This window comes from Lysinibacillus sp. PWR01 (assembly GCF_043359455.1).
Classification (GTDB): Bacteria; Bacillota; Bacilli; order Bacillales_A; family Planococcaceae; genus Lysinibacillus; species Lysinibacillus fusiformis_F.
This window is the reverse complement of sequence record NZ_JBHERJ010000073.1, coordinates 173,014-288,356: the sequence shown is the minus strand read 5'-3', so window position 1 is coordinate 288,356 and position 115,343 is coordinate 173,014. Positions and strand designations below refer to the sequence as shown.

At 38.7% G+C, this 115,343-nt stretch carries 109 protein-coding genes, 2 pseudogenes, 6 riboswitches and 1 other annotated feature (2 of these 118 only partly in view); of the genes and pseudogenes, 78 read left to right on the top strand and 33 right to left on the bottom strand.

All coding sequences use genetic code 11. The features are described 5' to 3' along the window. The 6 genes from ACEVFT_RS16130 to ACEVFT_RS16105 all read left to right on the top strand — a co-directional run. Positions 1 to 219, top strand: partial view of a 2-oxoglutarate dehydrogenase E1 component gene (locus ACEVFT_RS16130; RefSeq protein WP_393950711.1) — the final stretch only. The gene continues 2,607 nt to the left of window position 1, outside the view; only the last 219 of its 2,826 coding nucleotides appear in the window; its start codon lies off the left edge, out of view; the stop codon is at positions 217 to 219. A gap of 91 nt (positions 220 to 310) precedes the next feature. Beyond that, positions 311 to 1,570 carry a 2-oxoglutarate dehydrogenase complex dihydrolipoyllysine-residue succinyltransferase gene (gene odhB / locus ACEVFT_RS16125; protein ID WP_205443445.1) on the top strand — a complete coding sequence of 420 codons (1,260 nt, stop codon included), beginning with the start codon at positions 311 to 313 and terminating at the stop codon, positions 1,568 to 1,570. 341 nt (positions 1,571 to 1,911) lie between these two features. Beyond that, positions 1,912 to 2,098: riboswitch (Lysine riboswitch) on the top strand. A gap of 119 nt (positions 2,099 to 2,217) precedes the next feature. Next, positions 2,218 to 3,075 carry a transporter substrate-binding domain-containing protein gene (locus ACEVFT_RS16120; protein WP_342443633.1) on the top strand — a complete coding sequence of 286 codons (858 nt, stop codon included), beginning with the start codon at positions 2,218 to 2,220 and terminating at the stop codon, positions 3,073 to 3,075. A 170-nt stretch (positions 3,076 to 3,245) separates the two neighbouring features. Further along, on the top strand, positions 3,246 to 3,971 hold the full coding sequence (locus tag ACEVFT_RS16115) for an amino acid ABC transporter permease (RefSeq protein ID WP_205443448.1): 726 nt from the start codon (positions 3,246 to 3,248) through the stop codon (positions 3,969 to 3,971). 12 nt (positions 3,972 to 3,983) lie between these two features. Continuing rightward, complete coding sequence (locus ACEVFT_RS16110) at positions 3,984 to 4,715, top strand: amino acid ABC transporter ATP-binding protein (protein WP_205443450.1); 732 nt, start codon at positions 3,984 to 3,986, stop codon at positions 4,713 to 4,715. A gap of 264 nt (positions 4,716 to 4,979) precedes the next feature. Further along, positions 4,980 to 5,177, top strand: coding sequence for a DUF6501 family protein (locus ACEVFT_RS16105; protein ID WP_016994029.1), 198 nt, complete (start codon positions 4,980 to 4,982; stop codon positions 5,175 to 5,177). A 48-nt stretch (positions 5,178 to 5,225) separates the two neighbouring features. Here ACEVFT_RS16105 and ACEVFT_RS16100 read toward each other — a convergent pair whose 3' ends face one another. Then, positions 5,226 to 6,293, bottom strand: coding sequence for a toxic anion resistance protein (locus tag ACEVFT_RS16100; RefSeq protein WP_205443451.1), 1,068 nt, complete (start codon positions 6,291 to 6,293; stop codon positions 5,226 to 5,228). Beyond that, on the bottom strand, positions 6,290 to 6,940 hold the full coding sequence (locus tag ACEVFT_RS16095; protein WP_004230101.1) for a 5-bromo-4-chloroindolyl phosphate hydrolysis family protein: 651 nt from the start codon (positions 6,938 to 6,940) through the stop codon (positions 6,290 to 6,292). The genes ACEVFT_RS16100 and ACEVFT_RS16095 overlap by 4 nt, the downstream gene beginning before the upstream one ends. A 383-nt stretch (positions 6,941 to 7,323) precedes the next feature. On the opposite strand from ACEVFT_RS16095, the gene ACEVFT_RS16090 reads away from it, so the two are divergent. Continuing rightward, on the top strand, positions 7,324 to 7,533 hold the full coding sequence (locus ACEVFT_RS16090) for a hypothetical protein (protein WP_205443453.1): 210 nt from the start codon (positions 7,324 to 7,326) through the stop codon (positions 7,531 to 7,533). Between the two features lie 72 nt (positions 7,534 to 7,605). Here the strand turns inward: ACEVFT_RS16090 and ACEVFT_RS16085 are convergent, their stop codons facing one another. After that, a complete protein-coding gene (locus ACEVFT_RS16085) occupies positions 7,606 to 7,887 on the bottom strand; it encodes an acylphosphatase (protein ID WP_342534691.1) in 282 nt (93 codons plus the stop codon). Positions 7,888 to 7,932: 45 nt separating this feature from the next. Further along, positions 7,933 to 9,660 (bottom strand): methyl-accepting chemotaxis protein, encoded by a 1,728-nt coding sequence (locus ACEVFT_RS16080; RefSeq protein WP_393950710.1) that lies wholly within the window; start codon positions 9,658 to 9,660, stop codon positions 7,933 to 7,935. A 51-nt stretch (positions 9,661 to 9,711) separates the two neighbouring features. Here ACEVFT_RS16080 and ACEVFT_RS16075 point away from each other — a divergent pair, with 51 nt between their 5' ends. From ACEVFT_RS16075 to ACEVFT_RS16065, 3 genes are all read left to right on the top strand, one after another. Further along, positions 9,712 to 10,068, top strand: coding sequence for a DUF1033 family protein (locus ACEVFT_RS16075; RefSeq protein WP_393950709.1), 357 nt, complete (start codon positions 9,712 to 9,714; stop codon positions 10,066 to 10,068). A 223-nt stretch (positions 10,069 to 10,291) separates the two neighbouring features. Next, complete coding sequence (locus tag ACEVFT_RS16070; RefSeq protein WP_004230088.1) at positions 10,292 to 10,492, top strand: cold-shock protein; 201 nt, start codon at positions 10,292 to 10,294, stop codon at positions 10,490 to 10,492. Between the two features lie 726 nt (positions 10,493 to 11,218). Next, positions 11,219 to 11,710 (top strand): YkvA family protein, encoded by a 492-nt coding sequence (locus ACEVFT_RS16065; protein ID WP_342443639.1) that lies wholly within the window; start codon positions 11,219 to 11,221, stop codon positions 11,708 to 11,710. A 53-nt stretch (positions 11,711 to 11,763) separates the two neighbouring features. Here ACEVFT_RS16065 and ACEVFT_RS16060 read toward each other — a convergent pair whose 3' ends face one another. Then, the gene (locus ACEVFT_RS16060) at positions 11,764 to 12,576 is read right to left on the bottom strand and encodes a S1C family serine protease (protein ID WP_393950708.1); all 813 of its coding nucleotides are present in this window, start codon (positions 12,574 to 12,576) and stop codon (positions 11,764 to 11,766) included. A 58-nt stretch (positions 12,577 to 12,634) separates the two neighbouring features. After that, the gene (locus ACEVFT_RS16055) at positions 12,635 to 13,273 is read right to left on the bottom strand and encodes a hypothetical protein (RefSeq protein WP_393950707.1); all 639 of its coding nucleotides are present in this window, start codon (positions 13,271 to 13,273) and stop codon (positions 12,635 to 12,637) included. Between the two features lie 170 nt (positions 13,274 to 13,443). Here ACEVFT_RS16055 and ACEVFT_RS16050 point away from each other — a divergent pair, with 170 nt between their 5' ends. The 4 genes from ACEVFT_RS16050 to ACEVFT_RS16035 all read left to right on the top strand — a co-directional run bounded on the left by ACEVFT_RS16050 (position 13,444) and on the right by ACEVFT_RS16035 (position 16,753). Next, positions 13,444 to 13,914 carry a DinB family protein gene (locus tag ACEVFT_RS16050; protein ID WP_393950706.1) on the top strand — a complete coding sequence of 157 codons (471 nt, stop codon included), beginning with the start codon at positions 13,444 to 13,446 and terminating at the stop codon, positions 13,912 to 13,914. An 80-nt stretch (positions 13,915 to 13,994) separates the two neighbouring features. Continuing rightward, positions 13,995 to 14,552, top strand: coding sequence for a TetR/AcrR family transcriptional regulator (locus ACEVFT_RS16045; protein WP_393950705.1), 558 nt, complete (start codon positions 13,995 to 13,997; stop codon positions 14,550 to 14,552). Positions 14,553 to 14,580: 28 nt separating this feature from the next. Next, positions 14,581 to 15,816 carry a beta-ketoacyl-ACP synthase II gene (gene fabF, locus ACEVFT_RS16040; protein WP_393950704.1) on the top strand — a complete coding sequence of 412 codons (1,236 nt, stop codon included), beginning with the start codon at positions 14,581 to 14,583 and terminating at the stop codon, positions 15,814 to 15,816. Positions 15,817 to 16,006: 190 nt separating this feature from the next. Further along, positions 16,007 to 16,753 (top strand): amidohydrolase family protein, encoded by a 747-nt coding sequence (locus ACEVFT_RS16035; RefSeq protein WP_393950703.1) that lies wholly within the window; start codon positions 16,007 to 16,009, stop codon positions 16,751 to 16,753. 62 nt (positions 16,754 to 16,815) lie between these two features. Here ACEVFT_RS16035 and ACEVFT_RS16030 read toward each other — a convergent pair whose 3' ends face one another. Further along, the gene (locus tag ACEVFT_RS16030) at positions 16,816 to 17,535 is read right to left on the bottom strand and encodes a metallophosphoesterase family protein (RefSeq protein ID WP_393950702.1); all 720 of its coding nucleotides are present in this window, start codon (positions 17,533 to 17,535) and stop codon (positions 16,816 to 16,818) included. Positions 17,536 to 17,681: 146 nt separating this feature from the next. After that, on the bottom strand, positions 17,682 to 19,286 hold the full coding sequence (locus tag ACEVFT_RS16025) for an ABC-F family ATP-binding cassette domain-containing protein (protein ID WP_205443472.1): 1,605 nt from the start codon (positions 19,284 to 19,286) through the stop codon (positions 17,682 to 17,684). Between the two features lie 595 nt (positions 19,287 to 19,881). On the opposite strand from ACEVFT_RS16025, the gene ACEVFT_RS16020 reads away from it, so the two are divergent. Then, positions 19,882 to 21,768 (top strand): FAD-dependent oxidoreductase, encoded by a 1,887-nt coding sequence (locus tag ACEVFT_RS16020; protein WP_393950701.1) that lies wholly within the window; start codon positions 19,882 to 19,884, stop codon positions 21,766 to 21,768. An 18-nt stretch (positions 21,769 to 21,786) separates the two neighbouring features. Here ACEVFT_RS16020 and ACEVFT_RS16015 read toward each other — a convergent pair whose 3' ends face one another. After that, positions 21,787 to 22,974 (bottom strand): MFS transporter, encoded by a 1,188-nt coding sequence (locus ACEVFT_RS16015; RefSeq protein WP_393950744.1) that lies wholly within the window; start codon positions 22,972 to 22,974, stop codon positions 21,787 to 21,789. Positions 22,975 to 23,098: 124 nt separating this feature from the next. Continuing rightward, positions 23,099 to 23,398, bottom strand: coding sequence for an ArsR/SmtB family transcription factor (locus tag ACEVFT_RS16010; RefSeq protein ID WP_131520404.1), 300 nt, complete (start codon positions 23,396 to 23,398; stop codon positions 23,099 to 23,101). 113 nt (positions 23,399 to 23,511) lie between these two features. After that, positions 23,512 to 23,731 (top strand) — a binding site (T-box leader). A 44-nt stretch (positions 23,732 to 23,775) separates the two neighbouring features. On the opposite strand from ACEVFT_RS16010, the gene argS reads away from it, so the two are divergent. From argS to recQ, 4 genes are all read left to right on the top strand, one after another. Next, on the top strand, positions 23,776 to 25,449 hold the full coding sequence (gene argS, locus ACEVFT_RS16005; RefSeq protein WP_393950700.1) for an arginine--tRNA ligase: 1,674 nt from the start codon (positions 23,776 to 23,778) through the stop codon (positions 25,447 to 25,449). A 130-nt stretch (positions 25,450 to 25,579) separates the two neighbouring features. Beyond that, a complete protein-coding gene (locus tag ACEVFT_RS16000; RefSeq protein ID WP_393950699.1) occupies positions 25,580 to 26,761 on the top strand; it encodes an MFS transporter in 1,182 nt (393 codons plus the stop codon). A gap of 248 nt (positions 26,762 to 27,009) precedes the next feature. Beyond that, a complete protein-coding gene (locus ACEVFT_RS15995) occupies positions 27,010 to 28,113 on the top strand; it encodes a TcaA NTF2-like domain-containing protein (protein ID WP_393950698.1) in 1,104 nt (367 codons plus the stop codon). A gap of 7 nt (positions 28,114 to 28,120) precedes the next feature. Continuing rightward, a complete protein-coding gene (gene recQ / locus ACEVFT_RS15990; RefSeq protein WP_393950697.1) occupies positions 28,121 to 29,899 on the top strand; it encodes a DNA helicase RecQ in 1,779 nt (592 codons plus the stop codon). Positions 29,900 to 30,137: 238 nt separating this feature from the next. Here recQ and ACEVFT_RS15985 read toward each other — a convergent pair whose 3' ends face one another. After that, entirely contained in the window at positions 30,138 to 31,046 is a 909-nt protein-coding gene (locus tag ACEVFT_RS15985; protein WP_342534701.1) for a LysR family transcriptional regulator, read from the bottom strand. A gap of 172 nt (positions 31,047 to 31,218) precedes the next feature. Here ACEVFT_RS15985 and ACEVFT_RS15980 point away from each other — a divergent pair, with 172 nt between their 5' ends. The 5 genes from ACEVFT_RS15980 to ACEVFT_RS15960 are packed head-to-tail and all read left to right on the top strand — an operon-like array spanning position 31,219 to position 36,930. After that, positions 31,219 to 32,397 carry an acyl-CoA dehydrogenase family protein gene (locus ACEVFT_RS15980; RefSeq protein WP_393950696.1) on the top strand — a complete coding sequence of 393 codons (1,179 nt, stop codon included), beginning with the start codon at positions 31,219 to 31,221 and terminating at the stop codon, positions 32,395 to 32,397. 47 nt (positions 32,398 to 32,444) lie between these two features. After that, the gene (locus ACEVFT_RS15975) at positions 32,445 to 34,022 is read left to right on the top strand and encodes a class I adenylate-forming enzyme family protein (protein ID WP_393950695.1); all 1,578 of its coding nucleotides are present in this window, start codon (positions 32,445 to 32,447) and stop codon (positions 34,020 to 34,022) included. Between the two features lie 39 nt (positions 34,023 to 34,061). Then, positions 34,062 to 35,297, top strand: coding sequence for an MFS transporter (locus tag ACEVFT_RS15970; RefSeq protein WP_393950694.1), 1,236 nt, complete (start codon positions 34,062 to 34,064; stop codon positions 35,295 to 35,297). A gap of 16 nt (positions 35,298 to 35,313) precedes the next feature. Then, positions 35,314 to 36,501 carry a serine hydrolase domain-containing protein gene (locus tag ACEVFT_RS15965; RefSeq protein WP_393950693.1) on the top strand — a complete coding sequence of 396 codons (1,188 nt, stop codon included), beginning with the start codon at positions 35,314 to 35,316 and terminating at the stop codon, positions 36,499 to 36,501. Between the two features lie 42 nt (positions 36,502 to 36,543). Continuing rightward, positions 36,544 to 36,930, top strand: a complete 387-nt coding sequence (locus ACEVFT_RS15960; protein ID WP_205443487.1) for a YidH family protein — start codon at positions 36,544 to 36,546, stop codon at positions 36,928 to 36,930. A gap of 97 nt (positions 36,931 to 37,027) precedes the next feature. On the opposite strand, the gene msrA is transcribed toward ACEVFT_RS15960, so the two are convergent. Then, complete coding sequence (gene msrA / locus ACEVFT_RS15955) at positions 37,028 to 37,552, bottom strand: peptide-methionine (S)-S-oxide reductase MsrA (protein ID WP_393950743.1); 525 nt, start codon at positions 37,550 to 37,552, stop codon at positions 37,028 to 37,030. Between the two features lie 174 nt (positions 37,553 to 37,726). On the opposite strand from msrA, the gene ACEVFT_RS15950 reads away from it, so the two are divergent. From ACEVFT_RS15950 to ACEVFT_RS15940, 3 genes are all read left to right on the top strand, one after another. Continuing rightward, entirely contained in the window at positions 37,727 to 38,677 is a 951-nt protein-coding gene (locus ACEVFT_RS15950) for an LCP family protein (RefSeq protein ID WP_205443489.1), read from the top strand. Positions 38,678 to 38,741: 64 nt separating this feature from the next. Next, a complete protein-coding gene (locus ACEVFT_RS15945) occupies positions 38,742 to 39,941 on the top strand; it encodes an AI-2E family transporter (RefSeq protein ID WP_393950692.1) in 1,200 nt (399 codons plus the stop codon). Between the two features lie 97 nt (positions 39,942 to 40,038). Continuing rightward, positions 40,039 to 40,404: a cupin domain-containing protein gene (locus tag ACEVFT_RS15940; protein ID WP_205443492.1), complete on the top strand. Its 366-nt coding sequence runs from the start codon at positions 40,039 to 40,041 to the stop codon at positions 40,402 to 40,404. Between the two features lie 51 nt (positions 40,405 to 40,455). Here ACEVFT_RS15940 and ACEVFT_RS15935 read toward each other — a convergent pair whose 3' ends face one another. Continuing rightward, positions 40,456 to 41,637 carry an aminotransferase class I/II-fold pyridoxal phosphate-dependent enzyme gene (locus tag ACEVFT_RS15935; RefSeq protein ID WP_393950691.1) on the bottom strand — a complete coding sequence of 394 codons (1,182 nt, stop codon included), beginning with the start codon at positions 41,635 to 41,637 and terminating at the stop codon, positions 40,456 to 40,458. 298 nt (positions 41,638 to 41,935) lie between these two features. Here ACEVFT_RS15935 and ACEVFT_RS15930 point away from each other — a divergent pair, with 298 nt between their 5' ends. Both ACEVFT_RS15930 and ACEVFT_RS15925 read left to right on the top strand, forming a co-directional pair. Next, positions 41,936 to 42,193, top strand: a complete 258-nt coding sequence (locus tag ACEVFT_RS15930; RefSeq protein WP_393950690.1) for an aminoglycoside 6-adenylyltransferase — start codon at positions 41,936 to 41,938, stop codon at positions 42,191 to 42,193. 14 nt (positions 42,194 to 42,207) lie between these two features. Then, positions 42,208 to 43,023, top strand: a complete 816-nt coding sequence (locus ACEVFT_RS15925; protein WP_393950689.1) for an ATP-binding protein — start codon at positions 42,208 to 42,210, stop codon at positions 43,021 to 43,023. Between the two features lie 46 nt (positions 43,024 to 43,069). Here the strand turns inward: ACEVFT_RS15925 and ACEVFT_RS15920 are convergent, their stop codons facing one another. Beyond that, a complete protein-coding gene (locus ACEVFT_RS15920) occupies positions 43,070 to 43,864 on the bottom strand; it encodes an enoyl-CoA hydratase/isomerase family protein (protein WP_066036778.1) in 795 nt (264 codons plus the stop codon). 367 nt (positions 43,865 to 44,231) lie between these two features. Here ACEVFT_RS15920 and ACEVFT_RS15915 point away from each other — a divergent pair, with 367 nt between their 5' ends. Further along, positions 44,232 to 45,107, top strand: coding sequence for a tyrosine-type recombinase/integrase (locus tag ACEVFT_RS15915; RefSeq protein ID WP_393950688.1), 876 nt, complete (start codon positions 44,232 to 44,234; stop codon positions 45,105 to 45,107). A gap of 52 nt (positions 45,108 to 45,159) precedes the next feature. On the opposite strand, the gene ACEVFT_RS15910 is transcribed toward ACEVFT_RS15915, so the two are convergent. The 3 genes and pseudogenes from ACEVFT_RS15910 to ACEVFT_RS15900 all read right to left on the bottom strand — a co-directional run bounded on the left by ACEVFT_RS15910 (position 45,160) and on the right by ACEVFT_RS15900 (position 48,472). Beyond that, positions 45,160 to 46,014 (bottom strand): transglutaminase family protein, encoded by an 855-nt coding sequence (locus tag ACEVFT_RS15910; protein ID WP_342443663.1) that lies wholly within the window; start codon positions 46,012 to 46,014, stop codon positions 45,160 to 45,162. A gap of 61 nt (positions 46,015 to 46,075) precedes the next feature. After that, positions 46,076 to 47,041 (bottom strand): alpha-E domain-containing protein, encoded by a 966-nt coding sequence (locus ACEVFT_RS15905; RefSeq protein ID WP_342443664.1) that lies wholly within the window; start codon positions 47,039 to 47,041, stop codon positions 46,076 to 46,078. Next, a pseudogene (locus ACEVFT_RS15900) lies at positions 46,995 to 48,472 on the bottom strand (circularly permuted type 2 ATP-grasp protein). The gene ACEVFT_RS15905 and the pseudogene ACEVFT_RS15900 overlap by 47 nt, the downstream one beginning before the upstream one ends. Positions 48,473 to 48,548: 76 nt before the next feature. Between ACEVFT_RS15900 and ACEVFT_RS15895 the strand changes: the two are divergent. From ACEVFT_RS15895 to proS, 7 genes and pseudogenes are all read left to right on the top strand, one after another. Continuing rightward, positions 48,549 to 48,962, top strand: a complete 414-nt coding sequence (locus tag ACEVFT_RS15895; protein ID WP_393950687.1) for a hypothetical protein — start codon at positions 48,549 to 48,551, stop codon at positions 48,960 to 48,962. Positions 48,963 to 49,274: 312 nt separating this feature from the next. Next, positions 49,275 to 50,237 (top strand): tyrosine recombinase XerC, encoded by a 963-nt coding sequence (locus tag ACEVFT_RS15890; RefSeq protein WP_393950686.1) that lies wholly within the window; start codon positions 49,275 to 49,277, stop codon positions 50,235 to 50,237. A 58-nt stretch (positions 50,238 to 50,295) separates the two neighbouring features. Beyond that, a pseudogene (locus ACEVFT_RS15885) lies at positions 50,296 to 50,789 on the top strand (DinB family protein). Between the two features lie 161 nt (positions 50,790 to 50,950). Beyond that, positions 50,951 to 51,100, top strand: a complete 150-nt coding sequence (locus ACEVFT_RS15880; protein ID WP_393950685.1) for a transcriptional regulator — start codon at positions 50,951 to 50,953, stop codon at positions 51,098 to 51,100. A 217-nt stretch (positions 51,101 to 51,317) separates the two neighbouring features. Further along, on the top strand, positions 51,318 to 51,488 hold the full coding sequence (locus tag ACEVFT_RS15875; protein ID WP_016992674.1) for a hypothetical protein: 171 nt from the start codon (positions 51,318 to 51,320) through the stop codon (positions 51,486 to 51,488). 391 nt (positions 51,489 to 51,879) lie between these two features. Continuing rightward, on the top strand, positions 51,880 to 53,598 hold the full coding sequence (locus ACEVFT_RS15870; RefSeq protein WP_243456169.1) for a sensor domain-containing protein: 1,719 nt from the start codon (positions 51,880 to 51,882) through the stop codon (positions 53,596 to 53,598). 369 nt (positions 53,599 to 53,967) lie between these two features. Beyond that, complete coding sequence (proS, locus tag ACEVFT_RS15865; protein ID WP_393950684.1) at positions 53,968 to 55,404, top strand: proline--tRNA ligase; 1,437 nt, start codon at positions 53,968 to 53,970, stop codon at positions 55,402 to 55,404. 42 nt (positions 55,405 to 55,446) lie between these two features. On the opposite strand, the gene ACEVFT_RS15860 is transcribed toward proS, so the two are convergent. Further along, positions 55,447 to 55,908, bottom strand: coding sequence for an NUDIX hydrolase (locus tag ACEVFT_RS15860; RefSeq protein ID WP_393950683.1), 462 nt, complete (start codon positions 55,906 to 55,908; stop codon positions 55,447 to 55,449). Between the two features lie 245 nt (positions 55,909 to 56,153). Between ACEVFT_RS15860 and ACEVFT_RS15855 the strand changes: the two genes are divergently transcribed. The 5 genes from ACEVFT_RS15855 to ACEVFT_RS15835 all read left to right on the top strand — a co-directional run bounded on the left by ACEVFT_RS15855 (position 56,154) and on the right by ACEVFT_RS15835 (position 62,135). After that, the gene (locus tag ACEVFT_RS15855; protein ID WP_393950682.1) at positions 56,154 to 56,840 is read left to right on the top strand and encodes a Dph6-related ATP pyrophosphatase; all 687 of its coding nucleotides are present in this window, start codon (positions 56,154 to 56,156) and stop codon (positions 56,838 to 56,840) included. Between the two features lie 191 nt (positions 56,841 to 57,031). Then, positions 57,032 to 57,358, top strand: a complete 327-nt coding sequence (locus ACEVFT_RS15850) for an ArsR/SmtB family transcription factor (protein ID WP_205443508.1) — start codon at positions 57,032 to 57,034, stop codon at positions 57,356 to 57,358. Then, positions 57,355 to 57,765 carry an SRPBCC family protein gene (locus ACEVFT_RS15845; RefSeq protein WP_205443510.1) on the top strand — a complete coding sequence of 137 codons (411 nt, stop codon included), beginning with the start codon at positions 57,355 to 57,357 and terminating at the stop codon, positions 57,763 to 57,765. Before ACEVFT_RS15850 ends, ACEVFT_RS15845 begins: the two co-directional genes overlap by 4 nt. Positions 57,766 to 57,868: 103 nt before the next feature. Beyond that, positions 57,869 to 61,039 (top strand): ATP-binding cassette domain-containing protein, encoded by a 3,171-nt coding sequence (locus ACEVFT_RS15840; protein WP_393950680.1) that lies wholly within the window; start codon positions 57,869 to 57,871, stop codon positions 61,037 to 61,039. Between the two features lie 145 nt (positions 61,040 to 61,184). Then, positions 61,185 to 62,135 carry a nucleoside hydrolase gene (locus ACEVFT_RS15835; protein ID WP_393950679.1) on the top strand — a complete coding sequence of 317 codons (951 nt, stop codon included), beginning with the start codon at positions 61,185 to 61,187 and terminating at the stop codon, positions 62,133 to 62,135. A gap of 1 nt (position 62,136) precedes the next feature. On the opposite strand, the gene ACEVFT_RS15830 is transcribed toward ACEVFT_RS15835, so the two are convergent. Genes ACEVFT_RS15830 through ACEVFT_RS15820 form a run of 3 tightly spaced genes read right to left on the bottom strand, consistent with a single transcriptional unit; the run spans position 62,137 to position 65,906 of the window. Further along, a complete protein-coding gene (locus tag ACEVFT_RS15830) occupies positions 62,137 to 63,261 on the bottom strand; it encodes a Ger(x)C family spore germination protein (RefSeq protein ID WP_393950677.1) in 1,125 nt (374 codons plus the stop codon). Beyond that, on the bottom strand, positions 63,248 to 64,369 hold the full coding sequence (locus ACEVFT_RS15825; protein ID WP_393950676.1) for a GerAB/ArcD/ProY family transporter: 1,122 nt from the start codon (positions 64,367 to 64,369) through the stop codon (positions 63,248 to 63,250). The genes ACEVFT_RS15830 and ACEVFT_RS15825 overlap by 14 nt, the downstream gene beginning before the upstream one ends. 16 nt (positions 64,370 to 64,385) lie before the next feature. Beyond that, positions 64,386 to 65,906: a spore germination protein gene (locus ACEVFT_RS15820; protein ID WP_393950675.1), complete on the bottom strand. Its 1,521-nt coding sequence runs from the start codon at positions 65,904 to 65,906 to the stop codon at positions 64,386 to 64,388. Between the two features lie 420 nt (positions 65,907 to 66,326). Here ACEVFT_RS15820 and ACEVFT_RS15815 point away from each other — a divergent pair, with 420 nt between their 5' ends. After that, the gene (locus tag ACEVFT_RS15815) at positions 66,327 to 67,211 is read left to right on the top strand and encodes a GNAT family N-acetyltransferase (RefSeq protein WP_393950673.1); all 885 of its coding nucleotides are present in this window, start codon (positions 66,327 to 66,329) and stop codon (positions 67,209 to 67,211) included. Positions 67,212 to 67,704: 493 nt separating this feature from the next. Further along, positions 67,705 to 68,097: a hypothetical protein gene (locus ACEVFT_RS15810; protein WP_393950672.1), complete on the top strand. Its 393-nt coding sequence runs from the start codon at positions 67,705 to 67,707 to the stop codon at positions 68,095 to 68,097. Positions 68,098 to 68,466: 369 nt separating this feature from the next. On the opposite strand, the gene ACEVFT_RS15805 is transcribed toward ACEVFT_RS15810, so the two are convergent. After that, positions 68,467 to 69,669, bottom strand: coding sequence for an MFS transporter (locus ACEVFT_RS15805; RefSeq protein WP_342443678.1), 1,203 nt, complete (start codon positions 69,667 to 69,669; stop codon positions 68,467 to 68,469). 142 nt (positions 69,670 to 69,811) lie between these two features. On the opposite strand from ACEVFT_RS15805, the gene ACEVFT_RS15800 reads away from it, so the two are divergent. After that, positions 69,812 to 70,366 carry an XRE family transcriptional regulator gene (locus tag ACEVFT_RS15800; RefSeq protein ID WP_205443522.1) on the top strand — a complete coding sequence of 185 codons (555 nt, stop codon included), beginning with the start codon at positions 69,812 to 69,814 and terminating at the stop codon, positions 70,364 to 70,366. A 61-nt stretch (positions 70,367 to 70,427) separates the two neighbouring features. Here the strand turns inward: ACEVFT_RS15800 and qoxD are convergent, their stop codons facing one another. Genes qoxD through qoxA form a run of 4 tightly spaced genes read right to left on the bottom strand, consistent with a single transcriptional unit; the run spans position 70,428 to position 74,167 of the window. Continuing rightward, the gene (gene qoxD / locus ACEVFT_RS15795; RefSeq protein WP_205443527.1) at positions 70,428 to 70,712 is read right to left on the bottom strand and encodes a cytochrome aa3 quinol oxidase subunit IV; all 285 of its coding nucleotides are present in this window, start codon (positions 70,710 to 70,712) and stop codon (positions 70,428 to 70,430) included. Position 70,713: 1 nt separating this feature from the next. Next, a complete protein-coding gene (gene qoxC / locus ACEVFT_RS15790) occupies positions 70,714 to 71,310 on the bottom strand; it encodes a cytochrome aa3 quinol oxidase subunit III (protein ID WP_205443528.1) in 597 nt (198 codons plus the stop codon). Further along, the gene (gene qoxB / locus ACEVFT_RS15785) at positions 71,307 to 73,256 is read right to left on the bottom strand and encodes a cytochrome aa3 quinol oxidase subunit I (RefSeq protein WP_205443530.1); all 1,950 of its coding nucleotides are present in this window, start codon (positions 73,254 to 73,256) and stop codon (positions 71,307 to 71,309) included. The genes qoxC and qoxB overlap by 4 nt, the downstream gene beginning before the upstream one ends. 20 nt (positions 73,257 to 73,276) lie before the next feature. Beyond that, on the bottom strand, positions 73,277 to 74,167 hold the full coding sequence (gene qoxA / locus ACEVFT_RS15780) for a cytochrome aa3 quinol oxidase subunit II (protein WP_205443532.1): 891 nt from the start codon (positions 74,165 to 74,167) through the stop codon (positions 73,277 to 73,279). 352 nt (positions 74,168 to 74,519) lie between these two features. Between qoxA and pdxR (ACEVFT_RS15775) the strand changes: the two genes are divergently transcribed. The 7 genes from pdxR (ACEVFT_RS15775) to ACEVFT_RS15745 all read left to right on the top strand — a co-directional run bounded on the left by pdxR (ACEVFT_RS15775) (position 74,520) and on the right by ACEVFT_RS15745 (position 83,130). Next, positions 74,520 to 75,950 carry a MocR-like pyridoxine biosynthesis transcription factor PdxR gene (gene pdxR / locus ACEVFT_RS15775; RefSeq protein WP_393950669.1) on the top strand — a complete coding sequence of 477 codons (1,431 nt, stop codon included), beginning with the start codon at positions 74,520 to 74,522 and terminating at the stop codon, positions 75,948 to 75,950. A gap of 660 nt (positions 75,951 to 76,610) precedes the next feature. Next, entirely contained in the window at positions 76,611 to 76,988 is a 378-nt protein-coding gene (locus tag ACEVFT_RS15770; RefSeq protein WP_393950667.1) for a hotdog family protein, read from the top strand. Positions 76,989 to 77,009: 21 nt separating this feature from the next. Continuing rightward, positions 77,010 to 77,978: an MBL fold metallo-hydrolase gene (locus ACEVFT_RS15765; RefSeq protein ID WP_342443686.1), complete on the top strand. Its 969-nt coding sequence runs from the start codon at positions 77,010 to 77,012 to the stop codon at positions 77,976 to 77,978. Between the two features lie 79 nt (positions 77,979 to 78,057). After that, positions 78,058 to 78,633 (top strand): LysE family translocator, encoded by a 576-nt coding sequence (locus ACEVFT_RS15760; RefSeq protein ID WP_342440500.1) that lies wholly within the window; start codon positions 78,058 to 78,060, stop codon positions 78,631 to 78,633. A 14-nt stretch (positions 78,634 to 78,647) separates the two neighbouring features. Further along, complete coding sequence (locus ACEVFT_RS15755) at positions 78,648 to 79,430, top strand: helix-turn-helix transcriptional regulator (RefSeq protein WP_393950666.1); 783 nt, start codon at positions 78,648 to 78,650, stop codon at positions 79,428 to 79,430. 323 nt (positions 79,431 to 79,753) lie between these two features. Beyond that, positions 79,754 to 81,250, top strand: coding sequence for an ATP-binding cassette domain-containing protein (locus tag ACEVFT_RS15750; RefSeq protein WP_393950665.1), 1,497 nt, complete (start codon positions 79,754 to 79,756; stop codon positions 81,248 to 81,250). A gap of 350 nt (positions 81,251 to 81,600) precedes the next feature. Then, on the top strand, positions 81,601 to 83,130 hold the full coding sequence (locus tag ACEVFT_RS15745; RefSeq protein WP_393950663.1) for a DHA2 family efflux MFS transporter permease subunit: 1,530 nt from the start codon (positions 81,601 to 81,603) through the stop codon (positions 83,128 to 83,130). A gap of 128 nt (positions 83,131 to 83,258) precedes the next feature. Here ACEVFT_RS15745 and ACEVFT_RS15740 read toward each other — a convergent pair whose 3' ends face one another. Together ACEVFT_RS15740 and ACEVFT_RS15735 are read right to left on the bottom strand one after the other, a co-directional pair. Continuing rightward, complete coding sequence (locus tag ACEVFT_RS15740) at positions 83,259 to 84,167, bottom strand: C40 family peptidase (RefSeq protein WP_393950662.1); 909 nt, start codon at positions 84,165 to 84,167, stop codon at positions 83,259 to 83,261. 563 nt (positions 84,168 to 84,730) lie between these two features. Continuing rightward, positions 84,731 to 85,333: a YczE/YyaS/YitT family protein gene (locus ACEVFT_RS15735; RefSeq protein ID WP_393950661.1), complete on the bottom strand. Its 603-nt coding sequence runs from the start codon at positions 85,331 to 85,333 to the stop codon at positions 84,731 to 84,733. A gap of 127 nt (positions 85,334 to 85,460) precedes the next feature. On the opposite strand from ACEVFT_RS15735, the gene paiA reads away from it, so the two are divergent. Continuing rightward, positions 85,461 to 85,979, top strand: a complete 519-nt coding sequence (paiA, locus tag ACEVFT_RS15730; protein WP_393950660.1) for a spermidine/spermine N(1)-acetyltransferase — start codon at positions 85,461 to 85,463, stop codon at positions 85,977 to 85,979. A gap of 47 nt (positions 85,980 to 86,026) precedes the next feature. Here paiA and ACEVFT_RS15725 read toward each other — a convergent pair whose 3' ends face one another. After that, a complete protein-coding gene (locus ACEVFT_RS15725; protein WP_393950658.1) occupies positions 86,027 to 86,644 on the bottom strand; it encodes an FMN-binding negative transcriptional regulator in 618 nt (205 codons plus the stop codon). 167 nt (positions 86,645 to 86,811) lie between these two features. On the opposite strand from ACEVFT_RS15725, the gene pdxR (ACEVFT_RS15720) reads away from it, so the two are divergent. Both pdxR (ACEVFT_RS15720) and ACEVFT_RS15715 read left to right on the top strand, forming a co-directional pair. Next, entirely contained in the window at positions 86,812 to 88,227 is a 1,416-nt protein-coding gene (gene pdxR / locus ACEVFT_RS15720) for a MocR-like pyridoxine biosynthesis transcription factor PdxR (protein ID WP_393950657.1), read from the top strand. A 68-nt stretch (positions 88,228 to 88,295) separates the two neighbouring features. Continuing rightward, the gene (locus ACEVFT_RS15715; RefSeq protein WP_393950655.1) at positions 88,296 to 88,724 is read left to right on the top strand and encodes a DUF2935 domain-containing protein; all 429 of its coding nucleotides are present in this window, start codon (positions 88,296 to 88,298) and stop codon (positions 88,722 to 88,724) included. Positions 88,725 to 88,807: 83 nt separating this feature from the next. Here ACEVFT_RS15715 and ACEVFT_RS15710 read toward each other — a convergent pair whose 3' ends face one another. After that, positions 88,808 to 89,173 carry a hypothetical protein gene (locus ACEVFT_RS15710; protein WP_342440510.1) on the bottom strand — a complete coding sequence of 122 codons (366 nt, stop codon included), beginning with the start codon at positions 89,171 to 89,173 and terminating at the stop codon, positions 88,808 to 88,810. A gap of 784 nt (positions 89,174 to 89,957) precedes the next feature. Here ACEVFT_RS15710 and ACEVFT_RS15705 point away from each other — a divergent pair. After that, complete coding sequence (locus ACEVFT_RS15705) at positions 89,958 to 90,110, top strand: hypothetical protein (RefSeq protein WP_393950653.1); 153 nt, start codon at positions 89,958 to 89,960, stop codon at positions 90,108 to 90,110. After that, positions 90,107 to 91,213, top strand: coding sequence for a response regulator (locus ACEVFT_RS15700; protein WP_393950652.1), 1,107 nt, complete (start codon positions 90,107 to 90,109; stop codon positions 91,211 to 91,213). The genes ACEVFT_RS15705 and ACEVFT_RS15700 overlap by 4 nt, the downstream gene beginning before the upstream one ends. An 82-nt stretch (positions 91,214 to 91,295) precedes the next feature. On the opposite strand, the gene ACEVFT_RS15695 is transcribed toward ACEVFT_RS15700, so the two are convergent. Then, positions 91,296 to 92,036, bottom strand: a complete 741-nt coding sequence (locus ACEVFT_RS15695; protein WP_393950651.1) for a DUF3888 domain-containing protein — start codon at positions 92,034 to 92,036, stop codon at positions 91,296 to 91,298. 90 nt (positions 92,037 to 92,126) lie between these two features. On the opposite strand from ACEVFT_RS15695, the gene ACEVFT_RS15690 reads away from it, so the two are divergent. Next, positions 92,127 to 92,546, top strand: coding sequence for a hypothetical protein (locus tag ACEVFT_RS15690; protein ID WP_393950649.1), 420 nt, complete (start codon positions 92,127 to 92,129; stop codon positions 92,544 to 92,546). A gap of 35 nt (positions 92,547 to 92,581) precedes the next feature. Here ACEVFT_RS15690 and ACEVFT_RS15685 read toward each other — a convergent pair whose 3' ends face one another. After that, the gene (locus ACEVFT_RS15685) at positions 92,582 to 94,060 is read right to left on the bottom strand and encodes an Lsa family ABC-F type ribosomal protection protein (RefSeq protein WP_342440515.1); all 1,479 of its coding nucleotides are present in this window, start codon (positions 94,058 to 94,060) and stop codon (positions 92,582 to 92,584) included. Between the two features lie 563 nt (positions 94,061 to 94,623). Beyond that, positions 94,624 to 94,803: riboswitch (cobalamin riboswitch) on the top strand. A gap of 172 nt (positions 94,804 to 94,975) precedes the next feature. Between ACEVFT_RS15685 and metE the strand changes: the two genes are divergently transcribed. From metE to ACEVFT_RS15640, 9 genes are all read left to right on the top strand, one after another. Further along, positions 94,976 to 97,273 carry a 5-methyltetrahydropteroyltriglutamate--homocysteine S-methyltransferase gene (metE, locus tag ACEVFT_RS15680; RefSeq protein WP_393950647.1) on the top strand — a complete coding sequence of 766 codons (2,298 nt, stop codon included), beginning with the start codon at positions 94,976 to 94,978 and terminating at the stop codon, positions 97,271 to 97,273. A gap of 154 nt (positions 97,274 to 97,427) precedes the next feature. Then, positions 97,428 to 97,620: riboswitch (cobalamin riboswitch) on the top strand. A 149-nt stretch (positions 97,621 to 97,769) separates the two neighbouring features. Next, positions 97,770 to 99,386: a nickel ABC transporter substrate-binding protein gene (gene nikA / locus ACEVFT_RS15675; RefSeq protein WP_393950645.1), complete on the top strand. Its 1,617-nt coding sequence runs from the start codon at positions 97,770 to 97,772 to the stop codon at positions 99,384 to 99,386. A 71-nt stretch (positions 99,387 to 99,457) separates the two neighbouring features. Further along, on the top strand, positions 99,458 to 100,411 hold the full coding sequence (nikB, locus tag ACEVFT_RS15670; protein ID WP_342440518.1) for a nickel ABC transporter permease: 954 nt from the start codon (positions 99,458 to 99,460) through the stop codon (positions 100,409 to 100,411). Positions 100,412 to 100,413: 2 nt separating this feature from the next. Continuing rightward, positions 100,414 to 101,223 carry an ABC transporter permease subunit gene (locus ACEVFT_RS15665; protein ID WP_393950643.1) on the top strand — a complete coding sequence of 270 codons (810 nt, stop codon included), beginning with the start codon at positions 100,414 to 100,416 and terminating at the stop codon, positions 101,221 to 101,223. Between the two features lie 13 nt (positions 101,224 to 101,236). After that, entirely contained in the window at positions 101,237 to 102,010 is a 774-nt protein-coding gene (locus ACEVFT_RS15660) for an ABC transporter ATP-binding protein (protein WP_393950641.1), read from the top strand. Between the two features lie 10 nt (positions 102,011 to 102,020). Further along, positions 102,021 to 102,827, top strand: coding sequence for an ABC transporter ATP-binding protein (locus ACEVFT_RS15655; RefSeq protein WP_393950640.1), 807 nt, complete (start codon positions 102,021 to 102,023; stop codon positions 102,825 to 102,827). A gap of 190 nt (positions 102,828 to 103,017) precedes the next feature. Beyond that, complete coding sequence (locus ACEVFT_RS15650) at positions 103,018 to 103,383, top strand: DUF2089 domain-containing protein (RefSeq protein ID WP_393950638.1); 366 nt, start codon at positions 103,018 to 103,020, stop codon at positions 103,381 to 103,383. 13 nt (positions 103,384 to 103,396) lie between these two features. Beyond that, entirely contained in the window at positions 103,397 to 103,783 is a 387-nt protein-coding gene (locus tag ACEVFT_RS15645; protein ID WP_205443560.1) for an SHOCT-like domain-containing protein, read from the top strand. 9 nt (positions 103,784 to 103,792) lie between these two features. After that, entirely contained in the window at positions 103,793 to 104,074 is a 282-nt protein-coding gene (locus ACEVFT_RS15640) for a hypothetical protein (RefSeq protein WP_393950637.1), read from the top strand. A 55-nt stretch (positions 104,075 to 104,129) separates the two neighbouring features. On the opposite strand, the gene ACEVFT_RS15635 is transcribed toward ACEVFT_RS15640, so the two are convergent. Then, positions 104,130 to 104,615, bottom strand: coding sequence for an NUDIX hydrolase (locus ACEVFT_RS15635; RefSeq protein WP_393950636.1), 486 nt, complete (start codon positions 104,613 to 104,615; stop codon positions 104,130 to 104,132). Positions 104,616 to 104,862: 247 nt separating this feature from the next. Beyond that, positions 104,863 to 105,058, top strand: a riboswitch (cobalamin riboswitch). 191 nt (positions 105,059 to 105,249) lie between these two features. Between ACEVFT_RS15635 and mmgD the strand changes: the two genes are divergently transcribed. The 11 genes from mmgD to nrdE form a co-directional block, all read left to right on the top strand. After that, positions 105,250 to 106,371, top strand: coding sequence for a citrate synthase (mmgD, locus tag ACEVFT_RS15630; RefSeq protein ID WP_393950635.1), 1,122 nt, complete (start codon positions 105,250 to 105,252; stop codon positions 106,369 to 106,371). Positions 106,372 to 106,469: 98 nt separating this feature from the next. Then, a complete protein-coding gene (prpD, locus tag ACEVFT_RS15625) occupies positions 106,470 to 107,903 on the top strand; it encodes a 2-methylcitrate dehydratase (protein WP_393950634.1) in 1,434 nt (477 codons plus the stop codon). Between the two features lie 64 nt (positions 107,904 to 107,967). After that, positions 107,968 to 108,882: a methylisocitrate lyase gene (gene prpB, locus ACEVFT_RS15620; protein WP_393950633.1), complete on the top strand. Its 915-nt coding sequence runs from the start codon at positions 107,968 to 107,970 to the stop codon at positions 108,880 to 108,882. 42 nt (positions 108,883 to 108,924) lie between these two features. Next, positions 108,925 to 110,583, top strand: coding sequence for an acyl-CoA dehydrogenase family protein (locus ACEVFT_RS15615; protein ID WP_393950632.1), 1,659 nt, complete (start codon positions 108,925 to 108,927; stop codon positions 110,581 to 110,583). A 21-nt stretch (positions 110,584 to 110,604) separates the two neighbouring features. After that, positions 110,605 to 111,390, top strand: coding sequence for an enoyl-CoA hydratase-related protein (locus ACEVFT_RS15610; RefSeq protein WP_393950631.1), 786 nt, complete (start codon positions 110,605 to 110,607; stop codon positions 111,388 to 111,390). A gap of 14 nt (positions 111,391 to 111,404) precedes the next feature. Then, on the top strand, positions 111,405 to 112,469 hold the full coding sequence (locus ACEVFT_RS15605) for an enoyl-CoA hydratase/isomerase family protein (RefSeq protein ID WP_393950630.1): 1,065 nt from the start codon (positions 111,405 to 111,407) through the stop codon (positions 112,467 to 112,469). A gap of 124 nt (positions 112,470 to 112,593) precedes the next feature. Beyond that, positions 112,594 to 112,782, top strand: a riboswitch (cobalamin riboswitch). A gap of 202 nt (positions 112,783 to 112,984) precedes the next feature. Beyond that, a complete protein-coding gene (locus ACEVFT_RS15600; protein WP_205443570.1) occupies positions 112,985 to 113,179 on the top strand; it encodes a hypothetical protein in 195 nt (64 codons plus the stop codon). After that, entirely contained in the window at positions 113,173 to 113,832 is a 660-nt protein-coding gene (locus ACEVFT_RS15595) for a hypothetical protein (protein WP_393950629.1), read from the top strand. Before ACEVFT_RS15600 ends, ACEVFT_RS15595 begins: the two co-directional genes overlap by 7 nt. Before the next feature lie 300 nt (positions 113,833 to 114,132). Further along, positions 114,133 to 114,310, top strand: a riboswitch (cobalamin riboswitch). 117 nt (positions 114,311 to 114,427) lie between these two features. Next, a complete protein-coding gene (locus ACEVFT_RS15590; RefSeq protein ID WP_205443572.1) occupies positions 114,428 to 114,652 on the top strand; it encodes a glutaredoxin family protein in 225 nt (74 codons plus the stop codon). Next, complete coding sequence (nrdI, locus tag ACEVFT_RS15585) at positions 114,649 to 115,008, top strand: class Ib ribonucleoside-diphosphate reductase assembly flavoprotein NrdI (protein WP_205443573.1); 360 nt, start codon at positions 114,649 to 114,651, stop codon at positions 115,006 to 115,008. Before ACEVFT_RS15590 ends, nrdI begins: the two co-directional genes overlap by 4 nt. Then, positions 115,005 to 115,343, top strand: the beginning of a protein-coding gene (gene nrdE, locus ACEVFT_RS15580; RefSeq protein WP_205443574.1) for a class 1b ribonucleoside-diphosphate reductase subunit alpha. It continues 1,755 nt past the right edge of the window; only the first 339 of its 2,094 coding nucleotides appear in the window; its start codon is at positions 115,005 to 115,007; the stop codon falls past the right edge of the window. Before nrdI ends, nrdE begins: the two co-directional genes overlap by 4 nt.

Here is a 115,343-nt window from a genome sequence, read left to right as displayed (position 1 = left end):
AATGTGAAAGAGATCGTTTGGGTACAAGAAGAACCTAAAAACCAAGGCTCATGGAATTATGCACTAGAAACATTATATGCACTTTCAGAAGGTAAAAAGCTTCGCTATGTAGGTCGTCCTGCAATGAGCTCAACTTCTGAAGGAGATGCAGATTCTCATAAAGCAGCACAAGCAGCTCTTATTGAAGAAGCGGTTGCTGAGTCAGTAAAGGTTAAATAATCACATATCAATTTTTGAAACTGGGCTACTTGCCCTTAAGCAGTAGCCCTTCTATGTGCGTCATGCACGTTAATCAAAGGAGGAAATGAAAGTGGCTGAAATTAAAGTCCCTGAATTAGCAGAATCGATTACAGAAGGTAGTATCGCACAGTGGGTAAAAAAAGTGGGCGATCGCGTTGAAAAAGGTGAATTCATCGTTGAACTTGAAACAGATAAAGTAAACGCTGAGATCATTTCTGAAGAAGCAGGTGTATTAACACAAATTTTAGCTGAAGAAGGCGATACTGTACTAGTTGGTCAAGTTATCGCAGTAGTAGAAGCAGGCGAAGGCGCAGCAGCAGCTCCAGCGGCAGCACCAACTGAAGCAGCTCCAGCTCCAGCAGCGCCACAAGCAGCACCTGCACCAGTTGCAGCGGCTCCAGTAGTAGAAGAAACTTCTGGTGAGCGTGTAGTTGCATCGCCAGCAGCACGTCGTCTTGCACGTGAAAAAGGTATTGACCTTGCAGCGGTATCTCCAGTAGATCCACAAGGACGCGTACGTGTACAAGATGTAGCAGCACATGGTACAGCACCAGCTGTAGCACCAGTAGCAGCACCTACATCAGTAGCAACTTCAGGTGGCCCAGTAGTATTCACACCAGCGGCTAATTCTGACCGTGTAACAATTGAAAAAATGAGCCGTCGTCGTCAAACAATTGCAAAACGTTTATTAGAAGTGAAACAATCAACAGCAATGTTAACAACATTCAACGAAATTGACATGACAAACATCATGGCACTTCGTAAACGTAAACAAGAAGAGTTTGTGAAAGCAAACGACATCAAACTTGGTTTCATGTCATTCTTTACAAAAGCTGTTGTTGCAGCACTGAAAAAATACCCATACGTAAACGCTCAAATCTCTGGCGATGAAATTCATTTAAATAACTTCTTTGATATCGGTATTGCTGTATCAACTGAAGAAGGTTTAGTCGTACCAGTTGTACGCGATGCAAACAGCAAAAACTTCGCTGAAATCGAAAAAGATATCGCTAACTTAGCGACAAAAGCTCGTGATAAAAAATTAGGCCTAAATGACATGGCTGGTGGATCATTCACAATCACAAACGGTGGTGTATTCGGTTCATTAATGTCAACACCAATTATGAACGGTACGCAAGCTGGTATTTTAGGTATGCACTCAATTGTTAACCGTCCAGTTGGCGTAAATGGTGAAGTTCAAATCCGTCCAATGATGTATGTAGCACTTTCTTACGATCACCGTATCATCGATGGAAAAGATTCTGTAGGATTCTTAAAAACAGTTAAAGAATTAATCGAAAATCCTGAAGATTTATTATTAAATTCATAATGCCATTAAACCCTGCGAACAATGTTCAGCAGGGTTTTTTTGTGCATGACGAAAGGTTTTGACCGATTCTATTTTTGAAAGAGTACGAATGTTATATCGTTTAGAGGAGCCAAAAGAAATAAACACAACTTTTCTCACAGAGAGCATATACGCTCTAATAAAAATTTGTTGTAATTTTCGGAAATATCGATGAAAGCTCAACGATTTAAAATGGATAGGGAACGCACAATACCCTAATATTGTCATTAGTCAGAAAAATGTTAAAACTGTCTTGACGAACATATTAGTTTTATAGTAGTATCTAAATATCAATTAAATAAACAAACCTCACGAATATTTACCAGTGAGGTAGAGGCGCGGTATTTATTAGTTCATTGTAGAGTACAAGCAAGCGAAGACGCAATGAAGAAGGAAATATCGCCGAAGTATAAAAGGAGCTCGTACTTTTATACTGGGTCTGCAGTGAATAAGTGCAGGACTGTCCTAGTAAATGGATTTCCAGATTTACTAGGTTGTGCTATCTCGGAAACATGGAAATTATAGTGAGGATTTGGGCAACTGTCATAAAAGGTAAGACCTAAGTTCAATATACTTAGGTCTTTTTTAGTACAGTTGTCTTATTTTTTTACAGAAAAGGGGAGTTTTTCATGAAAAGAAAATGGTTGTTAGTAATGATCTCTATCATGACGGCAATTGTGCTAGCTGCATGTGGCACAAGTGACAAAAAAGAGGGCGGTTCAGGTGATGCTGGAGCTGACAAAGAAGAAGGCGGCGGTGAATTCCGAATTGGAATGGAGGCTGGCTACCCACCGTTCAACTGGACACAGCAAGACGATGCGAATGGCGCTGTGAAAATAGCGGATAATGCAGAGTATGCAGGCGGCTATGATGTACAAATGGCGAAGAAAATCGCTGAAGGTTTAGGCAAAGAGTTAGTCATTGTTAAAATGGAGTGGGACGGATTAGTGCCAGCGCTACAATCGAACAAAATTGATGCGATTATCGCAGGGATGTCACCAACAGAAGAACGTAAGAAAACAATTGATTTTACAGAAAACTATTACACTTCTGATTTTGTGATGGTTATTAAAAAAGGTAGCAAATATGAAGATGCAAAATCGATTCAAGATTTCTCAGGTGCTAAAATTACATCACAATTAAATACATCAAACTACACAGTGATTGATCAAATCAAAGGCGTAGAAAAACAAACGGCAATGGAAAGCTTCCCAGCAATGCGTGTGGCTTTAGAAGCAGGTAAAATTGATGGCTATGTAGCTGAACGTCCAGAGGGTATTTCTGCTGCTGCTGCCAACGATAAGTTCACATATGTAGCATTTGAAGAAGGTTTTGATACAGATCCATCAAATACTTCAATTGCTGTAGGCTTACGTAAGGACGACGCAAATCGTGAAAAAATCAATGAAGTCCTAAAAGGCATTTCGGAAGACGATCGTCAAGCGATTATGGAAGAAGCTATTTCGCAACAACCAGCAGCACAATAATGACAAGGCACGGGCTAGTTGCTAGTCCGTGCATGATCATTTCATCATTATCAAAATGAGAACCTCTCTACATAATGATAATGTCCTAGCGTGACAAAACATAGAATGGTAGAAAGAGCTAGGACACAAAAGAAATAAGCAAGCAAGATGACATTGTTAGGAGGAACATCATGAGTCTTGAATGGATACTTTCAATTATTGAAAACAACTGGCAAATGTTTTTACGAGGTGCGTATTATACGTTACTGATTTCGAGTATTAGTACAATTATTGGTGCATTTATCGGATTTTTCATCGGAATTATGCATACGATTCCAGTTCGTAAAAAAGGTGTGAAATTTTATAGCTTAAAGCTCATTAATTTTATACTGACATGCTATGTTGAATTTTTCCGTGGTACACCAATGATTGTACAGGCTATGGTTGTCTACTACGGATTAGATATCGCATTCGGTATCGATATGCACTTTATTACAGCAGGTATTTTAGTCGTTTCCCTCAATACAGGGGCATACATGGCAGAAATTGTTCGTGGCGGCATTGTATCGATTGATAATGGTCAATACGAGGCAGCATCAGCAATTGGTATGAATCACTTCCAAATTATGATTCACGTTGTCTTACCACAAGTAGCGCGTAACGTCTTACCAGCGACTGGTAACCAATTAATTATGAATATTAAAGATACAGCCGTTTTAAATGTCATTGGGGTAACGGAATTATTCTTCCAAACTAAATCAATTTCAGGTAACAACTTCCGCTATTTCGAATCATTCTTTGTTGCATGTATTCTTTATTTCATCATGACATTTACCGCATCACGCATTCTTCTTTACGTTGAAAAACGTCTAGATGGACCTGATGCCTATCAAAAAGAACAAAAAGAAGCCGTATAGGGGGACGCACAAATGGCAGTCATTAAAATCGAACATTTAAGTAAATCATTTGGACGTAACCAAGTGTTAAAAGATGTGAATTTCCAAGTGGAAAAAGGGGAGGTAGTTTGTTTAATTGGCTCCTCTGGCTCTGGTAAATCCACACTGCTTCGTTGCATTAATTTATTAGAAACGCCAAGTGGCGGTCAAATTATTTATAAAGGGGAAGACATCTTAGATGAAAAGCACAATATTCAAGAATATCGTACACATCTAGGCATGGTGTTCCAGCAGTTCAATTTATTTAACAACCACAACGTCATAAGTAATTGCACAGTGGGCCAAGTCAAAGTGTTAAAACGTTCGAAAAAAGAAGCAGAAGAAACGGCGCTTAAATATTTGAAAATCGTTGGCATGGATCAATATGTGAATGCCAAGCCGCGTCAGCTTTCAGGCGGACAAAAGCAGCGTGTAGCCATCGCTCGCGCCTTATCGATGAATCCAGATGTAATGCTATTTGATGAGCCAACATCCGCATTAGACCCGGAAATGGTGGGTGAGGTATTAAAGGTCATGCGTCAGCTAGCAGATGAGGGCAATACGATGCTCATCGTGACACATGAGATGGAATTTGCCAAAGAAGTGGCAGATCGTGTTGTCTTTATGGATAAAGGCGTAATTGTCGAAGAAGGCCCTCCAGCACAAGTGTTAGTTAATCCGTTACATGAACGTACGAAGGAATTTTTAAAGCGTACTTTAAAATAAGCACAAAAAAGGTGAGTCCAACCAGTTGGACTCACTTATTTTCTAGAATTCCATTCTGCATAAAGCACAAAGCAGATTGCGAATGCTACAGCAATGATAAAAAACCATTGCGGAACACCACCAAAACTCATCATAACACCTCAAATTTTCATTTTTTTTGGATAGAATAGGTATAGTATTTCTTTTTTCTCCACAAAAGACCAAAAATATTATAGAATAAGCAATAGACATTAGCTTTTGCTAGTAAAGAGAGGTAGAGAGAATATGTTACATTTAAAATGGAAAGATGCGCCAACATTACGAACGGTTACTTGCAAACATACAAATGCATCAAAATACTTAGTATCCAACGTATTAACAGTAGGGAAAGAATATGAAGTGAAAAATGAAACAGAAGAGTTCATTTTTATCATCGACAATACAGGTAATGTCGGTGGCTACTATAAAGATTATTTTGAATAAAAACAAACAGGGTGGTTCAGAACTTTTACTGAGCCACCCATTTTTTCGTTAATCTCGCCGATAGCTGCTAGCACCCGCCACATCCTGTAGCTGTTGTTTCTCTTGTTCAGTTGCCGTATGCAGGGCAAATACATCTTTAATCGCTGTTTGCAGCTCTTGCTGTGTTTCTTTAAATTTCGAAACTTGCTGTTCAAACGAGGGACTAGAGAAGCGATCATGGGCCTGTGATAATCGTTCCTCTAAACGTGCATAATGATGATCCATATGCATGGACAGCATCATCGCCAGTTGGTTTTTCCAGAGTGGAATCAAGGTAACGATAGAAAACTCGATTTTTTCTGCTAACGTTTGATTGGCCTGCTGAATCATACGGATTTGAGGAGCTGTTTGCAGGGCGACTTGCTGTGATACTTGTAAATCGTAAATACGTTGATCCAGTCTTTCAATTTGAGCAGCAAAGTCATTTAATTGCTGGATCGCAAGTGGCTGCTTGGTTGCTTGGACACTTGTTATTTGTGCAGGTAGCTCTACCTCAATGGCTTGCTGCTTTTTCATTTGTCCTGCGGCAATGGCTGTTGCCAATTCCTCAAAAAAACCTCGATTATGGGCATATAGCGCCTCTAAGTTTTCAACATCCTTTATCAGCTGAAGCTGTGCACGTTCCAGCTGAACACCAATACGTTCCACCTGTATACTAATACGTTCAAATTCTGTTAGCGTTTGCTTTACAGTAGGCTCGGTTTTGCCAAAGATTTTTTTGAAAAAGGTTTGCTTCTTCGGTTCCAAAGCGGTCGGGTCTACTCGATCTAACGTCTGCATTAAAGAATCGAGCATTTGACCAATTTTTGTGACGTCCTTTTGCTTTACTTGAGCAAGCATGCGGTCGGCAAATTGAGACAGAGCTCGCTGTGAATCTTGCCCAAGGGACAGCAATGATTCAAAATCAGTCAACTTGATTTGACTGGCATACAGTAATGCACGACTTTGCGCAAGAGGCGATAGCGTTTCATAAGTCGCCATCGCCTCGTTTTGTGGAGTTGTTTCTAAATAGGATTGGACTAGTGGAGAAAGCCCTGGTATGGTATTTAGTTGAAATGCGTGTTCGTTTGCTGTCATTTATCATCGCCTCGCCAGTCCAATTGTTCTCTACGTCTAAGATTGGAACGATTTGCGAATTCAATCTCCATTTGCAGATGATCGATATCATTAGCAAGCGCATCCTTTAAATCAATTTGAATCGTATCATTCAAATCAGTCAGGGTTTCACGTGTTTTGGATAAGGTCAATTGAATTTCCTTATCCTTCACTGGCTGCTTGGAAAGCATCGTATATTTATCCGTTAATTCCACAGCAGAAGGTAGGTGTGCATAGAAAAATGGTTCCACATTATAAAATTTACGTGGGTCTGTCTTGACGATTTTGACGATATTTTTTGAGATACGCGTCATTTCAAGTAGTTGTTTAAAAGCAGAAACAGAACGTACACGTAAATAGTTTTGACTCAATGTTTGAATATGCTTATTAGCTGTTAATACTTGTGTTTCAATGTGTTTGAATTCTTCTTTTGTGATGCCTGCTATTTGCATGACTTTCTTTTTTTGTCTATGTTTCAGCAACGCTGTACTCGTCGCATAGGAACCCGCAAACAGTAAACCACCAAGGAAGAATCCAGGATTTGCCGCAATTGCTGCGATAGAAACAGTCGTGAGCGAAATAAGAAAGCTGGCACTATGTCTAGAGAAAAACTGTCCGACACTAAGCATTGTTTCATCCTCCTTGCTTTTCAATATGTCTATCTTCTTATACGAAATAATCGACATAAAGTTTCATTGAAAATTAATCCCTTACATAAATTTTACTGCTATTTGTGAACTTTCTCAATGATAATACATAGAATAAGTGAGTTGTTTCGATGAATTAGTCGATTTTGTCCTCTTAAGGAGTCATTTAGATCGCTTTTTTTCAATTCAAGAGCGGTTTCTGCCTCAGAGAGAGCGGTTAAGTGAGATCCATGAGCGGCTTCGGCATCGAGATGAGCGGTTTATTATCTAAGAAGAGCGCCTTCATCCAAAAGAATGAAGTAGTGAAGGCCTTGTATGAAACTTTTTCCAAGTAAATTCGTAACTGATACAAAGGGGGATAGATCATGTCGAAAATTTTTCTGGTGTCTATTACTAAAAACATTGATGATCAAGTAAGTGAGCAAAAAGTGAAAGAAAAAGTCTTTGAGAAAAAATCAAAGTTAAAAGCGTATTTAAACAAAGAAGGGTATATGAAGGAATCTAAAAATCAATATGTGAAAATCACGGACGAATCAATATTTGTTGCTGCGATTCAGAAAATAAAAATCAAATAATAATCATAAGGTCATGTTCCTACGAGCATGACTTTTTAAATGTGTTTTTAAAGACATTTAAAAAGCCAGACATTAAACAATGTCTGACTCCATACGTATATAGCCTTTTAAATCGTCGGATAGTTCTAATGAAAATGAATTGGAATCGGCTTGGGGGCTAACGCCTTTTTGGACAAAAAGGAGGAATTCATTGAGTGCCTTTTCTGAGCCCTCCACTTCCACTTCAATTTGCTCTGCGTCATTCAATCGACAGTATCCTTTTAACCCTAATTCAATCGCTTTTTGCTTGATGAAGAAACGATAGCCTGTGCCATAGACATCACCAAAAAATTTTATACTTGCTCGTTTGTTCAAGGGAATACCTCCTACTTAATGAGGGAGAGGGATGAACCTCTCCTTTTATTGCATGACACGTTCTTTTTCTAAATAGGCAATTAAGTTATTAATGTAATAAAGCACATGCTTAGATGCCTCATCGACCTCTTTTAGATGCACATCGGCTTGCTCGATATGACCCGTTTTATGGGCTTCAGCGGCAAGCTTCGCTGATTCATGGACGCGTAAATGATAGCCATCTAACTCATGATAGTCCTGTAAATGACCGAAACGTTCGACTGTACGAGGTGCTGTGTACCATTTGCCAAGTCGACAGTCTCGATGCGAAGAAACATCGCTTGGATCAACGTTTTCTAGGCCAAGGAACATGTTATAAATGCGCCATTTCCATAAAATATGATCCGCCTTCGATAATTGTAATAGAGCAATAGATGAAAGCTGAACATTATTGTTAGCAATGAGATCATTACGGAAACGGTTAATTTCTTTCCCTAATAAATGAATATCGCTAGATGTATTATGACTATAATCACGAATATCTTCTTGTAAGCTTGAAATTTCGATCATTCTTGCTGAGACTTCATCAATTGCGGCTGCTTGCTCCTGGGAAATGGCTGCCGTATTTGTCACATCTAAATTAATACCTTCAATCGCTTGAACAATGGCATTTAATAATGGTAACGAATCTTTTGCTTCAACGGTTGCTTCTTTAATAATGGCTGTAGTATCAGTAATCGAGTTAGATACATCATTGGAATAACTCTTTAAATGATGGACATTCGCAGATACTTCACTTAGCGCAGATACCGTGTTTTCAGCAAGCTTTCTTACTTCCTGTGCAACAACCGCAAAGCCTTTCCCATGTTCACCAGCACGCGCAGCTTCAATGGAGGCATTCAGTGCGAGGAGGTTGGTTTGATCGGCGATTTGATTGATTAATGTGACAACCTGCTCAATATCATTTACCCGTTTTTGCAATTCTGAAAATGATTCTACAATGGAAGTAAATGTTTCTTCTGTTTTAAAGATTTCCGATAAGGCATGCTCAATTGCGTTTTTCCCTTTCGTTGCATGGTCAACAGATTCGGTTGTTTTCTCAGATATATGAGAAGACATGCGCGCAACCTCATTGATAGAAGCGGCGATCTGTTCTGTAGCAGCTGTAGAGGATTGGATTTCTTCATTTTGCTTATCTAGGCTAAAAACTAAATCCTTCATGTACATAATTTTGGCATTGACATCCATTAAAGAGGATACTTCTCCTACCACATTTTCAATAATACGCTCCGTCAACACCTCCACCAATAGCTCTTGATCGACATTGACAGCGGATTGGAATGATTTCATATATTGAAATGCTTTATTCGGCTTGATACCAAAGTTGTATAAAATATATGTAGTAATGTAGAAGGCAAATTGGTTGAATACAACAATTAATTTACCAGGCTCGTATTGATGCTTGCGGAATAGATTGAAAAATTTGACAGTTTCGTCTACATAATGATCATCACGTGTTCCTAAGAAAAACTGTGTTAAATATTGATTAATATTTTCTTCACTAATGGTTAATTGAGAGGTAGGGGATATCTCGCTTAAATAATGATGAAAAATGGCATTCATGGAAGGGGTAATATCTTTGAGCTTTTGATAGAGTGCCTTTAAGTGCTCTTCATCCTGTGAAGAGAAATGGTTGAATGCCAGAGTTTTGTGAAATCGGCCTGTTGCATGTAAATCTGTACCACGTTTTAGTAGCTCTTCTAGCTCTGCTTTAGGTCGAATGCTTGAAAACATAAAAATACCTCCAAAAAGTATGTATAATAAGGTAATAATAGCATAATTCAGGTGGTTTTAATAGACATTTCAGTTGTGTTTGCTAAAATGAAACTATCTTATGACAGCAAGGAATGGGCAAATATGTATACAATTATTTACATGAAAGCGGACTATGAGCCTTGGTGGAAATTTGAAGGCTGGGAAGCTTATATTCAAACAGAAGATACATTTGATACGAAGGAGCTCTTTGAACGTGCATTACAGCAAAAATTAGCACATTTCCGCTCCTCTTATGATAATGAGGCGACGAAGGAAGAGCAGTATTGGGCCTTTTGGTCTGAGGATGAAAGCTTTTATTGTGAGGCTTGCGATGATGATGCACAAGTATATCATGGAATAATTGCGTGTAAAATAGAGGAGAAGTAAAATAATTTTGAAATAAAGTAAAAAAACATTTTTTCTTTATTTGACAAAATTATGAATGGCAGTTATACTTAAGTTAACAATTTAATTGCTTCACCGGTAACATGAATTCACATATTACAAAAAGTGATCGCGTTAGTTCGGTACTCTTTGTAATATGTGAATTTTTTTCATTCGCTGAAGAAATTACATATTGTTCACTTTTATTTTTTGGAGGTTTTCTTAAATGAAACAAGGTACAGTAAAATGGTTTAACTCAGAAAAAGGTTTTGGATTCATCGAAGTTGAAGGTGAAAACGACGTATTCGTACACTTCTCAGCTATCCAAGGCGAAGGTTTCAAAACTCTTGACGAAGGTCAAAAAGTGGAATTCGAAGTTGTAGATGGCAACCGCGGACCACAAGCTGCTAACGTAACTAAACTTTAATTCTCAGTAATTAAAACTACTTTCGTTAAACCCAAGACATCCTATGCAAATAGGATGTCTTTTTTGTATCATTTAAAAGTTTAAGGATTACAAATCCTATTTTAGGTTAAATATATAGTAGTGGCGGATAGCAGCGATAAAGTAGCGGATAGAACTGTAGGAATGAGGGATAGCTGTAGAAGTAGCGGATAAGCTTGCGAAAGTGAAGGATAGCGCTAAAAAAGAAGCGGTTAGAACTGCGAAAGTGAAGGACAGCGCTATAAAAGAAGCGGTTAGAACTGTAGGAATGAGAGATCGCTGTAAAAGAAGCGGATAGCCTTGCAAAAGTGAAGGATAGCTCTACAAAAGTAGCGGTTAGAACTGCAAGAATGAGGGATAGCTGTAAAAGAAGCGGATAAGCTTGCAAAAGTGAAGGATAGCTCTACAAAAGAAGCGGTTAGAACTGCAAAAGTGAAGGATAGCACTATAAAAGAAGCGGTTAGAACTGCAAGAATGAGGGTTCGCTGTAAAAGTAGCGGATAAGCTTGCAAAAGTGAAGGATAGCTCTACAAAAGTAGTGGTTAGAACTGCAAGAATGAGGGATAGCTGTAAAAGAAGCGGATAAGCTTGCGAAAGTGAAGGATAGCGCTATAAAAGAAGCGGTTAGAACTGCAAGAATGAGGGATAGCTGTAATAGAAGCGTGTAGTCCCGCTAAAATACTGAATAGTTATCATAGAAGGAGGCAGATGAATTTGAAGAATGAAGAAAAATTGCCTGATGAACAGGAGCAGCAAGATTTTTATCAGAAACTACGTACAAAATTAGTAGCGTTTCTTGGATCGAAAAAGGGAAAAAGTAATAAATTTACACCGTATTTAATGTTTGTGCCTGATTTATTTCATTTATTAATTAAAACCGTAACGGATGCGGGTGTGGATAAGAAGAGTCGTGCGTTAATTGGGGCATCCATTGCGTATTTTGTGTTGCCGATGGATCTAATGCCAGAAGGACTATTGGGCTTTGGTGGCTATTTAGATGATGTAGTGCTAGCAACTTTTGTGGTAAATACGATTATCAATAAATTGGGGCCAGATGTAGTAGAAAAGCATTGGACAGGAGATGACAAGCTTTTGCATGTGCTGCAAAAGGTGGCCGAAGTGAGTGATGAGGTTGTCAGTAAAATTCCTGTGAAATCGCCAATTGCTCAGTTTGTGAAGCAAGAGAGTAAAGATCAATAATAATATTATGTAAACTCATAACACCCTAAAAAATGAACCTGTGATAAACAGGTTCATTTTTCTAATAAATTCCGGAGCTGTTGTACAGGTACAAACAGGCCGACACGACCAATGGGCTCATATTTCATCGTTGCAAAGATCACCCCAATAACCTCGCCCTTTTGATCGATGACAGGGCTTCCACTATTCCCACGATAAACAGGTGCTTTTAGCATCATCACAGGCTCCTGCCAATCCTCTAATTGAATGGATTCTAGCAATGTCCCCTCATTAGCAATGCCCGTAAAAGCAAGTGGATTTCCAATAAAATAGACATGTTCATTAGCCGAGTAAGGTGGCTCTTCTGCAAGAGGGAGATAGGGGAGCTGCTCGGCTTCCACTTGTACTAAGGCTAAATCTACGGCTGGATAGCTCTCGATTAATGTTGCCTCCATCAACCCCTCATCTGGAAAGACGACAGATAATGTTGTGGCATTTTCTACTACATGGGCATTGGTGACAATCAAACCATCAGGAGAGATGGCAAAACCAGTGCCTTTACTGGAGCCTGTCGAAATTTCAACGACTGCCTTTTTATAGGTTTGTATATCCTCTTGTGCTGAGAGTCTCGTTGAAACCTTGATAAATTCAAGTGCAGGTATGGAATAAATTTGAAAAATCAGGGCGAATGTATTGAAAAACAGCACCATTGCCATGCCCCACACAATCCAGCGGACAAAAGGCTTTTGTTTTTTGGGCCTTTTTCCATGAATGCGTTCTTCTCGCTCCTGTGCCAATGCTTTTTGCTGTTCCTCGAGTACAAGCTCAATAAATTCTTCTTCCGTTAAGTCTTCTTGCTTTGGTTTTGCATTATGTATATCACTCATGTATGGCCCTCCTTTGCTAAAAAACAGACGCCCAAGCAGGACGCCTGTTTTCATTCAATTATTCTATTTTTTGCAAGGTTGATGTCACAACAAATGGCTCATCTTGCTCTGTTTCCATCGTATCCTCTGTGCGGATTAGGCCAATATCTTTTGCAAAATATTTGATTGTCGTCATTTGATCTTTAGAGCGGCTTAGCTGGATGACATCTTGATAGACCGTTGTGCCTGTATCGACAGTGGCGGTCGTTGATTCAATGGTCCAACCTTGAAAGCTCATCCCGACTTGTAATGGCTTTTGAAGTATGGTTTCCAGTACAGGGTAAGAAGCTGCCTCTGCTGCACTTGGCATGCTTGGATTGCTGTCAACGGGTTCTCGATAGACAAGATCAATGCTTGCATCGGTTATACGATAGATTTTTAATAGTGTCACACCACCATTATCCTCTATTTGCGCGATATGCTGTGTATCGAGATAGGTTGTTTTTAGTGTGAAGCTGGCAAACTCATTTCCTTCCCCTTGAAAAGAGGCGACGGATCCATCAGGTGGAAAATAGGATAGAAGTGACGTTTGATCTTGTTCATCTGATTGCTTGTCCTCCACAGGTGGTGTTGGCGATGGCACAGGCTCTTCTTTGACTTCTTCACGACAGCCAGCAAGTAGAAATGCAAGAGAAAGTACGAGAACATGGTATCTCATAAGCACACTCCTTCGCTATTTTCTTTCATTATACGTGAATGGAGGGCGTTATACGAATGAAATGAGGTGTTTATCTAATAATAATATTATGTAAACTGCATACTAGAAACTTGTAACAGAATGGAAAATTAACTATGATAGAAATGAAGTTAAAAATGGGGGGCAAAGATATGTATAGACAAGTAGATGATTTTTTACAAGAATGGTCAAATGCATCGAAGGGAACACTGCAAGTATTACAGGCTTTAACAGATGACAAGCTAGCGCAAAGTATTGTAGAGGGTCATAGTACACTTGGCTGGTTAGGTTGGCATTTAGTTGGGGCGGCTGGTTATTTTAGCTATCTAGCAGGGTTAAAAGTACCAATGATTCGTCAAGAAGATCCTGTACCAGCGACTGCAGCTGAGATCGTGACAGCCTATGAAAGCGTTGCAAACGGTATCAAAGAGGAAGTGGCTAAGCTTTCGAATGACGATTTACTAGAGGTAGTAAATGGCTTTACGGCGCCCATGCCAAAAGGGGCTTTATTACGTGTATTAATTGACCATCAAACACATCATCGTGGACAAATGACGGTCCTGCTACGTCAAGCAGGCTTACCAGTACCTGGTGTGATGGGACCAACAAAGGAAATGCAATAACCATGCAAGCGGCAGATATATCGTTTATCTGCTGCCTTTTTTAAATTGACACTTACCTACTAGTAAGTTAGTATAAAGCCATGACAAATAGAAAAATGCAAATTATAGAATTAACATTGAAGAATATTCAGGAAAAAGGTTTCACATCATTTAGTTATGAGCATTTAGCAAAGGAGCTTGGCGTTACGAAGGCAAGTATTCATTATCATTTTGAGAAGAAGGGAGATTTAGGGATCGCTGTTTGCGAAAGAATTCAACAAGGGTTAGTGGGGGCTTATACACTGATTAAAGAGTCCACTATGCCAGCTGAGGAAAAGCCTTTTGCCTTTATTATGCAGCGAGTAAAATTCCTTGAGCAAGATGGTGTTTGTCCTATCTCAGCTTTACAGGCAGACTATCAAGAATTACCGCAACCGATGCAAGAAAAGCTTCAGCAGCTTAGCCAAATGGAAATCGATGTTTTTGTGGAGCTACTGAAAGATGCTAAACAACAGGGCGCCCTCCAAGCCACTGATGATTTGGAGGCACTAGCTGTATTCCTTATTTCAAGTACGAAAGGGGCATTACAATACAAACGCGTTTTAGGAGAAGCGTTCTTTCTCAAAATGCTGGCGCAATTACAGGAATTGTTAAAATAAAAAACGAAAACAAAAAGGAGCGATGTACATGGTACGAAGAGTCGTAGTTACTGGATATGGTGTTGTTTCCCCATTAGGTAATTCAGTATCAGCCTTATGGGAGAATATAAAAGCAGGACAATCAGGGATTCGAAACATTCAAGGGGAGGCATTTAGCGGCATTAATACGCAAATTGCTGGGGCGATCACGGATTTCGATGCAACGCAGTATATGGATAAAAAAGAAATCAGTAAGTATGATTTATTTGTACAATATGCTGTTGCCGCTTCCCAACAAGCCCTGACGCAAGCTAATTTAAATATGGAGCAGGTGGATAAGGAGCGTTTAGGCGTATACATTGGCTCAGGTATCGGGGGCATTGAGACGATTTTAGAAAATCATCAGGCTATGCTCGATAATGGGCCAAGAAAGGTGTCACCGTTTATGGTACCGATGATGATTAGCAATATGGCTGCTGGGATTCTAGCGATTAAAACGGGCTTTAAAGGGCCAAGCTTTTCACCTGTTTCGGCCTGTGCGACAGGAAACCAGGCCATTGGAGAAGCATTCCTAGCGATTCGACATGGCTATGCGGATGGTATTTTAGCAGGTGGAGCGGAGGCACCCATCAATCCACTTAGCTTTGCTGGATTTTCTCGTATGAAAGCCATGTCCACAAGAAACGATGCGCCAACAAAGGCTAGTCGACCATTCGATAGCGAGCGAGATGGCTTTGTCATGTCTGAAGGGTCTGGCATTGTGTTCCTAGAGGAATATGAACACGCTAAACAAAGGGGCGCAACGATACTTGGTGAGATTGTTGGCTATGGTGTCACAACCGATGCTCATCACATTACAGCACCTGATTTTACGGGCGCTGCCAATGCCATGAAGCTCGCATTGAAAATGGGCGAAATCGATGGATCAGCTGTCGATTATATCAACGCACACGGCACAAGCACACCAGAGGGAGATAAATCTGAAACGAAGGCTATTAAAAGCGTTTTTGGTGACCATGCCTATCACTTAAAGGTCAGCTCCACAAAATCAATGACAGGGCATCTCTTTGGAGCAGCTGGTGGAATCGAAGCCATTATTACATTGAAAAGTATAATGGATGGCATCATTCCACCAACGATTAATTATGAAACGCCAGATCCCGAGTGTGATTTAAATTATGTTCCAAATGAGGCGCTTCATCAATCCATCCACTTCGCTTTATCCAATGGATTTGGCTTTGGTGGTCATAATGCTGTGCTAGCCTTTAAAAAGTATGAGGAATAAAGCAGTAGATTGTTGATAAAAGGATGGTATGAAATTGGATGTTCATACCATTTTTTACGTTTGTTCGATCATCTTGCTAAGAGAAGGAGGAGCGTAAATCAATAAGTTTTTCTTATGATAAATAACTAGAAATTCGTACTATTACTTATGTTTATGATATGGTAAATTCAAGGAAAAAGGGGGATGAATGATGAGAATTTTTGATGCCCATTTTCATATTATTGACTTTGATTTTCCGATTATTGAAAATCAAGGATATACACCACCAAGCTATGTAGTAGAGGATTATCAAAAGGATACAGTGAATCTCCAGATAGCAGGGGGTGCCATTGTATCAGGGTCTTTTCAAGGATTTGACCAAGCCTATTTATTAAAAGCATTGAAACAGCTCGGTCCCGCATTTTGTGGGGTAACGCAATTACCTTATTCAGTTACGGATGATGAAATTGTTCATTTACATAACAATGGGATAAGGGCATTACGCTTTAATAGTAAACGAGGTGGCTCAGAGGATTTATCGCAGCTAGATACATTTGCACGAAGGGTTTATGATTTGGTGGGCTGGCATAGTGAGCTCTATATCGATGCGAAGGAATTACCAGAGATAGCCGCCACCATTGAAGCTTTACCAGCCATCTCCATCGATCATTTAGGGTTGTCGGAAGAAGGGATGCCACATTTATTAAAGTTGGTTGACAAGGGGGTACGTGTCAAGGCGACTGGCTTTGGTCGTGTGGAGCTAGATGTGAAGCATGCGTTACAAGCGATTTATAACGTCAATCCAGATGCGCTCATGTTTGGAACAGATCTGCCGTCCACAAGAGCCAAACGACCTTTTCATGATGGGGATATGGAATTAATTCAACAGCTATTTGATCAACAGGCTGCTGATAAAATTCTTTATAAGAATGCGCTACAATGGTATTTCCAGCGTTGAATACCAAAAAAGAATCCATTTTGGCATTAAAATGGATTCTTCATTTTTGAATGGAGACGCCACTAAGCATTTCGATAGTTGGCAAACATAATTTCATTATAATATTGTTCTAATTGGGGCATACCCAAGTCTTTTGCGCTCATTAGCTCAGCCTCTCGGTCATATGGTACTCTAATGAATTGGATGGCATTGTTTGAATAGGTTCCATCTAGGATCGCATAGGAAGCGGAAGTTAGGTCAAGTGAATTACCGACACTCCCCACATTACAAAGAATTCCTTGTTTATATGTATGTAAAAAAGTTGTATGGATATCGCCATAGAACACAATATCAGGGCGTTTCTTGTAATGGATTGAATTGGTTACTTCATTATTTTCAAACATAGATAAACGCTTTTCAAGTGGATGACTCGGTAAAATACGTTCAAATTCACTTCTTGGAGATGCATGGAAAAATCTTATTAGCTGCCCATTTAACTCAAGGTCAATATGGAAGGGTAGGGATCCGAGGTACTGATAGTCTTTTGCTGTTAAACGATCTTTCAACCATTGGAGATAATCATTGTCAGTAGGGGATTGAATAAATACGTCCCAATTGCCTCGAACGACTTGTTCGCAGTTCTGTTGGATAAGCTCTATACATGCAGATCCTTGAGGGCCTTTGCCGATTAGATCACCTAAACAAAAAATTCTTTCAATCTTTCTTAAGCGAATGTCTGTTAACACGGCCTCTAATGCCGTTTTATTCCCATGAATATCTGAAATAATTGCAATTTTCTTCACGAAGCTTCCCCCTCATCAATGCTATACTCTTTTATTCTATAAAAATCCTTTTAATCCTTTAAAAACCAGATAAACGCAAAAAGACATACATATTTAGCAAATAAAAAAACCCTCTACCAACATGGGGTAGAGGATTTTTGTAAAGCTTAGCTTAAGCCTTGGCTATCTTTCCACTCTAAAAATTCATCATATGTTAATTGTTTATCTAAAATCGAGCCGTCTTCACGGATTTCGATGACACGGTTAGCGATTGTTTGAATGAACTGATGGTCATGTGATGTGAAAATCATCGCGCCTTTGAAACGAATTAAGCCTTCGTTCAATGCTTGAATAGATTCAAGGTCAAGGTGGTTCGTTGGTTCATCTAATAAAATAACGTTTGCTGTCGCAAGCATCATTTTGGATAGCATACAACGTACTTTTTCGCCCCCAGATAGAACAGCAGGGGATTTTTTCACTTCTTCACCAGAGAATAACATACGTCCTAGGAAACCACGTAGGAAGCTTTCTGTTTCATCATCTGGAGAATATTGACGTAGCCATTCCACTAATGTTTTCTCAGAACCTTCGAAGTACTTGTCATGATCGTTTTCGAAGTAGCTTTGAGATGTCGTTACACCCCATTTAAATGTGCCAGCATCCGCTTCTTTTTCTTCCATTAAAATATCAAGAAGTGCTGTTTTCGCCATAGGGCTACCAAGTAAAACAATTTTATCTTCTTTGTTCAATGAGAAGCGAATGTCCTTGAATAATGTTTCACCTTCATTACTTGCCGTTAGGCCTTCTACTGTTAGGACATCATTACCGATTTCACGACCGATTTGGAAGTTGATGAATGGATATTTACGGCTTGATGGCTTAATATCATCCAGCTCAATTTTATCCAGCATTTTTTTACGAGATGTTGCTTGCTTCGATTTAGAAGCATTCGCAGAGAAACGTGCGATAAACGCTTGTAATTCTTTAATTTTCTCTTCTTTTTTCGAATTTTGGTCTTGTGCCATTTTTTGCGCTAATTGAGAAGATTCATACCAGAAATCATAGTTCCCTACATATAATTGGATTTTCGAGAAGTCCAAATCCGCAATATGTGTACATACTTTGTTTAAGAAGTGACGGTCATGGGATACAACAATAACTGTATTCTCAAAGTTAATGAGGAACTCTTCCAGCCATTGAATCGCCTTTAAGTCAAGGTGGTTGGTAGGCTCATCGAGTAATAGCACATCAGGCTGACCAAACAGTGCCTGTGCAAGTAATACTTTGACTTTGTCAGAACCTTCAAGATCACCCATGAGCATGTAATGAAGATCATCTGAGATACCTAAACCGTTTAATAGTGTAGCCGCTTCTGATTCAGCTTCCCAACCGTTTAGCTCTGCAAATTCACCTTCTAGCTCTGCAGCACGCATGCCATCCTCATCTGAGAAGTCTTCCTTTGCATAGATAGCATCTTTTTCTGTTTTCACGTCATATAGGCGTTTATTCCCCATAATGACTGTGTCGAGCACTGTATGCTCATCGTATTCGAAGTGGTTTTGTTTCAGGACGGATAAACGTTCGTCCTTGCCCATCGATACATTCCCTTCCTGTGCTTCAATTTCACCAGAAAGGATTTTTAAAAATGTTGATTTACCAGCACCATTTGCCCCAATTAAACCGTAGCAATTGCCTGGTGTGAATTTTATATTTACGTCTTCAAATAGTTTACGATCGCCATAGCGAAGACCTACATTACTAACTTGAATCATGCAAGTTCCTCCTTTTTTCACAATGGCTCTAGTATAGCATGAAATATGTTCCATAGTCTATAAACATTATTAAATCAAGGTTTGGCGTTCTTTCCACATTTTTTGTTAAACATAAACTGAATAAAGATACAATAAAAAATTAAATTTGGTGTAACTTTCTGCGAGCGTGAGGCGTCTATATTGTAGTGTGATTAACTATTTTTGAAAAAGAATAGAAATTTTACATCATTTACCATGGGGATTTTAGTTGCTTCTTCACAAAGGTATCGTCTAAAATGATTCTGACTGTTTTTTTATGTCAAGTGAATCATCACTGGTGCCCACAAGCCCATCCCCGTTTTGAATGCCAGCTATTCGTTGCTCTTTCATTCATACTAGATTGATGTTGCTAAAGTTAGGATAAAAACATCACAATCCTCATAAATGATTTCATTCATTTATCTTGATGATAATTTCATAGAGAATACTGTAAGCAAAAGCATTATTCGTTTGCGGTAATGATATGCCTGCATTCAACTAGGACATTCAGCCCTTAAGGCGGGAATGATGATTAAATAAACACATCGATGGAAATTTTAACAATTGGAGGTATATTATGGGTAAGGGCTTATTATGGACAGCCACTTGTGTAATAGTAGTTTTACTTGGGTTTGGTAGCTACTATTTTATTAAAGATATAACAAACTCTATGGCATACAATAAATTAGTGGATGAGTATAAAAAGCCAGAACCAATTGAACATATAGAGGCAGAATATGATGTCATCGTCATCGGTGGTGAACCAGAGGGTGTGGCTGCGGCGGTGGCTGCTGCACGAAATGGTGCGAAAACATTGCTGGTCGAAAAACGACAAGAGTTAGGTGGATTATTTACATATGGTATGCTGAATTTCCTCGACATTCCTCGTGATGGCCATAACAACTCGATTAGTGAGGGGATATTTAAGGAATGGCATGAGCTTGTTAGAGGGAAAGATGCTTTTGGCATTGTAGGTGCTAAGGCTGCCTTTAAAAAGCTGATTGATGAAGAGCCTAACTTAACCTTATCCGTGCAAACCGAGGTCGTGAAAGCGAATGTCAAACAACAACAATTAACGTCTGTGGAATTAAAAAATGAGTACGGTACATATTTTGTGACAGGAAAATCATTCATTGATGCCACACAGGATGCTGATTTTGCTGCCATGTCGGGCGTTCCTTTCTTTGTAGGTGGGGAAGATATTGGCATAAAGGATAAACGCATGGCTGTGACCTTAATGTTGCATTTAAAAAATGTCGATTGGGATGAAGTGAAAAAAGCAGCTAAATCCAATGTATTTGGCGGTGCCAATTTAAATCATACCGTTATGTGGGGCTTTACAAAGCTGCATGATGAATACAAGCCTTTGCAAGAGGGCACAAGGTTACGAGGGTTGAATTTAGCACGTGTAGATGATGAATATTTCATTAATGCCCTACAGATTTTTGGTATTGATGGCTTGAACGAGCCTTCAAAACAAGCGGCCATTGTCGCAGGGAAGAAGGAAACGCTACATATTCTAAACTATTTACAAACAAACTTCCCTGGGTTTGAAAAGGCTGAAATTGTTAGCTATCCAGAAGAACTCTATGTACGAGAAACGAGACATATTTGGGCAGAGTATCAATTACCAATGGCTGACCTTTGGAAAAATAGTGATCAGTGGGATAGCATTGGGATTGCCTCTTATCCAGTCGATGTGCAAGCACAAACGCCTCATGATTACGGCTATGTGATTGCTGCACCAAAGCAATATGCCATTCCTTTCCGATCGTTAGTACCAAAGGACATTGATGGCTTACTGGTAGTTGGACGCTCTGCAGGTTATTCATCACTCGCTGCTGGTAGTGCCCGCATTGTTCCTACAGGGATGGTGACAGGGGAAGCGGCTGGGACTGCGGCTGCTCTTGCACAGAAGCATGATGTAACCTTTAGAGACATGAGCAAGGATAAAAAATTAATCGCTACGTTACGAGAGCAATTGACTAAACAAGGTGCCTATGTCGACTCATTTTCTGTATACTATCCATATCAAGAGGAATGGTATGATGAAGCCATTCAAACGCTCATTAATTATGGCCTTGTAGTGGGTGGCTATGATAATGACTTAAAAGTAGACAGTAAGGCGACAAAAATAAAGTTTGCTAAAATGTTAAAAGAGAGTATGCTACGTGCTGGTGGAGAAAGTGCATCAGGAATGAAGGATCAGCTCGAAATTGTCATCAATAAAGTTTATAATCAAGGCGATGAAGCTATTGAACGAGATGAGCTAGCTCAGTATTTGGCTGATGTCCTCATCGGTGAATCCAATGCGACTAGCTGGGATACATTAGTTGAAAAAGGAATGGTCACGGAGCAGGTAGCCAAAAAAATCTCTGATAATAAGGAACTAAAATTAAAAGAGATGTATGCCATTATGGCTGATGTTATTCATTATGTAGAAAAGAAACACTCCTCTTCTTGAGGAATGTTTCTTTTTTTTCTATTGTCCATCCTTTTGATCCAATTGATAGCTTATATATGTTAGCACGGAAGCTATGAGTGCTAACATCCCACCAGCCCATGATAGTTTGTCTAGACTACCGGTGGCTACAACAACCCCTCCAATTGCGGCACCTAATGCAATGCCCACATTAACGGCTACAGGGGTTAACGAGGATGCAAAGTCTTTGGCAGACGGGGAATACCTTTCTGCTAGATCCATGAAGTATAGTTGAACAGTTGCATTCACAGCATAAAGCATGACAGCCATTAACATAATACTCATCAAACCCAGCCACGTGGAGGACATCGTGAAATAGAGGGTAAATAAGATAATGGCCTGAAAGATGAATGTATAGCGCAATTTACTAAGACCGTTATGTTGAGCGATCTTGCCAGCTAAAAGATTACTAAAGATCGAAAAAAAACCATAGATTAACAGAACAATACTGATATATTTCGTATCAATCCCAAGTTTGTTTTCTAAAATTGGCGTAATAAAAGTATAGATTGTGTATGTTCCAGCAATCGTAAAAACAGGAATGAAGAATGCTAGAATGATTTTAGGTTGCTTAAATAAACTTAATTGGTCTGATAGCGAACCTTTTGTTCCTTTACTATTCCGAGGTAGCACAAAGAGGCTGATGACAAAGGCAATCCCTCCTAATAGAGCCGTTAACCAGAATGTCATATGCCAATTACTCCATTGACCCACCATCGTTCCTAGCGGTACACCCATAACGTTCGCAATCGTAAAACCAGCAAATAGTAAGGCAATGATAGAGGATCTTTTTTCCTTTGGCATACAATCATTTGCTAAAGACATAGATAATGCTGTTAGCACACCGCTGACAACAGCCGTAACAACTCTAGAAGTCATTAAAATACCATAGGAACTAGCTAAGGCACTTACGATATTTCCAAGTATAAAGATAGCAATGAACAGTAACATGAGTGGATATTTTGCAAATCTACTAACAAAACCGGTTAAGATAGGTGTACCAATGGCATAGGCAATCGCAAATCCAGAAACCAAGGAACCAGCAGTGGCAATGGTAATGCCTAAATCTGTTGAAACCTCTGTTAATAATCCTACAATGACAAATTCACTTGTTCCCATGACAAAAGTTAATAATGTTAAGGTAAAGGCTAAAATTTTATGTTTATGACTAAGTGTATTTTCTTTCATCAAATAATGACTCTCCTTTTATATTTATATATCGAGAATAATCGATATATTATGCGAAACCTAATCAGTATAGCGTATCTATTTATCGTGAATAATCGATATGATAACTAAAACAGAAACCCAATTAATCATTTTGGGTATCTGAGACAAGAAACGAAGCAATTTGATGAATCGTTTCTTCTTTTAATTTATAATATGTCCATTGACCATGACGAAAAGATTCGAGAAGTCCAGCTTTTTGCATCATATTTAAGTAGTGAGAAACGGTTGATTGAGAAGTTTTAGCTTTCTCTTGAATATCACCAACACATACGCCTCCTTCGATACTCACTTTTGGGAAATGTTTCTCAGGTTCCTTCAGCCACTGTAAGATGTTTAGCCTCGTCTCGTTTGATAACGCTTTGAAAATTTCAATTGGTTCCATATCGAGATAATATATCGAATTATCTCGATATGTCAATTGCTAAGTACCGTCATTTTACAGTAAAAATGGTTGACGCCAATAAGGAAGTCCGGTAATATATGTAAAAATCATAGAAAAATTCGATGAAAAAGAGAGTAATTGATGGGATGACTGGCAAGCGAGTTAGGGATGGTGTGAGCCTAATGCAGGGACCATGAATGAAGCGCACTTTGGAGAAGATTCTCGAACAAGTAGTAGAGAATAGCGGGGCGTCACCTCGTTAACAATGGAAAGTGGTCATGTCACATGGCAACTAGAGTGGTACCACGGGATTATCATGCTCTCGTCTCTAATTTTAGAGGCGAGGGCTTTTTTATTTGGACAGGAGGAGAATCAAGATGAATAAACAAATCGCGGACAGTATAGCAGTCGCATTAAATCAACAAATAACAGGAGAGGAAATATTGTCATTATTAGAAAAACCAAAAAGCTTGGAGCTAGGGGACGTGGCCTTTCCATGCTTTACCCTAGCAAAAATGTGGAAAAAGTCTCCACAAAGTATCGCAGCAGATATAGCAAGTCAATTAAACCATGACAGTATCCAGCGTGTGCAAGCTGTTGGAGGCTATGTCAATATTTTTCTAGCTCAAGAAAAGGTGACCCAGCAGGTGTTAAGCAAGATTCTGCGCGACAAGCAACAATATGGCACTATGCCAACAAAGATGGAAGCAGTCGTCTTGGATTTTTCATCTCCTAACATTGCGAAGCCATTCTCGATGGGACATTTACGTTCAACGGTCATCGGCAATGCCTTAGCAAATATTGCAGAGAAAAATGGCTATCAAGCCATTCGTATCAATCATTTAGGGGACTGGGGTACACAGTTTGGTAAGCTGATTGTTGCTTATCAACTATGGGGAAACAAACAAGCCATTTCAGCGTCACCGATTGAGGAGCTATTAAAGATTTATGTGAAGTTTCATGAAGAGGCAGAGCAAGATCCAACACTGAATGAGCAGGCTCGTGCCGCCTTTAAAGCATTGGAGGACGGTGATGCAGAGGCACTGGCATTGTGGCAATGGTTCCGAGATGTGTCATTAGTAGAGTTTCAAACAATATATGAGCTGTTAGGAATTGATTTTGATGCCTTTACAGGTGAAGCCTTTTACAATGACAAAATGACACCTGTTGTGACAGAGCTAACAGATAAAGGGCTCCTCGTGGAATCAGACGGAGCGTATGTTGTGGAGATGGGGGAGATGCCTCCATGTTTAATAACGAAAACGGATGGGGCCACACTTTATGCAACACGTGATTTAGCAGCCGCCCTGTATCGTCAACAGCACTACCAGCCCAAAAAGATGTTCTATGTCGTTGGCAATGAGCAGTCCCTCCATTTTAAACAGCTTTTTCAGGTCATCGAAAAAATGGGCTATCCTTGGGCAAAGAATCTACAGCATGTCCCATTTGGCATGATGCTGAAGGATGGTAAAAAAATGTCGACTCGTAAAGGCAAAGTGGTGTTATTAGCAGATGTGCTAGCAGAGGCCATTGCGACGGCGAAGCGTAATATTGAGGAGAAAAATCCTCATCTTCCAAATAAAGAACGAGTAGCACAGCAAGTGGGCGTTGGAGCAGTAATTTTTAATGATTTAAAATACCACCGCCTAAACGATATTGAATTTTCAATTGAGCAAATGATGAATTTTGAAGGGGAAACAGGACCATATGTGCAGTATACGTATGCGCGTATTTGCTCCATTTTAGACAAAGCAAATGCACCTTCTCAAGACATGATATTCACACCATTAGGTGAGCAGGCTTGGCCGATTATCTTATTACTGGAGCAGTTTCCAAAAGCGGTAGCTATGGCTTTTGAGCAGGCTGATCCGTCCCAAATAGCGAAATATGCCTTACTACTGGCACGTTTATTGAATAAATATTATGCACAGCACAAAATATTAGCAGATGATGAACAACAAGCATCACGTCTCGCACTTTGTCATAGTGTGGCCATTGTCTTAAAAGAGTCTTTAGCCTTATTGGGTATTGAATCCCCTGAAAATATGTAATGAACATTAGCCATTTAAAAGCAAACGGTCCAATCATTGACCATCCATCGAAAACATGGTAAAAGGATAGAGGAATCGATGCAAGTTTTTCATAAATGAATGTTGCGTAATAGTAGAGAGGATCGAATAAATGGCTAAAAAACAATGGACCGTTTCACTCACCTTAGTGGTCATTAGTATATTTTTTGTAGCACTCAATATGAGACCAGCCGTAACGGGAATAGGACCGCTTTTTAATGTGCTGATGACATCGTTACATGTCTCGACTACAAGCATCAGCTTTCTCACATCCATCCCCGTTTTTTGTATGGGCTTGTTTGCACCTTTGGCTGTCCCGCTACAGCGAAAAATGGGCACGAAATCAGCTATCACCCTTTTAGTGACCCTCCTTGTTGTCGCCAATGGGCTACGCTTTTTCCAAGCAAGCTATTTCTTGCTCATCGTGACAAGCTTCGCAGCAGGCTTAGCGATTGCGATGATTGGTCCTATTTTAAATGCTTATATTAAGAAAAAGTTTCCCGAACGCTTCACGACAGTTGTCGGTATTTATTCATTCGGTATTGGCGTAGGGGCTACTTTAAGCGCAGCCTTAACCGTGACTTTTTATCAGGGGTTCGGTAATAGCTGGACAGTCGCCCTCGGCATGTGGTCAATACTCGCCGTAGTCGCGCTCGTTATCTGGCTATGGGCGATTCCATCCGGGCACAACGAGCAGCTGCAACAAGTAACTGCGACAGAACATGCCCGTAATCCGTGGACATCTAGACGTGCTTGGGTGATCCTCTTGTACTTTGGTTTACAAACGTCGCTCTTTTTCTCGATCATGTCATGGCTCACACCGCTACTACAGGATAAAGGCCTGTCATTAGAGGCAGCCAGTGCCATGCTGACCATAATGTCCGTTGTACAAATGATAGGGAATATGGCGGTGCCACTTCTCATGGAAAAATGGCCTAGTCGCATGGCCTGGCTGCTAGTGTTAAGCTTTGTTGGTGTGATTGGATTTATGCTACTGTGGCTCACATCGGGTATTTACCTATGGCTGGCTATTTTATTAATTGGCATTATGTTAAGTGGACTATTTCCAATCGGTCTATTGTTGCCTCTTGATGAAGCCAAAAATGATCAGGAGGCCACGAGCTGGTCATCCATGGTGCTAGCAGGTGGCTTTATGGTAAGTGCGATTATCCCCATCCTAATAGGCGTTTGCTATGATTTAACAGGTAATCATACATGGACATATCTGATCTTTCTCCTATTAATGCTTGGCATTTTGGCAACGACTGGACTGCTAAGAAAAAAAACATCGTAAGAGACATGTGTGACGTTGCACATGTCTTTTTTAGTGAAAATTATTTTGAGGGTATGATATCCTTCCATCCTCACAGCAAATTGCGTCTTCCATCAATATTAATAGGTAGAAAGAAATGAATTGAGCAAAGTAGCTGCATTTTTCTAATATTGATAATTTCATAATAATATTATGTAAACTTGAAACATCCTCACGCCTTGATTATGATAGAGAAGAGAGAATGTTGAATAGAAAGTTTTGGTGAAGGTATGTATAAAAAGATGCTCGTTTTAGGAGCGACAGCTTTACTTGTAGCAGGCTGTGACAGTCAAATAGGTACAGGTTGGTTTCAAAATAAAAAGGCAGAGGTGCAAACAGAGGGAGCGGTGACGAAGCAACAGGAAAAAATTGTGCCAGAGGTCAAAGTAATTGGAGAGCATGGTGTTGGTGCAGGTATTATTATCAAGCAACAGGATAATCAACTGTATATTTTAACGAATGGCGCACTGGTGGCATCCAAACCAACTGCCCTTGTTCAATTTGGTGAGGACAAGCTGGTAGCAGCAACTATTCATGTCATGTCAACAGCCTATAATATGGCCATGTTACGAGTATCCTATCAAGCGGATGTGCAAGTGCCTAATCTCTATGAAGGTGAGCTCAATCAGCTAGCTGTTTATGTGAATGGTTTACCTTATACGATTCAAAAATATCAAGATAAGGTAGCGGCCTATTTTATAAAAGCAGAACAATCGATACCTCTAGGAAGCCCTGTCATGGAGGCTGAAAATGGAGCCATTGTCGGTCTTTATGTTAATCGACAACAGCAGGGAGAGTCCCAACCATACATATTGCCTATAAAGGAATTTCAATCATCCATTGATGAATGGATTGACGAGGGCATGACAGCCAGTGTACGACTATCCCAATCGAAAAATTTATATCCCTATATCGAACAAGGGGATAAAGAAGCTGTACAGCAAGCAATCGAACAATATGGAGAAAATGTATTTGCGTATAATACCGATGAAATTAAGCTATTTTTAGATACGTTTCACAAGCATTTAAAGGGTGCAGTGACAATTCAGGATGCAAGTGTCATGAAACCCATTGTCGGGACAGAGGCGATACAGGAAACCTTGGCTAGTATGGTTGCCTACTATGCTTCCAAACAAGCCAAAATTCATTTCGCTGACACGGACATTCAGGATATTCGCGTAGAAGGACAGCGTCTCATCGTGCAAGCCAAAACGGAATATATGCTGACGAATGCTGCTGGACAGGAGGCACTTGCCTACTCCAACATGCTGTATGAGCTAGAAAAAAATGAACAGGGCGAGTACAAGCTACTTGGTCTCACAAATGAGGAGTGAATTTTGCATGGAGCAAGCAAGACAAATGCTACAGCATCATTTTGGCTATGAAACCTTTCGCCAAGGTCAAGAACAAATTATTGAACAAACATTACAAGGGCAATCAAGCCTTTGTGTCATGCCAACAGGTGGAGGGAAGTCCATTTGCTATCAAATTCCAGCGTTAATGCTTGAAGGGTTAACCATCGTCATTTCACCTCTGATTTCACTGATGCAAGATCAGGTAGAGGCTTTACGAACGGCTAACATTCCAGCAGCCTATATCAATAGTACGCTAACAGCACAGGAAGTGGATGAAACGATGCAACTTGCGAGTGCGGGGTATTTAAAGCTCCTCTATATTGCACCAGAGCGACTAGAAAGTACTACGTTTCTTCAAGCATTGTCGTATTTATCTGTGCCATTGCTAGCGATTGATGAGGCTCATTGTATATCGCAATGGGGGCATGATTTTAGACCAAGCTATCGTTCCATCCACAAGCTTTTTACGCTATGGCCACAAAAGCCCACAGTTTTAGCACTAACAGCCACTGCGACGCCAGCAGTTTGTGATGATATTCGTCAATTGTTAGCAATTGATGAGCGAGCAACGGTCATGACAGGCTTTTCGCGTGAGAATTTGGCGCTTTCGGTGTTAATTGGCGAAAATAAAGAACGCTATATAAAAAATTATGTACAAAAAAATCAACAGGAAGTCGGCATCATTTACGCTGCCACTCGAAAAGCAGTAGATGCGATTTATGATATGCTGAGTCGCTCTGGTGAAGCCGTTGCAAAATATCATGCGGGTCTATCAGAGGACTTGCGAATGGCTGAGCAGGAGCGATTTTTAAAAGATGAGGCACGTATCATGGTGGCAACGAATGCTTTTGGTATGGGTATTGATAAAAGTAATGTGCGCTTTGTGTTGCATTATCAAATGCCTCGTAACATGGAGAGCTATTACCAAGAAGCGGGTCGTGCTGGGCGAGATGGTCTGCCAAGTGCGTGTATTTTATTGTATGCTTCAGGCGACGTCCAAACACAGCGTTTTCTTATTGAACAAACACAGGATGAAGCGCGTATTACCCAGGAGCTAGCCAAACTTCAAACAATGGTGGATTACTGCCATACAGAGGGCTGCCTCCAAAATGCGATTTTATCGTATTTTGGGGAAGAGGAGGAGGAGCCTTGTGGACGTTGTAATAACTGCAATGATGGACGAGCAGTAACAGATGTGACGGAGGATGCGCAAAAGGTGCTAGCCTGTGTTGTACGCATGGGCCAAAAATTCGGTAAGACCATGGTGGCACAGGTGTTAATTGGCTCTAAAAATCAAAAGATAGCTGAATTTGGCTTTGCCCGATTATCGACCTACGGCATCTTAAAGGGAAAATATGCCTCAAAGGATGTATCCAACTTTATTGAATTTTTAATTGCTGAGGGCTTACTGGCCGTGAAGCACGGTACATTCCCCACAATTTATGTGTCAGCAGAAGGCAAGGAGGTACTGCTTGGCAATCGACACGTCATGCGCAAGGAAGCTGTCACGGTGAAGAAGCTGGTGGATAATGATCCATTATTTGAACATTTACGTGTGCTACGGAAAGAAATTGCCGACGAGGAAAAGGTACCGCCATTTGTTGTATTTTCGGATAAAACGTTACGTGAAATTTGTGATAAAAAACCATCCGAGCTTGAAGGGCTACGACATATTAGTGGGATTGGTGAAGTAAAATTCGAAAAATACGGCATTCGTTTCTTCAATGCGCTCCAATCTTATTTGGAAACAACATCGAATAGTTAAGTTCCATTGAAGTGCTTAATTCATAAGAATTAGGCACTTCATGTTGTAGAAAAAGATCATTGTCACCAGCAGAATAAAATCTTCTAACATGGTGAGAAGTTGATTTCCGTTCCGCCAATGTCCTTTCCAGGGGGCGTCAATGAGCTGCTTCACTCATTCTAATCAACCATGCTACCAAAGTGCTTAATTCAAAAGAATTAGGCACTTTTTTTATTGGGCAAGCATCTTAAAGACGCTCTTATTCTGATTTGGCGATATTCGCTTTCAGGTATTTTAAAAACTCTTTTGCTGCCAAAGAGAAATGCTTTTTCTTAGACCGTACCCATCCAAAGGAACGTTTATTGGATTCAAAATTTATTAAGGGTATGGGGACAATCTCTCCATTCGTAACATAATGATCATCCTGTAAAGCTATATCCATCAAAAAGGTGATGGCTAAGCCCTCTGCAACAGCTTTTTTGATGACTTCGGTATTATTAGTGGTAAATAAAATATTAAGAGGGCCATACTTATGCATAAATTTTGTAATAGAATCCTTCCATATTACCCCATCATACATGACAATTGTTTCATGGATTAGCTCCTCAGGTGTGATATAGTCACTAAATGCAAGTGGAGAATGCTTGCTGACACATACCATGATTTTGCCCTCTATTAAGGCTTCGAAAACCAATTCTTCATGCGCATTCCAATCAATATCATCAAGCATCGCTAAGCCAATATCGATCTTCCCTTGAATCACTTCTTCAATAATCGTTGGTGATTTTTTTTCGGTCATATGGATACGAAAGGAAGGGTAATCTTTTTTAAAGCTTGTTAACGCTTTAAGTAAAATGGGCAGAAAGAAGCTAGGGCTAGCCGTTATATTCAATTCCCCGTTTATGAGGGAGGTTTGCTCTTGTGCTTCTTCCTGTATTTCTTCCAACTTCATCACAATTTCATAGGCTTTTTTTATGATATTTTTCCCTTCGGCTGTTGGTATGGCGCCTAGCCGTGAACGTGTAAACAAGGAAATACGTAATTCTTGCTCTAAGTTCGTAATGGATTTACTGATCGTTGATTGTGAAACATGAAGATTCTGTGCTGCGATGGAAATCGATCGTGTTTTAGCTACCTCAACAATGTATTTTAATTGCTCTATATGCACAATCATCCCTCTTTTTATATGAATTATATTCAAGTATCTATGATATTTTACCATTTTACTTTATTCACAGCCATATATAAAATAATGAGCGAGAATATTTTTATTATTCTAAAAATTTAAAGTGGAAACGTTTTCGTTCTGAGATTGAACGAGTGTTGGAAAGGAGTACAGTATGCAAGCAACAGGGACAATTGAGTATCTTGATCAGTTAAAGGAAAAGTTACGAGCGTTTATTGACAATGAACTATTACCGTTTGAACGGGAGCATGAAATGGATGCAGAGCAAAAGATTTTGATGGAGCAAATTACATGGGTTCGAAAGCGATCAAAGGAGCTTGGATTTTATGGTATCAACCTACCAAAGGAGTTGGGAGGGCAGTCGCTTAGCTTAAAGGGACTATGTGTTTTAAAGGAAGAGCTTGCAAAATCAGGCGCGGTTTTATGGGGGCATGTTTTGGGTGAAATCGGTGGACCTTTCCGTATTGGTCAGATGGTAAACGTTTTTACGCCAGACCAATTAACAAAGTACGTCATGCCAGTGATTAATGCTGAAGCAGGTTGTTGTTTTGCATTATCAGAGCCTGGTGCAGGATCTGATGCCCGTGCCATTCAAACAACAGCTATACGGGATGGTAATAGCTACATATTACATGGGAAAAAACATTTTATTAGTGCTGCACCCTATGCTGACTGGGCAATTGTTTTGGCAAAGGAAATGGTAGAGCCAACTGATGTAAGCGTTACTTCCTTTATTGTAGAGAAACAGACAGAGGAACGACCAGGTTTTGAACTCGGCAAGATTCAAGTGCCTATATCGGGAGAACATAGTACAGCTGAGCTAATTTTTAACCAATGCCGAGTGCCTGCTACGAATATTGTCGGTCAACGAGGCAAGGGATTGATGCTGGGGCTTAACAGAATCAATGAAAACAGAGCGTCTTGGGGAGCTACCTACCTTGGGGTAGCACAGCGTCTATTAGATGAAGCTGTTGATCATGCCAAAGAGCGTAGACAGTTTGGTAAACCAATTGCGGAATTTCAAGCTATTCAACATATGTTAGCGGAAATGGCCACTGAACTCTATGCAGCACGTTGTATGCTCTACTATGTGATCGAACGTATGGACCATGGTGAAAACGTGAGAGGGCAAGCATCTATGGTGAAACTGTATACCTCTGAGGTTGCCAATCGAGTGGCAGACAAGGCAGTTCAAATCTTGGGTGGTCAAGGGTTAATGAAAGGACATCCTGTAGAGAAAATGTATCGAGATGTACGGATGTTTAGAATTTTGACGGGTACATCTGAAATTCAGAAAAACATAATAGCTAAAGAATTGCTGAGTCAATCATAAAAACATCGTCTTTCGAAACGATTATTTACCTAAAGGAGGAAGTTTACATGGATGCTATAACGTTTCAAGCTTTTCTATTTACTAGTTTAAATAAATTTGATAGACAGCCAGCGCTTACTTGTGTAGAGACAAATGAAACGATTACTTATAAGACATTACGGGAACAAGTTGATGCGGCAGCAAGCCAGTTAGGTCGTCTTGGCGTACAAGTCGGAAAGCGTGTTGCAGTTCTCATTCCAAATAGTATTGAAAATGTTGTCTACAATCTTGCTGTCAGTCGGTGTGGAGCTACGGTCGTTCCGTTAAATGATAAGCTAGGCATGAAGGAAATTGAGTTTATTTTAAGAGATGCGGAGCCTCAAGTCATCATTATGGCCACGCAGAAGCATATAGCATCTGTTCTAAGCTATCAACAAGAAATCGGCAAACAGACCGTTACTGTTGTTGGTGTGCCTGGGTTTGGTATTGACTACCCGGAAGAATTTTATCGTATGAAGATAGAGCATAAAAAAGGCTATGACGTCTTTCCTGATGCCTCATTAGATGATGTAGCCATCCTATCCTACACAGGTGGCACAACTGGAACGCCAAAAGGAGTCATGCACTCTCAGCGAGGTTTTGGGGCTTCCCTGATGGCTTCTTGCATGGAGTATCCATATGATGACCGAGACAAGGTGTTGTTTTGTACGCCCATTATCCATGCGGCAGGCGTGTTGCTACAAAGGTCACTTGCATCTGGATGTCATGTCTATATCATGAAGGCATTTCATCCACAACAATTTATGCAAATTGTACAAACGGAGCGGATTACAAGCACCTTTGTTGTGCCAACGATTATTTATCGGCTAATTGATGAGGCCAAGCAAAAAAGCTATGATGTCAGCTCATTACGCAATATCAATTATGGGTCATCACCCATTTCCTCTGAACGTTTGAAAGAAGCGTTTGAAATTTTTGGTCCTATTTTTAGACAACAGTATGGCATGACGGAATGCAGTATCGTTATTGCCAGATTGACAAAAAGCGATCACCTTTTTGCCTATGAGCACAATTTGGATGTGTTAAAGAGCTGTGGAAAACCGTGTATGCTTACCCAAATTCGCTTAGTCGACGATAAGGGCCAAGATGTTCAACCATTGCAGCCAGGTGAAATTGCAGTCAAAACACCTTCTGTATCCATTGGTTATTACAATAGACCTGATCTAACAGCAGAGGCATTTCAGGATGGCTGGTTCTTTACAGGTGATATTGGACAATTCGATGAACAAGGCTATCTTCATATTGTCGAACGGAAAAAGGATATGATTATTTCGGGTGGCTTCAATGTGTATCCTGCTGAAGTAGAAAGAATTGTGAACCAGCATTCGAAGGTGGCTATGTGTGCTTGCATCGGCATCCCGCACAATGATTGGGGGGAGGCGGTTTGTTTAGTCGCAGTGCTACGTGAAGGTGAAACGTGTACGAAAGAAGAATTAATCGAGTTTTGTAAGCAACGTACCGCTTCCTATATGGTGCCAAAGGAGATTATTTTCGAGGCATCTTTACCACTTACAATGGTAGGAAAGATTGATAAGAAAGAGCTAAGAAAACCTTTCTGGGAAGGAGCGGCACGTTTAGTGAATTAGAAAGAAGACTTACCCATTCAATGAAAAGGAGTGTGTGAAATGCAAGTGTATGCGGCTGATAAAAAGCGTAAATCGATCATTATTATACTCTTATTTTTAGGGATGTTATTAAGTCATATTGATAAAACATCCATGAACGTCGCCATTATTCCTATTCAGAAAGCCTTAGACCTGAACTCTTTTGAAGCTGGTTTAGTGTTGAGTATTTTCTTTTTTAGCTACGCTCTGATGCATCCGATCGGTGGATGGCTTACCGATAAGTATGGTGCACGAAATGTCTTGTTTGTTTCCGTCATTGGATTTTCATTTTTTACAGCTCTGACAAGCCTTGCCTGGTCATTTATTTCACTCCTCTTCATTCGTCTCCTATTTGGGTTAGCGGAAGGCAGTGTTTTTCCAGCTAGTATGCGCTCGATTGCCGATAACTTTGGAGAAAATGAACGAGGTCGAGCAAGCTCATTCTTTCTATCTGCGCAAACTGCAGGTGGTGTAATAGGCTCTATAGCGATCGGTTTTTTGTTGGTTTCATTCGGATGGAGATGGATGTTTGTTAGCATTGGGATTGCAGGCGTTTTTATAGCTTGGGCCATTTGGGCATATTTGAAGTCTTCAGATGATAAGCAAAGAACAGCTGAGGCACAAGCTAACAAGAAAATCCATTATAAAATGGTGTTTAAAACGAATAATTTTTGGAAATTTCTCTTTACGAAATTCTTTTCTAATATCGTGAATTGGGGAATGATTACATGGATGCCCTCTTATTTGGTTAGTCAAGGATTGGACTTGTTATCAGCAAGTGCCTTAATGGCTATTCCATATATTTCTTCCTTTATCATGTTTAATGTAAGCGGTTTGATACTAGATAAATATATGGTAGGAAGAGAAAAATATCTAGCAATGGGCGGATTACTAGCTTCGAGTGTCTTTTTATATTTAATGTTTCACGCATCGTCTGTCACGCTTGGGATTGTTTATTTGACGTTTAACGCGATTGCAATCTCTTTTATTGGAACAGCCTTGTATACCATGATTATTAAGTATTCAGATCAGGAGTTATCTGGTTCTGTAACAGGATTTGTGTCCTTCGGTGGGCAGATTGCAGGAGGGATTTCACCACTGGTTATCGGGTTCATTCTGACAGTTTTTAATGGTTCGTATACTGCTGTATGTTGGTTTTTAATTGTTTCTGCATTAGCGGGAGCAGTAGCAGCACTAACGATTACAAATAAAGTAAAAGAAGCTAAAGAAGATATGCTTATCGGGCATTCTTTTTAAAGAAGGAGCGTTGTCTATGCAAAATGGAACAGCAACGATTAAACAAGCCTTTCCGCCAAATCAGGAGGATATCATCACGAAAGATAATTGGTTTACTTCAAAGAAGCATTTGCAGGGCTATTGTCATTCAGGTGAATTAAGCCCATGCCGAATGATCTGGAAAGGAAGCCAAAAGCCAAGCTTATTATCATATGCCGATGATTCATTAGATTTGGCCACTATATACGTTCATAAGCATGAAAGTGTTTTAGCCTATCTTGAAAGGACCAATACAGATGCCTTTCTTGTGTTGCATAAAGGGAAAATTTTATATGAAAACTATTTTAATGGCTATCCATTCTATCAGCCTCATGCATTGAACTCTGCATCAAAGTCATTTGTCGGGTTAATTGTGGGTTTACTAGCTGATGAAGGGGTACTAGATCTAACTAAAAAAGCTTTCTATTACATTCCTGAATTAGAAGGAACAGGACTAGGCGAGGGTACTGTTCAGCAATTGCTTGATATGCAAGTTCCTGTGAAGTATATGGAAGCGGATACGCCTATGGGAATAGGGCGGGGCACCCCTATTTTTATCGCATCTGGTTCGATACCAAAACCTGAAAACTATCATGGACCGGAAAATCTATATGAATTTATGGTAGCAAGTAAACGAGCTATTCCCCCTGGTACGGTATTTAAGTATGAAAATGGCCAAACAGAAACATTAGGCTGGATCATTAAACGATTAACAGGTAAAAATCTAGCTGAATTAATTCAGCAATATATATGGTCTAAATTAGGGGCAGAAGAAAATGCTTGCATGCATTTGGATGGCATTGGCACAGATATAGCTAGTGGCGGTATGCGCGCAACCTTACGTGATTTAGGGCGTTTTGGTAGCATGATGTGTAACAATGGTTTTTATAATGGTCAGCAAATTATTCCCGTGCCAATCATAAGGGAAATCCAAAAAGGCGGAAATCCACAATTACTTGAGGAAAGTAATCATCATTATCTTCCAGGGTTTTCCTATCATAATCAATGGTGGATTAGTCATGATCAATACGGAGGATATTCAGCACGAGGAAAGTTTGATCAACAAATCCACATTGCACCGAAAACCGAGACCGTCATTGTCAAACTATCCTCCAATTACTCACCTCAGCCAGAAGGAATGCAAGCATGTCAGGCCATTATAGCCTATTTAGCTAAAAACGAATAATGTGAAAGCAATTGAAAATGGAATAGGGAAGGGTTACCGTTTATGGAGGGATTCAATACATGGAACGAAGGAGCGAACAATAGTGTACAGTATGCCCAGCAGCATTTAGCGAACGAAAGAACGTACTTAGCTTGGATAAGGACTAGCATTTCGATTGTCGGAGTCGGGTTTTTGACCACCTCCTTGCATTTTACGATTAAAATGAATTCAAATGATTCTATTCATATCGTAGCCATTTGCCTTGGCATTTTTGCCTGCATCATTGGGTTTATCATAGGCGTTTTGGCAACCTTTCAATATGCAAGAAAAAGAAAAGAAATTCAGGATGGACGATTTTATCCTTCCAATCATTGTATTTATATGATTTCTAGTCTTTTTTCTCTGCTGATTTTGATTATCTTTCTGTATCTTTCGTTCTTGTTATTTTGATAGGCAAGGAATCACTTGAAAAATATTGGCTTTCCAATAGAAAAACACGTATTTTTGATTACCTATCAAATAATACGTGTTTTTCATGTTCTCTAGCTTATTCTTTTTCCCAATGCTTCGCAATGAACGTATCACGTCCAGAAACGGCACGGTCTTGCTGATAGTGTTCCGTTTCTTTTTTATAATAATCTTGGTGATAGTCTTCTGCTGGGTAGAAGCGTTCAGCATCGCGAATTTTGGTTACAATAGGTTTATCAAAGCATCCGCTATTGGCAAGCTTTTCTTTCGAGACCTCTGCGATATGCTTTTGCTCATCTGTATAGGTAAAGATAGCGGTTGTATAGGATTCGCCACGGTCATGGAACTGTCCATACGCATCCGTTGGGTCAATTTGCATCCAATAAATATCAAGGAGCTGCTCGTAACTAAAAATAGCAGGATCGAATTCGATTTCGACGACTTCTAAATGGCCTGACGTTCCTTTTTTGACATCTTCATAGGTTGGGTTTTCTAAATGGCCACCCATATAGCCAGAAGTCACTTTATGTATACCGTCCCACTCGACGAATGGCTTGACCATACACCAAAAACATCCGCCAGCAAATGTCGCTTTTTCTATCATTTGAATCATCCTTTCTTTTGTGAAAATATTATAGCATTGTTTTGCTCCAAACTGCGCAAATGGGTGTAAAATAACGATTAGATAGAAAATCATGGAATAGATCCTTTTCAAAATGAAACTTTCTAGCTAATCAATCGTTACATTAACTATATCAAAATAGAGGAGTTAGTTGTTATGGAAGAGCAAGATTATACGAGACGCTCCCAACGTCCTAAAAAGCGTAGATTACGTAAAGGGAGAGCAATTTTTACACTATTACTACTGTGTATCATTGTGATTGTCGGCTATTCGGTCATGCAATATCGCAGTGGACTAGAGCTAGCCAATGACACGAAAGTAGCACAGGAAGATTTTACGGGTGATAGTATCAAAGGGGATATCGAAAACTATTTGATTTTAGGGGTCGATACACGTGGAGAGGAAAAATCACGTACCGATACAATGATGGTATTATCCTGGAATAAAGCAAACAACGATATTAAACTCGTATCCTTTATGCGCGATATTTACGCGGATATCCCAGGCTATCAATCCTATAAGCTTAATACAGCCTACTATCTAGACGGCGTCCAGCTATTGAAGGATACATTGACAAATATGTTTGGCCTACCGATTCATCATTATGCACTAATTGATTTTAAAAACTTTGAATCCTTAGTGGATATTTTAGCGCCAAATGGTGTGGAAATGGATGTTGAAAAGGACATGTCTGAAAACATTGGCGTAGAGTTAAAGCAAGGTGTCCATCGTTTAAATGGACAGGAGCTACTAGGCTATGCTCGTTTCCGTCATGATGCGGAAGGAGATTTTGGTCGTGTTGCGCGTCAGCAAAAAGTCATTGAAGCGTTGAAATCGGAGCTATTAACGCCTACCAATATGTTGCACTTACCAAAATTCGTCGGAGCGGCACAGGGCTATATCACAACAGATTATTCATCCTCTGAGGAAATGCAGCAAGTGCTTAAATTGCTATCAAAGGGCAAGGTCAACATTGAGAAAGCAACCATTCCTATTGAGGGGAGCTACCAATTCCAAAACTTTAGCCATGCAGGCGATTCCATTGTCATCGATGTGGAGCAAAACAAGGCATTTTTAAGCGATTTTTTAGGTATTTCACTAGAGTGATTTTTCGCAAAAACCAACATTATCCTGTAATATAAAGGTAGAGCATTTGGATTGGGGTGGATCTATGGAAAAAGAGAGACCAAAAGAGCGTTCAAACCTGTTAGCAACTAAGTTTATTCGTTTTTTAGGTGGTAGAAACCTATTATTTACACTGGTGATTTTATTACTAGTGGCATGTGTTATTTTTATGTTTAATCAAGTTTCCTTTATCTTTACCCCGCTTCAAGTATTATTTGAAGTAGTGATTTTACCAGGGGTACTAGCCGTCATTGGCTACTATTTATTACGCCCATTGCTGGCGATACTAGTACGATGGCACATCCCAAGAATATGGGGTATTTTAATCCTCTACATTGCGGTCATTGGTGTCATTACGTTACTCGTGGTGCTAGTCTATCCGTTTTTACGCGACCAGTTCACCAATTTAGCACAGGAATTCCCAGAGTACTTCATGGCGTTTACGCAAAACATTGTAGAATTTCTGAATCATTCACGTTTTAATGAGTACTTAGATAAAATTAGTTTTAATTTTGATGAAGTGTTGAATAACTTCACAACGGATATGGTAAAAACAGTGAAGGATATGGCGACCAATGTAGCACAGGGTGTGGCATCTGGGATTACGGGCTTCCTATCAACGTTAACAGGCATTGTGCTATCACTTGTAACGGTGCCATTCATCTTATTTTATTTACTAAAAGAGGGCGAAAAATTACCGAAATTTATGCTGAAAGTGTGCCCACCGCGTATGCGTAAAGAAGTAACTGACATTTTCCATGACATGGACAAGCAAATTAGTTCGTACATACAGGGGCAAATTTTAGTATCCATGTGTATTGGCGCAATGGTGACGATTGGCTTTTTAATTATTGGCATGAAGTATGCTTTATTGCTCGGCTTCCTTGCGATGATTACCAGTGTGGTGCCTTATTTAGGTCCTGTTATTGCGATCACACCAGCTGTCATTATTGCCCTTGTCACGTCCCCATTAATGCTAATTAAGCTAGCCATTGTATGGACAATCGTTCAGTTGATTGAAGGGAAATTTATCTCGCCACAAATTATGGGGAAATCACTCAGTATTCACCCGATTACGATTATCTTTGTGTTATTAACGGCAGGCTCGTTATTTGGTGTCCCAGGTGTTATTTTAGGGATTCCAGGCTATGCAATCTTTAAGGTGCTTGTCACGCATTTATTCAAGCTCTTTAAGCAGCGCTATAACCGTTACGAGGATGACGTTCATCAAAAATATGATATCTAATAAAACAGCTACTGTTCTTATGGCAGTAGCTGTTTTTTGCTGTGGAAAATAGCATTATGGTATGCTATGAATAGACTCAAAGCAAGGGGGAATGGAAATGGCATACATACCGATTAATTTTCAAGAGAAATTAGCTAAATTTCAAGAGCATTGGTCACCAAAGGTCATTGCTGAAATGAATGATTATCAATTTAAGCTCGTCAAAGTTCAGGGGGATTTTGTCTGGCATAAGCATGATGATACGGATGAAGTGTTTATCGTCCTTGAGGGGCAGTTAATCATCGAATTCCGAGATGGTGAAGTAAGCTTGCAAGCAGGAGAAATGTTTGTGGTTCCGCGCAATGTGGAACATAAACCCTATGCGGCTTCAGAGTGTAAAATTTTACTTGTAGAGCCTGTTGGTGTCGTGAATACAGGTGAGGAGCAATCAGAGCTTACCGCTGAAAACGATGTGTGGATTTAACCTTCATAGAAAAACCCTTCCAACAAAACGTTAGAAGGGTTTTTAAATTGCCTAGTTTTTGCTTTGGGCCAATAATTGTACTTTTGCTAAGCGATCCACAGCTTCTTGCAGAAGTTCCTTTGGTTGGACTAATGCTAAACGTAAATAGCCTTGTCCTGCAGTACCAAATACGGTTCCGGGCACTGTGACAACGCCTACTTGTTCAATCAATTGGAAGGCTAGTTCTGTACAATCGATAGCATAGGGATATTTTGCCCAAACGAACATTCCCCCATCTGATGGTGCTGCCTCCCATCCTAAAGCTTGTAAGCCATTCATCAGTGTTTTATGACGTTGTGAGAAAGTGGCACGTAAGCTTTCCGTAATTTCCTCTGCGTTATCCAGTGCAACGACAGCTGCATCCTGGATAGGCTCGAAAATACCGAAGTCTAAATTTGATTTTAATTGCTTGATAACAGCGATCATTTCTGCATTTCCTGCGATATAGGCAATACGTGTGCCAGCAAGACTAAAGCTTTTCGAGAGGGAGTTAATCTCCATGCCGACTTCTTTTGCTCCTGGTGCAGCTAGGAAGCTAATGGGGCCATCTCCCGTAAAATAGAACTCTGAATAGGCTGCATCATGGAGAACAATAATATTATATTTTTTGGCAAAGGCAATGACTTTTTCAAAGTACGCTAATGAAGGCATCGCTGGTACAGGATTTCCTGGCAAGTTTAAAATCAATAGCTTTGCTTTCTGGGCAATATCTTCTGGTACAGCGTCTAAATCAGGTAAATAATCGTTGTCAGCTGTTTGAGGCATGTAATAAGGTGTTGCGCCAGCTAAGTGAATTCCTGCGTCATATGCAACATAAGCTGGGTTTGTGGATAAGACGATGTCTCCTGGATCACAAAAGGCGATAGGTAAATGGACTAAGCCTTCTTGCGAGCCAATTGTTTGAATAATTTCTGTTGCGGGATCTAGATCGACGTTACTACGGCGCTTATAGTAGCGACTCACCGCATCATAAAAACGCTGTGTGCCTGTCAGTGTATAGCCGTAAGATTCAGCTAAACCTGCGCGATAGGAAAGATGCTCACGGATTTTAGCATGTGGGGGAAGATCAGGACTTCCTAAGCTTAAGTCAATTAAGGTCATGCCCTTTGCTTGCTGCTCGCGCGCAAAATTTTTCAAATCTCCGAAAATTGCTGGTGTAAATAATGACATTTTTTTAGATGGTACGATTTTCAAAGCTAGTACACTCCTTGTAGTTGTATAACAGAATAGTAGTTCACATTTTATCATACTGAAGCACAGAAAGGGACAGATATTCTGAAAAAAGAAAATATTTATATAATGGAGAGGATGCGTGCGTAGGCTAGCGAAAATAGATTGTCTGCTGTTGGGAGAAGCTACTATAAATTCCTTCACAAAGGAAATTGTATTATACTGAGTATAAATTTTTTTAGGTGGGATGAGTCTTATGCGAGACGAGCTACCATATGCCAAGCAAATGCTTGAAGAAACCACAAGACAGTCCTGACATCAAATGCTCGATTGGTGGATTGGTCAGCATCATCATTTTCAATTATCTACAGGCAAAATGGGGAAGTATTTGAAAAACTATGTGTCAGCTAATTATTGGGCATTGTATGTAAAAACCTATGCGGACGCTGACTATGCTAACATGTGGAATGCCTTATTTATGGCATGCACACTGTTTCGAAGCATGGCAAAGGATGCCCATATGTCAGCCTATTTGAAGCAAATATGCATGTTATCACCAGATGCGAAAACGATTTTGTAAGGGGGAAGAGAGCAGTGAAGGTATATTCATTAAGCGGACCAAGCGGCACAGGCAAAAGTACAAGTGCGCTTGCCTTTGCCCATAAATTAGGGGTGGAGGCCATTGTTGATGATGGATTACTCATTGTGAATGGCGTAAGAGTTGCAGGCCTTTCTGCTAAATTTGAAAAAAATACAATTACCGCTGTACGGCGTGCCATTTTTACAGATCCAGCCCATCGTGAGGCTGTCCAAAAAGCGCTAGCTCATCATCAGGTACAGTCTATTTTACTTATTGGCACATCGACTAAAATGACGAATAGTATTGCCAAGCAGCTAGAGCTAGGACCGATTGAGCATTATTATGATGTGGAGGATGTCCGTTCTTTTAAGGAAATTCAAAAAGCCCGCTTTATCCGTCAAACACAGGGTAAGCATGTGATGCCGATCCCCTATAGACAAGTGGAGCAAAATTTCTTTAAACGATTGGTGCAAAAGGGCATTGAGATTTTTTCATCGAAACGAGAAAAAATCGGGGAAACGACGATTGTGCGTCCTGATTTTCAGCGGGAATATATAGAAATCAGCAAGCCTGTTTATGTACAGCTACTGACATACTGCTGTAGCCAACAGGCGATTGTACAAAAGGTGGAGCAGGCACAATTTGTGTTAGGGGATCAGGTTCAAGCTATCCTCACTATTCAGGTGAAGCTACCAATCGATTATCCATTAGCAGCCCGTTTATTGGCATTACAACAAGCCGTGCAGGAAGATTTTTATCTACATTTTGGCTATGAATTAGATGCTATTCATGTGCATGTTAAAACAGCTATACAAAAGAAAAAGGCGTAAAAAACAGGTACTCCGCTCGCACATTGGCGTTAAGAGTACCTGTTTTTTATTTTGGCTGACGGGTAAATTGAGGCTGGCGTTTTTCCACAAAGGCACGACAACCCTCTGCGAAATCACTGCCCACAAATGGCGAAGAGCCTTGCCATAAGGTTGGCACACTATCGAGACATTCCTGAACGGATTGTTTCACGGCAAGTAAGGATTCAGGGGACATCCCTGCAACAAGCTTGCCCATTCGAATCATGTATTTATTTAAATCCTTTTCAGCTACTAGGTAGTTAAGCAGCCCAAGCTTGAAAGCTTCCTCTGCTTTAAACATTCGTCCCGTAAAGACTAAATCCTTGGTTGTGGCAGGGCCGACGAGCTGAACTAAACGCTGCGCAAATTTGTTATTTAAAGTAATCCCTAATTTACCGACAGGAATGCCGAGCTTGGCCTTGTCGGAGCCAATGCGGATATCGCAGGCTAAGGCTAATTCCAAGCCAGCGCCCATTGCCGGACCGTTGATGACGCCAATCGTTGGAATCGGTAGGCGCTCAATGGTTGAAATGGTCTTTTCCATATGTACAAACGCTTCTTCAGCTTGCTCAAGAGAGATGGCATTGAACTCTTTAATATCAGAGCCGGCTGTAAAGCTTTGGCCAGAGCCTCGTAAAATCAGTACTTTATTTTTCGGATTATCTAATACTTGTAGGGCAATCTTGGCTAATTGATCCCACATGTTTGCCGTTAATGCATTTTTTGCCTGTGGTCGATGAATCGTAATAATCGCTAGCCCAGCTGTTTCTTGATAAATAATTTTCGCATCTTCTGCTTCCAGTCGAGTCGTTTTTACTTGCATATCGGAAAGCCTCCTACATGTTAGTGTCTATCTTTATTATATAACACAATCAACGATAAACACGAAATGATACGAATTTTCACATAAAATTGCGTTGTTATACAAGAATGTAGGGAATAGTAAGCATTTATTGTACTACAACAGGGGAGCGGAATTTACTATTGTAAGAAAGTAAAAATTATGAGAAACTACTTTAGGAACATATGTTTCTTCATTACGTAAGGAGCATTTGAATGGTAGAAGCGGGTTCATGTTGTGAAAATACAGATTATCCGACATTAGAATAATATAAAATGAATTTGAACCTACGCACCCAAAATATAGTAAAATAGAAACAACACACGCAAAGCAATCAAGGAGGGGCACTATGGTCACACTCAAGGAAGCATGGAATAGCTACGCATTGCTGCTACAATCATTGAAAAAAAGTGCTGCCACAAAAAAACAATACAATATGGATGGGCAGCAATTTTTAACATTCGCCCATGAGCAAAACTACTTGTATGTGGACCATCAATTGAAAAATTTAATACAGCTCTATTGCGACTATTTAAAGGAAACCTACAGTAATATCAACACGTTTAATCATAAAATAGCGACATTGCGAGGCTTTGTAGAGTTTATTTTTTTACGAGAATGGGTGGAGCCTTTTGATTATCAGCATATTTTGCAGCCGAAAAAAAGACAAAAAGAGGCACTGCAAGTACTGACAAATAAACAGGTCATGCAAATTGTCAACGTATGGCCAACCTATTTTCAATATGCTAAAACGCAGGAGCATGCATGGCTGGCAAGACGCAATGGCTGTATCGTTCAAGTGTTGATGGAAACGGGTTGTAAGCCCGCTGAGCTCGTCCGCATGAAATGGGCTCACTTGAATGAAGAGAAAGCGACCCTTTTTATAGCTAATCGAAATGGACGTCGAGAAATTAAGTGTTCGCCCATCCTCATGGACATGCTAACACAGTATAAAAAAGAGACGACCCATTTACATGAGCAAGAGGTAGGGGAATGGGTTTGGGTAAGCGAGGCGAGTTTAGCGAAGCCGATTACGACGAAGACAATTGAACGCATTTTCCAAACGATGGCTCAAGATATAGGGAAGAATATAAGAGCAACTGATTTGCGTTATACTGTCATGCAACGGGCATTTCAGCAGGAAAAAACGCTGGAGCATATTCAACAAGAAATGGGCTATGTACGGAAATGGGTGCTAACAGAAAGACAGCAGCGCCTCGAATAAAAGCGTGCAGTGCGTGCAGTAATCGCGATCTATCACCATCACTGCACGCCTTTTATAAATGATTCAATGCTTTGACATTCACTTTGACTGTTAAATCATGCTTGCCTCCAGAATATACACCTTCCACAGGGCTAATGTCACTATAATCGCGACCAATACATAAAATAATATGATTTTCCAATACTTCCACATTATTCGTGGGATCAAGACCAATCCAGCCAATACCCGGAATCATGACTTCTACCCAAGCATGTGTTGCAATATCACCAATGAGGGCTGAGTTTTCATCGACATATAGATAGCCACTGACATAGCGAGCTGGAATTCCTTTAGCCCGTAAAACAGCCAGCATAACATGGGTGAAATCCTGACAAACACCCCGTTTTAATGCAAATGCCTCACTTGCCGATGTCGTTACATTTGTCGCTGTCGGATCATACTCAAAGCTAGAATATAAATATTGCATTAAATTAAGCGAAAAGAGCACAGGATTTTCAGCATGACCGATCGCATGATAAACTTCCTCTAGCTGCTGCTCTGTCATAAATGTAAAATGTGTTGCTTTTAAATACGGTAAATAATGCTCATAAAATAGCTGCGAATGAAAAATGGTCTGCATTTCGGGTGAATATTGAATACGATGAATAAATGGCGCACGCTGAATACTCACAATCGAAGATGTATGAATTTCTAGTATTTGATGCTGCTCTGGTATATAAAAAGAACCAACTGTATTGCCCCAAATATCCGTATGCTCACGGGTCAGGGAGGACGGCGTAATGGCAATTCGATAGGATAATAATCGCTGACGCTCATCACTACGCGGCTTTAAACGAATGGTATTTAAGCTTTGATCGACTTCAGACTCATATTGAAAAATATTTGTATGCTGAATTTCAAATTTCATCGTGTCCGCTTCCTTCTGCTTACTGACTTGCCTGTTGAAAGGGAGCTGTGGTGAATTCCTTTCAAGGTTGTACGCTGGGTTCATATAAATGATAGATTGTCGAAAAGGCATCACTAAACGCCATACATTGAGACAATCTTTCCTCCATCATTGTTATGGTTTCCTCAATAGTCATTTGCCAAAAATCAATATGATCGATTGCAAGAACTAGGCTACTAATATCCGATTGAAGCGTTAATAATCGTGAGGATAAAGAATCATGTTCAATAGCCGTTATAGCTTCTTCTATTTTCTTTACACAAAACTTCACAGAACATGGGAAATGCTCATCTTGGACTAAATAGCGAATGACCGTCAATAAATCGGTGTGACGATGCTTCCGCATGAAAGATTCTCTCGCTGCGGTAAGTTCCAATAAAAAGGTACCATCATCCTCTAACTGCGACATACCTGTCAGCTTTTGTTGTTCTACGATAATAACAATCATCCGCATGGTTTTTTCTGCTCGTTCAAGCCATTTGCCGACCTGCATAAAATAGAAGGGAAGATCGCGATCCATCGTGCCTTCAATCAACCCTGTCTCCATCCATAAAGTCTTTCGTACGTCCTGTAGAAAACCTTGGAGCTCAATGAGTGGAATTGGTCGTTCTCTTTTTAGTATGGACTGTTGCTTCGTTAAATAAAAGGCATTTTGAATTTCCCATAGTTCCGTTGGCATACTATCACGTGTAACCCGTGCATTTTCCCGAATCGCACGTAATGTGGCATGAAGGGCATTACCGTTTTTCTCAGAAAATAGAAGATAGTCAATCAAAGGATTGACACGTATCGTTGAATAATTTGCTAAATACTCCTCCTTAGAGGCGCAAATATTTAAAACAGCCTCCCAATGATCAATATAATCATGTTCTTGCCCTGATTGCTCCAACATATTCAACAGCTGTACCTGTAATATATGTGCATTTGTTTGTGTGCGTTCACTATAACGTGCCATCCAGTACAACGCGTCGGCTACTCGACTTAGCATGCTGCCATTCCTCCTTTAAAATCCACGTATCCTTTGCACCGCCACCTTGAGATGAATTCACAACAAGGGACCCTTCTTGTAGTGCCACTCTGGATAAACCACCAGGCAACACATAGCAATCCTCACCCTTCATAACATAGACACGTAAATCAACATGGCATGGATAAAATCGTCCATTCTGGAAGGCAGGCGCTCGAGATAATTTAATCGTTGGTTGTGCAATGTACTGATAAGGACGCTCCATAATTTTTTGCTTAAACAAGGCAATCTCTTCCTTACTAGCATGTGGACCAATTAGCATATCATAGCCACCAGAGGCTCCCACATTTTTAATGACCAGCTCGTCAATATGCTCTAGCACCCATTCACGCTGACTGTCATCTCCTAGATGGTAGGTTTTCACATTCGGTAGAATCGGCTCTTCCTGTAAATAATAGCGAATCATCTCAGGTACATAGGCATACATCGCTTTATCATCTGCCACACCATTTCCCACGGCATTCAAGATTGCCACATGACCTGCTTGATAGGCTGTCATTAAATGCGGAACACCTAATAAAGAATCCTCACGAAATACGGTAGGATCTAAAAAATCATCATCAATTCGACGATAAATAATATCGATTTGCTGTAGGCCATAGATGGTTTTCATATAGACTTTCAAATCCTGTACAACTAAATCCCGGCCTTCGACAAGCTGGATGTTTAAATGCTGGGCTAAAAAGACATGATCGTAATACGCTGAATTGTACATGCCTGCTGTCAGTAGCACAGCTTTAGGCTCTCGCTCCGCTTGCATGGAAGGTGGACGATGCGCAAGAAGTGCTTTTTTCATGCAAGCCATATGTTTATCAAGTGGTCGTATCGTATGCTTGGAGAAAAATTCTGGGTATACTTCCTTCATCACATCCCGATTTTCAAAGACATAGGAAATACCAGAAGGGTTGCGTAAATTATCTTCAAGCACATGATAATCTCCTTTTTCATCCCGAATTAAATCAATCCCTGCTAAAAATATATGATTCCCAATTGGTACATGAAGCCCCTTCATGGCTGGTGTGAAATACGGATTATTTTCGACAAGCTGTTTCGGAATAAGACCGTCTTGAATGATCATTTGCTGCCCGTAGACGTCCTGTAAAAATAAGTTCAGAGCTTCCACACGTTGTTCAATCATAGCCCATTTCGTTTGAGGAATAATGATAGGTACACAATCAAAGGGCATGGTACGCTCCGTTCCGTCTTGTGCACCATACACCGTAAAGGTAATTCCTTGTCTAAGAAAGCTTGCTTGTGCTTGTCGGTATTTTTCTTCAAGTTGCTCCTGCGAAAAAAGGATAGCTTATGATGAAAAGATCGGTAGTGAGGCTTTGGCTTATTGCCGTCAAACATTTCATCGAAAAACAGACTAGAATCATATAAATTCATCATATGGATCGCCTCCGAATTCAAGTAGTAGTGAAAACATGTTACACTGTGAATAAATACATAAAAGGAGCTAACAACCATGACCATCATTAATTTAATGCAAGCGTATGAATTAGATAAACTATCCAAATTAAATTTATCAGACGAGGAGATTTTACGAGCTTTACGTTCGGGGGATGTATCAGCTTGGCAAGAACAAGTACCAAACTATGAATTTAGTGAGACAATGGCTCTTTATCAGGAAGGGGAACAACAGTTCTTAGATGCATACCATGGCCATTATCGAATCAAGTATGTAACATTACCAGGCATCCAACGTTTATTGCAGCTACGCTTTCAATTAGAAGAAGGGAAGGATTACCAACTATTAGAAACAGGTATCCAGCATTTAACGTGTGATGAGGAGACAGTCACAAGACTTCAGCAAATGTTATCGACAAACTGGTCACTCACAAAACAAGAGGATGGGAACTATTCATTTTTTGTAAAATAATACCATGCGCGTTGTGAGACGAATTGACATGGACAGTTACCCATCTACTGTTTTTTCAAAGCGTCTCATAAAACAAATAAAGTCTACTAGATTTTAATATTCATTTACCATGAACTTTATGCCTAAAATCCTATAACTGTCACAAAATAGTTAAAACAAAATCCTCTTTTATAAAAAGAGGTTTTTTTATTGCGCTCATATAGAACATTTGTTCTGAAGTGCGAAAAAGGGCATTTTTTTTCAATAAAGTTCCCAAATTTATATTTGGGAACGTTTTTTCATGGTAAAATAGAGCAAATAGAGGTGATAAGCATGCAAAAAACGAAGCAACCAAAATTCATGAAGGATTTTCTTGTCTATTTAACGACCATCAAAGGAAAGTCTCAGCGTACAAGAAAAGAATATGAATATGACCTGACCTTATTTTTTCGCTTCCACAAAGCTGTCCAAGAAGATTTGAATATAGAGAATTTAGCTGCCATTGATATTAGCACTATTACAATAGAAGAAATCCGTGAAATGACATTAGAGGATCTTTATTTATTCATGGAATATTGTGAGGTACAGCGAGGCAATTCTGCCGCTGCAAGAGCACGAAAAGTGGCGACTTTAAAATCCTTTTTTAAATATCTAAAAGGCAAACGTCGACTCATTGAGGAAAATCCGGCAGATGAATTAGAGACACCGAAGATAGGCAAAAAAAGACCTATCTATATGAACCTCCAGGAAGCGACACAATTTATAGATGGAATTAAGAGCAATCAGGCATCCCCAAGAAATTATTGCATGATGATGTTTTTCTTAAATTTAGGCATTCGTGTCACTGAGCTATGTCAGCTCAATAAGACATCCATCCAAGGACGTTATTTAACCGTGATTGGGAAGGGCAACAAAGAGCGCACTGTCTATTTAAATGATAGCTGTATGCAGGCACTTGCTGACTATGAAAACTGTGGGAAGACACCCTATAAAGGAGAAGGCGAGGAGCCCCTTTTTGTATCACAAAAGGGAACACGCTTTACACGTCAAACCGTTGCCAAAATCGTTAAACGCATTAATCAGCAGTCAGGTCTTCAAAAAGAACGTCTTACGCCACACAAGCTACGTCATACATCCGCGACGATGATGTATAAAGCAGGGGCAGATATCCGCAGTTTACAACATATTTTAGGACATTCTAGTGTCGCAACCACGCAAATTTATACGCATATTGAAGATGAGCAGCTACAGCATGTCTTAGAAAATAATCCATTTAATATTGTTCAAGAAAGATGATTTTGATTTACCTGTATCGAATATATAGAAGAACGCCTAATGAAAGGGGTAGCTTAGGATGTCAAACGTCAAAGATCATCTCGATGCCACAAGAACACAATTGCTTCAGGAGATTGACACATTAGATGATACAGCCTTTAATAGGAAACCAGATGCACAAAGCTGGAGTGTAGCACAAATCTGTCATCATCTTGTATTAGTAGAGGAGGCAACGAGAAAAGCCATTGCTTGGGGATTAAAAGCCCAGGAAAATTCAACGCCTGCTCGAAAAAATATTCAGCTCATTTTAGATCGGACAAAAAAATACAGGCTCCATCGATTGTAGAGCCAACAGAACAACCTTTTACCGTTCAAGCCATGCAGGATTTACTCGCCACAACAAGAAAGAACCTCCTCGCCTTTTTACAAACAATCGAGGAACCTGAAGTATTAGCTAAGCGCGCTGTGCAGCACCCAGCTTTGGGAGAATTACCACTCGATCAATGGATTGAAATGGTCTATTTGCACGAGCAACGTCATATCGAGCAATTACAAGAAATCGTTAGAGAATAGCAAGTATCAAGGGAATTTGGCCACAAGGGGTGAGCTAAATTCCTTTTATTGTTATTCAATTTTTCTGTTATAATCTCTTGACGTGTCACATAATCTGTTATATATTAAATAAAAATAATAACAACTGTTATAAAACAGATTCGTTAGAGGAGGAATTTTAAATGTCAAAGTATCGTGATGGTTATGATTTTTATTGTGAAATGTGTGAGCGCTATGGATTAGAAGCAATTTCTTTCCGTTACTATGTACTACAATTATCACAGCAACAACTTTCAGCTTACAATATGCAAGCAAAACAATTAGGAATTTAAAAGGATGTGATTATGACGGAAGCCGCCGTGAATATTTTATGAAAAGCCCAGCCATACTAAATAAAATGGTCTGGGCTTTCGTGATTTCAGTAAGAAATTTCAGATAATTTATTGACAAGTATCGCAGTCTGTTATATATTTTTAAACAAATAATATTTCTGTTATATAACAAAATAAACTAGACGTCTAGTAACGAATGTGAAAGGAAGTTATGAGGATGACAGATTATCGAGAAGGTTATGAATTTTATCGCCAAGTTTGTGAGGAGCATGGGCTAGAGCCTATTAATTTTCACTATTATATTTTAAATTTATCGCAAGAGCAGTTAGATGCCTACAACAAGCAGGCGAAATCAACAGGGGGTTCAATTGAATATGAGGTCTCTTAACATCTAAAATGCCTTACTTCCTATGTGGGACAGTAAGGCATTTTACTTTAACAAAAATTTTACATAACATCAAAACGCAAAATATAAAACTTTAATGTTTTGTATTAAAAAGATAAATAGCCTAAATAAACTATTTACATTAGTTCAAAAGTATCAAAAAACTATATTTTTAGACAATTTCAAGGTGTTAATATCCACTAAATTTTGTCTGTTTTATTAAAAACTATCAAATGTAGCTTTGAATGTTTTTGAGATTTGGGTTGAATTAACTGCTTTTCTAAGACTATAATATAATTACATAAAAAAGGGCGATATACCACAACTTTATACCTCGCTGTAAGATAAAGCAAAAGTACCAAACCCTTCATATTTTAATGAATGGAGAATGAAAATGATGAATATCACGCCTAGTAGTATTAATCAAATGAACTACAGTCTAAAAGAATTACAAGATATCTTTTCCGCCATGAATAGTTCCATCATTGTAGCGATTACAGATCGCACCGGAAAAATTACTTTTGTTAATGATCATTTTTGTAAAATTTCCAAGTATACGCGTGAAGAATTAGTTGGCCAAGATCACCGTTTACTAAATTCAGGCTTTCATCCTAAATCTTTCTTTAGAGAGATGTGGAAAACAATCGGTAATGGCGATATGTGGAATGGCGAGGTGTGCAATCGTGCGAAAGATGGCAGTTTATATTGGGTGAAAACAACGATTATCCCGTTCCTAGATGAAAAGGGAAAGCCTTATCAATATATTGCCATTCGCGTAGATATTACAGCGCAAAAGGACATTAAAAAAATTACTCACATTGCCTATCATGATGAACTAACAGGGCTACCAAATCGTCGCAAATTAGAACAGCGTTTAGAAAATGAATTTCATCAATCTCGACGTACAGGAGAGAAGTTTGCGTTATTTTTCATTGATGTGAATCGTTTCAAACACATTAACGACGGACTTGGTCATATTATCGGCGATATGTTTTTAGTGGAAATGTCGAATCGTCTGCGCAATATTGATCATACATCAAATTCTTTCTATCGCCACAATAGCGATGAATTTGTCATGATTTTAAATGACGTCAGTCGCATTGAGGAAATGGCTAAGGAAATTATTAGCGTCTTCAATGAAAGCTTTATTGTCGACACCTATGAATTTTATGCAAGTATCAGCATCGGCATCAGTATATTCCCGGATCATGCAAACTCCGTAGAAGAATTATTGAAAAACGCAGATATTGCTATGTATGCAGCAAAATCTACACGAGGCAATCAATATCGCCTGTATCGTGACAATATGGATGAGGCCAATGATAAATGGCTTTTATTAGAAACGAAATTACATCAAGCATTAAAACAGGATCGTCTAGAATTACATTATCAGCCTAAAATAGACCTAAAAACAGATTCTGTTATTGGTATGGAGGCATTGCTGCGCTGGTACGACCCTGAATTAGGGCATATTCCGCCAGATCGTTTTATTCCATTTGCGGAGGATTGCGGACTGATTAATGATATCGGTGTCTGGGTTTTACGTAAAGCATGTGCACAAGCTCGTCTTTGGAATGAATCACATGAATTATCCTTGCGAGTAGCCGTGAATATTTCGCCCATTCATATTAGCATAGGTGGCTTTGTTGATATGGTGCGTGGTGTCATTGCAGAAACAGGCATTGACCCTAATTTATTAGAAATTGAAATTACCGAGATGAGTATGCTTGATTATACGGAAGATTTAATTGATACAATCAAGCAATTACGAGCACTGGGTATTACTATTTCATTAGATGATTTCGGGACGGGCTATTCATCGCTAAACTACTTAAAAAAATTCCCGGTGGATGTGCTTAAAATAGATCGTGCCTTTGTCCGTGATATCGTGCCTGAAAAATCGGGAATCGCCATGATTTCGGCCATGATTTCATTAGCCCATGCCTTAAACCTACAAGTAGTAGCTGAGGGTGTGGAGGAGGAAGCTGAATTAAACGTACTGCGTGAGCACGGCTGTGAATATGTGCAGGGCTATTATTTCAGTAAGCCTTTATCGGTAGGAGATTTTACGAATCTCATTGTTAATTCTGTCACAAATAAATCCAGTTATTAATTGCTATTCCTGAATGATTTTGCTAAAGTGGGATAAAGTAAAACTGTTAACATGATAGACCATTTGATGATGTGGCCAAGTAAGTAAGAATTGTGAAACAGAAAATATAGCAACTGCTGAGAGCTATATCACCGCTTCTTGACTGAACACCTACCACGGAGATGTTATGCAAACATAACCGAGTCGTTTTCGTTACCAAACGTGAGAGGGCTTTATATTCTACTTAAAGCTAAATCAAGGTGGTACCACGTCATTCCAGCACAAAGACGTCCTTATTCAGAGGACAGCTTTGTGCTTTTTTTTCTTGCTTCAGCTAAATCTTCATACGGGTTGAACAAGTATTCATTTAACAAAATAGGAGGAGAACACATGTCAAAACAACTAGAAGATTTTTCGAAATGGTATATTGAGACCATCCAAAAAGCCGATTTAATGGATTATACACCTGTTCGAGGCTGTATCGCCTTTAAGCCAGATGGCTACGAAATTTGGGAGCATATTCAGGAGGAAATGGATCGTCGCTTTAAAGAGACAGGACATCGTAATGCCTATTTCCCAATGCTGATTCCTGAATCCTTCTTCCAAAAGGAAAAGGATCATATTGAAGGATTCTCACCTGAGCTTCCTTGGGTAACTGAGGCAGCAGGAGAACAACTAGAAGAACGGCTAGCCCTTCGTCCAACATCTGAGACGATGATTGGGCATCTTTACTCTAATTGGATTAAAAGCTACCGGGACCTACCAGTGCTAATCAATCAATGGGCAAATGTCTTCCGTTGGGAAAAGAAAACACTGCCTTTTATTCGTACCTCTGAATTTTTATGGCAAGAGGGGCATACAGCACACGTAGATGAAGCAGATGCTCGTCAGGAAACAATGCAAATGCTCGAAATTTATAAAGAAGTGGTGGAACAAGTGCTAGCAATTCCTGTCTATGATGGACAAAAAACCCCTTCTGAGCGTTTCGCAGGGGCTGTCGATACGTACTCTATTGAGGCGATGATGAAAAACGGCAAGGCTGTGCAAGCAGGAACATCGCATTATTTAGGAACAAAATTTGCAGAAGCCTTTAACATCAAGTATTTAAATAAAGCGAACCAGCATGAATATGTTCACACAACATCTTGGGGTACATCTACACGCTTAATTGGTTCAGTTATTATGGTGCATGGTGATGAGCAGGGACTTGTTTTACCTCCACGCATCGCGCCAACGCAAGTCGTTTTAATTCCAGTAGGTCCATGGAAAAAGAACCCTCAAATCATGGAGCATTTAGATGAGATTTTCGCTGCCTTAAAAGCGAAGGGGATTCGTGTACGTCTGGATGACTCGGACCAATCACCAGGCTTCAAGTTCAATGAATGGGAGCTAAAAGGGGTACCTGTACGTGTTGAATTAGGGCCACGTGACCTAGAAAACAAGCAAGCTTTACTGAAAGCACGTGATGAAGAGGAAAAACGAACAGTCGATTTAGCTACAATTATCACAGCTATTGAAGAAGAGCTAACGACTATGCAAACACGCTTACTAGAAAAAGCTCGTCAATTCCGTGAAGCAAACGCTCATACGACGATTGACACACTTCCACAATTACAACAGTATATTGACACAGCTAAAGACAATGGCACAATCCCAGGCTGGGTACTTGCTGGATGGTGTGGAGAGGATGCGTGCGAGGAAAAAGTGAAGGAAGAAACAAAATACACATCTCGCAATATTCCATTTAATCCACCAACAACGAAAACAACATGTATTGGCTGTGGAAACGAAGCAAAGCATACAGTTTGGTTTGCACAAGCTTACTAAATAACAAAGCCGTATGAACAGAAAGCCCGAACAATGATGTAATTAGTTCGGGTTTTTCATGTTTAGATGGTGAACAATAATATCCTGTGCTTTCTTAACAAGATGAGAAGGTAATGCATCTAAAGAAAAATAGTTTAACGCTACGCTTTCACCATCTAACGCGGATAGTTGACCATTTACCTGTTCAGCTAAAAAGACCGCTGTTACGCCAAAGACCTCATCCCCATTTGGATATTTAAAATAATCCTGATGACCTGATAATATGCTTAAAAGCTGAAGATTGCTTGCACGTAATCCTGTCTCTTCGTATAATTCTCGTGCCGCTGTTTCTTCAAGCGTTTCTCCTGGCTCCATAGCTCCTACAGGTAGCCCCCACATTTTATTATCAGAACGACATTGCAGGAGGACCTCTCTTTCCTCATTTAATACAATGACGGTAGAACCTACTAATATAATAGGCATTGATCCAACTAATTGTCTTAATTTGGTTACATAATCACTCATAGTGCACCCTCCGTTTCTTGCAATCTATCTAAACCTTAACATATATTTCGCCAAATTCTCATCATGATTGTGATAAAATGAAGGGGTGTTTGTTCCTGAAAATTTCCTAAAGAAATAGGAGTATATATGACAACATTACCATGATTAGTCGATCACTACCTCAATATTAAAATCAATCAAGGGTTGCCAGCTATTCAAATGGATGACGCTCTAATAGAAGATGAACAGTACAAGGAGACAAGGAAATGACCAACACAACCGACTGGAAACAGAATGCACAAAATCATACATTTATTGCTTCGTTCAGTGGTGGCAAGGATAGTGTTTTAGCTTTATATAAAGCATCACAGGTGGGCCAAGCAATGGGACTCATTGTGATGTTGGAAGAAGAAGGGAAACGTTCAAGATCCCATGGGATGCCACCTGAGCTTATCCAGGCACAAGCTGACTCTATTGGGCTGCCAGTCTATACAGCTGCGGCAAGTTGGGCCGATTATGAAGAAGTATTTGTAGGACTCCTAGAAAATGCAAAGCAGCAAGGGGCAGAGGTATTAGTGACAGGAGACTTAGATATGCCTGCGCATGGCTGCTGGCATGATGAAGTCACTAAAAGGGTTGGTTTAAAGCTAGGCATGCCATTATGGGAGATGAACCATCGAGAGGCTGTCGATGAATTTATGAAGCTAGGCTTTGTCACAATGATTGTCACGGTCAACATATCCTTAGGCATGACGGAGGACGATTTAGGACGTGTACTTACCCCTGAATATGTAAAGGAGCTTGAAGCCCGGAATATTGATCCTTGCGGTGAAGGGGGAGAATTCCATACAACTGTCATTGATGGGCCACTTTTCCGGCAGCCAATTGCGGTGCGCAAATGTTCCATTATAAGAGATGGAGACTACGCATTCTTACCTTTAGAACTGGCATAAATGAAGATACAAATGAATAATTAACTTCAAGTACAAAGGTTCTTGCCTCTGTACTTTTTTGTATTTCGGCTAATTCTACCTTGTACGTATAGAACCCCTATCGCTTTGTCCAAAATAATAATTGACTGGACACTATTTGGTGTCATATAATTAAGACACCAATCAGTGTCCTATTAGAAAGGGTGGTGGTTTTGAATAACAATCATCAAGAGCGTGACGTTTATGTAGCCATTGCTGACCCAACTAGACGAAAGTTGATCCGTTTATTAGCTGAGGTAGATGAGTTACCGCTTCACGAATTAACCGCTCAATTTGACATGGGGCGTACCGCTGTTTCGAAACATTTAGCCATCCTGAAAGATGCAGGCCTTGTCATTGCTCGTAAGGAAGGGAGAGAGACGAGGTATCGTTTGAATGCAGCTCCATTGAAAGAAATACAAGATTGGGTATCGTTTTATGAAGGATTTTGGAAAGAAAGAATCGCGAAATTACATCTTTTATTGGAGGAAAAAAAATGAAACCAGATGTATCATTAGATTTTAAATTTACAAGCTCCATCGAACAGGTATGGCATGCTTTAACTGATTCAGACACGCTAGCAAAATGGATATGGAGCAATGACTTCCAACCAGTTGTAGGGCATAAATTCCAATTCCGTGCTGAACCAAATGAATGGTGGGACGGCATTGTAGACTGTGAGGTGCTGGAAATAGAAGAGCCTCACAAATTATCTTATACTTGGACAAGTGCTGGTGAGACAACGACAGTTACATGGACATTAACACAGGAAGCAGATGGCTCGACTCAGCTTCATCTAGATCAAGGTGGCTTCAGCGAAGAAACAAAGGCACGTCAAGGGGCAATCGAGGGCGCAACATATGCTTGGACAAATATGAGTGCGCAGCTTGAAAAAGTATTAGCTTAGTGTAAATTAAATGACAAAAAGGAGAGCGCAATTCCGTAGCAAGAATTGTGTTCTTTCATTTTCAGTCAAATCTTTTAATTTTCTTAAATGGAAGGATAACTAAATGAAGATTAATGAACTAATTGCCAATAATATCAGCCGTTTAGATGTCGTTTTACCAGAAGATCAATCGTTAGCGATAGCAGGTTTGTCTGGTTCAGGGAAAACGACCTTTTGTCAGACGATTGGGGAAGAATCTAAAAAACGTCTCGTTTCCTTATTGCCAAAGGCTGAATATCAATATTTGTTTCCAAACATTATGGAAACGAACTTCAGTGCCATCAAAATGGAGGATATGCCCCTTGTACTTTTTCTAGGAAAATCCTCAATCTCCAGCAATCCACGCTCCACAGTTGGCACGCATACAGGTGTTTTTAAAGAAATTCGTCATCGACTGGCAGATGAGTTTCATCTTTCGCCAGAGATGTTTTCCTTTAACAATGCGTTAGGCTGGTGTCCTGCGTGTAAAGGACGAGGCACAACCAAAAATGTAGAATGTAAAAAATGTTTAGGAAAGCGCTATAGCCCAGAAGTGGAGCAACATAAAATCACTTTATGGAATGAACCTTATAGTGTTTCTGATATTCACAATTTAAGTATCGAGGCCATCTATTCCTTATCAGAAGAATTAAATATCAGTGAAGAAAAACAGCATATTCTTCACAATATTATGCAAATGAATATTGGCTATTTAACATTAAATCGTATTATGGGGACATTGTCAGGTGGAGAATTAACAAGACTTTACTTAGCAGAATTCATGGCGACAAGCGAAAACACAGTGATTATTGTTGATGAAATTTCTGTGGGCCTTGACCATAACACCTTACTGAAAATTTTAGAGCAAATTCAACAACTCGGCGCTAAAAACCAAATTTGGCTAATTGATCATTCTGATACGGTGTTAGACACAGCAGACAAGCATCTATTCTTTGGACCAGGTAGTGGAAAATACGGTGGGAAAATCGTTGAAGAATCTCCACGACCAAAGCCTATGTATTGGGAGCGAAACCTAGCAGCGCCAATATCCTATTATCAATTCCGAGACCTCCATTGCCGTAATATCCAAATAGACGAGATAGACATTCCTCAAAACCGACTTGTTACCTTTACGGGGGAGTCTGGCTGTGGAAAATCAACGCTTGTCAATGAGTGTATCGCTAAAGATTTTGTCAAACGCTATCCAAAGGACAAACTCGTGATGGTTGGGCAAGATCGAAACCAATCGATTACGAGTCGATCTACTGTGGCAACATTCCTTGATATTAAAAAGAAACTAACAAAATATAGTGAAGATATTGATGATATTTTCCAGCGCTCGATTGAAGATATAATCGATGAACTACCTAATGAAGACATCGCCCATAAACGTTTAAGCTTGTTGATTAAGCTTGGACTAGGCTATTTAACACTTGAAAGAAAAACGCAATCCCTATCGACTGGTGAATTCCAATGTGTGCATTTAGTCTCAGAGTTATTTGCCAACTCGCGTAATCCACATACATTATTTATTTTTGACGAGCCTTCTAAAGGGCTATCTCAAAATATTTTAAACCAGTTCATTGATAGTGTAAGGGACATCCTAGAGGATGAAACCATCTCCATCATGATGATTGAGCATAATGCCTATATGTTGGAAAGCTCAGATTTTGTTGTGGACTTCGGTAGAAGACAGCAGGAGCCTGTAACACATCTTGATGTGACCAGTCATGACGATTATTTTAAGCAGGATAACCATTCAACGGGTACAGCTCCATTACAAATTGCATCTACACTCGCAACACGGAATGGCATTCAATACTTAGAAGACAACCATATTAGCTATTTTAAAAATGCGGAAAATATTTATAAGGGTGGCATCTTAAAAAGCTTATCTTCCATGGCTCGTCTTATTTACGGTGAATACGAATCCAATAAGATTGCCCCTGTTGTTGCCATTGATTTGGAAAGACATTTATATAGCCAATATAGTTTTCTCTATGAAATAGGTGGTCTGATCAATCATATTGTGGCTGCACATCCAACGAATAAGGATACAAGAAGCTTTGATTTTTACAGCCAAGAAAATCATTGTCCTAGCTGCTCTGGTCGATTGGAAATTGAAAAATTCGATTTTGATCTTGTCGTACAAGACAAAAACGTGCCATTTTGGGACGGTCTCTTACATCCAGACATCATGGAGGTCTTGAAATACTATCAACATGCCAAAATAGCGTTTCTCTTTGAGCAAATAAAAAATGAGCTTGGTCAGGATATCAGTAAAAGCTATCATGACATGACTGAGGAAGAAAAGCATACATTTTTATATGGTTATTGGGAAAAATCCTTTTACGATAAAGCAACGAAATCCTCGAAAAAGTGGGAGGGCTTTAATTTTATCATTGGTCGTTATATCGTGATTTCGAAATCCATTATTAAAGAGCAAATGAAGGGAACAAGAGAAATGGTGCCTTGCCCAATTTGTCATGGCACTGTGCTCAACCACCACAAGAAATTGCGATTTGGGGACACAGATATTCGCGACTTGATTCATCAGCCACTTGATGAAGTCATCAACACTGTAGGCAACTTACCACAACTAGAAAAAATCAAAGCCATCGTTGGCGGAGATATGTCACTGCTACAAGATGTTTCCTTATTGCCAAGAGAAACACAGGTATCACTGAAAATGCTGGAATTAGAGCTAGCCAGTTTTGTCGGCTATGAAATCGTGCTACAAAACGCTTTTCCGTTCTGGGACAAAATCAAGGATAATCTAGAGAACATCAGCCGTAAAAATCAAGTAACCATCTGTGATTTTGCTACTATACAGGAGACAAGAGAACATATTATTGACCAATATTTTACGAATGGTAAATACAAAAAACTAACATATGTCTATGAAGCATTTGGCTACAAAAAAATCGTCACCCAAATCAATAAAGTAAAAGCTAGTCACTCCTGTCCATTCTGTAAAGGCAAAAAGGTGCTTTCTGAAGATGGGCTGCATGACGGTGTCCATAAATTAACCGTGCCATGTGTAAGCTGTGGTGCAAGTGGCATTAATAAGGAGGGGCGCAAGGAAATCGTGGATGGCGTTGATGTGGAAACATGGCTAACTGGTACTGTAAGCGATGTTGTAACAGAGGGCTCCGATCTTGAGGCCGTTGCCAATATTCCTATTTTTAATCGTATTCGCGAATTGAATAAACATGAAATGATGGCAGTCTATCAGTTCCTTCAATCAAATAACTAATTCATCAAACCCATGTGCTTCGGCAAATGGGTTTTCTTTCATTGGACTAGAATGACACACTAATTTTTCCAAAAAAAATCATAATCAATGTCAGCTTTGATTACTATAAGGATAACAGTAATGGAAGTAAAAGGGAGGCTATTCTTTGGTGAAGAAAGTGCTGTTATTTGGGGATATTGGCATTGATGATACGGTGGCACTAATCTATGCACGGCTCAATCAAGCAATAGAAATTGTGGGACTTGTTGCAGATTACGGCAATGTATCACGAGAAGATGCGGTGTCCAATATTTATTATGTCATGAAATTGTTTAACTTTCCTCAAGGGATTCCCGTTATTTTAGGAGCAGAAGTACCTTTAACTGGCGAGCAGCCCACCTATTATCCAGAAATTCATGGTGAACGAGGACTTGGACCCATCATACCGAATGATGATCACGAATTAAAAATTGAGAACTTTTTTGAAATCGTCAACATTATTGAAAGATATAAGGATGATGAGCTGATTATTGTTAATATTGGGCGATTAACCTCACTTGCCACAATGTTCATCCTTTACAAAGAGCTTATGAAAAGCGTGAAGGAATTTTATATTATGGGTGGAGCATTTTGGGTGCCTGGTAATGTGACGACGGTAGCAGAGGCGAATTTTCATGGCGATCCTTTTGCCGTTAATATTGTGCTTACCTATGCAACAAATGTGACAATCATACCATTGAATGCTACGCAAAAGGCCATTGTCACACCTGGGATGGTAGACTATATTGACTCCTATGGGAAAACAAAAATCCTGAAACCCTTAATGGAATACTATACGCGTTTTTATCAAGAACGGGACCCCTCACTTCTAGGAAGCCCCGTGCATGATGCATTAACCCTAATGGCCATCATTTATCCCGACATGTTCATTTATGAGTCCTATCCTGTATCTGTTGTCGATAAATTAGAAGGACCTGCAAGGGGGCAAAGTATTGCCGAAACAAGACCTTATGAAAAAAACAACGGCGAAAAAAAACATCGAATTGCCTTTGATATTCAATACGACAAATTTTTTCATAACTTTTTGTCGATTATGACAGGGCAACCATTGCATTAGCTTATTCAAAAACTCCATCTCGTAAGATGATAAAATCAACATTGACATTTACCTTCATGTCTTTATATATCTTATGCCATTTTTCCTTTGTTAGCTTAGCATGTCTTACTTCGCTTCTATATTTCTCACCAAAGCCAAAAATATCAGACTGGACTTCCTGACTATGGGCAATCACTCTACGTACTTCCTTCGATAATTTTTTCTCGATTGCCTTTTCCATGGCTGCTACACTTTTTGGATCACCTTGGTTAATATCAGGGTACACCTCTAATACTCTTGATTTGATTTTAATGTTCAGGTCAAATGTTGGCGTATCCGCATCGATTAACTTCATTTCTCTTTTCGAATGGATCGCATCAAAGGCTACCGTTATTTTATTTGCAGGTTTTTGAAGAATTTGGGATGGAACATCTTCATTTTCAAGTACGGTTTCATATAAGCCCACTTTAAACGTATCTCTGACAATCTTTACGTAAAAGCTATCTCTTGCTGGTAGGGAACTGACCATCTTACTACCTTTAAAAAGAGCTATTCCACTTAATTCAACCAACTCTTCATCTCTTTTAATAATCGGCATAGCGAAATCTTTTCCAGATGAGTAATAATCATGCGCAATTTGATGGAGTGTAGAGGAAATCATATATTCCTGCTTGACATTTTGTTCGATTAACCTGAAAATATGCTGCCCAATATCCTCAATATTTTGATATTCGTATTTCAATAATGGTTCAGTTTCACCTTCCACAATTGCCATAAAGATCCCATTGCTGACACTAGCGTTTTCTAGGTTTGTATCGATATAATAACGAAGGTCATTTTTCGCCAGTTCCTCACCAAACAGGAGGACCCTCATTTGACCAACCATGATTTTTTTCGAAAGCTTTCGATTGGCTTCCATCCGATTTCCTTTACTCGTATCGTTTTCGGTTGTCAGAATTTCCACATTACTTTGGAATTCAGGATTTACTTCACGAATGACGGCCGTTGTCTTTATTTTATCCTCTGTTCCTACATCATAGCCGACTAAAGTAGTTAATCCGACTTTATCTAAAATATTGGTTTGCGCACATCCATATAAAAAAACAAAGGATAGAAGAATCATCCATCTCCCTCTAAGTTTCTTCATTCTCTTTCACCTTCTTTGATGTGAAGTTCTTCTTTAGTCGTGCAATAGGCCATAGTAAAATAGGGTAGACAAAGATCACGTAAAATGCAATTTGTCCAAATATAGTATTAATCGTATTAATCTGCGTACGGGTTTGAATCAGTAATGTTGCAATCAACACAATGCATGAAAATAGCCAAACAAACATTTTTTCACTTATCGGAAATAAACGAATTGCTCCACGGTATGCGGCCCATAAGTAAAGACATAGATTTGGTAAAATAATCAACATCCAAAAACACACGGCCACAAATTCAAAGCGTTCCATAAAAGGGAAGCTGATAAAACTAAATAATGTCAAGGTTGCCCATATGGTTTTCAAGAGCTTGCCCTCGCTATAATAAGCAATCGACACCATCATCACCGCTAAATAGATGATGGTTGTAGCTAATAGTCCTAAATGAACAGGTTTCCTAATTTTTTTCTTGTCTTTTACAAAGGGGTAAATCACGTTTAGGATTTCAAAGCCGATAATGGTAAAGGTCATCGATTGTGCTCCTTTTAAAATGGAGCGAATATCATTTTCTAAAATAGGGAATAGACTTTCTGCTGTAGCAAACTTCATCGGAAAGGCCAACATTGGGAAAATCCATAAGGAGAGTACGACACTAAAAAAAGACACCCCCACAATGACTCGAAGTCCTCCCGTAAAGGCATAGATAATAATGATTAGTAAAGTTGCTGACAAAAACCAGGTCTGGATACTTGGAAAGATCCACGCCTGGATAACCTCAATATAATTTCGTAAAACAGAAAAGAACGCTATGGAGCAATAGATGACATAGATCGCATTTAAAAAATTACCAATCCATTTACCAAAAATATCAATTTGGATTCCGTATAGGTCATCAGAACCGTAGATTTCTAACGTTTTAATCATACAAAATGTAACGATATGTGTGGCAATCCCAGCCAGTAGAACAGAAATCCATGCATCCTGCCTTGCATCCTGATAGATAATGCGTTGAAACCCCTGTATACCCACCCCGACTTGAGCGCCGTGTACCACAAAAAAAAGCAAATAAGCATTGATCATATCTTTAGGGCTAAGTTGTATAGATTTTGCCATTTATTTCACCTTCAGTTCAACTTTTTTCTGGTTTCACTGGCTCAGGGGCAAATTTATGTTCATCTTTCGGTCTTGTCAAAGCAGGTCTTTTCGATGTTAATGGGACAGGCATTCGAATAATACTATCTCGCATTTCCTTCAACCTTGGTGGGTAGAAAGGAGACATATACGGGGCTCCCAAGCTTGACTGACGTAACAGATGAATAAGAATAAAACAAAAAGCCAGCATGATACCATAAAAACCCCAAAATCCGGCAAGTATAATAATAGGGAAGCGAATAAGACGAATCACATTGCCCATCATATAGCTTGGCGATGTGAAAGATGCTAGCGCACTTAACGCAATGATAATCAGTAATATATTACTTGTAATCCCTGCCTGTACAGCTGCGGTTCCAATTACGATACCACCAACAATACCGATCGTTTGTCCAATTTTAGTAGGCAATCTAGCTCCTGCTTCTCTTAGCAATTCAATAATAAATTCAAGGAGCAATGCCTCAAATATAGGCGGGAAAGGAACCAAGGCCCGCGATTCACTTAATGGGACGAGAAAGGCTTGCGGAATCACTTCATAATGAAAGGTTAGAGCAGCTACATAAAAAGGTGTTAAATAAACGGATAAAAAGAAGGCAGCCAGTCGTAACAAACGCACAAAGGTAGCAATTTGCCACCTTAAATTTTGATCTTCCTGGCTTTGGAAAAACTCGGTAAATGTTTGAGGGCCAACGATAGCCATCGAGCTTCCATCTACGAGAACGCCCACTTTTCCATCTAAAAGGCCATCACAAAATCTGTCAGGTCTTTCCGTCAAAAGCATTTGAGGGAAAACAGATAATGAATTATCATCAATCATTTCAGCTAATACGGCACTATCAAGCAGCTCATCGATATTAAGATCTGTGATTCGTTGCCGCAATGTTTGGACCATTTGTTCATTAGCAATACCACGCATATATAAAAGAGAGACGGAAGTACTTGTCCGTGTGCCGATTTTTACTTTTTCATTACAAAGATTGGGACTCACTATGTAGCGACGAATCAAGGAAATATTGGTTGATAGACTCTCATTAAAACCAACCTGTGTACCAATTACTTGCGATTCATTTTCAGGGGCTGACAAAGCTCTAGACTCTCTGCTAGCAATATTGGCTAAAATAGCTTGTGGGTAACCATCTATGTGAATTACCACAAAACCATTGACCATCGATTCTACTGTTTCCCTTAGTAGACTGGATTGATTGACTTCAGCTACAGAAAGGACCCTCTCAATCGCCTCTGGTGTTTCATGCGGTTTACTCTGTAAATTAGCGATAATATCATTATTTAAAGTCTGATCATCAATGAGATTATCGATGTAAATAAGGGTTACGTTTGGTGGAAGAGATTTAATGATTAAATCTGCTGGATGATTCGTAGCATTTTTAATCGATTGAATAAAATGATCTGTGGCATGAGCCACTCTCACAAGGTTTTCTTTAGGTGCCTCTTTGACTGGTGGTGGTTGTTTTTTGCTGAAAGGTAGTTTAAAGTTCATATTGAATGGTAGGCTCCCTTCATTGCTAACTTCGTTTCTAGAATTGGCTTTAAAGGGGTATTCTATACTTATTTCATGTATTTTCATCAAGTAGACATGTCTAACAAATAATGGTAAAATAATAGTATTCTTAAAAACAGAAGGGAGATTAGCCGTTTATGCTAAAACTAATTATCGCAAATTAAATTCCAATGAATTTAATAGAGGGGCCATTCTATAATTTTTTTGAAAATTATAGGGTTTATTTACTATTGCCCTTTTGCGATAAAGAAGAGAAGCATAACGATGTCTAATCCACAGTTATATTGTGTATAACAACGGACTTTATGAGCTTGTTCTCATAGAGTCTTTTTCTGTTTTTAGGAGGTGATAAATCCCATATAAATAAGCGATTGAAACATAAATTTGGAGGGAATAGACGTGGAAAAATACGAGTTAGTTAGTGATTATCGTCACAATGAAAAATTAAAGGCAAGTTTTAATGATTTAGCAATCCAAACATTCGGTTTAGATTTTCGAGACTGGTACAACAAAGGCTATTGGAATGACCAATACATTCCCTATTCATTTGTACAGGATGAAAAAGTCATCGCAAATGCTTCTATAAATAAAATGTCAGTACGAATAAATGGAGAGCGATTAAACGGCATTCAAATTGGAACAGTGATGACTGCTGAACAGTATCGCCATCAAGGCTTAGCGAAACAGTTGATGCAACATATTCTCAAGGAATATGAGAGTGCCTGTGATTTCATCTATCTTTTCGCCAATGACAGCGTTTTGGATTTTTATCAGAAATTTGGCTTTACACGCGTTCATGAAAGCGAATTTAGCTTAGACCTTACAAAAAATCCTATTCAACCAAAGAAGGTGCCCAAGGTACGTCAGCTGACAATCGAACAAGATCTCGCACTGTTAGAAAACTATGCGAAAAATCGACATATAAATTCTAGTATTTTAGCTGTTGAACACAATGAAAGCTTATTAATGTTTTATTTCACTTTAGTATTTCAGCATACCATTTACTATTTAGAAGACGTAGCAGCCATTGTATTAATGGAAGAGGAAGAAGGGGTGTTACATATTTTCGATATCATCTCTTTACAGGCAATTAATATAGAGGCTGTATTAACAAGCATTATTAAGGATACAACCAAAAAAGTAGTATTCTATTTTACACCGGACTTTACAATCGCAGGCATGACAGCCACTATCACGCCGAATGATGACGACGCACTTTTTATCCTAACGAAAAAACCATTACTACAGGGGCATTTTATGTTTCCTTTAACATCCCATTGTTAGGAAGCGTTTCTGAAGGCTGTTTGATCACTTCAAGTTGAAATCGGAGCGCTGTTGATTAAAGAATGAGCGCTTTTAGCTGAAAAGGGAGCGTTTTTGAATAAAGAGTGAGCGCTTTTAGCAAGAGTGAGAGCGCTTTTGGATAAAGTATGAGCGACTCCTGTCACATACCATAGCAGCTTTTTTAATTGCTACTATAATTAAAAAGGAGTATTGCTCATATCCATACATTGTTGCAATACGAGTTACTGATGGTGGTGTTGTGAGCACACTTTTTACCATTCTAGAAGACATGCATTTAATAATGACAAAAGGCTTAGGAGGATTTCTTCCTAAGTCTTTTCATATTCTATTTTGCCATTGAAAGCACAGGCCCATTCGCACTTTTATTGCCAAATAGTGCTACTAAAAATAAATCCTTTAGCACCATCTTCACAGTGATTGTCTAACTATAATAGATAATGTTTCAACAATCTTGAGGAGGAATTGACGATAATTGAAGGCTTCTAAACGATATAAACGATTTGTAAAAAGAGCGAATCTGTACGATATGATTTTTATGAAACGGACTGCTATAAAAGTCATGTCCTCTGCATTAAAGGAGCCATTAACAGATCATGAAAAATCAAGTGCAATGATTTATATGGGGCTTTTATACGGAGAGCTAAGAGAATATGAAAAGGCTTCCGATCATTTTCATAATGGGCTGAGTCTTGTAGAACATCAAGCATTTTATTACAGCCATAATTACAAGAAAATACTGAGTATCTTCTATAAGAATAATGATTTAGAAAGAGCAGCCTATTGGTTTGAGAACTTTAATAGAAGAAACGCCTACGATAAAAATTTTGAACAGCTCGAAATTTTTTCAAAAAGAAAATTAAAATGAAATACCTTTTGATAAGGTCTAATGAATGGAGTCCTAATGGAACAAAGAAAAAATAAAACACTCACGCATTTATTATTTAGCAGTTATACCATTGGCTTTGTATTAGGTGGCTTTACCTTTTTGATAACAGAAACGAGCATGACTGTTTCAAAGGAAGGTATTTTTAGTTTTATCCTATTGCTTCCTATTATTTACTGGACATACCGTTATTCAGGGATAGTATTTAATGAGCAAAGTATGAAAATAAAATTCCTTTACGCTGTACTATTTTTGATAGGTATATGTTTTGGTGTTCTATTTTTTTGGTCCATGTGCTAATAGCTTTGAGACAAAAAGTGGGCGTCACACGGATGACGCCCACTTTTTCTGTTAGGAAAGAATGCGAATAGTTGTTTCGTTTTTTGTTTTTACCTTTAATGTTAGGAGCATGAGGACAACTATAATAAATAATAGTGCAAAAAGGGCAACGTCAAATGTATTGGTTACATCTTTTATGACCCCAACAAGCATCGGAATAATACCACTAATAATATAGCCACCAAATTGAATCATGGCTGTCCATTCACTTGCATCCTTTGGGGTAGTCGTTGCATCTAAAGGTAGGATCATCGCTAATGGGAATAATCCACCTGCACCAATCCCCATTAATGTGGCACAGAAAATAGGGGAAACTCCACCCGTTATTAGTAACAGAATGCCGATAAAGGAGCTTAACGCACATAATAGTAACCAAGGCTTTCTCTTCACACTATTATTAATGATAACCGGAATTATAAAGCTACAAATCATTTGCATAACAGAAAAAATGGTAGCTGTCGTTGCGGCATAGCCATCACTATAACCGATGTCCTGAACTTTTGGCGCAAGCCATGTCGCTAGCGAATAGTAGACACCCGATTGCAAACCAAACATCACCATCAGCAGCCAAACATATTTATTTCCCCAAGGTAAACGGCTTTTTTGACTGATAGTTTTTTCCTTTGCAGCTTGCGATTGATTTGATTTTTTGATAATAGGAATCCATACAATGATCCCCACTAGTGCAAACACAGACCATATCGCTAAAGCTGCGTTCCAAGATTGATGAAAAGCATGCATAACGGGCACAACTAAACCAGCACTTAGAGACGCACCAATCCCCATCCCTGCTGAATAAACACCAATCATTGAGGAAGAAGATTTAGGAAAATGCTTTTTAATATAACCAGAAATGAGTGGTCCTGTAATGGCAATGCCTATCCCACTAAGAATAGCTGTTAATAATAACAGCAAGGGAGTTGTTGCCACTAGACGCAATGCTGTGGAGACGCCAATTAATAAAACCGACAATGCAATCGTCAACTCTAGGCCCCAACGTTCGCTTAGCTTACCAGCCAAAGGTGCAAAGAGCCCCATACAGAACACAGGGAGGGCCGTTAGTAGACTGACCACTACACTCGACATTTGTAAATCAGTCTGTATATTTTTCAGCACTGGTGAAATGGACGTGATAGAAGCTCGTAGATTCATAGAGAGTATGAATAAAGAAAAAACGCTCCAAATAATAGATAGATTTTTTGATTTTGCCATCATAGAAAGCACACCTCTTTGTATAAATATGAATGATTATTTGATATACTATAGTTAACTTTTTATACAAAAAATAAACTATAATTAATCGACTTGTATACTATAATATACTTATTATGTGAAGTCAATGGAAGGGGTGCGCAAAATGCTTGAAGAAAATATTGACTTATCTGGTCAAGTTGGCGTTAATCTAAGAGAAATTCGAAAAAGCAAAAGAATGAGTTTAGAGGACCTGGCGACTATCAGTAATGTCAGTAAATTAACGTTAGGGAAAATTGAACGAGGGGAAACGAATCCAACCGTTAATATTCTTTGGAAAATATGTAGAGGACTTAATATTCCACTCGTTTCATTATTAACATTCGAGGAACATACAGAAGTCCATCGTTTTGGCTCTGACTATCAATTTGCAGGGCATAATAACGACTGGTTTGTTGAACCATTATTTAAAACACATGGAACAGAGTGGTATAGAGGCTGTATCGAGCCACATAGTGAATATAGTGAGTGTCACCTAGCAGGGTCCGAAGAAATTGTGCTTGTGTTAAATGGACAATTGGACATGAAAGTAGGGGAGAAAAGTCATCAGTTGAACCAATGGGATGTCATTAAATTTAAAGGCGAAGAACTGCACACGTACATCAATCGCTCCAATGAAAAAGTACATTTGATGTTGTCGTTAACGTATACAACGCCATAGTTTTACCATAAAAAATCGTCCTTACTTTGAATAGTAAAGGACGATTTTTTATTATTTATTTTTAGATATAACCCCAAATCATGCATAATAATGTTCCGAAAATCGTCACGAGAGCGATGATTAATGCATAATAGATGTTGGTATAAATCGCAGGCTTATCCTTTGTTTCACTAGCGTGCATAAAGACCACTAATTGTAAACCAGCCTGAATAAATGCTGTGACTAATAAAATGGTCATGGTAATAGCAAAAGGTAGATCGAAAAAATATACACATGCTGCGATTATCGTAAGGATAATCGACATGCCAAACCCCATGACCTGTTTCAGTGGGAATAAATCACTCATGTTACACCATTCCTTTCAAGTAAATGAAGCTGAAAATAAAAATCCAGACCACATCTAAAAAGTGCCAGTATAAGGAGAAGATGAACGATTTATTGGCAGTTTCTGGTGTCAGGCCACGTTGGATAAGTTGATAGACAATAAACATTCCCCAGAATACCCCAAAGGTAACGTGTGCACCATGTGTTCCTAATGTTGTTAAAAGGGCAGCAGTAAAGGCACTCGTCTGTAAGCCCGCACCAACATGAATATAGTGCATAAACTCGTAAACTTCAAAACCAATAAATACGATACCAAGTACTAGTGTCAAAATATAGAACCCTATCATCGCTTTTGTATAGCCCTTACGCATAGCATGTATACCTAAGCCAATGGTAAAGCTACTTGTTAAAAGAATAAACGTTTCAAATAAAACAGGTGTAATTTCAAAAATATCCGCTCCTGTCGGTCCATTTCCAGTACGGTCCACTAAGACAAAATAACCTGCGAATAATGTGCCAAAGAGCATAATTTCAGCACCGATAAACACCCAGAAGCCTAGTATATTCAATTGATTTTGCTGAGTACTATATTCTAAAGGAAGTGATTGATCGATTTTCATAATTGACTACCTCGCAATTTCGATTCCGTTGCTTTCACTTTTTCGACAGGTACATAGTGTCCTGGATCTTTTTCCAATGAACGGTGAGCCATGCATATAAAAATACCAATGGTTGTGAGAATCGTCGGTATCCACATACCAAAAACAAAGGAGAAGCCCCATGCAAAGAAAATACAGCCTAATATGAAAGGCACACCACTATTATTCGGCATATGAATCTTTTCATATGGCTCTGGGAACAAATCATGCTGACGATATTTTGCATCCCATAACGCTTCTGTCGAAATCACGTGTGGTACCTTGGCAAAATTATAGTACGGCACTGGGCTTGGTGTAGCCCATTCTAATGTACGAGCATCCCATGGATCTGAACCAACATTTCTTGGTGAATAGCGAATACTGTAGATAACATTGTAAACAATTAAGATAAAGCCAATTGTCAGGCCAATTGCGCCGATAAACGAAAGCATATTCCACAACCCAAAACCTGTAGAGGCAGAATAAGTATACATACGACGTGCTTGTCCATCTAAGCCAGAGAAGAACATGGGCATAAAGGCTAGCAGGGTACTCATCGCAATAATCCAAGCCGTCCATTTGCCGATTTTTTCATTCAGCATAAAGCCAAACATTTTTGGCCAATAGTAATGTAATCCAGCTAGCATAGCAAAGACAACACCAGGAATAATCACCATATGGAAGTGGGCAACCAAGAACATTGTGTTATGGTATTGATAGTCAGCTGCTGACATGCCGAGCATTACACCCGTTACACCACCTATTGTAAAGGTAGGAATAAATAACATGGAGTAAAGCATTGGTGTTGTAAAAACAATTTTTCCTTTCCAAAGGGTGAATAACCAGTTAAAAATTTTCACGCCAGTTGGTACCGCAATGGCCATCGTTGTAATTGAGAAAATGCTGTTTGTTAAAGCACCTTGTCCCATCGTAAAGAAATGATGTGTCCACACTAAAAACGATAGGAAGGAAATAATCACCATGGAGCCAACCATTGACTTATAGCCATAGAGATTTCGTCCAGAAAAAGTAGAGATAATCTCACTGTAGATCCCAAAGGCCGGTAAAATCAGGATATAAACCTCAGGATGCCCCCAGACCCAGAAGAAGTTTGCCCACAGCATATCCATACCGCCATCGGACGTTGTGAAAAAATTAGTAGCAAATAGTCGGTCAAAGGTTCCCATCGTTAGGGCTACCGTTAAAACGGGAAAGGCGAAAACGATAATCACGTTTGCCACTAACGAAGACCATGTAAACATGGGCATTTTCATGAGTGTCATGCCTGGTGCTCTCATTTTGAGGATCGTCACAATCATATTAATACCAGTAATTAATGTGCCAAGACCTGAAATCTGTAAGGCAAATAAATAATAATTTGTACCTACAGATTGACTAAATTCATTATTTGCAAGAGGGAAATAATTCGTCCAGCCAGCATCAGGAGAGCCACCTATAACAAAGGAAATATTTAATAGCATAGCCCCCATGAAAAATAGCCAAAAGCTTAAAGCATTCAACCGTGGGAAAGCAACGTCTCTTGCACCGATTTGTAAGGGCACAATATAATTCATAAAGGCCATAATAAAAGGCATGGCCATAAAAATAATCATCACTGTTCCATGTGTTGTGAAGATTTCATTATAATGCTGCGCATCAAGTAATGTATTGTCAGGTACAGCCATTTGTGCACGCATCATAATCGCATCTGCTCCACCACGGAAAAGCATCAGAAGGGCTGAAATTAAATACATAATACCAATGCGTTTATGATCAACGGTTGTTAACCATTCATGCCAAAGGTAGCCCCATTTTTTAAAGTAGGTTAATCCAACTATAATCGCTATAACCGTCAGCCCAATCGCAACCATCGAGGCATAGATAGCTGGGCTTGGATGGGGTATAGCAAATCGTTCGAAGTACTCCATATGACTATGTCTCCTTTTCATTAATGATCATTTTGTTGAGAAGCATGATCTTTCGTGTGTGATGTGCCATGTTGATGTCCACCATTTTCACCCTCAGGTGCTGGCAAAAACGTTAAATGTGTGCCAGTATAGGTTGATTGGCCAACGTGTCCTGGTTCTAGCAACGTATTAAATTTTTCTTCCGTTAATGGTTCTGCTGTTGCTTTTACTTCCTTCACCCAATCAGCAAACTCATCCTGAGTCACCGCTGTTACGTTAAACGTATTTTCAGCGAACCCTTTACCATTAAAGTTTGCATTTCTTCCCATATACTCTCCAGGTAGATCCGCAGCCAGATGCAATGTATTCACCATATCGGCCATTGCATATTTTTGACCACCTAGTTGAGGAATCCAGAAACTTGTAATCGGTCCGTAAGAATAAAGTTTAAATTCAATGGGACGCTCTGCAGGAATATACAAATAATTCACGGTTTCAATATCTTCCTCTGGATAACTAAAATGCCATTTCCAGTTCGATGTTGAAGCATAAATGATTAACGGCTCTTCCTGTTTGTATTTCTCTGGTGTGGATTCCACCTTATAGTTACTTTCAACAGAAATAAAGGATAGGTACGCTACAATTAAAACGGGTATACCTACACAAATGATTTCCACCTTTGTACTCCCTTTAATGTGGGGAGGCTTATAGTCAGGGCTTTGCTTAGATGCACGAAACTTCACTAACATATAAGCTAACAACACAAAAACAATGAGTACGATAAAGGACATAATCCCTATCGATAGCATAATATCTTTGGCTTGCACTTGAGCTTGAGGTCCTTTTGGATCTAATACTAACAATGGGTCACAACCAGTTAGCATAGTGACAATAGTGGAAAGACCAATTAATCTGAGCCAACTTTTTTTCATAAACAAACCCCTTTAACTGATTCATTGAAGTGCTATAGGCTACTATGGGTTTGTATGGAATTCGATTCACAATTGATTTTTATAATAGGGGCACTTCATTTGAAAGACAAGGCGTTTTGCCAGATTACACAGAATGTTCTCAAACGAGAAAAATAATTTCAGTATAATTTTATAGAGGGAAATACGCTTCAAGTAAGGGATTTTATCAACTGCAATGGATTGAAATCGAAAGTGGATGGTGAAAGTAATAAGGAAATGGATGGTTAGTTTCAAATATTGTTATAGTATGATTGCCTTTTTAGCTTATTTACGAGAGCTAAGAAAGGAGAAGGCATAACTGAGGTGAGTAAATATGGATTGGAAACCTGATCGAACAGCAAAAAAAGCGATCTATAAACAGCTCGCAGAATATATTGAAAAGGGGATTGCAGACGGAACATTTCCGCCCGATAAACCTTTACCATCTGAGCGTTATTTAGCAAACGCTTTGAATGTAAACAGAAGTACGGTAGTTAGTGCATACGACGAATTGGAAGCAATGGGGCTGATTGAACGGAATCGTGGGAGTGGCACAACCATTAGCAAGGACATTTGGGGTATCACAAGGAAACGAATTCCTAGCTGGAATCGCTATATTGAGGCTGGCTCCTTTTTACCCAATCTTCCTGTTACGCAAAAAATTAGAAAAGAGGCTATTGAACATAAATTAATTAATCTCGCTACGGGGGAATTATCAGAGGATCTTTTTCCAAAAAGCGCCTTGAGAGAAATCACGGCAACTCGTTCATTTATCGGTAGCCTTGGGTATGATCATCCTTTAGGGAGTGAAATATTACGGAAAACCCTTACACGGCATATCAAAAACAGCAGAGGAATTGAGACCAAGCCTTCTTCCATACTGATTACATCAGGAGCCCAGCAAGCCTTACATTTGATTGTCCAATGCCTGTTAAAGCCTGGAGATGCAGTCGCGATAGAAGACCCCTCCTACAATTTTAATCTACCTATATTTAAAACGGCAGGCTTACAAATCCATTATCTTCCTGTCAGTAAGGATGGCATTAACCCGGATGATTTGCAAGTATTATATAAAAAACATCGAATTAAAATGATTTTTCTCAATCCAGATTTTCATAATCCAACGGGGTCTTCCTTAGATTTGAAGAAAAGAGAAGCTGTTTTAGACATATCCTCTAAGCTAGGCATTCCCGTAGTAGAGGATGATCCCTATAGCCTAACAGCCTTTTCAGGGGATAAAATGCCTACGCTTAAATCCCTCGATAAGAATGGGAACGTCTTATATATTAGCTCTTTGTCCAAAATTGTAGCCTCAGGCCTACGAATCGGGTGGATTGTTGGTCCTACATCTGTTATTGAGCGACTATCTGATGCCAAGCAGCAAATTGACTTTGGTCATTCTAGTTTCACGCAATGGATCGCCAATGATTTTTTAGAGTCACCTAATTTCAATTTGCATATGAAGCATTTAGTGAAGGAATTAGAAACACGACGAGATACCATTGTCCAAAGCCTCGATATGTATTTAAAAGACCAAGTAGTTTATTCCATTCCTCAAGGTGGGATTCATTTATGGTGTCACGTTTTGAAGGAATATAACGAAACGCAATTACTTGAGGAATCCATAAAACGAGGCGTTATTTATGTTCCTGGATCTACGATGGGCTCCAAAAAGGGGTTTGTCCGCTTTACTTACGCAAGGGAAGATGTCCATTCAATCAATGAAGGGATTAAAAGGTTTGCTCAAGCTCTTAATAGCTTCTAGAAATTTTGTAAATTATAGACAAGTGGATGACTGAAAAAGCGCTCAAGTGGATGGTTTAAAATCGAGGGAAAGAATTTAAGATAGAGTCATGGATAACAACTATCCATCAAGGCTAACTACTATCATGGAAGTGTGGATGGATTCACAATTATTCACACAAGTAATGAAATCTATTAATGATCTAGAAGGTGATAGGACAAACCTGTTGGTAGCAAGAGAAAGGCACAGGTGAAGAGGTAGTTCACTCGATTTGCTATGAAAAGGTTGATTAAAATAAGAACTAACTTCTAATAAAGAGGTTATAAAAATTCACAACAAGTATCGTTGATTTTCTCAGTTTTACCTGTCCAAACAGTCTCAATCGTTAGCTTTTGGCTGCTGATGAGAAAACATCAAGGCAGTCACACCTTATTATATTTTAATTCCCACAAAGGTATAGGAGGGAAATAGGCACCTCTTCTATACGGACACTTAAATCTTAGTTAAAAACACCATCCAGCCACTTAGTCTCGATATTCAATCGTTGCTAGGTGGCTGGATTTGTATACATAAATATTCATCTCAATAAGATAATACAGTTTAAGAGTTGAGAAATGTGCTAATAAGTTTTAATATTCAGATTATAATAGTTTATTTTTTGGCTCTGTAGGAGGGTTAAGGATGGTATTACAGGTAGGCGAAAAAATTACGTTTGAACGCACGTTTACAAGGGAAGATGTTGAATTATTTACGAAGGTATCTAAGGATGAAGGGGTTCATCATATTACACCAGATGAACAAGGTCGTTTTGTTGTGCAGGGTCTTTTAACAGCCACACTCCCGACGAAAGTTGGTGGTGACTATAACGTATTAGCTCGCACCATGAATTTCGAATTTTTACGGCCGGTTTATAGTGACGACACCATTCGTTGTGATGTCATCATCGAACAATTTGAACCAGATGAAAAAAATCGAACAGCTATCAGCACCACCTTTACCTGCATCAATCAACTCGGCAAAGAGGTGTTAAAAGGGAACTTCTCAAGGATTATTTTATAAACTTTTAGTGGGGGTTAGCGTATGAAAACTGCAGAAATTCTGTTTTTCGAACGACCATTTCCAAGTGCCAATAGCATCGTGATTCAAGACCAACAAACATTTTTAATTGATACAGGCTTTGGTAGTGATGTGATACGAACGGAGAAACTGTTATCTGATGCTGGTATTTTACCAAAGCAGTTAAATGGCATCATTAATACACATTATCATAGCGACCATGTTGGGGGAAATCATTATTTTCAACAGCACTATGACCTACCGATTGCTGCCCATCTTTGGGAAGGGGAAATGGTGAATCGCTGTGATTTAGAGTCTTGTGGTGCTCAATATTTAGATCAGCCTGTCGAACAATATGTCGTTCAACAGCTCCTTGTAGATGAACAAGAAATGACAACGGGGAATAGTGCTCTTCAGGTTTTACATACACCTGGGCATACATTAGGACATATTGCTTTATACGAACCAAAACAGCAGATTTTAATTTGTGGTGATTTATTTCAATACAATGATGTAGGATGGTTAAATAGTTTCCGCGAAGGTACAAATAGCGTAAGGCGTTCTTATGAAAGTTTAGAACGGCTCGCACAACTATCCATAAAAATTGCCTATCCTGGTCATGGACGAGCTATCGAAGACCCATTAAAAATGATGGACAAAGCGAGAGAACGACTTGAAAAGTGGATGGAGGCTCCTGAAAAAATGGCCTGGCATGCATGTAAGCGCATCTTTTCTTTTACACTGATGTTGAAAAATGGGTTAACAAGCAAGGAGATCACGCCTTATCTACTAAGCTGTGGCTGGTTTCACGATTTTGCTGTTCATTCCTTCCGCTTAAATCCTATAGAATTTGTCCAGCCTTTATTGGATGAAATGATCCGCTCTAAAGCAGCCATCTGGCATCACGATAAATTAATGGCGACCGCACCATATGAAGCACCAGATCCAAAATGGATAGATGAGGATTGGAAACCAAGTATTTGGACAAAATAACTGTGCAATTTTGTACTATAATGTTTTAAATAATAGATGTAATAATTCAAAGAGATAAACTTGAAAGGGAGTTTGCTTCTTGAATATTACATCTTTTTTAATGTACTGTTTTATTATTACGGTTACACCAGGACCAACTAATATTGTCATTCTAGCAACAACACAGAATTATGGTATGAAAAAAGGTTTACATTTTTCCTATGGTTCTACGATTGCATTTTTCATGCTACTCGTATTATCAGCTTTTCTCAATACATTGTTTTCAACATGGATTCCAAATGTTTTGTTCATCATGCAAGTTGTTGGTACAGCCTATATGCTCTATCTTGCTTACCAAATATATACTATGGATACGACTGATGCGAGTGAAAATAAAGCAGGCAATTTCTCCACAGGGTTTTTGATGCAGTTTTTAAACCCGAAAGTCGTATTATTTACAATGACAGTTATCCCAAGCTTCGTTTTACCTTATTATGATTCGACTGTCGCGTTATCCTTAAGTGTACTAGGGATTACCTTTATTGGTTTCATTGCTTTCTTATTATGGGTATTATTTGGCGCAATCTTTAAACAATTTTTACAAAACCATAAAAAAGTAGTCAATGCTTTTATGGCCATCTGCTTGGTTTATGCAGCCATCATGATTTGGATTTAAAAGAGGTGAAAACAATGCAAAGTTTTACATATAAAAAAATGGAGGGCATTACCGCATTAAAGGCTAGTTTTACGGATTTTAAATACAAAAAGCATGCCCATCAAGAATATGCATTTGGTGTCACGCTAAAAGGTATTCAGCACTATTATCTAGATGGAAATCTACAGCTCTCACATCAAAACGGTGTGATGTTTTTTAATCCAGAACAAGTTCATGATGGGATGGCCTATAATCATGAGGGACTGGAATATGTCATGCTTTATATTGATCCAAATTTCTTTTTAGAAGCAATTCAAAAGAAAGATTTTATCCGTTTTGAGAAGCCCATTATCTATAATCATCATCTCAAGCAACATCTACTAAATCTGTCGGACGCCATTTTAACAGAAAAAAATTCCCTATTATGCAACGAATTATTTTTACAGTTATCTGACAGCTTAGTAGAACAAGATTTTAGTGCTTCATTGAAAAAGGATAGTTTTGTAATGAACAAAGCTAAAGAAATTATCCATTCCTATGCTGATAACATATTGAAGCTAGAAGATATATGCGAGGAGCTACAATTGACGACATTCCAATTCATTCGCTTTTTTAAAAAGCACACAGGGATCACACCTTACCAATACTTTTTAAATTGCAAAGTAGAACGTGCAAAATTGATTATCGAGCATACAGCCGATATTTATGCGGCAGTTGCACAATGTGGCTATGTGGATCTCACCCATCTCAATAAGCAATTTAAACGAACTTTTGGCATCACAGCTTTTGAGTACCAATCCTTAGTTCATCATAAATAGGCTACAATGAAATTGACTATTGATAGAATTATATGGTAAATTAAAGCTACTTATTAGGAACGGAGGGTGAAGAATTTGAGCCATTGTTTATTTATTAGAAACGCAAACCTCATAATAAATAAACAAGAAGCTAATTTTCACCTATTATATAGTAAATCCACCACTCTATGATGTTCTATAACTAGAGTGTATAGTTTTATTGCGCAAAGATGCTTCTGTTTATAAACAGAGGCATCTTTTTTGTTTTGATCAAATTTAAGGGTGATGCATATGAACAACTAACAATGAAAGAGTAATCAAGAACAACGAAAGGAGCATCTATCATGATAGAAATTCAAAACCTCACCATCAAGACGATGAAAGAAAGTCGGACGTTAATCGATCATCTGCAGCTTAGTATTCAAAAAAAAGACAAGATGGTCATCATAGGGGAAGAGGGGAACGGCAAAAGCACCTTACTGAAGTGTATTTACAATGAACAATTAATTGCTGATTATTGTACTTATGAAGGGAAGATAATTAAAAATGATTGTTCACTGGGCTATCTTTCACAGGAGCTATCGAAACATGAAAAAAAGTTGACCATTACTGAATTATTTTCAGAAAACAATTGGCCAAAAGAAATGTTGAAGGCAATGGATGAATTTCGGATTGAATCCTTTGTTTCAGACAAAAAGATAGCTGATTTTTCAGGAGGGGAACGATTTAAATATCGCTTTTTAAAATTACTCGCTATGAATCCAGATGTTCTTTTATTAGACGAACCAACAAATGATTTGGATATTGGGACAATCAAGTGGCTGGAAAAATTTATTCAAAAAACGACGAGACCTGTCATTTTTGTATCCCATGATGAAACCTTTATCAAGCATACAGCTAACGCGATCCTTCATATTGAACTAACCCATCGCAAGCAGCTACCTAACTATACGTTGACGAGAGAGCCCTATGAAACCTATCTTTCCCATCGAGAAAACAATTTGCATAAGCAGGAGCAAATAGCGAGAAAGCAAGCAGCAGATTATAAAAAGCAAATGAAGAAATGGCATGATGTTTGGCATAAGGCAGAGCATCAGCATCGAAATGTTGCACGGTCAGATCCTAGACTACAAAAGAAAGTCAAGTCATTAAAAAATCAAAAGAAACGACTAGATAAAGAAACAGAAAATTTCCTAGAGATACCCAATGTAGAAGAGGCAAGCGAATTTCATTTTGACCCCTCGATCCATGTGCATCGCCACAAAAAAATTCTAGAGCTGACATTAGATAAACTGCAAATTGCCAATAAACAATTGGCCCAAAATATAAAGTTATCCATCAATGGCGCTGAAAAAGTGGCGATTATTGGGGAAAATGGGATAGGAAAATCAACTTTATTAAAATGTATAGTGGCTTCATTAAAGGAACAATCCTCGTTAAAAATTGGATATATGCCACAAAATTATGAGGATGTATTGGACGCAAATCAATCACCGATTCAATTTCTAGTGACGAATGGTGATAAAAAGGCCATGACAAAGGCTTTTACCCTTTTAGGTAGCATGAAATTTACACCTGATGAAATGCAGCAAACGATTGGGCAATTGAGTGGGGGACAAAAAGCAAAGCTACTTTTAGTCAAAATGATGTTGGAGCGTTGCGAGATTTTAATTTTGGATGAACCAACCAGAAATTTTAGTCCTTTGACGACACCTGTCCTTTGCCATGCTTTAGCACAATATGGTGGGGCCATCATTAGTATTTCGCATGATCGCCGCTACTTACAAGAAGTCGCCACGACCATTTACGAATTAACAGGGGAAGGATTAATTAAAAAATAATGACAACAAAAAAGTCGCATTCCTGTAGTTCAGGAATCGACTTTTTGTAAAAAGAATTTATGTAAAACGCATTGAAATATGAGTAATATTATGATAAATTTATATAGATAGACATTGTATAATTAATACACCGCGCATTATCCCTATCTTAATTATACAATACAATCTATTCTTTCGTCAACACTTTTAATTTTAATTTTTTTGAGGGGTGGTTGCGATGAAATCAGCAGGGGCACAACAGCAGATTGGGGGAAAAATAAACGAAGCAGCTCAATTCTTTGAGACAATCAAAGGCTTCCTAAACATGTGAATGAAATTGAAAAAGATAAAGAAAGTAGGACGGATACTATATGTCAGAGAAAACCATTTCAGTTGAGACAAAAGCGCCATACGGCATGATTGCCATATTATTTATCGGGGCCTTTGTTGCTATTTTAAATGAGACTTTACTCAACATTGCGCTACCAGCCATTATGGACGAATTCGATGTGAATGCTACTGCGGTACAATGGCTTTCAACAGGCTATATGTTGATTAACGGTATTTTAATTCCCGCCAGCGCGTTCTTCATTCAACGCTTTACGGATAAAAAGTTATTTATTACAGCGATGGCTCTGTTTACTTTAGGTACATTTCTAGCTAGTATTGCGCCTACATTTGGTGTGTTATTAGCAGCACGTATGATTCAAGCTGCAGGCTCAGCGATCATGATGCCTTTATTAATGAATGTTATGCTGACTGCATTTCCAGTTGAAAAACGAGGAGCCGCAATGGGGATGTTTGGTCTTGTCATGATTACGGCTCCAGCAATCGGCCCGACGCTTTCTGGTTGGTTAATCGAGCATTACAGCTGGAGAATGTTATTTGATCTTGTGCTACCAATTGCTATTTTAACTTTAATTTTTGCGGCCTTTAAATTAAAGGATGTGACACCACAACGTGCCATTAAGCTCGATGTGATTTCTCTTATTCTTTCAAGCATTGGATTTGGCGGCTTGCTTTATGGCTTTAGTTCCGCTGGTGAAAAAGGATGGGATCATATCCTTGTATATGGAACAATTATTATTGGAACACTTGCTTTAATTACCTTTACCCTTCGTCAGCTACGAATGGATGAGCCAATGCTTGAGTTTCGTATTTTCAAATATCCAATGTTTGCTTTATCCTCAGCCATCTCCATCGTCATTTCGGTGGCGATGTTCTCGGCTATGATTTTAATGCCTATTTACGTACAAACCATTCGTGGTATTTCACCAATGGATTCAGGTCTACTCATGCTACCTGGTGCCATTGTGATGGGCATTATGTCGCCGATTACAGGGAAGCTCTTTGATAAATACGGGGCAAGAAGCTTGGCTGTATTTGGCTTAATCATCACCATCGTAACGTCGTATTACTTCAGCAAAATTAGTATGGATACGGCTTATTCTACATTAGTGCTTCTATATACATTACGTATGTTTGGGATGTCGATGGTAATGATGCCCGTGATGACAAATGGTTTGAATCAGCTACCAGCGCACAATAACCCACACGGCACAGCCATGAACAACACATTACAGCAGGTTTCGGGTGCGATTGGTTCTGCGGTGCTGATTACGATTATGAACAATAAAACAACGGCCAAGGCAGAGGAATTGGCTGCAGGTGCGATGAACAATATGAGTGCCAATGCAGCACAGGCTACGACACAATCTGCCAGCGAATTAAAGCAGCAAATCTTAAACGAAGCCATGCTACATGGTATTAATTATACGTTCTTCCTATCTACATTGATTGCGGCGATCGCACTCATACTAGCTTTCTTTATTAAGCGAGTTAAGCCTAACTATGATAATCACACAGGTGGGGAAGTTGCTGGAAAGCAAGTAGAGGAATAAATGCAAAACGGGTGTTGCTCAACTGAAGCAACGCCCGTTTTTTATTAAGGGATGTTATATAGAGGTGGGGGAGTCTAGAAAGTATAAAAAAGGCATTTCATCCAAAAATGAAACACCTTTTCTAGTAGTTATTGAGCTAATCGTTGGATAAAAGCATCTAATTGGGCCAATGTGACATTGTCGTTCACACCGAATGTGCCGTCACCTTTACCTACGGTTACTTTATTCGAAGCAAGGATCGCTACATAATTATTTGCCCAATGTGAGCCTGGAACATCAATAAATTGTTCAGCTGTTCCTTGCTGTGTTAAATGAAATGCTTCCACTAAGACTTTAGATAGTTGCCCACGTGTCATTGGAGAACCAGGATTGAATTTTCCATTATCATCACCCGTAAAAACGCCCATTTTTTTAAGTGCCTCTGCAGCACCTGCATATTTAGATGATGGCTTAATATCTGGGAAACTTGAATTTGTATTACTCGTATCTAAATGTAATTTATTGGCTAATCGAAGAGCTACCTCTCCACGCGATGCATAAATACTAAAGTCAATTTCCGCATCTTTTACTTCTCCATAATCAGAGAAGTTGGCAATACGTTTTGCCCCTACATAACGTGAACCCCAATAGTAAGGGTCATTGACTGTATCTACCTTAACACCGGAACTTGTAGTAGCTGAAATGAAATTATTGTCACCTATGTATATGCCAACGTGTGAAACACCGCTTCCAGAAGTATTAAAAAATACGAGATCACCCGTTTTTAAATTGTCTTTTGAGATTGACGTACCTTGCTGGTATTGAGCTTTAGATGTACGCTCTAATGACATGCCTAGCTTAGAAAAGACTAATTGCGTATAGGCTGAGCAATCCACACCTGTCTTAATATCTGTTCCTCCATATTTATAAGGAGCACCAATATATGCTTTTGCTGTAGTAGTTATATCTGTTATTGTTGCCGCTTTCGCATCATGAATACCAATACCTGTAAAGAACATAAACGATGCGAAAATGGGTAGTAACCATTTTTTCTTCAATTCTATCTTACTCCTTTCAAAAAGCTATCGCCTTTGAACTAAAGTAAGAATAGCATGAAATAGGGTAGAGTTATTTTTCAATAATATTACCGATTACCCCTAAACACCAAATTTGAAACCTGAATTTTAATTGTGTAAAACTTTTGCAATAATAATGGGCAATTTTACTAAAAATATATGAAATTAATGGATTTATAGGGACATAAGTGCTTTTTTTATATTTTATCCAATTCTGTGAACCGTAAAATTTGTGGAATGATATTTACTAATAGTTATAATGTGAAAGCATCTACGTTAATAGAAACCTTTTTTCAAAATGGGAAAATAAAGTTGGCAAGATGTTAGTTAAAATTGTATCACAGAGGTGTATTATGCAATTATTTGGATTGTTTTATGACACGATTAATTCCTGTAATCGTCGACCGCTTTGTATTTTTAGAGATTAGTTATGCCAAAGCTTTTGAAGCGATGGTCCATTTTCAATCAATACAGAGTGGAACTTGAGGAAGATTAGGCGTCACAAAACCAGAACTCATTCTTGAGCGAGTATCTGGTTTTCTATTTTAGGACTTATTCAATATATTATCTAGTATTCTCCCAGTAATGGGCATAAAGAAATGCAGGATAAAGCCACCTAAACAAACCGTTAATAATGTACCGATACCGATTGGGCCTTTACAAATGATCGCCAACACTAAGAATAAGAGGTAAATAGCTGTTCTTGAGAAAAAAATCGTTTTTTTCGTTAATTCTTTAATAATTAAGGTTAGTCGATCTACAGGAATTGGCGCAAAATTTGTATGTAAATAGGTTGCCGTTCCTAAACCAACTACAACCAATCCTATGACAAAACAAACGGCTTGGCTATACCAAATATCAGGGGTTATAACATCGTGGAATAAAAATAACCACATATCGATCCCTATACCCGTAATAAATGCGGTGATCAATCCTAAAATTTCTGGCCTTTGTCTAGCTAACAGGGAATTACTACATATTAATAGGAGCGCTAAAATGATTTCCCAACTTCCTACAGTTAGCCCCACATTTTTAGATAATCCTACGAGAAGAGCATCAAAAGGTGATGTGCCGAGGTTAGATTGAATCGTGAGCGAAATACCTAGCGTTAAAATTAAAATGCCCACTACATAAAAGACATATTTCAAATAAAAGACCTCCTCTCATTAATTTTATTGCAAATACAATAAAATTACGTTAAATTGACTATATACTCTTTTTATTGCATTTACAATATAAAATTTAAAAAGAGTTTACGACAAAGGAGTGAAATCAATGACTATTAAATTAGAGAAATGTCAACAAGCAGATTTAAAAAAGCTACAAGCAATAAGTATTGAAACATTCCATGATACATTTAAAGATCAGAACTCTCCTGAAAATATGAAGGCTTATTTAGAGCGTGCCTTTCATGAGCAGCAGCTAGAGAAGGAGTTAGCCAATATGGATTCGGCGTTCTATTTTATCTATTATGAGGAAGAAATAGCTGGCTATTTAAAAGTAAATGTCAATGAAGCACAATCCGAACTAATGGGTGCTGAGTCATTAGAGGTGGAAAGAATTTATGTTCGACATCAATATCAAGGAAAAGGGCTAGGCAAATACCTTATGAATAAAGCAATAGAGGAGGCTGTGGCTCAAAACAAAAAAAGCATTTGGCTGGGGGTTTGGGAGAAAAATGACAGTGCCATCGGTTTTTATCAGAAAATAGGCTTTGTCCAAACAGGAGCCCACTCATTTTATATGGGTGACGAAGAACAAATCGATCTTATCATGACCAAAACACTAGCCTAAAATTTTTATGGCAGAAACGTTGATTCACAACATTTCTGCCTTCTCTTTTAATTGCTTCTATTTTTCTTCATGGCCGCAGCCACCGCATCAGCATGTGGATCTTCCTCTTTATAGAGCTCATTTATAATATTGGCGTAATCACTCGCATTACGATTTTGACTTAATTTATAGGCAGCTTGCACTTCTTCTACCTTTATTTTAAACCCTTTTATTCCTTTCATTTCTTGCTGCAGAAGCTCCGGAGATAGTTTATCCCACAAGACAGGATTTTCACGGAATGATTCATATTTTTCAAGTAAGCTAGACAAATCTTGTTCTAAGTCTTTTCCTTCCATGACATTTGCTTTTCCATAAACATGGACAGCTTGATAATTCCAGGTTGGCACATTTTCATGCTCATACCAAGAGGAAGAGATATAGGCATGTGGACCATTAAATATCACCAGAATGTCATGCACCTCCTCAAAGGTCTTCCATAATGGGTTGCCATAGGCTAAGTGACCTGTCAGATAATAGTCATCCTCGATTTTTTTCAGGAGTACGGGGATATGAGCTGCTATTGGCTTACCTTTTCTAATTGAAACAATTGTTGCAAAGGCATTATGCTGAATAAATTCTTTGATTTCTTCTAAATCCGTTACTTTGTAATACTTAGGAACATACATGGAAATCTCTCCTTATACATAAAATCATCGCGAGTTTTTGGAATAAACAAATAATTGTGTATGGACGTCTTTACATTTTCTACTCAACAATGTAGATTTTATTATAATCAATTACTGGCACCTCTTAAAAGTGCCAATAACGCTATTTCCAAAGGAGCCAAGAAACCATGCTCGAAATGACACCAAACCTGAATAGTGAAGAACCGCTTTATCTTCAATTATATAACTATATAAAAGCTGAAATCCAAAATGGCAATATCTCAGCTCAAAGCAAATTGCCGTCTCAGCGTAGTCTAGCTAAACATTTACAGATTAGTCGCAACACGGTAGATGCAGCTTACCAGCAGCTCCTTGCAGAGGGCTATGTGGTTAGTAAAGAACGAGAGGGACTATTTGTGGTCGATCTTGAAAAAGGTTATTTCCAAGCAAACCCTCATCATTTTGAACCTCAATTAACAACTCAGCAAAAACAAGAACGACCCGCTATTAAGTACGATTTTAATTATGGGGATATTAATTTAAAAGATTTTCCCTTTAAAATATGGCGTAAATTAACGATGCAAAGCCTTGATGAAGAACAGGCTCAACTGCTTTTATACGGAGATCCACAGGGCGAGCTTGAATTAAGGAATTATATGGCAAGCTATCTTTATGAAGCTAGAGGGGTGCAATGCAGTGCAGACCAAATTGTTATTGGTGCAGGCCTGCAGTTTCTTATGGGCATCGTATGTAACTTAATTGGGCGAAATGAACTTTTTGCTATGGAAGATCCAGGTTATTATCGCGTTCGCCATCTGTTTAAAGATAATGCTATAAAGGTGAAACCAATCTCTCTTGACAATCACGGGATTCATATCGACCAATTAAGGAAAAACAAAATAAAGGCTGTTTATGTTACGCCCTCCCATCAATTTCCCCTTGGAACGGTTATGCCTATCTCAAGAAGATTAGCATTACTAGAGTGGGCAAAGGAAGAAAATGCTTATATCATCGAGGATGATTATGATGGGGAATTTCGATATGCTGGAAAACCGATACCTGCTCTACAAGGATTAGATTCGAATGATCGGGTCATCTATATGGGCACCTTTTCAAAATCTTTGATTCCCTCTATCAAACTAAGCTACATGATATTATCAAGAAAATTAATCAATATATTTCATCGCAACAATTACTATGTTCAAACTGTATCGAGACTCCATCAGCATACGTTACAACTATTTATGGAGAGTGGGTATTGGGAGAGACACTTAAATAAAACACGCAATAGCTATAAGCGAAGATATGAGGCTTTACTTAAGGCCATTCATCAAACTTTTGGGGAAAATGTGAAAATATATGGGGCTAGCAGTGGCTTACATATTTTACTAGAACCAAATAATAAGATGTCTGAAGAGGAATTGATTGATACAGCAAAAATGGCTGGCGTTCGGGTCTACCCAACATCCATTTTTTATGCAAACCCCTCGATCTTACAGCCCGCAAAAGTTTTACTTGGATTTGCTAACCTAGCGGAAGATGAGATTGACACGGGCATTAAGCTATTAAACAATGCTTGGTTTGATAGGTGTCATATGTTGTGAATCTTTCAAAGTTCTATTTCCACATTTCTTGTATATACATAGTAGCGATAGGTGGGAGGGGGATTTTCATGCAATTTTATTATGGCAATCAAATGCCGTTACGTGTATTAGATGAAGCTGAATTTTGGAAGCATCAAGAAGAGGAGCATACAGTAGTAATAAGAGAGCTTGTAAAAGATTTGGAGCAGCAATATGTCGATGCGTTAAAGGAATGGGAAAAAGCTTTCGCTCAAACACATCAGCAAGTTGTAAGATATATAGAAACAGTCAATCGTTCACAGGGACAAGTTTCCCCAGCCTTGTTTCAGGATATTTTACAGCTAACTACCTTCTGTCTACAACAGAGTGATCAATTTATCCAGTTTTGTCGAACTCTAATGGAAGAAAGTCAACCGATAAGCGCCAATCCGACAGCTAAAGTTGTATTAAATCATATCATTGTTGAATCCGAATATTTTATCGGAATTGCTCAAATCATTTTATACCAACAGAAATAATAGGTTTTAGCGTGGGAAAAATGGAGTTTGGAGAAAGGACACTTGCCACACTCCATTTTTAGTTCGCTAGTTCCATCACCATATTAACTATTGGGAATTTTCTCTTTATACTTAAAAGAAAGGAGACTTAAAGAATAATTCTTCAGTGTATCTGTGTTAACAAAGTCATTTAGAATACTTTCAATTGAACTACAATGTTGATTGATTAAATTAATTTCTTCTATATAAATTGAATCAATCAAAACTTCTCTTAATGTTTTAAATACTACTTTTTGCTCATTAAATAAATAAACCAATTCAAATCTAGCGTTCACTATTAAGGTGGTAATCTCAGGGAAAACAATTCGATCCTTTAATACTTCAAGAATGGAATCCACGGATTTTACTCCTTCAATAGCCTGTATAGATGAAAAAACACCATTTAATAGCTCTTCAAAATCAACCTTCATTCATTTAAATCCTCCATCAATCTTAAATCCTTTCTGATAATAACATTTTTTTAGAAAAATTTTAATGATTAATATTTTCCTTCAATAATGTGGAAGGACTGTTTAAAAATTTCTAGATACCGCTTGAAATTAATTTTTCAAAATAATAACAAACTAAAACTCCTATAAGGCGTTATGATTCTTTGTTCAGATTTTGTTCAAACTTAATATGCTACTATCTCAAAGGGTGAACAATATGATGTAAAGATACATCTGAATGGGAGCTTGGTAATGAAAAAATATGATTATTGTAATTATAGCCATGCGATTAGTGATAGTTTTTTCATTCAATAACCAGCCACAAATCATACATAAAAGAGGTTTTAAAAGTTACCTGAAAATTCGTGCTATGCTCCCCATTAGGTAGACAGATTAAGAAATAAAATCTGTTTATCTAAGGGGCGTTTTTATGTGGCAAAGCAAGTATCCAATCGAACTAAAACTACAAATCCTTCAATTGTTTGAAGAAGGTCACTATTGTGTGAACGGTTTTCATTCAATCTTCAAACTTTTTATAGCTCAAATATGAGGCTGGTGGATGTGGAGGATAAAAGAAGCTAATTCATGAAAATCCTTTTCAAAAAGGTGAAATTAGTAGTTGTTGAAGACTATATTCAGGGAAATTATTCAAAGATGAGTGTTGATGAATATGAAATTAGCAGTACTTCCGTTTGAAAAAAAGTAGGTAAAAAAGTATACTATTCATAGTGGATGAAAAGATTCAGGTAAAAGGATGCGTTCAACTATGACGGATGGGAATGAAAAAAGTACAAGAATCGGCTTTATGAATCAATTAAAGACATTTAAATTAATAATAAATGCTAGTTTACGAATATACAGCGAAGAAGGAAAGGGAACAACAATTGTCGTTTTATTACCAGAGGGTGGTGGCACATGAATATAATGATCGTTGATGATGAAAAATTAGCCATTGATATTTTAACGATCATGGTTAAACAACTTACTCAATTTCAGATTAACATTAAGGGGACATTTACAAATTCAACTGAAGCCCTCCATTTTCTTGAAAAAGAAAAGATTGATGTAGTGTTTTTAGATATTGAAATGATTGACACACACGGTATGCAACTTGCGAAGCAACTACTACACAAGCAACCATCCTTACAAATCATTTTTGTGACGGCTCATACCCAATTTGCAGTGGAGGCCTTTGAAGTAGAGGCAACAGATTATTTATTAAAGCCTGTACATGAAAAACGACTTATTATAGCGTTAACAAAAGCACAGAAAAAAATGGTCGTCGCTGCGGTACAATGGGAGGAGAAGGAAAACTCATTATATGCGCATACTTTAGGCAGTTTTTATTTATTGGACGTTCAACATAATGTGATGAAATGGCGTACAAGAAAAGTACGTGAACTTTTTTTATATTTATTATTTCACCAAAAAAGGCCCATGTTAAATGCCGTCCTTTTAGAGGAATTGTGGCCAGATTTGAACTTTGAAAAGGCAGCAAGTAACTTACATACAACTATTTATCATTTAAGAAAGATATTAAAGGACAATGGCTTACAGAATCCCATCCTATTAGTCAATAATCATTATAAATTAAATGCAGTCATTAAAACGGATTATGATGAGCTCAATCAATTATTAGAGAAGGACCAACATGATGAGAAATCCATTCAGCAGTTATTGAATTGCTATGAAGGGGATTTTTTAGTGGATGAAGAGTATTTATGGGTTAATCAAATCAGGCTTCGCTTAAAGCAAGCTGTCTTACATGTGCTTGAACAGTATACGGCTCGTACAAACGCTGACCATGCTCTATTAAAATATAATTGCTTACAAAAGCTATTAGAGCTTGATGAATACAATGAACATTATATGTTTCAATTGTTGGAATTCTTAATTCAGCATAATAGGAAACAGGAATGTTTAAAATTCTATAAAACTATAGAGGCGAAATTAGCTGAAATTGACCTCTCTGTGCCAGAAAAGATTAATAGAACATATAACGAATACTTACTCAATCTATAATGGATGAAAGATCCGTTATACAAACAATTTGAAATAAAAGAGGCAAGCGAAAAGGATTGGGAAAAATTAAATTCCCAATCCTTTACATATACCAAGGCAACAAATCCTCCATCTTCTTACCTGGCTTACTTGCTTTATCTGTTACGATCCATGTGCCATCTTTCTTTTGCAGTTCATATTTTACATTTGTTCCATCCGCCCTTTTAAAAAGCATATAGCCTGTATTACCTTTGATAAAGGTGACAGGGTCTATGACATTTTTGTAGGGTATCTTTCGCTCAGGAAATAAAATATTGGTGGCTATTTCCTCTGCAATTGCAGCAAGGGGTTTCATGTCATTATTGATTTCAGCTTGGTATTGCAATTGATCGTATCTATAGGAAATATACGATGACAAGTCCAAATCAATGCTTTGCTGTATATCTGAAAGTGTTGCGCGATAGAATGCATCTATTGCTTTTTCTATATCATCCGCCTCATGTTTATAGCGAAGTGTGCTGACACCAGTTGGACTGACTTCAAACGTAATGATTTCCTTACTATTGGGTGGGGAATGTGCATGTCCAAAGGTGGTGACTTCAACGTTAACTTTAAAGCCAAATTGACTTTCTCTGACAATCTTTAAAATTTTCACATCATATAAGCCATACTGCTTAGGATAGCCGTAGTAATGATCAATTTCCTTTTCTATATATGGATTAAGGATTGTGATCAATGTGTCAGCAATCAGTTTCTCATCAGTTTGTTCACTTTGTGCATACATCTTACTGGGCAGCATCAAAATAGTTACGATAGCCATTAAAACATAAGTGATTTTTTTCATGGAATAGGAGCCTTTCTGTAGGATGATACTTTATAGGATGCGCCAATCACAGTAAATTATCGAGCATTTTTAAGAAAGGGAGGGGATACGTTGCGAAAAATAATGATGCCCTTTATATGTATGCTTTTGTTATTTCCAACAGCATCTTTGGCGTCAGAACCTGAAGGCTTAGTATGTCCAAATCCAGATGTATTGATGAAAACCACGGAGAAAGACAAAGATGAGCTTATTCAATCATTGGCTGACATCATTCCAAAAGTATATGGCTCAAGTCCTGAGTATCAGGAGTGGCAAATTGAGGTGATAAAACCTATGCCATTATTAACTGGCATGGAGGAGAATTACTATAAAATGGCGATGAACTTCTGTGGAGAAAATGTGGCGAATCACTCCTGGTTTGTTCGACTAAGGTTTCCAAGATTACTCCCAGCGCAAAGTGCATCTCTTGGGGAGCTATATATTGTGAAAGAAACAAATAATAAATGGGTCCCTTGGTTCCAATATCATTAAAAAAGAAGAATCCATAAATTGGATTCTTCTCTTCACTACATAGCTATCGTTTTCGTTGCCACGGCTTGTTGAAATGCCTGGTCATGCTCAACTATCACCATTGTGAGATGAGCGCTTTGAATAAGCTCTTCAATCTGCATACGTGAATAGATATCAATAAAATTGAGTGGTTCATCCCAAATATATAAATGAGCTTTCTCACACAAGCTTTTAGCAATCAGCAGTTTTTTCTTTTGTCCACCAGAATAATGAGAGATGTCTTTCTCAAATTGAATTCGCTCAAAATCCATCTTGCGCAGGATTGATTTAAATAACGTCTCATCAATACCATGCTCTTCAATAAATTCCGATAATAACCCCTTCAAATGGGATGTATCCTGTTGAACATAGGAAATGACCAGACCTGAAGCTAATTTAATGGCGCCTGTATGTTGGATGGGCTTGCCTAGAATAAGTTTTAGAATACTACTTTTTCCGCTTCCATTTTTGCCATCTATAACAATGCGATCACCTTGTGCCACTTGGAAGCTAATAGGCTTATTCACGATATGGTCATCGTACCGAATCGATACATCCGTGACAACAACCATTTCCTTTGATGGACATGCCAATGGCTCTACTTTCAATGACTCGGTTTTTTCAACATTTTTTAGCAGTTTTGATTTTTCCTCAATAGCTCTTTGTTGTCTGGATTCTAGGTTCTTTGCTCGTTTCATCATCTTGGCTGCCTTATGTCCAACAAAGCCTTTGTCCAGCTTGGAACCTGAATTGGTTGTCCCGTTTTTGGAGGCTTCCACTTGATTAGACCAACCTACCGAACGCTTTGAGGACTGTTTTAATCGGTCGATATCTTTTTGCAGTCGTTGATTGGTTGCTTCTTCATGTTCCTGCTGTCGATCAAAATTGAGCTTCCAAGATGAGTAATTACCACTTTGAACGTCAATATTGGCTCTATTGATCGATAAAATATGGTCAACGCAGCCATCTAAAAAGCTTCTGTCATGCGAAATTAAAATAAATCCTTTTTTCCTACGAAGATAATCTGAGACCGTCTTTCGTGCATCCGTATCGAGATGATTGGTAGGTTCATCAATTAATAAAAATTGACCCTCTGTCAAAAATAACGCCGCAAGCAGCACCTTTGTTTGCTCACCGTTGGATAATGTTTTAAAAGGACGATACATAACCTCCGCATCTACATGTAGATAAGCTATTTCACGTAAACATTCCCAATCCTCTGCCTGAGGGCAAATTTCTTCAAAAATTTCGTGTGTATATTTATTTGGATCCGAAACGGGGTAGGGGAAATAAGTAAAGTCTACGGAAGAGATGATTTTTCCGCTATACTCATAATTGCCTAATAGCAACTGAAAGAATGTTGTTTTACCTCGTCCGTTTCTCCCGATAAATCCAAGTTTCCAATCCGTGTCGATTTGGAAGTTTACCCCTTCAAAAATATTGTCAAAGCTACTTGGATAAGAAAAAGTTAGGTTTTGTACTTGTATCATGGACATGATAATTCCTCCTTTGTATTGCAATAGTTTTCCTTTTCATACAAAGTCGGTCTATCCATCTATGCTTCATTGCTCCGTATAAGTAGATGGATATTAACGACTTATACGGAGTATTACATGCGTCACAATAGTATCTGAATCGCTCATATTATCTCTCTCCTTTACGAGTAGATGAAAGGTACAGATTCAACGATGAGAGCAAGAAAAAAATCCCTCCAATCGTGCATTGGAAGGATTAGTCTTTCACTGAATAAAGTCGATTTGCCACTCGTATCATGACAAATAAAATGCCAACTGATTGTTAAAAATGGATAGACTAACCCTATATTTTGGTTTGAAATCATTCAATTCAAATAAAAATATAGTTTAGTTCAACATTGTCCATTCATCAGTCCTCTCATAATTGTCTATTTATAGTAACAAATTTTTTAACAAAATACAATGTAGCCTTATCTTAGCGGAGATATTTAATAATTCCTAGAATATTTATAGAAATAATTTATATAATTGTTTAAAAATAATTTCTACTATTCTGAAATGTATGCTATAGTAGGAGCATAATTGAATAATGTGTAAGACTTGGTGCCAAATGAAAGTTTGGCTTAAAAGGGAAGTCGGTGCAAATCCGACGCTGTCCCGCAACTGTAATTCGGAGCAAATCACAAATGCCACTGGGGAAACTGGGAAGGCTGTGAGGCGTGTTGATGAAAAGCCAGGAGACCTGCCAATTTCTAGTACACACCAAATACCTACGTGGAAATAGGTGGTGAAAAGTGACCAAATAGGCACTGTGCGATAATGTTTATGTAAAAGTAGATACTTTTTCGTATTGTTTTAGCATTCATAATTTTAACATGCAGCCATTTTCCAAATAGGAGAATGGCTTTTTATTTTTTCTAAAAAGGAGATTAAAACATGACCTATACAAGCACACTCATTGGTTACCCCTATATAGGGGAAGATCGCGAATGGAAAAAAGCATTAGAATTATTTTGGCGTAATGAACTTTCTGAAGAGGACTTTGAGGAAAGATTAAAGAAGATTCGTTTAGCGAGAATCGACAAGCAGCTACAATTGGGTATCGAAATGGTGACAGTTGGTGATTTTACGTATTACGATAGAATGTTAGATACGGCTTTGATGTTTGGTCTAGTACCAAAACGCTTTAACTGGCAAGGTGGTAAAGTCGATTTACATACCTACTACAGTGTAGCAAGAGGGAATAAAACAGCCGTAGCGAGTGAAATGACAAAATGGTTTAATACCAATTATCACTATATTGTTCCTGAGTATGAGGGACAAGCCTTACAACTAACAGAAAATAAAGTGTTAGCTGACTTTTTAGAGACGAAAGAAGCATTCGAGATCATCGCGAAGCCGACATTGATTGGTCCCTATACATTTTGTAAGTTAACGAAAGGCTACAACAAATTAACACAGGTTGAATACTTATTAGCCTTATTACCGCTCTATACACAGGTATTAAAAGAGCTAGTGGATGCAGGTGCCGCTTGGATTCAGCTAGAAGAGCCATCCCTTGTTACAACCCTTGATCCAGCAGAGATAAAGCTGGTGCAAGAAATTTACGACCAGTTAGCCGTTGCTGTTCCAGGGGCTAAGATTATGCTACAAACTTATTTTGAAGCATTATGTGCCTATGAAACATTGATTACGCTGCCTGTTCAAGGATTTGGCCTAGACTTTGTTCATGGCTATAAAGGGAATATGGAGTCACTGCGTCAATTTGGTTTCCCGCAGGATAAAGTATTGGCAATTGGGGTTGTAAATGGCCGTGATATTTGGCGTTCAAACCTTGCAGAGGTCAACGCAACGATTCAAGCCATTGAACAGCTAAGTCAGGCCGAAGAGCTATGGATTCAACCATCAAGTAACCTACAGCATGTTCCAATCACAACCTCTCTTGAAAATGAACTTGACCCTGTTTTAAAGCAGGCTTTGGCCTTCGCAGATGAAAAAATCGTAGAAATCACGGGGCTAACTAAATTTAGACGAGATAAAGATGGTTCCTTACAACATAATTTTTCAGAAAGTATGAAGGCGATTGAGGCTCTAAAAAATCATCCAATCCGCCAAAACAAGTTGATTCATCAAGCTGTTCAAACTGTGACAACGCAAGATTTTGAACGACAAAGTGATTTTACGCAACGTCAAAATATACAACAACAGGCCTTAGCGTTACCACTGTTCCCAACGACTACAATCGGTAGCTTCCCACAATCTGATGAGGTGAAAAGAAATCGTAATGCTTGGCGAAAGAAACAACTAGCAAATGAAGACTATGAGGCATTTATAGAAGAGGAAACTAAGCGCTGGATCACTATACAAGAGGACCTAGATATCGATGTACTCGTTCATGGTGAATTTGAGCGTACAGACATGGTAGAATATTTTGGTGAAAAACTGACTGGCTTTGCCTTTACAGAAAAAGCATGGGTCGTTTCATACGGGTCACGCTGTGTGAAGCCTCCGATCATTTATGGAGATGTTGCGTGGGCCTCACCCATTACCGTAAAAGAATCAGCCTATGCTCAAAGCCTAACAAAGCGATTTGTAAAAGGCATGCTGACAGGGCCTGTGACGATATTAAATTGGTCGTTTGTACGCGATGATCTTTCCCGTCAAGATGTCGCTTATCAAATTGCATTAGCACTTCGCAAAGAGGTGGAAGCACTAGAAAACGCAGGTATTTCAATTATTCAAGTGGATGAGCCAGCACTAAGAGAAGGCTTACCGCTTCGAAAAGAAGAGTGGGGGGCTTACTTAGATTGGGCTGTCAATTCCTTCAAGCTTGCTACATCTAGTGTCAAAGATGAAACACAAATCCATACACATATGTGTTACTGCGAATTTAATGATTTCATCGAACCGATTAGCGCACTAGATGCAGATGTGATTTCCATTGAAACATCGCGAAGCCATGGGGAACTCATCACGTCACTACAAGTGCAACCCTATAAAAAAGGAATAGGTTTAGGTGTCTATGATATTCATAGCCCACGTGTACCAAGTGAGGAAGAAATGCTCACTATTATGAAAGATAGTATACAGGTTCTTGATCGCCATCAATTTTGGGTGAATCCAGATTGTGGCTTAAAGACAAGAAAAGAAACAGAAACCGTTGCAGCTTTAGCCAATATGGTTGCTGCTACTAAAACATTGCGTCAAGCCGTACAACAATCTACATCAAGATAATGAAATGATTTATTTAATCTACTACATCTACTCTCCAAAAGATAATAAAGGCCAGGGTAAGTTACCTGGTCTTTTTATGTTGTTTGGAGGAATTTATTATATTCAGAAAATAAAATTGACGTGAACATGCGAGCATGTTATGTTTATTACTAATTTCATAGCAATCATTACAAGTTTGAATGAATTCGTCTTTCATTCAATTAAAAGGAAAATGGGTGAAAATCCCATGCTGTCCCGCAGCTGTAAATGAGGAGTTTTGTTTCAAATACCACTGAGTAAGTACTTGGGAAGGTGAAGCAAAATCATGATTCATGAGCCAGAATGCCTGCTTGTAAGAAGATTCATTGATGATCTACGAAAGATAGGGAGATGGATGGAGACTTGCTCATCGTGAGTTTTTCTGTCCTTATTCTTTTTTAGAATAAGGTTTTTTTATGCCCTCTCTTCTTCAACAAGTAGATTTATTTGCACTACGAATAGAGATAGGAGACAGAAAATGAGATTGACTAAGTATTTACTTCCTTTACTGCTTGTGCTGATGTTCAGTTTACTTGCTGGCTGTACAAGCACGGATGAAGAAAAGGGGAAGACAGCGACACCACAAACAAATGAAAAAATGATAACAATTGGCTGGCCATTAGATGTCGGTCCATTGAATCCTCATACATATTTACCGAATCAAATGACTGCCCAAGCCATGGTCTATGAATCCTTGGTGGAATACAATGATGATGGCACGGTTACGCCAAAGCTAGCAGAAAGCTGGGACATCTCAGAGGACAAAACTTCGTATACTTTCCATTTAAGAAAAGATGTGAAGTATTCAGATGGAACTGCTTTTAATGCCGATAATGTCATTCGTAATTTTGATGCCGTATTAGCGAATCGAGACATGCATTCTTGGATGGGCATGGTCAACCATATGAAAGAGGTTGTAAAAATGGATGATTTTACCATTCGTCTGCAATTGGATGAACCCTATTATCCTGTCTTAAACGAACTTGCCTTTGTCAGACCTTTCCGCTTTTTAGGGGATAACGGATTCCCAGAAGGCGATACGACGCAAGATTCTATCAAGGAACCGATTGGGACAGGCCCATGGGTGTTAACTGAATACAAAAAGGACGAATATGCATTATTTAGTCGCAATGAAAACTATTGGGGAGAAAAACCACTAGTAGAACAAATAAAAGTAAAAATTATCCCTGATTCAGAATCTATTTCATTGGCATTTGAAAACGAAGAATTAGATTTAATTTATGGTCGTGGCATTATTAGTTTAGATAACTATACGTATTTAAAAGACAGTGGGAAATATAAAACAGCTACCTCTGAGCCTTTGTCTACGAAAGCACTGCTGTTCAATACACAATCTGGCCCGTTAGCTGAATTAAAGGTACGTCAAGCCATTCAATATGCTATTAATAAGGAGCAAATGGTAGACAGTATTACACATGGTACAGAAAAAGTGGCAAACACATTGTTCTGGGATGCGATTCCTTATGCCAATATAGATTTAGCGCCTATATTATACAATCCGGAAAAAGCGCAACAATTGCTAGATGAGGCAGGGTGGACGTTACAGAATGGAGAAAAAATTCGTTCGAAAAACGGACAACCACTATCATTAGATTTAATTTACATTGCATCCGATGCGATTCAAAAACCAATGGCAGAATTAATGCAAGGTGAATTAGCAAAAATTGGCGTACAGTTGAATTTAGAAGGTGCAGATGTGATGGTCGGTCTTCAAAAATTGATGGATGACCAGGTAGAGATTAATTTCTGGCGTACCAATGGACCGCCAACAGACCCTCATAGTTTTGCAAATGAATCAGCTACACCAAATGCTAGTGGTGTGTATGAGGCGAAATTAGGCTTACCAAATGCCAAAGAAATTGATACGAAAATTCACCAATTATTAGTAGGGACAGATGAAGAGGAACGCGTGCAGCTTTATACGGATATTTTAACGATGTTCCATGACCAAGCACTATTCTATCCAATATCTTACGAAACAAATAATGTGATTTATCAACCATATCTAAAGGATTTTGCCCCACGTGCATCTGAATACGATATACCTTATGCACAAATGGCTACAGAAAAATAAAAGTGGAAGAGAGAGTATGTCTAGCAAAGACAGCTCTCTCTTTATCATAGGATTGAGTAGGAAGTGACAGCATGTATGAGTCGACATGGATGTTTTGTTTAAAAAGAATTTTGACTTTGCCCTTTGTCTTATTAGGCGTTTCCATCCTAACCTTTGTATTTATTCGTTTCGTTCCAGTAGAGCCTGCTGAAGTCATACTACGTTTGGCAAGAGTTGCGCCAACAGAGGAAGCCATTCAGGCATTACGTGAAGAACTAGGGACGGACAAGTCGTTTCTTCTTCAATATTTACTATGGGGAAAAGGCGTATTACAGCTAGATTTCGGCACATCTTTTGTTAGTAAATTACCCGTGGCACATGAGCTATTTGCGAAATTACCCGCAACCATTGAATTAGCGATTGCTGCGTTTGTCCTTATTTTAGGGCTAAGTATCCCATTCGGGGTGATAAGCGCATTGTATAAGCACACCATCATCGATAAAATCATTCGATTCTTTACCATCCTGAGTGTGTCGATTCCAACCTTTTGGCTAGGTTTCCTACTACTCTATTTATTTAGCTTGAAATTAGGATTCTTTCCGACAAATGGGAAGGGCACACTATCTCATTTGGTTTTACCCGCATTCACACTGGCTTTACCAACAATTGGCTTGTTCGTTCAATTTATCCGTTCAACCATCCTAGAAGAATTACAGCAGCAATATGTTCAATATGCACAGTTAAGAGGATTAAAAAGCTCTGTGATTCTTATCCGTCATGTGTTGCGAAATGCTGCTATTCCATTGACATCCCTGTTAGGCATGACCCTTGGGAATCTACTAGGTGGAGCCGTCATTGTGGAGCAGGTTTTTAGCTGGCCAGGACTCGGCAGGTACTTAATCGAATCCATTATGAACAGGGATTACCCAGTTGTACAATGCTATGTATTAATTATCGCTGTTATCTATGTGCTTGCCAATTTATGCACAGATATATTGCATCGTTTATTGGACCCTCATCTAATGATGAAGGGCAGGAGAGATTAAAAATGAACTTCGTACGAACAAAAAGTGGCAATTTGATAGGATTCATTAGTCTATCGCTCCTTGTTATCATTGGCTTGTCGGGGCTATTTGCGCCAATTTTAATGCCACATGACCCTTTAGCTGTCGATATAGCTAAGAAATTTTCGGTTCCGTCTTGGGACTATCCATTAGGTACAGATCATTTAGGAAGGTGTATCTTGTCACGCCTCCTTTTAGGTATTCGTTATTCATTAGGATCAGCGCTCGTCATTCAGCTAGTTGCCATTGTTTTAGCTATCCTACTAGGTGCTTTTGTAGCGTTAAAAAGGGGCTTAATCGATTTTCTTTTTATTCGACTATGTGATATTTTATTAGCCTTTCCAACACTGGTACTTGCATTTGGACTGTTAGGTATATTAGGCCCTAGCTTAAAAAATGTTATAATAGCACTCATTTTTACACAGCTTATTTATTATGCAAGAATGGTCCGAAGTTTGTGTATCGGTATGAATGAGAAAGACTTTGTTCAAGCTGCAAGGATTTCAGGCACTACAGGTATCCAATTAATTAGACGCCATTATATACCCAATATATTGCCATCTATTGTCACGATTGTTGCATTAGATATCGGGAAGGTGATTTTAGAAATTGCGGGCTTTTCCTTTATCGGACTTGGCGTGCAGGCACCGATTCCAGAATGGGGCATGATGATCAATGAAGGGAAGCACTACATGCGGCAGCATCCTGAATTAATGCTTTATCCTGGACTTGCCATCATCCTTGTTGTTTTATTGTTTAATCAGTTAGCAAATCGTTTAAAAAAGCTTGACTAGTAAAGGGGAAGTTATGGAGAAAGTTTTAGAAGTGAAAGACCTCACAGTCAAAATGGGGGAGAAAAATATATTAACCTCTATCAATCTGACAGCTTATAAAGGGAGAGTCTTAGGAATTATAGGGGAAAGTGGCAGTGGAAAGACCATGCTTTGCCATGCCATCATGCAAACATTACCGTCCTTAGCACAAGTCACCCAAGGTGAAGTACTCTATCAGCAAGAAAATTTATTGAACGTTTCAGCTGCTAAATTGAGAACTTATCGTGGCCGGCATCTTTCGATGATTTTGCAAAACCCATCTACTGCATTCGATCGTATTCAAACGATTGAAAGTCATTTTCGAGAAACATTAAAAGCACACTTTAAGCTGACCAAAAAGGAAATGAGACAGATTGCCCTTGATGCTCTGAATAAAGTCCATTTACCTCATCCAGAGCAGCTTTTGTCCTACTATCCTTTTCAGTTAAGTGGAGGCATGCTACAGCGCGTGATGATTGCCCTGTCATTGGCGATACAAGCCTCTCTCTACATTGCAGATGAACCTACGACTGCTCTTGATACTATCAATCAAAAACAAGTATTAACACTTTTTGATTGTATTCGCTCAGAAACAGATGCAGCCATACTCCTTGTCACGCATGATTTAGGTGTCATTGCTGAACTTGCTGACGATGTGGCTGTGATGTATCAAGGAGAAATCATTGAGCAAACGAATGTTTTTGGTTTTTTTGATGCGCCTCAGCATCCCTATACAAAGAAGCTTTTACAAGCAAGAATGCTATTTTAGAGGTGAAAAAATGACGCTGCTAGACGTGAAAAATATAGACATGCATTATGCTCAAAGACCAGCCCTATTTCAACGAGGACAAAAAATTCCTGTATTACAAAAGGTGTCATTCTCACTTCAGAAGGGCGAATGTCTGGGAATCGTCGGTCAAAGTGGTTCTGGAAAAAGCACATTAGGACGCATTATTTTAGGGATTGAACGACCAACAAACGGAGAGCTGCTCTTTCAAGGTGTCAATTTATACGAAGCACCCAGCAAAGAGAAAAAAATGATACGAAGAAATTTACAGGCTGTTTTTCAAAATAGCTATCATTCATTTAATCCAAAACAGACGATTTTCGAAATACTCGAAGAACCGTTTTTGAATTTCGAGCATTTTAGCAAAGCAGAGCGACAACAGAAAGTAAGGGAATTACTAGACTGTGTAGAGTTAGAGTGGGCAATGGCTCAAAACTATCCCTCACAGCTAAGTGGGGGACAGCAGCAACGAGTCAACATCGCTAGAGCTCTTGCATTAAAGCCGAAACTGATTGTTTTAGATGAAGCCATTAGTAGTCTTGATATGATTTTGCAAAAGACGATTATAGAACTATTACAATCACTGCAAAAAGAGCTACAGCTTGCTTATATATTCATTTCACATGATTTACAAGCCACACGTTTTATGTCAGATCGCATCCTAGTGATGCAGCATGGCCAGCTCGTGGAGGAGATTGGGAAGGATGGAGTATATCAGCATCCCGCTTCACAAGAATTATACAATGCTATTTTGCCATCACACCCGCGAGAAAGAAAAAAGAAGGATAGACCAAATTAAACAGAAACTCCATTTTGAAAAATTCAAAATGGGGTTTTCTTAATTATTAAAGCAATACAGAAATAAAATTAATAATATCAATTATAAAATTAACTTTATTTATATTTTGATTCAAATAATTAATTTTTATTATTTACTTCTTTAAATTCTTTGTTATATAATCAACTTAACTTAAAGGAAGGAGTTCACTATGGCTTATCAAGTAATCACAAATTGCCCTGTCTGCAGTAAAACTTTGAAAATTACCAAGTTACAGTGTTCTCATTGTCACACGACGATTGAAAATGAATTTGAATTATCTAAGCTCGCATCTTTATCAAACGATCAGCTTCATTTTGTGGAAGTATTTTTAACCTGTCGAGGAAACATTAAAGAGGTTGAAAAGGAACTGGGGGTTTCGTATCCAACAGTTCGAGGCAAGCTAAACGACATTATTTCATCCCTTGGCTATGCTCAAAAGAAGAAAAATGAAATAGACGAGAAAAAAATTGTAAGCATGTTGGAAAATGGCGAAATCACAACGGATGAAGCCATAAAGCTTTTAAAAGACGAATAGGGAGGAATGGACCATGAAAGAGGAAATTACAAAAGTGTTAACCATGATTCAAGAGGGGAAAATTGATGCGGATAAAGGTTCAGAGCTGATTCAAGTGTTACAACAGAAAGAGGAATCAGGAAACAAGTTTGTGGAAAAAACAAAGTATTTAGATAAAACATTAAAGGTCCGTGTTGTATCCACCGAAAATGATAATGTCACGGTGAATTTGCCGATTAAACTTGTCAAAGCCGTACTCATGGCTGGACACAGCATCGCAGCGAGTATTCCACAATCGGAAAAATACGTGAAAGATATCGACATCAATCTTCTTCTTGAAGCGATCGAAAATGAACTAGATGGACAAATTGTAGATATAAAATCGGCAAACGGAGATACCGTTGCAGTCTTCATTGAATAGAGGCGACGAATGATGCATGTAAAAGTGAAAGCAAAAGACGTTCGCTTTACCGTCCCTGTTCCCTATGCTGTGCTAACCATTGTCCTCTCCATTGTAACTTCCAAATGGATTCAGCAACAAGTCAATAAGTGGACAAAGGCATACTTCGATCAAAAGAAAATAGACTTTACCTTTCCGCTCATCGACAAAGAAATGCTCAAGCCGATTATCAAGGAACTACAAAATTATAAAGGGCTCGTGCTAGTCGATGTCAAAGCTCAGGACGGGACTGAGGTTAAGGTTAGACTATAATACCCAACAAAGAATGATTAGAGCATGTTTGAATAAAAAGCATGCTCTTTGTTATTTAAAGAATATCCTTTGCAAAAGAACTATCGAAATCCCACAATGTATCTTCCAGATTGTTTAATAGCAGTTTCGTTCTTTTCTCAAGTTGATCTGGTAGCTCATTTTTACTGAAATAGGTAAGTTTCAAGCTCTCATCATCCTTTATCTCCAATATACCCCTTACATTTTTCGCAATATAAAGATGAATAACTGTATAGACTTCATCCCCATTTGGATATCGGAAATAATAATCTGGCCCTGAAAAAACACCCACCAAGTCAAATTCATTCGCTACAAGTCCTGTTTCTTCATGAAGCTCACGAGCAGCAGCTTCTTCTAACGTTTCGCCTAGTTCCAATGCACCGCCAGGTAATCCCCAATCCAACGTATCTGATCGATGTTGAAAGAGAATTTGCTTGTCATCGTTAACCACAAGAATGGTCGCCCCAATACTGATAATTGGTCTACTACCGATGTGTTTCCTTAATTCTGTAATATACCCCATATTAGCTCCTCCTATAGATCATAAATAACGATTCGCCTTTCTTCCTTTAAAAACCTCTATTTTCCTTGTGATGCTTAAAATTGGATGTATTGGGATAGATGCACAATCTTTTTTTGTACAAAATATTGCTAAAAAACGCAGAATAGTTCATCAAAGATGAAAAATAGCTTTTTATAATCAGTCTTTTCTGAATTTTACCTATATTGATTGTTTTGAAAACTCTATGTTAAGGTAAAAAGACAAATTGAATATGCTAAATTTTGGTGGTTCAAATGGGAGTTGATTCTATTTGATTAAAAGGGAAGTTGGTGAGAGTCCAACACTGTCCCGCAACTGTATTTAGGAGCTCGAAAACAAAGCCACTGTTTTGTTTGTCAAAATGGGAAGGTGTTATGGGAGCGTTGATCATAAGTCAGGAGACCTGCCACGAAAAAAGCATCAATTGACCTACGAGGATAGGGAGGTGTTAGCTACTGCATGATTGTGAATTCATGTAAATTCACTGTTTTTTTGGTCTGTCATGCTTTTGTAGATTAACAACTTCTAGAAAGGGATAGGAGTTGTTTTTTTGTTGTTCTGTCGTGTTTGAATGGTAACGCTTACAAGAATAATTAAACAAAGGGGCTGTCATTAAATGGAGTTAAATTATTCACCAGGTCTTGATGGAATCATTGCCGCTGAAACAAAGCTATCTTTTTTAGACACTGTAGGAAGTCAAATAGTTATTCGAGGTTATGACTTGATTGAATTATCTCAGCGATATTCGTATTTAGATATTGTTTACTTATTGCTGCATGGAGAAATACCAACTACCGAGCAACAGGCTGATCTACAGGACAAATTGAAAGCTCATTATCAGGTTCCACAAGAACTATTTCAAATTTTTAAGCTATTGCCCAATGAAACACATGCGATGGATGGGCTTAGAACAGGAATTTCCGTTTTAGCAGGCTTTGATCAGCACATCAATGATCGTTCGACTGAAATGAATTTATCGCGAGCATATAGACTTTTAGGTGGTATGCCCAACATCGTAGCAAATAGCTATCGTGTATTAAATGGACAAGAAGCTGTCGAGCCGGATAGTCAACTTTCCTATAGTGCCAATTTTTATTACATGATTACGGGCAGAAAGCCAACTGCGTTAGAAGAAGAAATTTTTGATCAGTCACTCGTTTTATATAGTGAGCATGAGATGCCAAATTCGACATTTGCAGCTCGTGTCATTGCTTCTACACAATCTGATTTGTATGGCGCTTTAACGGGAGCTGTCGCATCGTTGAAAGGGAATTTACATGGAGGGGCTAACGAGGCAGTCATGTACATGCTTCTTGAAGCCAAAACAGTAGAAGGCTTTGAAGCATTGTTGAAAAACAAGCTACAAAGTAAAGAAAAGATTATGGGCTTTGGCCACCGTGTCTATATGAAAAAGATGGACCCAAGAGCGCAAATTATGAAAGAAGCCTTGCACAAATTATGTTTGGAGCAAGGGGATGATCGCTTATATCACATGTGTGAAGCTGGTGAAAAAGTGATGGTACAGGAGAAAGGGTTGTATCCAAATTTAGATTATTATGCAGCACCCGTGTACTACATGCTTGGTTTGCCGATTGAAATCTATACGCCAATCTTCTTTGGCTCACGAACAATTGGCTTATGTGCCCATGTGATTGAGCAGCATGACAATAATCGATTATTTAGACCTCGTGTCAATTATATTGGCGAGCGTCATAACCTTGAAAAATTGTCGGTATAATCAAGTTTTAACAACTCGCCATAAAGCTAATGGGCATTCTGACCAATGCCCATCAGCATACTAGTATATCAAACTTAAGCCTTGAAAGGAAGATATAGATGATTAAAACAAATGACATAACGAAGACAGATCAATTACTTACAGATATTGCGGATTATGTACTAAATACAAAGATTACAAGTGAAGAGGCATACGAAACGGCACGCTATGTTCTATTGGATACTTTAGGCTGTGGCATTTTGGCCTTACAATATCCTGAATGCACGAAGCTTCTTGGTCCAGTAGTACCAGGCACAGTCGTTCCTAATGGTACACGTGTTCCTGGAACTTCTTATGTTCTTGATCCAGTAAAAGGCGCTTTTAATATCGGGTGTATGATTCGTTGGTTAGATTACAACGATACTTGGCTTGCGGCTGAATGGGGGCATCCATCTGATAATTTAGGTGGCATATTAGCTGTGGCAGATTATTTAAGTCGCGTGCGTGTGGTAGAGGGGAAGGCGCCTCTTAAAGTGAAAGATGTTTTAGAAATGATGATTCAAGCACATGAAATACAAGGGATTTTAGCACTAGAAAATAGCTTAAATCGTGTTGGGCTAGATCATGTTCTGTTTGTCAAAATTGCAACAACAGCTGTTGTGACAAAGGCATTAGGAGGCACGCATCAGGAAATTGTCAATGCATTGTCCAATGCCTGGATTGATAATTCAAGCCTACGAACATATCGCCATGCACCGAATACAGGTTCTAGAAAATCATGGGCTGCTGGTGATGCAACAAGTAGAGCAGTGCAGTTAGCGATGATGGCTGTAAAAGGTGAAATGGGCTACGCAACGGCCTTATCTGCACCAGGCTGGGGATTCCAAGACGTTCTCTTTAATAAACAAGAATTAAAGCTTGCTAGACCACTGACATCTTATGTGATGGAAAATGTACTATTCAAGGTTTCTTATCCAGCTGAATTCCATGCACAAACAGCTGCTGAATGTGCCGTTCATTTACACCATGAAGTGAAAAATCGTTTACAGGACATTGAACGCATTCAAATTACGACACATGAATCAGCAATACGAATTATTGATAAAGAAGGGCCTCTTCTTAATCCAGCTGATCGCGATCACTGCCTTCAATATATTACAGCTATCGGACTTATCTTTGGTGATATTATTGCAAATCACTATGAAGATGATGTGGCAGCAGATCCTCGTATCGATGAGTTAAGAAATAAAATGGTGATTGTGGAAAACGCTCAATATACAATCGATTACCTAGATCCTGAAAAACGTTCGATTGCCAATGCTGTTCAAGTTTATTACAACGACGGCACATCATCTGAGCTTATTGAGTGTGAATATCCTTTAGGACACCGTTTCCGTCGTGAGGAAGCATTCCCTCAAATCATTGATAAATTCCAGCAAAACATCAGTACCCATTATTCACAAAAACAATTACGTAAAATTAATGAGGTTTGTGCTAATCAAGAGCTTCTTGAAAATAGTGCCGTCCATGAATTTGTTAATTTATTTGTTTAACTTTCTAGGCGATTCTGGACGTACTTATGGCGAGGCATCATTGATTATTAGGGGGTTTTTATAGATGGCGTGGATTGTAAATGAAGCGATAACACAAAAACAACTGGCTGAGCAATTTCAAGCGCTCATTAATCGTTCAACGATTTTGCAAATACCAGGCGCTCATGATGCAATGGCAGGTTTAATGGCTAAAAAAGTTGGCTTTGAGGCATTGTATCTTTCTGGAGCTGCCTACACGGCCAGCAGAGGCTTACCTGATTTAGGAATGATTTATTCCAATGAAGTGGCGCAGCGAGCGAACGATATTATTCGTGCTACGAATTTACCAATGCTCGTGGATATCGATACTGGCTTCGGTGGTGTACTAAACGTTGCCCGTACAGCGCGTGAAATGATAGAGGCAGGGGTTGCTGCTGTACAGCTAGAAGATCAAAATCTTCCAAAAAAATGTGGTCACTTGAATGGAAAAACGCTTGTTTCCCAGGAGGAAATGATACAAAAAATAAAGATGATTAAGCAAATAGCCCCTACTTTAGTGATTGTTGCCCGCACAGATGCGAGGTCTGTAGAGGGCTTAGAACAGGCTATCTTAAGAGCTAAAGCCTATGTAGCAGCTGGGGCAGATGCTATTTTTCCAGAGGCGTTACAAACAGAAAAAGAGTTTAAACAATTTGCCCGTGAGCTGGATGCTCCCTTATTAGCTAATATGACTGAATTTGGACAAACGCCTTATTATACCGCTAAGGAGTTTGAAAAAATGGGCTATTCGATGGTGATTTATCCCGTTACATCCATGAGAGTTGCAGCCAAAGCCTATGAGCAAGTGTTTACCTTAATAAAAAACACAGGAACTCAGAAAGATGCTATTGAGGATATGCAAACGAGAAGTGAATTATATGAAACCATTTCCTATTACAAATTTGAAGATTTAGATAGTGAGTTGGCGAAAACCATCTTACCGAAAGAGGAAATAAAGTAGGAGAAAAGTTGTTTTTCTCCTTTTCTTTCAAGGAGGGCTAGTATGGATAAACTAGAGGACAAAATGACCATCTTTACACCAGAGGACTTTCAAGATGAGGAAGAGCTTATCGCAAAAACGGCAGAGCTCTTCATTAAACAGGATGTCTCACCTAATACTACAGCTATTGAAAAGCATCAATATGAAGTTACTCGTCAGTTATTTCAAAAAGCAGGTGACCTTGGTTTACTAGCCATTGAGATACCCGAAGACTATGGGGGGCTGGCACTCAATAAAAAAATTTCAGGGCTCGTTGCAGAAAAAATGGGCTATGGCGGCTCATTTAGTGTCTCTTACAATATTCATGCAGGAGTCGGCACATTGCCCTATGTCTATTTTGGAGATGCGTCACAAAAGCACAGATACTTACCAAAGTTGGCCTCAGGTGAATGGATTGGAGCCTACGCACTGACTGAGCCAGACGCAGGTTCAGATGCATTACATCCCAAAACAAATGCGATTTTAAATGGAGATGGCTCTGCATGGATCTTAAACGGTGAAAAGCAATGGATTACCAATGCGCAGCTAGCAGATATCTTTGTTGTTTTTGCCAAAACAAGTGAAGGCATGACTGCTTTCATTGTAGAGCGTACCTTTACAGGGGTATCTGTGGGACAGGAAGAAGAGAAGATGGGCATTAAGGGATCTTCGACGGCTACCCTTATATTAGAAGATGTTAGCGTACCGAGGGATAATGTACTTGGCGAGGTTGGAAAAGGCCATAAAGTGGCGATGAATATATTGAATATGGCACGTCTAAAGCTAGCTTTCTCCAACATTGGCACTGCCAAACAGGCTCTACAATTAGCTGTGAATTACGGGAAGGAACGGAAGCAATTTCACAAGCCAATTGTTGATTTTACTATGATACAGGAAAAGCTAGCGGACATGGCCATTTCGATATATGGGGCTGAAAGTGCTGCCTATCGGACAGCTGGAGAAATGGATGATGCGATTGAGTTAGCTAGTAAAGAGTCGATGGTTCATAAAATAGCCGATTTCGCTTTGGAATGCGCCCTTAATAAAGTTAATTGCTCAGAAGCCCTTGGCAAAATTGTAGATGAAGCTGTACAAATACATGGTGGCTATGGCTATATGCAAGATTATGAGGTAGAACGATTGTATCGTGATGCGAGGATTAGCCGTATTTTTGAAGGGACAAACGAAATCAATCGTTTAACCATTGCGAAAATGTTATATAAAAAATATACACTCGCACCTTCTACGTATAATGCGCCTGAAGCCTATAAGACAGCTGAAATAAATCAGCAATACATCCAGCTTTCCAACTATTTAAGGCAAGTAGCTTTTACTGTCATTACAGACGCACAGATCCATTTGGAACAAGAGCAGGAATACATGCGTCTGTTGGCTGATATAGCAAAGGATTTTTATGTTATGGAAGCTTCTTTACTGAGAACTGAAAAAAACGTAAATGAAAAAACGAAACACTTGATGACTGATATCATCTGTCAGGAAGGCTACCGTAGAATAGAAAAAAGTACAATTGATATTATTTGTGCTGCTGAAACAAATGAACAAAAGCGAAAAATATGGCTAGATGCTATTCCACAACTAAACATCCCACTTCATCAAAATCTCTTTATGAAAAAGCGAGAGATTGCTAGAAGTATTATTAACAATCCAAAATCGATAAGTTAATTAAATAGGAGGGAAACGATAATGGTCGATACTTTTGCCAATGTAAGCAAGGAAGGTGCCATCACGATCATTCATTTAGATCATCCACCAGCAAATACTTTATCATCCGCATCGATTGAAAATCTTCGACTCATTCTCAAAGAGTTAGCTGTGGACGAACAAACGAATGCTATCATTATGACAGGCTCTGGACGATTTTTTGCCGCTGGTGCAGATATTAAAGAATTTGTTTCTACCTTTGGGCAACAGGAAAAAGCATTGCAGATGGCTGAGATAGGTCAAGCACTATGTGATGAGATTGAAGCCATGAAAAAGCCTGTTATTGCTGCTATTAATGGTCCAGCTCTTGGAGGAGGATTAGAGTTAGCATTAGGCTGTCATTTCAGAATTGCATCAAATAATGCCATTGTTGGTTTACCAGAATTAAAGCTTGGCTTATTGCCGACATTCGGGGGGACTCAACGATTGAGCAGAATCACGGGGCAAGCAAAGGCACTACAATTGATTTTAACAAGTAAACAACTAAGTGCCAACGAGGCACTACGATTAGGCATTATTCAACTGGTGACAGAACCAGAGGAGCTTCTGCCAACTGCAAAAGCGATTGCGCAGTCCTTTGTTGAGGGTAAAAGTATGACAAGTGTGTCCCGTACAATTGAATGTGTCATACAGGGCGGCAAAGATCATCTCCAAAATGGGCTAGAACTTGAACGAACACGTTTTGCAGAGTTGTTTTTAACAGAGGATGCTAAAGAAGGAGTTCAGGCATTTATTGAAAAAAGACAGCCAGACTTTAAACATTCTTAAAGGAGGGAATCGATATGACGAACGAAGTACTATTTTCTGTCAGTGATGGCGGTGCAGCAACCATTACACTAAATCGTCCTAAAGCCTTAAATTCACTTTCTACTGAAATGCTAAAGCCCATCGGAGAGAAACTGAAGGAATGGCAAGCAAATGACCAAATTCAGCTAATCATCCTAAAAGGAGCTGGTGAGAAGGGATTTTGCGCAGGTGGTGACATTAAAACACTTTATAAAGCTCGCTCCAGTCAGGAAGCTTTCAAAAATGCTGAAATCTTTTTTGAAGAAGAATATCAAGTAGATATGGCGATCTACCACTACCCTAAGCCCATTATTGCCTGCCTTGATGGCATTGTCATGGGAGGTGGGGTCGGGTTAACCTATGGGGCAAGCCACCGAATCGTTACTGAACGAACGAAATGGGCTATGCCAGAAATGAATATTGGCTTCTTTCCGGATGTTGGAGCAGGCTATTTCTTAAATCAAGCACCAGGCTATGTAGGATACTACTTAGCCTTAACTGCATCGGTCATCCAAGCTGCGGATGTTCTCTTTGCCAATGGCGCAGATTGCTACATGACAAGCGATCAGTTAGACACTTTCCTAGCGCGCATTGATCAATTAGACTGGCATACATTGGAGACCAGCACAGCTCTAGGCCAATTAATGGCGGACTATTCAAGTACACCTTTAACAAACAGTGATCTTGCCCACCTCCAACATAAGATCGATCAGCATTTTTCAAAATATACTGTGGAAGAGATAGTTGAATCCTTAGACAATGATCCAAGTAAATTTGCGCAAGAAACAAAGCAGTTCCTTCTATCTAAATCTCCATCATCGTTAAAGATTACGTTAAAGCAACTGATAGATGCTCAAGATAAGACATTAGAGGAATGCTTTGCGACAGATTTAATCTTGGCTAAAAACTTTTTAAGACATGAGGATTTCTTTGAAGGTGTACGCTCTGTCGTCATTGATAAGGACCGAAATCCACAGTATACCTATCAAACATTCAATGAATTTACAGATAAAGACCTAGAAAATTTCTTTCAAGATCGTAATGCGACAGTAAAAAAGTAAAAACAAGTGGATTTTCTATTGATAAACGTTGAAACCATCTACTATTTAAAAGGTAGATGGTTTCTTGTTTGTAGTGATGTGCGAAGTAAGTTAGCAAAGAGATTGATATGTTATACTATAAAAAACGGAATAACAGGATAAAGGTACAAATTCATAATGAGTTTGTTTAAAAGGGAAGTTCGGTGAAAATCCGGCGCTGTCCCGCAACTGTAATTCGGAGTACATTTTCAAAGCCACTGTTATGTCATGTAATGGGAAGGGAAAATGTGTGATGATCATAAGCCAGGAGACCTGCCTTTGTCTAGTACAGCCAAAAAACCTACGAGGATAGGGGGTGTTGAGTGTGACGAATTACCTTCATCATACTCATAGTGCGACAACCAAGAAAAGGGTCTCTATTCAGTATAGACGACTTATTTTATATTGGTTGAAGAACTATGTAGTATTTAAGTCATAGCTAGCATCTTACCTAAGGGGAAAGATGTTTTTTTTATGAACGAATAGGAGTGAACAAGATGACATCACATTCAATTTTATTTTATGAAAATCAGTTAAAGCAGCAAATAATGAACAACCTTTCTAGTGAGCACATGATTTCCCTACAAGTTTATATCAAAATATTAATACAAGAAAATCCTGATGATTACAAAAATATTAATTATGCCTATTTAAATATAAAACGTGAGTTAGTCGGGGCAATAGAATGCTGATAGATGAAAAAATTTTAGAGGATAGCATTGATATTGATCAACATACTCTATTTAGTAATTTGGATCATTTTGAGCTAGAGAGATGCTTTGTATTAGAATATTTAGAGAAACTTTTAAAGTGGAATAAACAAACACACGCTATTTCTGAAGAGAAACTTCAAAAGCTTTGGATGAAACTGATAAGAAAATATAAATTTTCTCTTGATGAATGGGAAAGAAATGCTGGAAATACGAATATTCACTCGTATCTTGTGAAAGAACAAGGGCATGGTCTACAAAAATTAATTCGTTTTTACAGGGACCGTCATGGAGTGAAATGGTTAGAAAATGCCTTTGATTATGGCATGACATTGCTAATGAAAGGTGGGGAAATGCCAGCATTAGAAATGTTTTTCCTCACAAATTTAATATGTTACAAGTGGCAACTAGACTACTTAGAGGATAAAGAAGTGCAATATTACTTTTCTCATTCAGTAAATGGGAAAGTGAAAGAGGTCTATGATCGTTTTAGGGCTTACGATAGAGAACAGAATCTATTAACTGCAACTAAATTATATAAGCTTTTATCCAAATATAATCCTCAATTTCATACAAATTCTGCTGCAACGCCGGAATTTTATAAGGAATTGGCCCTGTTTATTGTAAAGCACTAATAGATGTTCGTAGTGTCAAACAGTCTATTTTTCTTCAGAATATAGACTGTTTCCATAGCTATTCAAGATTATTTTAGGCATTCTATAAATGAATAGTTTTACTGTAGATAGAATTTAATAGAAAATCTCGTACATCGTTTAAAATATCTATTTTGTTTAGGTATAAGTAATTAGTGATAATCTATTTCGAACTACATAATCAAAAATACTGAATAATCCAAAAATAAAGAAGTTTAGAATCTAGATTTACTTTTCATTTGAAGGATGGTAAACTTAAAACTATTGAACAACAACAATATATTGTGTTCGTTTTACTAAGGTACTACTATATGTAGTTTAAAAGGGAAGTTCGGTACAATTCCGACGCTGTCCCCGCAACTGTTAAGCTGACGATGATAGCATCCACTGTGCATGCGCATGGGAAGGAAATCAGAGAATGAAGCAAAGCCAGGAGACCTGCCTTTCTAAAACAAATTAATCATTTCTTCGGGGATTAAGAGATGGGAACGTCGGTATTTTTAGTATGTTAACGTTTCCATTTTAGCTATCTCTCTTAAAGAGATAGCCTTTTTATTTTATGAAAAGAGGGATTTCTATGAAACTTTATACGAAAACAATTTGTCCAAAATGCCTGTGGGTAAAATCTGAATTACAACGTGCAGGACTTGAAGCAGAAATTGTTAACATTGATCACGATGAACAAGCTAAGCAAACCATTATAGATGCAGGTTTTTTAAGTGTGCCTGTTTTAGAAATGAATGAAACCTTTATAGGAGATGTTCAGGAAATTGTTTCTCAAATTGAGTTGATTACCCTATGATCGTTTATGCAAGTCGTACAGGCAATGTCCGAAATGTTGTATCCAAATTAAAGGCAGAAGCTATCGAGCTCTCTGAAGAATTGCGACTGAATAAGCCGTATCTTTTAATTACCTACACAGATGGTTTAGGTGACATTCCAGCGAAGGTGCAACGCTTTTTAGAAAAAAACAGAGATTTTTGTAAAGGAGTAGTTGCCAGTGGCAATAGTAACTTTGGCCATCATGTATTTGGCGCTGCTGGTGAGAAAATTGCTACTACCTATCATGTACCCTTAGTAAGGAAATTAGATTTACGAGGCAATCAAACAGATTATGAAGCAATACAAACGTTTTATGAAACGAGGGTAATGAGATGAAAACCTATTTAAAGCTTAATAATGACGTACTGAATCGTTATAGTACAACTGGATTACTTGAGTTAGAAAAAGATCGTGAAGCTACGCGCCGCTACTTTTTAGAGTATGTCAACGTACGTTTGCGTTATTTTATAGATATTGAGGAAAAAATCCGCTATTTAGTTGATGAGGGCTACTATGAGAAAGCATTTATCGACATGTACGAAATGGAATTTATTAAGAAGTTGTATAAAAAAGCCTATGATTATAATTTCCGTTTCCCATCCTTTATGAGCGCCAGCAAGTTTTATGATAGCTATGCTATGAAAAGTCGTGACGGCGAAGAGATTTTAGAA

Excerpts from the sequence above, each read along its gene's own strand:
- ACEVFT_RS16120 (WP_342443633.1), top strand. The coding sequence starts at position 2,218 with ATGAAAAGAAAATGGTTGTTAGTAATGATCTCTATCATGACGGCAATT.
- ACEVFT_RS16115 (WP_205443448.1), top strand. The coding sequence starts at position 3,246 with ATGAGTCTTGAATGGATACTTTCAATTATTGAAAACAACTGGCAAATG.
- ACEVFT_RS16110 (WP_205443450.1), top strand. The coding sequence starts at position 3,984 with ATGGCAGTCATTAAAATCGAACATTTAAGTAAATCATTTGGACGTAAC.
- ACEVFT_RS16105 (WP_016994029.1), top strand. The coding sequence starts at position 4,980 with ATGTTACATTTAAAATGGAAAGATGCGCCAACATTACGAACGGTTACT.
- ACEVFT_RS16100 (WP_205443451.1), bottom strand. The coding sequence starts at position 6,293 with ATGACAGCAAACGAACACGCATTTCAACTAAATACCATACCAGGGCTT.
- ACEVFT_RS16095 (WP_004230101.1), bottom strand. The coding sequence starts at position 6,940 with ATGCTTAGTGTCGGACAGTTTTTCTCTAGACATAGTGCCAGCTTTCTT.
- ACEVFT_RS16090 (WP_205443453.1), top strand. The coding sequence starts at position 7,324 with ATGTCGAAAATTTTTCTGGTGTCTATTACTAAAAACATTGATGATCAA.
- ACEVFT_RS16080 (WP_393950710.1), bottom strand. The coding sequence starts at position 9,660 with ATGTTTTCAAGCATTCGACCTAAAGCAGAGCTAGAAGAGCTACTAAAA.
- ACEVFT_RS16070 (WP_004230088.1), top strand. The coding sequence starts at position 10,292 with ATGAAACAAGGTACAGTAAAATGGTTTAACTCAGAAAAAGGTTTTGGA.
- ACEVFT_RS16065 (WP_342443639.1), top strand. The coding sequence starts at position 11,219 with ATGAATTTGAAGAATGAAGAAAAATTGCCTGATGAACAGGAGCAGCAA.
- ACEVFT_RS16060 (WP_393950708.1), bottom strand. The coding sequence starts at position 12,576 with ATGAGTGATATACATAATGCAAAACCAAAGCAAGAAGACTTAACGGAA.
- ACEVFT_RS16055 (WP_393950707.1), bottom strand. The coding sequence starts at position 13,273 with ATGAGATACCATGTTCTCGTACTTTCTCTTGCATTTCTACTTGCTGGC.
- ACEVFT_RS16050 (WP_393950706.1), top strand. The coding sequence starts at position 13,444 with ATGTATAGACAAGTAGATGATTTTTTACAAGAATGGTCAAATGCATCG.
- ACEVFT_RS16045 (WP_393950705.1), top strand. The coding sequence starts at position 13,995 with ATGACAAATAGAAAAATGCAAATTATAGAATTAACATTGAAGAATATT.
- fabF (WP_393950704.1), top strand. The coding sequence starts at position 14,581 with ATGGTACGAAGAGTCGTAGTTACTGGATATGGTGTTGTTTCCCCATTA.
- ACEVFT_RS16035 (WP_393950703.1), top strand. The coding sequence starts at position 16,007 with ATGAGAATTTTTGATGCCCATTTTCATATTATTGACTTTGATTTTCCG.
- ACEVFT_RS16025 (WP_205443472.1), bottom strand. The coding sequence starts at position 19,286 with ATGATTCAAGTTAGTAATGTAGGTCTTCGCTATGGCGATCGTAAACTA.
- ACEVFT_RS16020 (WP_393950701.1), top strand. The coding sequence starts at position 19,882 with ATGGGTAAGGGCTTATTATGGACAGCCACTTGTGTAATAGTAGTTTTA.
- ACEVFT_RS16015 (WP_393950744.1), bottom strand. The coding sequence starts at position 22,974 with ATGAAAGAAAATACACTTAGTCATAAACATAAAATTTTAGCCTTTACC.
- ACEVFT_RS16010 (WP_131520404.1), bottom strand. The coding sequence starts at position 23,398 with ATGGAACCAATTGAAATTTTCAAAGCGTTATCAAACGAGACGAGGCTA.
- argS (WP_393950700.1), top strand. The coding sequence starts at position 23,776 with ATGAATAAACAAATCGCGGACAGTATAGCAGTCGCATTAAATCAACAA.
- ACEVFT_RS16000 (WP_393950699.1), top strand. The coding sequence starts at position 25,580 with ATGGCTAAAAAACAATGGACCGTTTCACTCACCTTAGTGGTCATTAGT.
- ACEVFT_RS15995 (WP_393950698.1), top strand. The coding sequence starts at position 27,010 with ATGTATAAAAAGATGCTCGTTTTAGGAGCGACAGCTTTACTTGTAGCA.
- recQ (WP_393950697.1), top strand. The coding sequence starts at position 28,121 with ATGGAGCAAGCAAGACAAATGCTACAGCATCATTTTGGCTATGAAACC.
- ACEVFT_RS15980 (WP_393950696.1), top strand. The coding sequence starts at position 31,219 with ATGCAAGCAACAGGGACAATTGAGTATCTTGATCAGTTAAAGGAAAAG.
- ACEVFT_RS15975 (WP_393950695.1), top strand. The coding sequence starts at position 32,445 with ATGGATGCTATAACGTTTCAAGCTTTTCTATTTACTAGTTTAAATAAA.
- ACEVFT_RS15970 (WP_393950694.1), top strand. The coding sequence starts at position 34,062 with ATGCAAGTGTATGCGGCTGATAAAAAGCGTAAATCGATCATTATTATA.
- ACEVFT_RS15965 (WP_393950693.1), top strand. The coding sequence starts at position 35,314 with ATGCAAAATGGAACAGCAACGATTAAACAAGCCTTTCCGCCAAATCAG.
- ACEVFT_RS15960 (WP_205443487.1), top strand. The coding sequence starts at position 36,544 with ATGGAGGGATTCAATACATGGAACGAAGGAGCGAACAATAGTGTACAG.
- msrA (WP_393950743.1), bottom strand. The coding sequence starts at position 37,552 with ATGATAGAAAAAGCGACATTTGCTGGCGGATGTTTTTGGTGTATGGTC.
- ACEVFT_RS15950 (WP_205443489.1), top strand. The coding sequence starts at position 37,727 with ATGGAAGAGCAAGATTATACGAGACGCTCCCAACGTCCTAAAAAGCGT.
- ACEVFT_RS15945 (WP_393950692.1), top strand. The coding sequence starts at position 38,742 with ATGGAAAAAGAGAGACCAAAAGAGCGTTCAAACCTGTTAGCAACTAAG.
- ACEVFT_RS15940 (WP_205443492.1), top strand. The coding sequence starts at position 40,039 with ATGGCATACATACCGATTAATTTTCAAGAGAAATTAGCTAAATTTCAA.
- ACEVFT_RS15930 (WP_393950690.1), top strand. The coding sequence starts at position 41,936 with ATGCTCGATTGGTGGATTGGTCAGCATCATCATTTTCAATTATCTACA.
- ACEVFT_RS15920 (WP_066036778.1), bottom strand. The coding sequence starts at position 43,864 with ATGCAAGTAAAAACGACTCGACTGGAAGCAGAAGATGCGAAAATTATT.
- ACEVFT_RS15915 (WP_393950688.1), top strand. The coding sequence starts at position 44,232 with ATGGTCACACTCAAGGAAGCATGGAATAGCTACGCATTGCTGCTACAA.
- ACEVFT_RS15910 (WP_342443663.1), bottom strand. The coding sequence starts at position 46,014 with ATGAAATTTGAAATTCAGCATACAAATATTTTTCAATATGAGTCTGAA.
- ACEVFT_RS15905 (WP_342443664.1), bottom strand. The coding sequence starts at position 47,041 with ATGCTAAGTCGAGTAGCCGACGCGTTGTACTGGATGGCACGTTATAGT.
- ACEVFT_RS15895 (WP_393950687.1), top strand. The coding sequence starts at position 48,549 with ATGACCATCATTAATTTAATGCAAGCGTATGAATTAGATAAACTATCC.
- ACEVFT_RS15890 (WP_393950686.1), top strand. The coding sequence starts at position 49,275 with ATGCAAAAAACGAAGCAACCAAAATTCATGAAGGATTTTCTTGTCTAT.
- ACEVFT_RS15880 (WP_393950685.1), top strand. The coding sequence starts at position 50,951 with ATGTCAAAGTATCGTGATGGTTATGATTTTTATTGTGAAATGTGTGAG.
- ACEVFT_RS15875 (WP_016992674.1), top strand. The coding sequence starts at position 51,318 with ATGACAGATTATCGAGAAGGTTATGAATTTTATCGCCAAGTTTGTGAG.
- ACEVFT_RS15870 (WP_243456169.1), top strand. The coding sequence starts at position 51,880 with ATGATGAATATCACGCCTAGTAGTATTAATCAAATGAACTACAGTCTA.
- proS (WP_393950684.1), top strand. The coding sequence starts at position 53,968 with ATGTCAAAACAACTAGAAGATTTTTCGAAATGGTATATTGAGACCATC.
- ACEVFT_RS15860 (WP_393950683.1), bottom strand. The coding sequence starts at position 55,908 with ATGAGTGATTATGTAACCAAATTAAGACAATTAGTTGGATCAATGCCT.
- ACEVFT_RS15855 (WP_393950682.1), top strand. The coding sequence starts at position 56,154 with ATGACCAACACAACCGACTGGAAACAGAATGCACAAAATCATACATTT.
- ACEVFT_RS15845 (WP_205443510.1), top strand. The coding sequence starts at position 57,355 with ATGAAACCAGATGTATCATTAGATTTTAAATTTACAAGCTCCATCGAA.
- ACEVFT_RS15840 (WP_393950680.1), top strand. The coding sequence starts at position 57,869 with ATGAAGATTAATGAACTAATTGCCAATAATATCAGCCGTTTAGATGTC.
- ACEVFT_RS15830 (WP_393950677.1), bottom strand. The coding sequence starts at position 63,261 with ATGAAGAAACTTAGAGGGAGATGGATGATTCTTCTATCCTTTGTTTTT.
- ACEVFT_RS15825 (WP_393950676.1), bottom strand. The coding sequence starts at position 64,369 with ATGGCAAAATCTATACAACTTAGCCCTAAAGATATGATCAATGCTTAT.
- ACEVFT_RS15820 (WP_393950675.1), bottom strand. The coding sequence starts at position 65,906 with ATGAACTTTAAACTACCTTTCAGCAAAAAACAACCACCACCAGTCAAA.
- ACEVFT_RS15805 (WP_342443678.1), bottom strand. The coding sequence starts at position 69,669 with ATGATGGCAAAATCAAAAAATCTATCTATTATTTGGAGCGTTTTTTCT.
- ACEVFT_RS15800 (WP_205443522.1), top strand. The coding sequence starts at position 69,812 with ATGCTTGAAGAAAATATTGACTTATCTGGTCAAGTTGGCGTTAATCTA.
- qoxD (WP_205443527.1), bottom strand. The coding sequence starts at position 70,712 with ATGAGTGATTTATTCCCACTGAAACAGGTCATGGGGTTTGGCATGTCG.
- qoxC (WP_205443528.1), bottom strand. The coding sequence starts at position 71,310 with ATGAAAATCGATCAATCACTTCCTTTAGAATATAGTACTCAGCAAAAT.
- qoxB (WP_205443530.1), bottom strand. The coding sequence starts at position 73,256 with ATGGAGTACTTCGAACGATTTGCTATACCCCATCCAAGCCCAGCTATC.
- qoxA (WP_205443532.1), bottom strand. The coding sequence starts at position 74,167 with ATGAAAAAAAGTTGGCTCAGATTAATTGGTCTTTCCACTATTGTCACT.
- pdxR (WP_393950669.1), top strand. The coding sequence starts at position 74,520 with ATGGATTGGAAACCTGATCGAACAGCAAAAAAAGCGATCTATAAACAG.
- ACEVFT_RS15770 (WP_393950667.1), top strand. The coding sequence starts at position 76,611 with ATGGTATTACAGGTAGGCGAAAAAATTACGTTTGAACGCACGTTTACA.
- ACEVFT_RS15765 (WP_342443686.1), top strand. The coding sequence starts at position 77,010 with ATGAAAACTGCAGAAATTCTGTTTTTCGAACGACCATTTCCAAGTGCC.
- ACEVFT_RS15755 (WP_393950666.1), top strand. The coding sequence starts at position 78,648 with ATGCAAAGTTTTACATATAAAAAAATGGAGGGCATTACCGCATTAAAG.
- ACEVFT_RS15750 (WP_393950665.1), top strand. The coding sequence starts at position 79,754 with ATGATAGAAATTCAAAACCTCACCATCAAGACGATGAAAGAAAGTCGG.
- ACEVFT_RS15745 (WP_393950663.1), top strand. The coding sequence starts at position 81,601 with ATGTCAGAGAAAACCATTTCAGTTGAGACAAAAGCGCCATACGGCATG.
- paiA (WP_393950660.1), top strand. The coding sequence starts at position 85,461 with ATGACTATTAAATTAGAGAAATGTCAACAAGCAGATTTAAAAAAGCTA.
- ACEVFT_RS15725 (WP_393950658.1), bottom strand. The coding sequence starts at position 86,644 with ATGTATGTTCCTAAGTATTACAAAGTAACGGATTTAGAAGAAATCAAA.
- pdxR (WP_393950657.1), top strand. The coding sequence starts at position 86,812 with ATGCTCGAAATGACACCAAACCTGAATAGTGAAGAACCGCTTTATCTT.
- ACEVFT_RS15715 (WP_393950655.1), top strand. The coding sequence starts at position 88,296 with ATGCAATTTTATTATGGCAATCAAATGCCGTTACGTGTATTAGATGAA.
- ACEVFT_RS15710 (WP_342440510.1), bottom strand. The coding sequence starts at position 89,173 with ATGAAGGTTGATTTTGAAGAGCTATTAAATGGTGTTTTTTCATCTATA.
- ACEVFT_RS15705 (WP_393950653.1), top strand. The coding sequence starts at position 89,958 with ATGACGGATGGGAATGAAAAAAGTACAAGAATCGGCTTTATGAATCAA.
- ACEVFT_RS15700 (WP_393950652.1), top strand. The coding sequence starts at position 90,107 with ATGAATATAATGATCGTTGATGATGAAAAATTAGCCATTGATATTTTA.
- ACEVFT_RS15695 (WP_393950651.1), bottom strand. The coding sequence starts at position 92,036 with ATGAAAAAAATCACTTATGTTTTAATGGCTATCGTAACTATTTTGATG.
- ACEVFT_RS15685 (WP_342440515.1), bottom strand. The coding sequence starts at position 94,060 with ATGTCCATGATACAAGTACAAAACCTAACTTTTTCTTATCCAAGTAGC.
- metE (WP_393950647.1), top strand. The coding sequence starts at position 94,976 with ATGACCTATACAAGCACACTCATTGGTTACCCCTATATAGGGGAAGAT.
- nikA (WP_393950645.1), top strand. The coding sequence starts at position 97,770 with ATGAGATTGACTAAGTATTTACTTCCTTTACTGCTTGTGCTGATGTTC.
- nikB (WP_342440518.1), top strand. The coding sequence starts at position 99,458 with ATGTATGAGTCGACATGGATGTTTTGTTTAAAAAGAATTTTGACTTTG.
- ACEVFT_RS15665 (WP_393950643.1), top strand. The coding sequence starts at position 100,414 with ATGAACTTCGTACGAACAAAAAGTGGCAATTTGATAGGATTCATTAGT.
- ACEVFT_RS15660 (WP_393950641.1), top strand. The coding sequence starts at position 101,237 with ATGGAGAAAGTTTTAGAAGTGAAAGACCTCACAGTCAAAATGGGGGAG.
- ACEVFT_RS15655 (WP_393950640.1), top strand. The coding sequence starts at position 102,021 with ATGACGCTGCTAGACGTGAAAAATATAGACATGCATTATGCTCAAAGA.
- ACEVFT_RS15650 (WP_393950638.1), top strand. The coding sequence starts at position 103,018 with ATGGCTTATCAAGTAATCACAAATTGCCCTGTCTGCAGTAAAACTTTG.
- ACEVFT_RS15645 (WP_205443560.1), top strand. The coding sequence starts at position 103,397 with ATGAAAGAGGAAATTACAAAAGTGTTAACCATGATTCAAGAGGGGAAA.
- ACEVFT_RS15640 (WP_393950637.1), top strand. The coding sequence starts at position 103,793 with ATGATGCATGTAAAAGTGAAAGCAAAAGACGTTCGCTTTACCGTCCCT.
- ACEVFT_RS15635 (WP_393950636.1), bottom strand. The coding sequence starts at position 104,615 with ATGGGGTATATTACAGAATTAAGGAAACACATCGGTAGTAGACCAATT.
- mmgD (WP_393950635.1), top strand. The coding sequence starts at position 105,250 with ATGGAGTTAAATTATTCACCAGGTCTTGATGGAATCATTGCCGCTGAA.
- prpD (WP_393950634.1), top strand. The coding sequence starts at position 106,470 with ATGATTAAAACAAATGACATAACGAAGACAGATCAATTACTTACAGAT.
- prpB (WP_393950633.1), top strand. The coding sequence starts at position 107,968 with ATGGCGTGGATTGTAAATGAAGCGATAACACAAAAACAACTGGCTGAG.
- ACEVFT_RS15615 (WP_393950632.1), top strand. The coding sequence starts at position 108,925 with ATGGATAAACTAGAGGACAAAATGACCATCTTTACACCAGAGGACTTT.
- ACEVFT_RS15610 (WP_393950631.1), top strand. The coding sequence starts at position 110,605 with ATGGTCGATACTTTTGCCAATGTAAGCAAGGAAGGTGCCATCACGATC.
- ACEVFT_RS15605 (WP_393950630.1), top strand. The coding sequence starts at position 111,405 with ATGACGAACGAAGTACTATTTTCTGTCAGTGATGGCGGTGCAGCAACC.
- ACEVFT_RS15600 (WP_205443570.1), top strand. The coding sequence starts at position 112,985 with ATGACATCACATTCAATTTTATTTTATGAAAATCAGTTAAAGCAGCAA.
- ACEVFT_RS15595 (WP_393950629.1), top strand. The coding sequence starts at position 113,173 with ATGCTGATAGATGAAAAAATTTTAGAGGATAGCATTGATATTGATCAA.
- ACEVFT_RS15590 (WP_205443572.1), top strand. The coding sequence starts at position 114,428 with ATGAAACTTTATACGAAAACAATTTGTCCAAAATGCCTGTGGGTAAAA.
- nrdI (WP_205443573.1), top strand. The coding sequence starts at position 114,649 with ATGATCGTTTATGCAAGTCGTACAGGCAATGTCCGAAATGTTGTATCC.